The 88,715-nt window shown below is 33.7% G+C and carries 76 protein-coding genes, 1 tRNA gene, 1 other RNA gene, 1 pseudogene and 1 riboswitch (1 of these 80 running past the window's edge); of the genes and pseudogenes, 28 read left to right on the top strand and 51 right to left on the bottom strand.

Annotated features, from left to right (window positions below; all coding sequences use genetic code 11):
- Positions 1-544: 544 nt before the first annotated feature.
- The 11 genes from recR to gltB all read right to left on the bottom strand — a co-directional run bounded on the left by recR (position 545) and on the right by gltB (position 14,869).
- Entirely contained in the window at positions 545-1,141 is a 597-nt protein-coding gene (gene recR / locus ACSUE0_RS02755) for a recombination mediator RecR (RefSeq protein WP_017723276.1), read from the bottom strand.
- 4 nt (positions 1,142-1,145) lie between these two features.
- A complete protein-coding gene (locus ACSUE0_RS02750) occupies positions 1,146-1,463 on the bottom strand; it encodes a YbaB/EbfC family nucleoid-associated protein (protein ID WP_002484224.1) in 318 nt (105 codons plus the stop codon).
- Positions 1,464-1,551: 88 nt separating this feature from the next.
- Entirely contained in the window at positions 1,552-3,267 is a 1,716-nt protein-coding gene (gene dnaX, locus ACSUE0_RS02745; RefSeq protein WP_119613711.1) for a DNA polymerase III subunit gamma/tau, read from the bottom strand.
- Positions 3,268-3,326: 59 nt separating this feature from the next.
- Positions 3,327-3,857, bottom strand: coding sequence for a GNAT family N-acetyltransferase (locus ACSUE0_RS02740; protein ID WP_436955973.1), 531 nt, complete (start codon positions 3,855-3,857; stop codon positions 3,327-3,329).
- A gap of 191 nt (positions 3,858-4,048) precedes the next feature.
- An RNA gene (ffs, locus tag ACSUE0_RS02735) (signal recognition particle sRNA large type) lies at positions 4,049-4,318 on the bottom strand.
- A 107-nt stretch (positions 4,319-4,425) separates the two neighbouring features.
- On the bottom strand, positions 4,426-5,151 hold the full coding sequence (treR, locus tag ACSUE0_RS02730) for a trehalose operon repressor (protein ID WP_436955971.1): 726 nt from the start codon (positions 5,149-5,151) through the stop codon (positions 4,426-4,428).
- A gap of 28 nt (positions 5,152-5,179) precedes the next feature.
- Positions 5,180-6,814 (bottom strand): alpha,alpha-phosphotrehalase, encoded by a 1,635-nt coding sequence (gene treC, locus ACSUE0_RS02725; RefSeq protein ID WP_436955970.1) that lies wholly within the window; start codon positions 6,812-6,814, stop codon positions 5,180-5,182.
- Between the two features lie 86 nt (positions 6,815-6,900).
- Positions 6,901-8,328 carry a PTS system trehalose-specific EIIBC component gene (gene treP / locus ACSUE0_RS02720; RefSeq protein WP_017723281.1) on the bottom strand — a complete coding sequence of 476 codons (1,428 nt, stop codon included), beginning with the start codon at positions 8,326-8,328 and terminating at the stop codon, positions 6,901-6,903.
- 405 nt (positions 8,329-8,733) lie between these two features.
- Positions 8,734-8,826: transfer RNA gene (locus tag ACSUE0_RS02715), tRNA-Ser, on the bottom strand.
- 56 nt (positions 8,827-8,882) lie between these two features.
- Positions 8,883-10,346: a glutamate synthase subunit beta gene (locus tag ACSUE0_RS02710; protein WP_119613715.1), complete on the bottom strand. Its 1,464-nt coding sequence runs from the start codon at positions 10,344-10,346 to the stop codon at positions 8,883-8,885.
- A gap of 20 nt (positions 10,347-10,366) precedes the next feature.
- Positions 10,367-14,869: a glutamate synthase large subunit gene (gene gltB, locus ACSUE0_RS02705; protein ID WP_436955967.1), complete on the bottom strand. Its 4,503-nt coding sequence runs from the start codon at positions 14,867-14,869 to the stop codon at positions 10,367-10,369.
- Between the two features lie 139 nt (positions 14,870-15,008).
- On the opposite strand from gltB, the gene gltC reads away from it, so the two are divergent.
- The 3 genes from gltC (at position 15,009) to ACSUE0_RS02690 (ending at position 17,885) form a co-directional block, all read left to right on the top strand.
- Entirely contained in the window at positions 15,009-15,896 is an 888-nt protein-coding gene (gene gltC / locus ACSUE0_RS02700) for a glutamate biosynthesis transcriptional regulator GltC (protein ID WP_119613717.1), read from the top strand.
- Between the two features lie 94 nt (positions 15,897-15,990).
- Positions 15,991-17,106, top strand: coding sequence for a YibE/F family protein (locus tag ACSUE0_RS02695; RefSeq protein ID WP_119613718.1), 1,116 nt, complete (start codon positions 15,991-15,993; stop codon positions 17,104-17,106).
- Positions 17,103-17,885: a YibE/F family protein gene (locus tag ACSUE0_RS02690; protein ID WP_119613719.1), complete on the top strand. Its 783-nt coding sequence runs from the start codon at positions 17,103-17,105 to the stop codon at positions 17,883-17,885. Before ACSUE0_RS02695 ends, ACSUE0_RS02690 begins: the two co-directional genes overlap by 4 nt.
- A 122-nt stretch (positions 17,886-18,007) precedes the next feature.
- On the opposite strand, the gene ACSUE0_RS02685 is transcribed toward ACSUE0_RS02690, so the two are convergent.
- Positions 18,008-19,252, bottom strand: coding sequence for an ammonium transporter (locus ACSUE0_RS02685; protein ID WP_436955964.1), 1,245 nt, complete (start codon positions 19,250-19,252; stop codon positions 18,008-18,010).
- A gap of 109 nt (positions 19,253-19,361) precedes the next feature.
- Positions 19,362-20,222: a GNAT family N-acetyltransferase gene (locus tag ACSUE0_RS02680; protein ID WP_436955962.1), complete on the bottom strand. Its 861-nt coding sequence runs from the start codon at positions 20,220-20,222 to the stop codon at positions 19,362-19,364.
- A gap of 189 nt (positions 20,223-20,411) precedes the next feature.
- Here ACSUE0_RS02680 and ACSUE0_RS02675 point away from each other — a divergent pair, with 189 nt between their 5' ends.
- On the top strand, positions 20,412-20,684 hold the full coding sequence (locus ACSUE0_RS02675) for a hypothetical protein (protein ID WP_119613722.1): 273 nt from the start codon (positions 20,412-20,414) through the stop codon (positions 20,682-20,684).
- A gap of 145 nt (positions 20,685-20,829) precedes the next feature.
- Here ACSUE0_RS02675 and ACSUE0_RS02670 read toward each other — a convergent pair whose 3' ends face one another.
- Together ACSUE0_RS02670 and ACSUE0_RS02665 are read right to left on the bottom strand one after the other, a co-directional pair.
- On the bottom strand, positions 20,830-21,807 hold the full coding sequence (locus ACSUE0_RS02670) for a LysM peptidoglycan-binding domain-containing protein (RefSeq protein WP_119613723.1): 978 nt from the start codon (positions 21,805-21,807) through the stop codon (positions 20,830-20,832).
- A 154-nt stretch (positions 21,808-21,961) separates the two neighbouring features.
- The gene (locus tag ACSUE0_RS02665) at positions 21,962-22,747 is read right to left on the bottom strand and encodes an arylamine N-acetyltransferase family protein (RefSeq protein ID WP_436955959.1); all 786 of its coding nucleotides are present in this window, start codon (positions 22,745-22,747) and stop codon (positions 21,962-21,964) included.
- A 330-nt stretch (positions 22,748-23,077) separates the two neighbouring features.
- Between ACSUE0_RS02665 and ilvD the strand changes: the two genes are divergently transcribed.
- A complete protein-coding gene (gene ilvD, locus ACSUE0_RS02660; RefSeq protein WP_436955957.1) occupies positions 23,078-24,778 on the top strand; it encodes a dihydroxy-acid dehydratase in 1,701 nt (566 codons plus the stop codon).
- Between the two features lie 379 nt (positions 24,779-25,157).
- Here the strand turns inward: ilvD and ACSUE0_RS02655 are convergent, their stop codons facing one another.
- The 3 genes from ACSUE0_RS02655 to ACSUE0_RS02645 all read right to left on the bottom strand — a co-directional run bounded on the left by ACSUE0_RS02655 (position 25,158) and on the right by ACSUE0_RS02645 (position 29,910).
- Complete coding sequence (locus tag ACSUE0_RS02655) at positions 25,158-25,709, bottom strand: GNAT family N-acetyltransferase (RefSeq protein ID WP_119613726.1); 552 nt, start codon at positions 25,707-25,709, stop codon at positions 25,158-25,160.
- A 269-nt stretch (positions 25,710-25,978) separates the two neighbouring features.
- A complete protein-coding gene (gene lip, locus ACSUE0_RS02650) occupies positions 25,979-28,228 on the bottom strand; it encodes a YSIRK-targeted triacylglycerol lipase (protein WP_436955955.1) in 2,250 nt (749 codons plus the stop codon).
- 350 nt (positions 28,229-28,578) lie between these two features.
- Positions 28,579-29,910 (bottom strand): sodium-dependent transporter, encoded by a 1,332-nt coding sequence (locus ACSUE0_RS02645; RefSeq protein ID WP_182475146.1) that lies wholly within the window; start codon positions 29,908-29,910, stop codon positions 28,579-28,581.
- A 296-nt stretch (positions 29,911-30,206) separates the two neighbouring features.
- Between ACSUE0_RS02645 and brnQ the strand changes: the two genes are divergently transcribed.
- Positions 30,207-31,508, top strand: coding sequence for a branched-chain amino acid transport system II carrier protein (gene brnQ / locus ACSUE0_RS02640; RefSeq protein ID WP_436955953.1), 1,302 nt, complete (start codon positions 30,207-30,209; stop codon positions 31,506-31,508).
- 275 nt (positions 31,509-31,783) lie between these two features.
- Entirely contained in the window at positions 31,784-32,155 is a 372-nt protein-coding gene (locus tag ACSUE0_RS02635) for an iron chaperone (protein ID WP_119613730.1), read from the top strand.
- A 157-nt stretch (positions 32,156-32,312) separates the two neighbouring features.
- Here the strand turns inward: ACSUE0_RS02635 and ACSUE0_RS02630 are convergent, their stop codons facing one another.
- Positions 32,313-33,014, bottom strand: a complete 702-nt coding sequence (locus ACSUE0_RS02630; RefSeq protein ID WP_436955951.1) for an SAM-dependent methyltransferase — start codon at positions 33,012-33,014, stop codon at positions 32,313-32,315.
- A gap of 42 nt (positions 33,015-33,056) precedes the next feature.
- A complete protein-coding gene (locus ACSUE0_RS02625) occupies positions 33,057-34,037 on the bottom strand; it encodes a ketoacyl-ACP synthase III (protein WP_119613732.1) in 981 nt (326 codons plus the stop codon).
- Positions 34,038-34,234: 197 nt separating this feature from the next.
- Here ACSUE0_RS02625 and ACSUE0_RS02620 point away from each other — a divergent pair, with 197 nt between their 5' ends.
- From ACSUE0_RS02620 to ACSUE0_RS02610, 3 genes are all read left to right on the top strand, one after another.
- Positions 34,235-34,993, top strand: a complete 759-nt coding sequence (locus ACSUE0_RS02620) for an SDR family oxidoreductase (RefSeq protein ID WP_107551617.1) — start codon at positions 34,235-34,237, stop codon at positions 34,991-34,993.
- Between the two features lie 31 nt (positions 34,994-35,024).
- Positions 35,025-35,345 (top strand): hypothetical protein, encoded by a 321-nt coding sequence (locus ACSUE0_RS02615; protein WP_119613733.1) that lies wholly within the window; start codon positions 35,025-35,027, stop codon positions 35,343-35,345.
- 197 nt (positions 35,346-35,542) lie between these two features.
- Positions 35,543-35,890, top strand: coding sequence for a MerR family transcriptional regulator (locus tag ACSUE0_RS02610; RefSeq protein ID WP_119613734.1), 348 nt, complete (start codon positions 35,543-35,545; stop codon positions 35,888-35,890).
- A 101-nt stretch (positions 35,891-35,991) separates the two neighbouring features.
- Here the strand turns inward: ACSUE0_RS02610 and ACSUE0_RS02605 are convergent, their stop codons facing one another.
- Positions 35,992-36,729, bottom strand: coding sequence for an alpha/beta hydrolase (locus ACSUE0_RS02605; protein WP_436955948.1), 738 nt, complete (start codon positions 36,727-36,729; stop codon positions 35,992-35,994).
- Positions 36,730-36,917: 188 nt separating this feature from the next.
- Entirely contained in the window at positions 36,918-37,451 is a 534-nt protein-coding gene (locus ACSUE0_RS02600) for a hypothetical protein (protein WP_119613736.1), read from the bottom strand.
- 306 nt (positions 37,452-37,757) lie between these two features.
- On the opposite strand from ACSUE0_RS02600, the gene ACSUE0_RS02595 reads away from it, so the two are divergent.
- Together ACSUE0_RS02595 and ACSUE0_RS02590 are read left to right on the top strand one after the other, a co-directional pair.
- Complete coding sequence (locus ACSUE0_RS02595; RefSeq protein ID WP_436955946.1) at positions 37,758-38,495, top strand: poly-gamma-glutamate hydrolase family protein; 738 nt, start codon at positions 37,758-37,760, stop codon at positions 38,493-38,495.
- A 165-nt stretch (positions 38,496-38,660) separates the two neighbouring features.
- Positions 38,661-39,872 carry a pyridoxal-phosphate-dependent aminotransferase family protein gene (locus ACSUE0_RS02590; protein ID WP_436955944.1) on the top strand — a complete coding sequence of 404 codons (1,212 nt, stop codon included), beginning with the start codon at positions 38,661-38,663 and terminating at the stop codon, positions 39,870-39,872.
- 132 nt (positions 39,873-40,004) lie between these two features.
- Here the strand turns inward: ACSUE0_RS02590 and ACSUE0_RS02585 are convergent, their stop codons facing one another.
- From ACSUE0_RS02585 to allC, 9 genes are all read right to left on the bottom strand, one after another.
- Positions 40,005-41,216, bottom strand: coding sequence for a CynX/NimT family MFS transporter (locus ACSUE0_RS02585; RefSeq protein WP_119614460.1), 1,212 nt, complete (start codon positions 41,214-41,216; stop codon positions 40,005-40,007).
- Positions 41,217-41,430: 214 nt separating this feature from the next.
- Positions 41,431-42,390, bottom strand: coding sequence for a carbamate kinase (arcC, locus tag ACSUE0_RS02580; protein ID WP_436955942.1), 960 nt, complete (start codon positions 42,388-42,390; stop codon positions 41,431-41,433).
- Positions 42,383-43,171, bottom strand: coding sequence for an oxamate carbamoyltransferase subunit AllH family protein (locus ACSUE0_RS02575; protein ID WP_436955940.1), 789 nt, complete (start codon positions 43,169-43,171; stop codon positions 42,383-42,385). The genes arcC and ACSUE0_RS02575 overlap by 8 nt, the downstream gene beginning before the upstream one ends.
- 8 nt (positions 43,172-43,179) lie before the next feature.
- Positions 43,180-44,445 carry a DUF1116 domain-containing protein gene (locus ACSUE0_RS02570; protein ID WP_119614457.1) on the bottom strand — a complete coding sequence of 422 codons (1,266 nt, stop codon included), beginning with the start codon at positions 44,443-44,445 and terminating at the stop codon, positions 43,180-43,182.
- Between the two features lies 1 nt (position 44,446).
- Positions 44,447-46,207, bottom strand: a complete 1,761-nt coding sequence (locus tag ACSUE0_RS02565) for an acyl-CoA synthetase FdrA (RefSeq protein WP_119614456.1) — start codon at positions 46,205-46,207, stop codon at positions 44,447-44,449.
- Positions 46,208-46,222: 15 nt separating this feature from the next.
- Entirely contained in the window at positions 46,223-47,272 is a 1,050-nt protein-coding gene (allD, locus tag ACSUE0_RS02560; protein ID WP_042363368.1) for an ureidoglycolate dehydrogenase, read from the bottom strand.
- A 161-nt stretch (positions 47,273-47,433) separates the two neighbouring features.
- On the bottom strand, positions 47,434-48,465 hold the full coding sequence (allD, locus tag ACSUE0_RS02555; protein ID WP_119614455.1) for an ureidoglycolate dehydrogenase: 1,032 nt from the start codon (positions 48,463-48,465) through the stop codon (positions 47,434-47,436).
- 15 nt (positions 48,466-48,480) lie between these two features.
- On the bottom strand, positions 48,481-49,269 hold the full coding sequence (gene allE / locus ACSUE0_RS02550) for a (S)-ureidoglycine aminohydrolase (protein ID WP_119614454.1): 789 nt from the start codon (positions 49,267-49,269) through the stop codon (positions 48,481-48,483).
- 85 nt (positions 49,270-49,354) lie between these two features.
- The gene (allC, locus tag ACSUE0_RS02545; protein ID WP_436955937.1) at positions 49,355-50,587 is read right to left on the bottom strand and encodes an allantoate deiminase; all 1,233 of its coding nucleotides are present in this window, start codon (positions 50,585-50,587) and stop codon (positions 49,355-49,357) included.
- A gap of 172 nt (positions 50,588-50,759) precedes the next feature.
- Here allC and ACSUE0_RS02540 point away from each other — a divergent pair, with 172 nt between their 5' ends.
- The 3 genes from ACSUE0_RS02540 to ACSUE0_RS02530 all read left to right on the top strand — a co-directional run bounded on the left by ACSUE0_RS02540 (position 50,760) and on the right by ACSUE0_RS02530 (position 53,640).
- Positions 50,760-51,581: an alpha/beta hydrolase fold domain-containing protein gene (locus tag ACSUE0_RS02540; protein ID WP_436955935.1), complete on the top strand. Its 822-nt coding sequence runs from the start codon at positions 50,760-50,762 to the stop codon at positions 51,579-51,581.
- A 19-nt stretch (positions 51,582-51,600) separates the two neighbouring features.
- Complete coding sequence (locus tag ACSUE0_RS02535; protein ID WP_119614451.1) at positions 51,601-52,851, top strand: Zn-dependent hydrolase; 1,251 nt, start codon at positions 51,601-51,603, stop codon at positions 52,849-52,851.
- A 201-nt stretch (positions 52,852-53,052) separates the two neighbouring features.
- Complete coding sequence (locus ACSUE0_RS02530; RefSeq protein WP_119614450.1) at positions 53,053-53,640, top strand: histidine phosphatase family protein; 588 nt, start codon at positions 53,053-53,055, stop codon at positions 53,638-53,640.
- Between the two features lie 291 nt (positions 53,641-53,931).
- On the opposite strand, the gene ACSUE0_RS02525 is transcribed toward ACSUE0_RS02530, so the two are convergent.
- On the bottom strand, positions 53,932-54,432 hold the full coding sequence (locus tag ACSUE0_RS02525) for a GNAT family N-acetyltransferase (RefSeq protein ID WP_119614449.1): 501 nt from the start codon (positions 54,430-54,432) through the stop codon (positions 53,932-53,934).
- A 561-nt stretch (positions 54,433-54,993) separates the two neighbouring features.
- On the opposite strand from ACSUE0_RS02525, the gene ACSUE0_RS02520 reads away from it, so the two are divergent.
- From ACSUE0_RS02520 to ACSUE0_RS02510, 3 genes are all read left to right on the top strand, one after another.
- The gene (locus ACSUE0_RS02520; protein ID WP_119614448.1) at positions 54,994-55,563 is read left to right on the top strand and encodes an RNA polymerase sigma factor; all 570 of its coding nucleotides are present in this window, start codon (positions 54,994-54,996) and stop codon (positions 55,561-55,563) included.
- A complete protein-coding gene (locus ACSUE0_RS02515; RefSeq protein WP_436955932.1) occupies positions 55,553-56,362 on the top strand; it encodes an anti-sigma factor in 810 nt (269 codons plus the stop codon). The genes ACSUE0_RS02520 and ACSUE0_RS02515 overlap by 11 nt, the downstream gene beginning before the upstream one ends.
- A gap of 137 nt (positions 56,363-56,499) precedes the next feature.
- Positions 56,500-57,975 (top strand): Mur ligase family protein, encoded by a 1,476-nt coding sequence (locus ACSUE0_RS02510; RefSeq protein ID WP_436955930.1) that lies wholly within the window; start codon positions 56,500-56,502, stop codon positions 57,973-57,975.
- A gap of 60 nt (positions 57,976-58,035) precedes the next feature.
- On the opposite strand, the gene isaB is transcribed toward ACSUE0_RS02510, so the two are convergent.
- Complete coding sequence (gene isaB, locus ACSUE0_RS02505; RefSeq protein WP_436955928.1) at positions 58,036-58,734, bottom strand: immunodominant staphylococcal antigen IsaB family protein; 699 nt, start codon at positions 58,732-58,734, stop codon at positions 58,036-58,038.
- Positions 58,735-58,925: 191 nt separating this feature from the next.
- Complete coding sequence (locus ACSUE0_RS02500) at positions 58,926-59,546, bottom strand: M15 family metallopeptidase (protein ID WP_119614434.1); 621 nt, start codon at positions 59,544-59,546, stop codon at positions 58,926-58,928.
- Between the two features lie 624 nt (positions 59,547-60,170).
- Here ACSUE0_RS02500 and ACSUE0_RS02495 point away from each other — a divergent pair.
- The gene (locus ACSUE0_RS02495; protein WP_436955926.1) at positions 60,171-61,652 is read left to right on the top strand and encodes a catalase; all 1,482 of its coding nucleotides are present in this window, start codon (positions 60,171-60,173) and stop codon (positions 61,650-61,652) included.
- Positions 61,653-61,674: 22 nt separating this feature from the next.
- Positions 61,675-62,001 (top strand): PH domain-containing protein, encoded by a 327-nt coding sequence (locus ACSUE0_RS02490; RefSeq protein WP_119614436.1) that lies wholly within the window; start codon positions 61,675-61,677, stop codon positions 61,999-62,001.
- A 56-nt stretch (positions 62,002-62,057) separates the two neighbouring features.
- On the opposite strand, the gene allB is transcribed toward ACSUE0_RS02490, so the two are convergent.
- Together allB and allW are read right to left on the bottom strand one after the other, a co-directional pair.
- On the bottom strand, positions 62,058-63,419 hold the full coding sequence (gene allB / locus ACSUE0_RS02485) for an allantoinase AllB (RefSeq protein ID WP_436955924.1): 1,362 nt from the start codon (positions 63,417-63,419) through the stop codon (positions 62,058-62,060).
- Positions 63,409-64,899 carry an allantoin permease gene (gene allW, locus ACSUE0_RS02480; RefSeq protein WP_119614438.1) on the bottom strand — a complete coding sequence of 497 codons (1,491 nt, stop codon included), beginning with the start codon at positions 64,897-64,899 and terminating at the stop codon, positions 63,409-63,411. The genes allB and allW overlap by 11 nt, the downstream gene beginning before the upstream one ends.
- Before the next feature lie 315 nt (positions 64,900-65,214).
- On the opposite strand from allW, the gene ACSUE0_RS02475 reads away from it, so the two are divergent.
- A complete protein-coding gene (locus ACSUE0_RS02475) occupies positions 65,215-66,834 on the top strand; it encodes a PucR family transcriptional regulator (protein WP_119614439.1) in 1,620 nt (539 codons plus the stop codon).
- Between the two features lie 255 nt (positions 66,835-67,089).
- On the opposite strand, the gene ACSUE0_RS02470 is transcribed toward ACSUE0_RS02475, so the two are convergent.
- Positions 67,090-67,602, bottom strand: coding sequence for a GrpB family protein (locus ACSUE0_RS02470; protein ID WP_436955921.1), 513 nt, complete (start codon positions 67,600-67,602; stop codon positions 67,090-67,092).
- Between the two features lie 358 nt (positions 67,603-67,960).
- Here ACSUE0_RS02470 and ACSUE0_RS02465 point away from each other — a divergent pair, with 358 nt between their 5' ends.
- Complete coding sequence (locus ACSUE0_RS02465; RefSeq protein ID WP_119614441.1) at positions 67,961-69,400, top strand: MDR family MFS transporter; 1,440 nt, start codon at positions 67,961-67,963, stop codon at positions 69,398-69,400.
- Positions 69,401-69,484: 84 nt separating this feature from the next.
- On the opposite strand, the gene ACSUE0_RS02460 is transcribed toward ACSUE0_RS02465, so the two are convergent.
- A complete protein-coding gene (locus tag ACSUE0_RS02460; protein WP_119614442.1) occupies positions 69,485-70,375 on the bottom strand; it encodes a LysR family transcriptional regulator in 891 nt (296 codons plus the stop codon).
- Between the two features lie 115 nt (positions 70,376-70,490).
- Here ACSUE0_RS02460 and ACSUE0_RS02455 point away from each other — a divergent pair, with 115 nt between their 5' ends.
- A complete protein-coding gene (locus ACSUE0_RS02455) occupies positions 70,491-71,657 on the top strand; it encodes an MFS transporter (RefSeq protein ID WP_436955918.1) in 1,167 nt (388 codons plus the stop codon).
- A 110-nt stretch (positions 71,658-71,767) separates the two neighbouring features.
- Here ACSUE0_RS02455 and cspD read toward each other — a convergent pair whose 3' ends face one another.
- The 3 genes from cspD to ACSUE0_RS02440 all read right to left on the bottom strand — a co-directional run bounded on the left by cspD (position 71,768) and on the right by ACSUE0_RS02440 (position 74,436).
- Positions 71,768-71,968, bottom strand: coding sequence for a cold-shock protein CspD (gene cspD / locus ACSUE0_RS02450; RefSeq protein WP_011303913.1), 201 nt, complete (start codon positions 71,966-71,968; stop codon positions 71,768-71,770).
- A gap of 364 nt (positions 71,969-72,332) precedes the next feature.
- Positions 72,333-72,533 (bottom strand): hypothetical protein, encoded by a 201-nt coding sequence (locus ACSUE0_RS02445; RefSeq protein WP_436955916.1) that lies wholly within the window; start codon positions 72,531-72,533, stop codon positions 72,333-72,335.
- Positions 72,534-73,161: 628 nt separating this feature from the next.
- Positions 73,162-74,436: a dicarboxylate/amino acid:cation symporter gene (locus ACSUE0_RS02440; protein WP_436955914.1), complete on the bottom strand. Its 1,275-nt coding sequence runs from the start codon at positions 74,434-74,436 to the stop codon at positions 73,162-73,164.
- Positions 74,437-75,031: 595 nt separating this feature from the next.
- Here ACSUE0_RS02440 and ACSUE0_RS02435 point away from each other — a divergent pair.
- Entirely contained in the window at positions 75,032-75,196 is a 165-nt protein-coding gene (locus ACSUE0_RS02435) for a hypothetical protein (protein ID WP_182475168.1), read from the top strand.
- 343 nt (positions 75,197-75,539) lie between these two features.
- On the opposite strand, the gene ACSUE0_RS02430 is transcribed toward ACSUE0_RS02435, so the two are convergent.
- The 8 genes from ACSUE0_RS02430 to xpt form a co-directional block, all read right to left on the bottom strand.
- A complete protein-coding gene (locus ACSUE0_RS02430; RefSeq protein WP_436955912.1) occupies positions 75,540-75,743 on the bottom strand; it encodes a hypothetical protein in 204 nt (67 codons plus the stop codon).
- A gap of 44 nt (positions 75,744-75,787) precedes the next feature.
- Complete coding sequence (locus ACSUE0_RS02425) at positions 75,788-76,468, bottom strand: Fic family protein (protein WP_436955910.1); 681 nt, start codon at positions 76,466-76,468, stop codon at positions 75,788-75,790.
- Between the two features lie 123 nt (positions 76,469-76,591).
- Complete coding sequence (locus ACSUE0_RS02420) at positions 76,592-76,789, bottom strand: hypothetical protein (RefSeq protein WP_107513975.1); 198 nt, start codon at positions 76,787-76,789, stop codon at positions 76,592-76,594.
- A gap of 12 nt (positions 76,790-76,801) precedes the next feature.
- On the bottom strand, positions 76,802-77,335 hold the full coding sequence (locus ACSUE0_RS02415) for a hypothetical protein (RefSeq protein ID WP_436955908.1): 534 nt from the start codon (positions 77,333-77,335) through the stop codon (positions 76,802-76,804).
- Positions 77,336-78,174: 839 nt separating this feature from the next.
- Positions 78,175-79,716, bottom strand: a complete 1,542-nt coding sequence (gene guaA, locus ACSUE0_RS02410) for a glutamine-hydrolyzing GMP synthase (protein ID WP_017723341.1) — start codon at positions 79,714-79,716, stop codon at positions 78,175-78,177.
- Positions 79,717-79,737: 21 nt separating this feature from the next.
- Positions 79,738-81,204, bottom strand: a complete 1,467-nt coding sequence (gene guaB, locus ACSUE0_RS02405; RefSeq protein ID WP_039068442.1) for an IMP dehydrogenase — start codon at positions 81,202-81,204, stop codon at positions 79,738-79,740.
- Positions 81,205-81,242: 38 nt separating this feature from the next.
- Entirely contained in the window at positions 81,243-82,511 is a 1,269-nt protein-coding gene (gene pbuX / locus ACSUE0_RS02400; RefSeq protein WP_119614071.1) for a xanthine permease PbuX, read from the bottom strand.
- Positions 82,508-83,089, bottom strand: a complete 582-nt coding sequence (gene xpt, locus ACSUE0_RS02395) for a xanthine phosphoribosyltransferase (protein WP_017723344.1) — start codon at positions 83,087-83,089, stop codon at positions 82,508-82,510. Before xpt ends, pbuX begins: the two co-directional genes overlap by 4 nt.
- Positions 83,090-83,340: 251 nt before the next feature.
- A riboswitch (purine riboswitch) is annotated at positions 83,341-83,443 on the bottom strand.
- A 226-nt stretch (positions 83,444-83,669) separates the two neighbouring features.
- On the opposite strand from xpt, the gene ACSUE0_RS02390 reads away from it, so the two are divergent.
- From ACSUE0_RS02390 to ACSUE0_RS02375, 4 genes are all read left to right on the top strand, one after another.
- A complete protein-coding gene (locus tag ACSUE0_RS02390; RefSeq protein WP_119614072.1) occupies positions 83,670-84,083 on the top strand; it encodes a general stress protein in 414 nt (137 codons plus the stop codon).
- A gap of 274 nt (positions 84,084-84,357) precedes the next feature.
- Positions 84,358-85,023 (top strand): hypothetical protein, encoded by a 666-nt coding sequence (locus tag ACSUE0_RS02385; protein ID WP_124227569.1) that lies wholly within the window; start codon positions 84,358-84,360, stop codon positions 85,021-85,023.
- 121 nt (positions 85,024-85,144) lie between these two features.
- Positions 85,145-86,203, top strand: coding sequence for a hypothetical protein (locus ACSUE0_RS02380; RefSeq protein WP_119614074.1), 1,059 nt, complete (start codon positions 85,145-85,147; stop codon positions 86,201-86,203).
- 348 nt (positions 86,204-86,551) lie between these two features.
- A complete protein-coding gene (locus ACSUE0_RS02375) occupies positions 86,552-87,931 on the top strand; it encodes an L-cystine transporter (RefSeq protein WP_436955905.1) in 1,380 nt (459 codons plus the stop codon).
- 244 nt (positions 87,932-88,175) lie between these two features.
- Here the strand turns inward: ACSUE0_RS02375 and ACSUE0_RS02370 are convergent, their stop codons facing one another.
- Together ACSUE0_RS02370 and sdaAA are read right to left on the bottom strand one after the other, a co-directional pair.
- Positions 88,176-88,355: a hypothetical protein gene (locus ACSUE0_RS02370; RefSeq protein WP_017723349.1), complete on the bottom strand. Its 180-nt coding sequence runs from the start codon at positions 88,353-88,355 to the stop codon at positions 88,176-88,178.
- Between the two features lie 96 nt (positions 88,356-88,451).
- Positions 88,452-88,715: pseudogene (sdaAA, locus tag ACSUE0_RS02365) on the bottom strand (L-serine ammonia-lyase, iron-sulfur-dependent, subunit alpha) (it continues 625 nt past the right edge of the window).

Genomic DNA, 88,715 nt, shown 5'->3' with positions numbered 1-88,715 from the left:
ATCAAACTCTCCATAAATGAATTATGATGTTTGATTAGCTCATAAAATACTAATTTGTGTTATCTCTAACACTTGTTTTGAACCAACAATTCAATGTTGTGTTCGGAATTAACGTTGACATATTGCAATTCAGTTTTCAATGTTCATTTCTTCAATCACAAGAAACAATTTTACTCTCTTTAACTTAGAAAGTCAAGAAGTTTTTTGAAATTGTTTTTTATGTTTCGTTTGTATGTTTGTCGCTTTGTTTCGTCCGACAAGTAAATACTATACACGTATAAAAACCTTTTAACAACGGTAAAATTTACACTTACTCTCTTTAAAAATCTAGCTTTATTAGCAAAAACCAAACTTTAACTCATCAATTGTGATTAAAGTCCCTTTTTCAGTGTTTTTCAATACTAAAAAAGTACTAATATATATAAAATAACTCCTATAGCCATACTTTATTTTATTTTATATTTTCTTAATTTTATTTATAAAAATAAGGCTATCCCAAAATGGAATAGCCTTATCCTCTATTTACTATGCATTTCATGCATTGCTACATCTCTGTTCTACCCATTATAGCTTTAGATAATGTAACTTCATCTGCATACTCTAAATCTCCACCTACAGAAAGACCTTGTGCTAATCTCGTTACTGTAACGCCTATTGGTTTTACTAGTCTTGAGATATACATAGCTGTCGACTCTCCCTCTAAATTAGGATTCATCGCTAGTATCAATTCTTTTACTTCTTCGTCTTTTAAGCGATCAATCAAACTAGGTATATTAATATCTTCAGGTCCAATACCGTCCATAGGTGATATAGAACCATGTAGTACATGATACAGTCCTTTGTATTCACGCATCTTTTCCATTGCAATAACATCTTTGTCATCTTCTACTACACAGATGACAGATCGATCTCTTTGCTTATCTTGGCAAATATAACATGGGTCTTGTTCTGTGATATGCCCACATACACTACAATAGGTTAGCTCTCTTTTAACATCTACAAGTGATTTGGCAAATTGAACAACGTCGTCTTCTTTCATATCTAATACATGAAACGCCAGACGTTGAGCCGTTTTAGGTCCAATGCCTGGCAGTTTCATGAAACTGTCAATAAGTTTCGAGATTGGTTCAGGATAATGCATGCGATCACATTCCAGGAATGTTTAAGCCTTGCGTGTGCTTACCTAAACGTTCTTGCGTAAGTTCATCTGCTTTATTCATTGCTTCATTTGTAGCAGCAATCACTAAGTCTTGTAACATTTCAATGTCATCTGGATCTACCGCTTCTTCTTTAATTTCTACATCTAATACCTCTTTATGACCTGATACAGTTACAGTTACCATACCGCCACCAGCTGTACCTTGCACTTTTTCTTCTTTAAGCTTTTCTTGCTCTTCGCCCATTTTCTTTTGCATTTTTTGCATTTGTTTCATCATTTGTTGCATATTTCCGCCACCGCGCATAATTATATCCTCCTTAAAACTTTTACATCACTTTGTTGTGATTTATCTTTTGTCTCATTATACATGCCTTTTTGAACATTGTCATGTATCACTCTTCATCTATAACATTTACAGTACTTTCACCGAATAAGTCTTTTGCTTTTTGAACAACATCTACTTCATCAGGTATTTGAGTCGTAGTTTGTTCGTCATTTCCCGCTTCTGTTGTTGAACCAGTTTTTCTATTTTGAAGATATTCTGTTCTCACTCTCATCCATTGATCTGCTGGCACCCCAACTACTTTAACTGTTTTATTTATAATATTACAAACAACATTTTCGATGTTCTCTCGTTTTTCATCATCTTTATTAACAATTTCACAATGAATCTCTTCCTCAAATTTGATAAGCACATGGGTCTCACTAGCTGCCACTGGTTCAGAATTCTGTAACAAGCTAACTAAAGATTTCATATCATTATTTTTGGCATGATCGACAACTTCTTGCCAATGCTCTTTCAATTGTTTGATATCATCTTTATTTGCTTTATCTAAAACTTTGGCAATTTGTTGCATTGAAAAGGCATTTTTAGATTGTCCACCTTTGCTAGAAACACGCTTTGTTTGCTGCGGTGATGTACTTGTCGCTATACCATTTGCCCTAATTGATTTAAGCTCATTTTCAAGTTGTTCCATTCTTTGTAGCAATACATCATTATTAGGTTCTGTTGCAACACCTGTTGTAGCAACTGTTCGAACATGTTCAGGTGTTTCTTTAATCATTTCAGCTAATTTTACTAATAATACTTCAAAATGTACACTTTGATTCACACTGAAACGAATCGATACAAGTGTATCGTTAATAACATCTATCATTTTGTATAGTACATCTAACTCAAAATGCATTAATGCATCATATTCAGTTTCTTCATTAGAAGTTTTATTCATAATCGTATCTCTAACAAAATAAATCATATCATTAATCAAGCGATTTACTTCTTTACCCTGAGACACAAATTTATGGTAAGTTGCAAAGGCGTTTCTTACATCCCCCTCTACAACCTTTCTAAATAATTCATCTAACGCTTTCGCATCTACACTACCCGTGACATTCAAAGCATCTTCTAAGGTCAAGTGTTCATCACCAAAAGCAATAGCTTGGTCCATAATACTTAGTGCATCACGCATACCACCTTCAGAAGCTTTCGCTATAAAATCTAATGCCGTTTCATCATAATCAATTTGTTGTTCTTCTGCTACGAATTTCAATCTTTCTACAATTTCATTTTGACTAATTGCTTTAAAATCAAATCTCTGTGCTCTTGAGATAATTGTAGGCGGAATTTTGTGAGGTTCTGTTGTCGCCAATATAAAAATCGCATGTGCTGGCGGTTCTTCCAATGTTTTAAGCAATGCGTTAAACGCGCCAGTCGTAAGCATGTGTACTTCATCTATGATATAAACTTTAAATTTCGATTCACTAGGTGCATATTTAACTTTATCTCTAATATTTCTAATTTCATCCACACCATTATTACTAGCTGCATCAATTTCAATAACGTCTGAGTTTGTACCACGAGTGATACCTTTACAAATCGCACATTCATTACAAGGTTCTCCATCTGCACGCTCAAGACAATTAATAGCTTTGGCAAACACTTTGGCAATACTTGTTTTCCCAGTACCCCTAGGCCCGCTAAATATATAAGCATGTGATTGTTTATTTTTTGAAATCGCATTGCGTAGTGTTTTGGTAACATGTTCCTGTCCTACAACATCATCGAAACTTTGCGGTCGGAACATTCTATATAAAGCTTGATAATTCACTTTCGCACCTCCAATTACATTCACCAATCATTATAGCATTGTATTTTCCACTTTGAATATTAGTTAAAAGCTTCAGGATAAATTACATCACCTTTTGGTTGTTCAAGTAATTGATCCCATAAAAATTTAACCATAAAGAATTCCGACGGTACATCAAACGGATTAGAAATCTCAAAATTTTGTGCCTCTTCATAACCAAACTTACCATAATATGATGGGTCTCCCAATACAATAATCGTACTATAGTCTTGTGCTTTAGCCCGTTCTTCAACCGCTTGAATCAGCGCTTTGCCTATACCTTTCCCTCTATAATCTGCTAATACAGATAATGGCGCTAATGCTAAAGCGGTATAACGGTCGTCTCCACTTATAATTGCAATTTCAGATAACATGATGTGACCTATGACTTCACCGTCATCATTTTTAGCTACAACCTCTAGTTCATAATTATATTCAGGTGCTTTCCTCAACATTTTCACTAATTCTTGTTCATCGTGATTTGATTCTGCCACATCTAAAAAAGCCGCTTCAATAGCATCTAAACTTGTATCATAATCATTTTCAGTTAAAGTACTTAAGTAAATTTGCATGGCTACCCCCTCAAAACGTTTAGTTTTATTTTTAAACATTATAACATCAGTTAGCACATTCCATTTGTACGGATACTAAAACAACATTAAAGCATTGCTTATATTTTAATATAAAAAAAGAGCGACTGCTATCAAAAGAAGTCACTCTTTATATATGTATATTTGAATTTAATTATTTTTTAAAATTAAAACCGTGCACCTTCGCTTCGAATACGTATCATAAACGTAACCAAAGTCGACAGCTAAATCTCGGCAACCCTACGGCACATACGATGATCCACTTAATGCTGCTTCCGTCAGGACCTGACATGGTTCATGGGTTCATATTGCATAGGACCGAGATCTTCAAACACTACGTGCTTTGGGCAGACTTTACAAAAACGTACCCTTAGCAAAGGAATTCAGTCTCGCGTAAAGCGGATTTCGAGTACAGGGAACCGCTACCTCCCCACCTAGCACGGCAAAATATATCATACTATATTCTTCTATCTGAATGCAAGCATTAGCTTTTCATTTAACAAATAGATTATTAGAACCATTCACAAAACGGTCATCTTATAAATAAATATTATATTTTGTGACGCCTTGAGAAATCTTTGAATTTAAACTCTGTAGCTAAATGCCTAGAAATATTATATTGGAATTGTGTAGTATCTTTGAGATGTACAATCCCCCGTACAGTAGCTGTATAAGGTGGCGCTACATCACCAAACATCTCATACTCTAAGTCACCAAAAGCTTCAAATGTTATTGATTTATTAGAATAACTAATATCTAATCCTAGCACATTCTCTACATATGCATATAGAGACGTTTTTACAATATCCCAGGTCAAACCTGGAACAATTGCTTCTATTAAATAATCTTCATCAATTATCTTTACTTTGTCATTAATCTTCCTAGTACGAATAACATGCCACAATACTGTGCTTTGGGTAACATTTAAAGCTTCCTTCACCCTTGGCACATCCCCTGCAGGTATTCGCTCTAAAACTTTCACTTCAGTTTCATGTTGTAATCCTAACCCTTGTTGAACTTCTCGAAAGCTCGTTAAATCTGCAAATGGAAATTCTGTTAGTCCTTGATATATTACAACCGAACCTTTACCACGAATTTTTTGTATCATTCCATCTCTCACTAATAAATTCAAAGCTTTACGGACAGTTTCACGTGACGCATCATAAGTTTCTACCAGTTCATATTCTGACGGTAATTGTGTACCATAAGATATGCGCGATTCGATGATGTCTGCTCGCAAAGTTTCATATATTGTAATAAACTTTTTTTGTGCCATATGCGCTCACTCACTATCCTTTTATAAATTATTGTGCTACAACTATTGCACCAAAACCATCTATCAGCCCATCCGAGATATTACCATGTTGCATCATCACTCGACCTTCAACATTTAAGTCCTCTGGTATAGCAACACTTTCTTTTGAAAAGTTCGCCACAACTAACCAAGTTTCACCTTTATAATGTCGTTTATATACAAATAACTCATCGTGTTCCATGTACAATGGTTCAATACTACCATAAGTTATAATATCGTATTCATGACGCAAGCGAATTAAATCTCTGTAAGTATGCAAAACAGATTGATCATCTTCAATAGCAGCTTCAACATTGATTTGATCAAAATTATGAGGAATATCTATCCAAGGTGTTCCTGTAGTAAATCCTGCATTTTCCTCGCTCGTCCACTGTACAGGTGTTCGTGAGTTATCTCTAGATTTTTGACCTAATATTGTTAATATTTCATCTTCATCATAACCAGCTCGCTTCATATTATTATAAGCGTTTAACGATTCTATATCTCTGTACTGGTCAATACTAGCAAAACCAGGATCCGTCATACCTATTTCTTCCCCTTGATATATATATGGTGTCCCTTGCATCATATGCAATACTGTTGCCAGCATCTTAGAGCTTTGTTTACGTAACGTTTCATTAGTATCATTTCCAAAACGCGAAACAACACGCGGTTGATCATGATTACACCAAAAAATTGCGTTCCAACCCCCACCTTCATAAATACCCAGTTGCCATTCCATTAGTATATCTTTCAATTTATGAAAGTCTAATTTTGCATTTGACCATTTTTCGCCATTAACGTAATCCACTTTAAGATGATGGAAATTGAAAACGCTATTCAACTCTTGACGTTCAGGCGCCGTATATTTTATACAATGATCAATCGTTGTGGAAGACATCTCACCCACAGTCATTAATTCTTTACCTCCAAAAGTACACTCATTCATTTCATGTAAATATTCATGTACATGTGGACCGTCTGTATAGAATTCTTTACCAATTTTTTCAGAATTTTTAAATTCACCTTTTGAAATTAGGTTAATAACATCAAAACGGAAGCCATCTATACCGAAGTCTATCCAATAATTGATAATATCATATAATGCGTACCTTACTTTGGGGTTATCCCAGTTCAAATCCGCTTGTGTTACATCAAACAAATGTAAATAATACGCATCTGTCTTTTCATCGTATTTCCACGCATTCCCTCCAAATTTCGATTCCCAATTTGTTGGTGGTTGAGCATCAGATGACCTTTTAAAGAAATAGTAATCTCTATATTCACTATCGCTATCAGCGTATGCTTGTTTAAACCATTCGTGTTCTGTAGATGTGTGATTTATAACAATATCCATCATTATCTTTAAATCACGTTTATGAGCTTCAGCAACAAGTGTTTCTAAATCTTCAATCGTGCCGAACTTCTCATTTATTTTATAATAATCACTAATGTCATAACCATTATCATTCATTGGAGATTCATACACTGGTGTTAACCAAATGTAGTCTACACCTAAATACTGTAAATAATCTAACTTTTCAATGATTCCTTTCAAATCACCTTCACCATTACCTGTCGTGTCATTAAATGATTTCGGATATATTTGATAAACTACTGACTTTCTCCAATCACTTTGACTCATGGAATTACCACCTTTACTTATATTATTTAAAGAAGAAAAACCCGCTAAGTCGTTTTAGCGAGTTTAGTTGTATTGCTTTAGAATGCTTATTCTTCTACCATTTCTTTTGCTTTATCTTTACTAAATTTTGACAAGAATACCGTTAGAATTGCCGGAACCACAATTGCTAAGAAGGTACATACAAGGTAGATACCCCAATACTCGCTTTTAATTGAGATGAAAGCAGGAACGCCACCGACACCAACACTACCAAGCACGCGCGTTGCACCAATGATTGCTCCTAACACACAAGATGTTGATATCGCTGCGACAAACGGATATTTCAATGGTAAATTGACACCAAATAATGCCGGTTCCGTCACCCCTAAGAAACCTGAAACACCAGAAGTCATTGCCAAACCTTGTTCTTTGCCCATTTTACGTCTTCTATAAACAAACCAAGCGCCGAATGCTGCTGACCCCTGACAAATATTAGATATCGCCAAAATTGGCCATAAGTATGTTCCACCGAGCTCACTACCCATAAGTTGGAAATCAACAGCCAAGAACATATGATGTAATCCTGTAATAACAAGTGGTGCGTATAATAAACCATAAATAGCGCCACCTAACCAACCAGCATGTTCAAAGACGAACGTCACACCATTTGTAATGCCAGTACCTAGCCATAACGCTACAGGACCAATAACAATAAATGCTAAGAATCCTGTTATTAGTAATGCAATTGGACCAACAACTAACATTTTAATTGAATCATGAATATGTTTATTTAAGAATTTTTCAATTTGAGCTAAAACATATGCTGCAAGTAAAATCGGCAACACTTGTCCTTGATAATTTAGTTGCTTGATTTCTAAACCAAAAATATCCCAAGTAGGAATGTTACCTTTTGCAATATCATACTGCGAAACAAGCTGTGGGTTCATTAAAATCAAACCTAACACTAAACCAAGTATTTGACTTCCTCCAAACACACGCATACTACTCCAACCAATCAATGCTGGTAAAAATATGAAAGCTGTACTAGCAATGACGTTAATAATATTTGAGATATCGCCCAATTGTGGAAATTGTTCAACAAGTGGTTTCGGTCCAAATAAATCTTCCATTGTGAGTAAATTATTAATTCCCATAAGTAAACCAGCAGTTACGATTGCTGGCAAGATTGGTATAAAGATATCCCCTAATAACTTAATCAATCTTTGAATAGGATTCCCCTTTTTAGCTGCTGCCGCCTTTGCATCATCTTTAGATGACTCACTAATCCCCGTTTCTGCTATCAGTTGCTTATAGACTTCGTCTACCGTTCCCGGCCCAATAACTATTTGATATTGGTTATCTGCTTTGAACTGGCCTTTCACTAAATCGTTATTACTCAATCGGTCTTTGTCCACTTTATCATCGTCTTTCAAGACAAGTCTCAAACGTGTAACACAGTGTGTTGCTGTGTCCAAATTATCTTTGCCCCCAACAGCTTCGACTATATCTTGCACATCTTTCTTTTTAACGGCCATGACGATCCACTCCCTTATACTTTTAACATTACAGAAATTATAACTTGTCTAGACAAGTTTTGCAAAGGCTTTCATAAAAATATATACAAAACTTTTACCCCATCGTACAAAAGGCCATAACAAACTGTATTATTACTAAAAGTGAGAGATAGCAATCTAACGCCTTTCACTTAGTTATCAACTGTTCATTCTTCATCAAAACACATTTCTTTTTCGTTGAAAAGTTACCATTTTGATTTTATAACTTTAAATTCCTTATTCAGCAAAGAACGGATAAACATAATTTTCTAGATACCTTACTATATAATCATGCAGTCTTAAAAAGCACATCAAAAAAGGCAAGCATTCAATACGAGATTGAATACTTGCCTCATCTATTCATTAGTCTTGGTTTTAAAAATATAATGGCGGAGGAAGAGGGATTCGAACCCCCGCGAGCCGTTAAGCCCCTGTCGGTTTTCAAGACCGATCCCTTCAGCCGGACTTGGGTATTCCTCCAAACACAATACTCATCATATTATAGCCATTTGTAAAAGTCAATCAAAATTACAAAGTTACACTAATGTTTTTTCATTTAAATAAGAATCTACAGAATCTGCTACCGCTCTACCCTCTTGTATCGCCCATACAACTAAACTTTGTCCTCTTCTAGCATCGCCTGCAGCGAATATGTGCGGTTGGTTTGTTCTAAAATCTTTGTTATCAGCTACAATTTTATTGCGTTCTGTTTGAATATTAAAAGCATGTGGCACTGTTGTTTCAGTACCTACAAAACCTATAGACAGCAGTACTAAATCCGCTGGCCAATGGCGCTCAGTACCATCTACAACTACCATGCCTTCATCAGTTTCTTCGAGAATTTGTGTATAGACACCTTTGACATTACCAATTCTATCCACATCATAGCGCATTGTTTGCACACCATAAGCACGTGGCTCAAAACCAAAGCGTGATTTATATTCTTTATGTGCATAATCCATTTTAAATACAGGCATTGCCAACGGCCAATACGTATTCTCATCAAATTCAATTTCTTCTGGTTGTTTTGTATATTTATTAAATTGTACGATTGATTTACAATTTTCACGCAATGCAGTAGCCACACAGTCTGCTCCTGTATCTCCTGCTCCGATTACGACCACATTTTTACCTTCGGCAGAAATAGATGGTTCATCGATTTCACCATTTAAATACTGACCTTGTTCTGTTAAATAATCCATCGCAAAGTGAATACCTAATCCCATGCGTCCTTCTAAAGGTAAATCTCTTGCGTTTTGTGAACCGGTACATAAAATAATTGCATCATATTGCTTGTTAAGCGTTTCTTTGCTAATATCCACGCCAATTTCTGTATCAGTTTCAAAACGTATACCAGATTCTTTCATCACTTTTATTCGGCGACGTACTACATCTTTATCTAATTTCATATTAGGTATACCATACATCAACAATCCTCCAGCTTCGTGCGCACGCTCGTAGACTGTTACGTTGTATCCTAATTTATTTAATTCATCTGCAGCAGTTAAACCAGCTGGACCACTGCCTACTATAGCTATTGATTCGTCTTTACGATACTCTGGTACTGTCGGTTTTACCCAACCATTTTCAAAAGCTTCATCTATAATAGTTCTTTCAATCCCTTTAATAGCAACTGATTCACGATTAATCTTCATGACACAAGATTGTTCACAAGGCGCTGGACAAACACGCCCTGTAAATTCAGGGAAGTTATTCGTTTCGTTCAACCGTTCATAGGCAGTTTTGAAATCTTGTCTATAAACAAGGTCGTTCCATTCTGGAATATAATTACCTATAGGACAACCAATGGTTTCTCTACCAAATGGTTCTCCGGTTTGGCAAAATGGTGTACCACAATCCATACAACGAGCACCTTGTTGCGCCGCTTCGTCTTTCGTAAATCTTTGCTGAAACGCATCGTGACTCTTCAAACGATCAACCAAAGACAACTCGTGCAATTGTTGTTTGTCATAATTCATAAATCCTTTGAATTCGCCCATGATAAATCCCCCTTCTACAATTAATATACGGCAGTCAATTGTTGCTCTGATTCTATATATTTGCGCTTGTCATTAAAAGCATTTAATAAAGCTTGATCAAGTTCTGTTGAATTTTGCTTTTGTAAATCGATTTTTTGCATCATTAGTTTATAGTCTTTAGGAATTACTTTAACGACTTTATCTGCAACATGTTCAAAGTTAGCTAAAATATTTTTCGCCTTCGTACTATTTGTATACTTCACATGTTCTTCTAACATAGATTTCAAAACATCATATTCTTCTTCGACAGTAATGAAATCGAAATCTAAGCTGTCTAATTTATTTTCTGATTTAAATTGCTCTATATCAGACGGGAAGATATAACTCACACCGCCACTCATACCTTGGCCAAAGTTTTTACCTACATCACCTAACACAACAACTCTACCACCAGTCATATATTCAAGACCATGATCACCAATACCTTCAACAACTACTTGCACACCACTATTTCTAATACAAAAACGTTCTCCAGCTTTACCACTTATAAAAGCTTTACCATGAGAAGCACCATAAAAACAAACATTACCCACGATAATTTCGTCTTCACGTTGTTGGTTTGGCGCCTTAACAATCACTTTACCACCAGATAAACCTTTACCTACATAATCATTAGCGTCTCCTGTGTGATGAATCGTTAAACCACTTGGTGTATAAGCCCCTAAACTTTGACCTGCATGACCAACAGTCTCAGCATAAATCGAATCTTCAGGCAGTCCGTCTTTACCATGTGCTCTTGTAATGGCGCTACCAGTGATAACACCTACATCACGTTGTTCGTTTTTCAATTGATATTGACCACTAAATAATTGACCACTTTCAATCGCAGCTTTAGCATCTGGATAAAATCCTGTTAAATCAAAGCCTTCGTCGAGATGGTGGTTTTGCTCTACTTTTTTAAATCTTTCACCTTCGTGTTGATACAACAATGCTTCAACATTCATCGATGCTGCTTTAGGACGACTGTTAGCTAGATTGTTCTTACGTGTTAATAAATCCGTTCTACCTACAAGTTCGTCTACAGATTTCAATCCAAGTTCAGCTAGTATCTCACGCAATTCTTCAGCAACAAAGTGCATAAAATTAACTACATGATCCGCTCTACCGTTAAACAAGGCTCTTAAATCTTGGTTCTGTGTAGCAATACCTACAGGACAAGTATCCTTATGACAGACACGCATCATAATACATCCGAGTACTACTAATGGCGCAGTAGCAAAACCAAATTCTTCAGCACCTAGCGCACATGCATAAGCAACATCTTTACCTGTAAGTAACTTGCCATCGGTTTCTACTTTCACTCTTGATCTTAAACCGTTCATCATTAGAGTTTGATGCGTTTCCGCTAGACCAATTTCCCATGGCACCCCTGCATGTTGAATACTCGTTTTAGGAGAAGCACCTGTACCTCCGTCATATCCACTAATAACAATCTTATCTGCGTATGCTTTAGCAACACCAGCCGCAATTGTACCTACACCTGTTTTGGACACAAGTTTCACCGTAATGTTTGCGTCTTTATTTGCATTTTTTAAATCATGTATTAATTGTGCTAAATCTTCTATTGAATAAATATCGTGATGTGGCGGTGGTGATATTAAACCTATACCTGGTGTTGAACCCCTTACTTCAGCTATCCACGGATATACTTTAGTACCCGGTAATTGTCCGCCTTCCCCTGGTTTAGCGCCTTGCGCAACTTTGATTTGTATTTCTTTGGCATGTTGTAAATAATCACTCGTCACACCAAAACGACCGGATGCAACTTGCTTAATTGCACTAGAACGATTACGACCTTCTTCATCTACAATATAGCGTTCCGGATTTTCCCCACCTTCACCGCTATTACTTTTACCACCCATTCGGTTCATCGCTTCAGCTAATGTTTGATGCGCTTCTTCAGAAATTGAACCATAACTCATTGCCCCTGTATTAAAACGTTGAACAATGGCACTTGCAGGCTCAACTTCACTGATATCAATAGCTTTTTGCTTTTTAAATTCCATCAAGTGACGAACGTGATCAGTGCGTTTATGATTAACTTCATATGAAAATGATTTGAATTTTTCATAATCATTTAATCTACATGCATGTTGCAACAAATGAATAGATGTCGGATTAAAGGCATGGTGTTGACCTTGTTTACGCCATTGGAATGTACTTCCTGATTCAATATATTTACTGGTAGGTGTTTGTCTTGCTTTATTTTCCTTATCTATCATATCTATGGATATACCTGAAAGTTTAGTTTGTGTACCTGTGAAATATTTTTCAACAACTTCAGATGATAAGCCTACTGCTTCAAAAATTTGTGCCCCTTGATAACTTTGAACAGTAGAAATACCCATTTTAGCCATAACTTTTATCACACCTTCAGATAATGTATCTGTATAGGTTTGAACATTTTCAGAAATACCCCCTTCTAAACGTTGATTTCGCACTAACTGCTCAATCGTACGTTGTGCTAAATAAGGTACAATCGCGTTTGCTCCATATCCTAACAAGCAAGCAACATGATGTACTTCTCTTGTTTCTCCTGACAAGGCTACTATACTCGTGCGCATGCGCAATCCTTCTCTTATCAACAACTGGTGAATATGACTCACTGCTAACAGCATCGGCATCGCATATCCTTCATTAGCATTCACTAATTCACGATCATCTAATACTATGATTTCTTTGCCTTTTTTCACAGCATAAATCGCTTTATCTCCTAATTCCTCTAAAGCTTCCTCTAAATCATTTTGATAAATCGTAGATAAATGCGTAACATTAAATTTACTCTGCTCAATGACTTCTAGTTGCGCTTCTGTTAAAACTGGTCGTACTAATTGAATACGGTTCAATACGTCTTCATTCGGATTCAATAAATTCCCTTCGCTACCTAAATAAGATAGTTCACTCGTAACTATTTTTTCACGGTAAGCATCGATAGGTGGATTCGTAACTTGCGCAAATAATTGCTTGAAATAATTAAATAATGTTTCATCTTTTTCATTTAAAGCCGCAATCGGCACATCGTACCCCATTGCACCTATTGGGTCTTTCTTATTTTCAACAATTTCAGTCAGGTATTTGTCCATTTCTTCTTTTGTATAAGCGAATTGTTTTTGTAAACGCGTTAAACTTTCATCGCTCCATGCAGAATTTTGATACGATACTTTAGCCAATCCTAAATCTACTTTGAACTGATTCAACCAACTTTCATATGGATGTTCATCTGCGATACGCGCTTTCAATTCGTTATTTTCTATTACTTTATTTTGTTTGAAATCAACCAGCAACAACTTCCCTGGGTTTAATTGACCTTTAAACACTACATTATCTTCTGGTACATCTACCACACCGACCTCCGAAGAAAAGACAATATAATTATCTTTCGTAATCGTATAGCGTCCTGGTCTCAAACCATTTCTATCCGTTAACGCACCAATCTTATCTCCGTTACAAAAAGAAATCATTGTAGGACCATCCCACGGTTCCATAAGATAACTATAAAACTCATAAAATGAGCGTACATTAGCATCATTAGCTTCATTGTATAACCAAGGTTCTGGAATCATCAACATCGCTGCTCTTTCAGGTTCCATAGCTAACGATAAAAATTCTAATGCATTATCTACAATGGCAGAGTCACTACCATCTTCATCTACAATTTCCTTAATCTTATCTTTATCGTCACCAAATATTGTTGCTATTAAATCATTTTGTCTTGCTCTCATCCAGTTCACATTACCTTTTATAGTATTAATCTCACCATTATGCATGAGCAATCTGTTAGGATGTGCACGTTTCCAACTTGGAAACGTATTTGTACTAAAACGTGAATGCACAAGCCCTAACTTTGAAACATAAGTCTCATGATTCAAATCTTGGTATAACGCTTTTATTTGATCTGAACGTAGCCATCCTTTGTACACAATTGTTCTATGAGATAAGCTTGTAAAATATAAGTTTAAACGTTGTTGATTAGCGTAATTTTCAATTTGTTTACGCGCTAAAAACAATGTTCTTTCTATGTGTGATACATCGTTTAACGCAACAAACACTTGTTGTATATGCGGCATAGTTTCAACTACGTGCGATGCTATTGCATTCGTATCTACAGGAACATCTCTATAACCAATGACACTTAAGCCTTCTGCTTCAAAGTGAGCATTAAATTGCGCTTCATGTTGAGAATCAGCTATCTTCTCATTAGTAAAAAACATTCCAACCGCATATTTACCTTCAGCCGGTAAATCAAAGTCAACTTTTGTTGCAAAGTATTCATAAGGCACTTCTGTCATAATACCGGCACCGTCGCCAGTAATACCATCAGCACCAATCCCCCCACGATGATCTAACCTACGTAACATTTCTAATGATTTTTCAACAATCTCGTGATTTCTCTGATTATCCATATTGGCATAAAACCCTATACCACATGCATCATGTTCTTCGCGGCCATCATATAAGCCTACTTTTTCACCATATTCAAGCATGACCCTCACCTCTTTTACGAAAATTCTGAATATTAAATTAAGTAAGTAAACTATATAGCAGTTGATTAATCTGTTCAATATATAAATTAGATGATATCATTCTAATTATTAGAATGATTTGGAATAGGAGTTATTAACTATGGAAATAAAACAATTAAAATATTTTATAGAAGTAGCTAAAAGAGAGCACTTGTCAGAAGCTGCACTTGAATTAGACATTGCACAATCTGCCATCAGTCGACAAATCACGCAACTCGAAAAAGAATTACAAGTTACATTATTTAAAAGAGAAGGACGTAATATTCACCTTACTGATGAAGGTAAGCATTTGTTTACAGAAGCGACTAAGATTATCGATCAACTTGATGAAACTATACGCTTATTTCATAACCAATCTGAGTCAAACCACTTTATCATTCGCATAGGTTATGTCGAAAGTTATATTTCTCAAGTACTAACTTTATTAATCCAAGCCTTTGAAAATAAAAGTGATTCAGTAGTTGAACCCATTCTAATGGAAGAAAATGACATACTCAATGCTTTACTCACCGATCAAATCGATATTGCTTTTACAGAGTTGAAGCATAACCTTAAGAAAAACCCTTCATTAAAGATTAACCCTTTATTCGAAGAAAATTTTCATATCTATGTTCCAAAAGATGATCCCATTACCATGGCAACTAACCCACCGTTAATACAATTTTCAAATAAAATGATTTACGAACTCTACGCCTTACCTCATAACATCAGACAAACATTAGAAAAGGTAGTCGAAACACCAATACGTACAGTTACACACACACAACTCGCACAATATTTACTTAATAAAGAACGTGGTTACATCATCGCCCCCTCATACCATCTTCTAGATAAAAACCCGCAAAAATGGGTAGATATTTCGCTAGAACACACAGAGTTAAGACGTACGATTTGTAGTATCGTTCGGCAAGACAATCGTAAAAACGATTTACAATTGATGCTTACAACTATAGAGCAATTATTAAGTCGTAGTGCGACTTATCATTAATGCAGACTCAAAACTATAGCCTATAAATCTTTGAATTCAACAAAACTGGGGCGTATAATCACATTGTCTAAAATATAGAGAGGATTGAGTCAGCTTGAATTCAGCTAAAAAAATATTGAAGCGCCCTTTTAATTGGGTTGTCTTTGCTTTTTGCATCATATTTTTAGGAGTTTTTATTTTCACTTTCGTGAATGCTAAATTTTACGATATACCTATAGGTCAAGTTATCAATATTGAAAATAAATCTACATCCCAAATTACAGATGAACATCATAACAAAGATACGAAACATAAAGAACAATTAACAATCAAAATACTCAACGGAAAATACGAAGGTAAAACGACTACTATTCAAAATCAATACATTGAGTCACAAGCAGACAGTGAAGCTTATTCCACCAACGATAAAGTCCTGCTACATATTGACGATAAACTGAATAGTGCATATATCACTGAAAAGAAACGCGATAGCCTAATTGTCGCCATTACAGGTTTGTTTTTATTAACTGTATTGCTAGTGGGAAGAAAAATCGGTTTACAATCAATTTTATCGTTAGTGATTAATACAATGGTCGTTGTCTTAGCCATTTACATTCATAATCAGTACCCTAACATCAGTTTATTCGGTTTGATGAGTATCGGCATTTTCATTTCAACTATATTAACTTTAATCTTAGTTACAGGTTGGCAATGGCGAACACTCATTACAATTATCAGTACATTACTCGGTACATTCATTTGCGTCGGCATTACACAATTAGTTATACATTTCACTGACGGTTCAGGTATAAAGTTTGAAACTATGAGCTTTTTAACGTTACCACCTAAAGAAGTATTTCTCTCTTCTGTATTAATTGGTACCTTAGGTGCTGTAATGGATGTCGCGATAACTATCGCAAGTGGTATGGCCGAAATTTTACGGCGTACACCAGACATCAGTATGACGCGTTGGGCGTTAGCTGGGCGTAATATCGGGCAAGATATCATGGGCACTATGACAAATATCTTACTCTTTTCGTATTTATCAGGTAGCTTACCAATGCTACTCATATACTTAAAAAATGCAAACACCATTACATATACTATTTCTATGAATTGGTCACTTGAAATTTCCCGGGCAATCACAGGAGGTATTGGCATCGTACTAACAATTCCGATTACAATCTTATTGATGCAACTATGGTTTAGAATGAGAGGTGCTAACCAATGAGCGCTATAACAATTTTAGGTCTAATATTGCTGGTATTAATGCTTATCTTCGGTGGTAAAAAAGGACTCATTTCTTATATGACACTGTTCTTGAACTTCGTCACCCTATTAATCGCAATTGTCATCATTATATTTGGGGCACCGATTTATCTAGTCACACTTATATTCTGTATTATTATCGCAGCATGTAACTTATTTATGTTGAATAGTTATAACACTAAAACCAAAGCTGCATTTTATGCGACGATTTTAACTACAGTAATATTAATCTTGGCAATTTATTTTTCTGTTTCAATCGGTGATTTACAAGGCTTTACGACAGAAGAACAAGACGAGACTTATATATTTTCCATGAATATCGGTATCGACATGGTCAAATTCATGGTCTTTACAATTGTGTTGGCAGTCATTGCAGCAGTAATTGATTTAGCGATTACGATAAGTTCTCCAATGTGCGAATTAAACGAAACAAATCCTGAATTAACTCAGAAAGAACTATTCCAATCTGGTATGCGCGTTGGCAGAGAAATATTAGCAACTTCAGCAAACACCATTTACTTAGCTTATTTTGGTGGTCAACTGACATTATTTTTCTGGTTCTTCAAACTTAATTATTCATTTGGCCACATAATTAATTCGAAAATTTTTGCTCAAGAATTTATTTCAATTCTGTTAGGTGGAATTGCTGTAGCCATTAGCATTCCAATTACAGCATGGTTAACCTCCATTTTAATTAAAAAGCAAAAGACATCAGTAACACAAAATAACCAACAATTTTAACTTGAACCTATCGGGATTAGAACATATATTTACGTCTATATCTCGATAGGTCTTTAATATATTAAATTTTCCAACTTGCATTTCAGATATCACATCATATATTATTTCGTAAACATGAAATCTTAAAAACGTCTATTCAATTTATTCAATTCACCACTGAAATATGCATTTTCCCCATGAACAACATAGTCTAGACCTTGTTCTTCTTCAACTTCACCCGCAGCAAGCTCGCTAAATAGGCCAATTATTTTTGCGATAATATATGTAACTAATCCACTAAATATAATTGTTACGATTACTGCCAATATTTGAACCATTACCGCCTGTATATTACCACCAAATAGCAAACCATTCGGAATACCATCATTAACTTTTTGTGATTGGAATACGCCCGTTAATATCGCACCGATAATACCTCCGATACCATGGATTCCAAATGCATCTAAAGCATCATTATATTTTAATTTCACTTTGATATAATTAATCGCAAAATAACAACATAAGCCACCTATAAACGCAATTAATATAGCACTCGTATAATCAACAAACCCTGCTGCAGGTGTGATTGCTACTAAACCTGCTAGCATTCCAGACAACATACCGATTAAACTCGTCGTCTTTTTCATCCAATATTCTATAATCGACCACCCTAATGAGCCTGCGCTCGCTGCTAACACAGTATTAATAAATGATGTCATTGCGATATGATCAAATGTTAACGCACTCCCTACATTAAACCCATACCAACCAATCCATACGAATATACCACCTATTAATGAAATAATAAGGTTATGTGGTGGTCGTTTATCAAAGTTTTTGCCTGCACCTATCATCACTGCTAACACTAGTCCCGAAACACCGGAAGTGATATGTACTACGGTCCCACCAGCATAATCTATCGCACCAAGTTGATCAATCCAACCCCCACCCCACACCCAATGCGCTACAGGACTATATACTAAAATCACCCATAAAAACACAAAAATAAGATAAGGTATAAACTTCATTTTTTCTGCAATTGAACCAGATAATATCGAAACAGCAATTGTACAAAACATCATTTGAAATAACATAAATAATCCTAGAGGTACGTGTGATGCCATTTCCGTTTGAGTATCAAATCCAACATGTTGTAATCCCAAATATGTAAAATCGCCTAAGATTATATTTCCTGAACCGAAACTCAAACTAAAACCGAGTATTATCCAAGCAAATGTAACAACTACAATAGCAGACATACTTTGCATCACTGTGTTCAAAACATTTTTAGACTGCACTAAACCTCCGTAAAACAAACTCAATCCTGGGGTCATTAACCATACTAATAACGTACAAAAAAACAAAAATAATGTATCATTCATATTCATATTGCTCACTCCTTTGTAGAAGATCATACCCCCTAACAAATCAGATCACAAAAATGCGTCAAATAAGATAACACACTGTGTTAAGTTATTTGACGCTCTGATTCATTTTTTATAAATTTTGTTTCAAAATATATACTGGTCGCCCTTCTAACTGTGAGGTTCCTACGTTTTGGTAGCAATATTGTTGATATAATTTTTGAGCTATTTCATTATCAGTATTTACTGTCAAATAGATTTCATCAACATCAGGAAAATATTGCCTTAAATATTTTGGTAGCGATTGAATGACTTGTTTGCCATAACCATGACCTCGATAATTCGAATCAATGCTAAATGATCTGAAAAATATCGAGCTTTTATTGTTTGAATAAGGTACAACGCCCTCCCCTTCATGCAATGTAAAGAAACCAACGCATTCTGACCTAGCATTATATACCAATGTCGGGTGACGCTCTCCATCGTTAGTAGCAAGCTCAATATTTTCTTCAGGGCTTTTTGTAAACTTTCTATCTTCTGCTGTGATATTGAATTGTTTTATTTCTGAAATAAGTGTCTCTTCATAAGGTACAAGGTTAATAGTTTCACAATGTTCTGATTGTGTATCAATCCAAGTTAAAACTGCTGGCGCTATTTTATGACGTTCTGATTTATGCATCCATTGCATATCTGTAATTTCCTTGTCAGGTTCAATCGCATCCCAATTTATATTCACTGTAGTACGGTAACAATTCAGTTCTGTTTGTGTATTTTTCTGAGGATATGCTTCTCCAACGACTGTTTGAAGATAGACAAAAGATGACTCTGGTAAATCAATTTGTAATTCTTCTTGTACTTCTCTTTTTAGCGCTTCTTTATGTGATTCACCCGCATCTATCTTACCACCAGGGAAATAATACTTTTTTCTATTTCTAGCTTGAACGAGCAATAAATACTCATTATATTCAACTACTAAACAAACACATTTAATCATTTTGTACCACTCCATCCCATATATACAATCGTACTATTTTTATATGAACATCGCTTATGTTATCATATTTCAATATTGTGTACATCTTATATTTCAAACAACATTAGACATTTATACATCAATCGTAAGTTTATAAAGTGTTATAATATTAAAATAAGATATACATTTTAACATGGAGGGTTTAGTAGAATGGCTAAGAAAACAAAAATCAATCGCATTTCAAATACAGTTAATTTTGCAGGCATTGCAGTAGAAGGTTTCAATTGGTATGCCTATCAATCAAAAAACAAAAAATTAATATATGCTAGCATGGCAATTACAAGCGTAGGTGCAGTATTAGATTTTTATACAGCTTTAAAGTCACCACGCAAATTCGCAAAAATATTTTCAACTTTTACACTTGCAAGTACGCTATTCACAACAGCGAAACGCGTTAAATCTTTACGCAAAGAGAACGCATAATAACATAGTACGCTTTCTGCTAAGATAACATAACTTCAATCTCTTAAGTCGTACATCATTCTAATTTATATTAAAAACTTATATAAAAAGCTCGTATTACAGTTACACGTTTCATACTGTAATACGAGCTTTTTGCTATATTTATTTAGTGAATATATTTAAACGATTTAACTTGTGATGCTGGAATTGTTCTATAAGTAACTGTACCAGGTGCAGCAGAATAATTCATTTCAGATACGGTAATACTACCGTTCGAATTTACTGATTCTACAAAAGCAACGTGCCCGTAATAACCTAAATCCGATTGTAAAATAGAACCCACTGTAGCATTATAATCCACAGTATAACCATCAGCCGCAGCACCAGTATCCCAACTATTAGCATTCCACCAATAAGTACTGATACCTTTACCAATTTGCGCACGTTTATTAAATACATGCCAAGTACATTGTCCCCAATCATATAGATTAGAATGGTTGAATACAGGTGAGTAATATCCCGACGATCCTGTTGAACCAGAACCTCCAGTTGATGCATTACCTGATACTTTCAATTTTTGACCAGGATAAATATTGAAATTCGATAAACCATTTAAACTCATGATTTTTTGATATGTAGTGCCATACCTTGCAGCAATCGCTGATAATGAGTCACCACTCTTAACTATATATGTTGTTGTACTTCCACTACTTGTATTTCCTGAAGTATTCGAACCTCCAGTTGATGCAGTGCCTGACACTTTCAATTTTTGACCAGGGTAAATATTGAAATTCGATAAACCATTTAAACTCATGATTTTTTGATAAGTCGTTCCATATCTCGCAGCTATACCTGATAATGTATCACCAGATTTAACTGTGTATGTCGTTCCAGTTGATGTGTTTGAAGTCGTGTTCGAACTTGATGTCCCTGACACCTTCAATGATTGGTTTGGAAAGATAACATTTGAACTTAGATTATTCAATGACTTCAATTTGTCCACTGAAGTATTAAATTTATTCGCTATTGACCATAATGAGTCGCCACTCTTAACTTTATAAGTTGTAGCGGCATCTGCGTTAGTTGATGAAACTGCTGCTAAGGCGCTAGTGCCTATTACAGTAGCAATAATTTTTTTACGCACTTATGTAAACCTCCTACTATATATCTATTACACTTCGTGTCTATACTCACTCTTTTATTATACATCGTAAAAATGTACATTAGTATATTATTTATATGACATTATGATTACAAAAGAGAACGTAAAAATATAAAACCTGTAATATACAACTTATTTATGACCGTTCAAACGTTAATATATTTACATTATCAATACCAAAATAGTTATCTAATATCGCTAAATAATTATCACTTGTCACAGGTTTCTTCACTTTTTCATCACGATCTGTAATAGTTAAATGGGAATTAGACAATGTTATACGACCATTATCGGTTGCTTTACTTACTATTAATTTTTTCACAAATATAGAACCAGGGTTATGTTGGTTATACGTTATACCCTCTTCAAAATCTGAAATATTTTTAGGTGCATCCGTCGCTTGATATTGTATTTGCCATCCATTATCTTTATACTTACACATTTCAATCGTTTGTGTATCTATATAGGAAGCTCTGAAATAACCATTGATATCAGTAATAACTTCTTGATTATTCGATAAAGGCATTGCCTCTTTAGGTACATCCGCATATCCAACATCTACTAAATAGTCTTGTTGATTTACCTTTACCTTGAGCGCCATATGTGAACCTGCCATCGCCCAACCATTTCCTGTATTAATTGTCGCAGATATCATATCTACATTAAATCCTTTTCCAACTAAATAATTTTTGAAAAAACGATTTTGTTCATAACAAAAACCACCTCGATGTTCTTGAAGGATTTTGTAGAGCATAGACTCATCATTCAGTGCAATCGGTTGCTTATTTTGGACATTTATATTTTCAAAAGGAACATGCAAAACATATTGATGAATATAATGATTTAATGATAGTAAATCAATTCGATTATATTTTTTTGTATCAATTTCTAAATAATTCTCTAATTGACTAAAATCTGTCATTTTAATTCCCCCTCAATCTATACTATTCTACAATACACATATATTTTAATCTAAGAACATTATTTAAAACAATTTTTTAGATTTTCAAAAAATGGCTTAGTTCCTGATTTTTACAACATTAAATACAGGGTATTACTATATATATAGGTCATGATAAGTTTGACATTAATCCGATATACAGATAATGTGTACTTTCGATACTTTTTAACTAACATCAGAAACCAACACAACTCTATACGTTCTTAAGTTTTTTAGTATAGACGTATGACTAACTATTAAAAATTCTGATTTTTCTAACATTATAAAACAACATATCTAGGGGGTTATCACTTGGCTAAAGATCAAGAACAACAAACAAATCAACAAGATTTACGTATACGAAGTAAAGTAATTAGTGAAGGTGTCAGTAGAACGCCTAACCGTGCTTATTTACGCGCACTCGGTTTTGAAGATGAAGATTTCCAAAAACCTATGATTGGGGTCGCAAGTACTTGGAGTGAAGTTACGCCATGTAACATGCACATTGACGGTCTAGCACGTGCATCTAAACAAGGTATCAGTGAAGCAGGTGGCTCTCCGTTAATTTTCAATACAATTACAGTTTCAGACGGTATCTCTATGGGGACAGATGGTATGCGTTTTTCATTACCAAGTCGTGAAATCATCGCAGATTCAATAGAAACCGTTGTTAGTGCTGAAAACCTTGATGGCGTTGTAGCTATAGGTGGCTGCGATAAGAACATGCCTGGTTGTATGATTGGAATCGCTCGCTTAAATTTACCTGCCGTATTCGTTTACGGTGGAACGATTTTACCTGGAAAATTAGATGGCAAAGATTTAGATGCCGTATCTGCATTTGAAGGTGTCGGACAATATAATAATGGAGAAATTGATAAAGAGGCTTTACATAAAGTAGAATGTTCTGCGTGCCCTGGTGCTGGTGCTTGTGGTGGTATGTTTACTGCTAACACGATGTCATCAGCAATTGAAGCAATGGGTATGAGTTTACCAGGTAGTGCCTCACATCCTGCTGTTTCTACGAATAAAGCAAAAGATAGTAGAGCAGCCGGAAAAGCAGTTTATAAATTATTAGAAAAAGGTATTTATCCAAAAGATATCATGACTAAAGAGGCCTTCGAAAATGCAATTACCGTTGTAATGGCGTTAGGTGGTTCAACAAATGCTATTTTACATCTACTTGCTATAGCACATACAATTGAAGTAGATTTAACACTAGATGATTTTGAGAGAATCCGTAAGCGTGTGCCTCATATTGCTGATCTGAGACCAAGTGGTAAGTATGTAATGGCGCACCTTGACGAAGTGGGGGGCATCCCTGCTGTTATGAAGCTACTTCATAACAAAGGATTAATTCACGGTGATTGCTTAACTGTAACTGGCCATACAGTAGCTGAAAATTTAGCTAGTCAACCAGACCTAACTGATAATAAAGAAATCATAAATTTCGAAGAACCTAAACATGCAACTGGGCCTCTTGTTATTTTAAAAGGTAACTTGGCTCCTGAAGGGGCTGTAGCTAAAATCTCTGGCCTTAGTGTCACTTATATCAAAGGACCTGCACGTGTCTTCGATTCAGAATCGAAAGCCACTAAAGCTATACTAAATGATGAAATCAAACCTGGCGATGTCGTCGTTATTCGTTACGCAGGTCCTAAAGGCGCACCAGGCATGCCTGAAATGTTATCTGCATCTTCTATCCTTGTAGGAAAAGGGTTAGGAGAATCTGTAGCATTACTTACAGATGGTAGGTTCTCTGGCGGTTCCCATGGACTAGTTATAGGTCATGCTGCACCAGAATCTCAAGTAGGTGGACCAATGGCACTCTTAGAAGAAAACGATATAATTACCATTGATGCAGAGAACCTTGAAATTAGTTTCAACGTTTCCAAAGAAGAACTTGAACGTCGCTATCAAAATTGGGAAGTCCCTCCTCTAAAAGCAACAAAAGGTACACTCGCTAAGTATGCTAAACTTGTCTCTTCAGCATCAAAAGGCGCAATTACTGACTAAATATCATTATAATATAAAGCAAAAAAGTCTTATTACAAAGTGTTTTCTAACACATTGTAATAAGACTTTTTTCTATATAATGCAAAATTTTTCACAAAAAGACACTTTAGAATGCGCAATTGTTTATTCCTTTTATTTTTAGTCATTAGAGAATGATTTTTTACAACTTAGGGAATATAAAACAAAATTGAACGCAATTGTATTATATTTAATTTAACAAAACAAAGCGAGGTGAGTTACATGAGCTTTATCATTGATATCATCAAAAAAATCGTTGGTTTATTCACAGGTAAATAATTTCTAAAAATTATTTGAGATCGGGACATTCAATTGTTTCGGTCTCGTTTTTTATTTTTTTACTTTATAAACTATGTAGTATTTACTCTCTTATCCCAAGCCATTCAAATTTTAGTATACCCATTTTAATGGCATCAAAATATTGTCCATTCACACTTCTTGCTTGTCTAATTCTAGCTTCTTCTCGCATGCCCACTTTTTGAGCAAGCTTAATCATTCTTTCATTACCTGACCATGTTGAGATACCCAACCTATGAACAAAATCTTTCTTAAATAAATAATCAATCCATAGTTGAAATACTTCTGTGCCAATACTACTTTCCCAATAATCACTATTGTAAATAACAATACCTATTTCTAACCAATTAGTATTTTTATCTATCCAATATGAACCGACAGTCCCTATAAAATTACCTTCTACCATAATCGCTAAAGTGCTTTCTACATTTGGATAGATATAACGATTTTCCTCTAACGCTTTAACAAATGATAATTTATCTATTTGCGGTTCCTCAATATATGGACCATTCCATTTTTTTGCCTTTTGTTCAAGCTCTTCATATTTCCAATAATAGAAATCATCCATAATCGCTTCATCAAGCGACTCTAAAGTACCTTTTGAAAACTGTATCATTACACCTCTCCTAACCTAATCATTATGTGTTAGTATACTTTAAACTAACCAATACTCAAAATGGAAAAAGGGCCAAGCATAAACCAATAATTACAAATTGATTTCAATGCCTGCCCCCTCTTGATTATAATAATTAGTTTAAACTTGTTATACCGTCATATTAATCTTTAGAAAAATAATGTTTTAATCACACGGAATAACGAACCTAATAAATCAAATAAGTCTCCTGTCATGACCATTACCTCCATTTATTTAAATTTTAATTTTATTTAAGCATCAAATTGCTCGTTACGAACTAAATCTGCTGCTAAATTACGCCAAAACTGTTGCAACTCTTCAGTAGGGTGATTAGAGTCAGTAGAATCTTGTCCAACAAAATCAACATGGTCCCAACCGTGTTTAATTGGAGTCACTTGCCACACACCTTTTTTCACTTCGTCTGTAGCTTCTATAAAGGCTTGATTAAATGGATGTTGTGATGAAATAGTAGAGACTAAGCCGTCATTTTCACGCCATTCTTTTTCTGCAGCTTTGCCAATTACATTAGCTGTTACAGTAAATCGTAAGAACAGATTGACATCTGATTTTTGATTGCCAAACAAAGTAGGTCTTGTTGATTCTCCAGTGTATGTTTTATAGACAATGTTAGGATTTAACGATGTGTTTTTATTTAATTTAGCAGCGCCTTCTCTAGTTAAATCATAAAATCCGTTATCTTCTGTTTTCCATAATCCGCTATTTTGAACGCGTTGTACGTATTGAGCGTATGTTTCTCCTTCTCTCTGTTTAAGACCCCACTGGCCAAAACCAAAATCTACTTTTGAGTTTTTATTACCTTTGAATTTAGCGTAATCAAATGCTAATTGTCTAACTAGCGCCTCATTACCTAATGCATCTGCAGCATGTGTACCATTATGAGGCGTACCGATAGTAGTAATTGAATTCACCATATTATCGTTATTGCCTTGGAACAGTGGAGAAATTTCACCGCCATGTTCTTTTTGATATTCTATTTCCTCTTGATTACCGTTACGCAATAATTCTTCTAGTTGTCTCACTGTTTGGCCACCCATACTATGAGCCACTAAGTGAACTTTTTTACCTGGTTGCCAATCTTTATATACACCTTCATATGTTTTACCATAACGTTCATGGCCGTACTTCTCAGCATGAGCTGCACCATAATCTACCGTGCCACCCTTAATATAGTAATAAAGCTCAACAGCACGATCATAGTTACTACTTAATGCACCGACGCTTGCTTCGTATGTTTCATAACCATTACTTTCTAAATCTTGGCGGATATTCAATTTATCTCCACCCCAATAATGAGCTAATACCGCTGGATTAATATCATCAGTAAAGCCATTGAAACCATGCACTAAAATGATAGGATCTTGGTTTTTATATTGTCCTTGTTTTGCAGCTTTATTAGGTTGTTCATTCGCTTTTTCTACATTTTGTTGAGTTTGGTTCTTCGGCGTTGCTACAGCATTTTCTTTCAATGTATTTAATGCTTTGTCAGGATTATTCTCATCATCTTGTTCAGAATCGCGATTTGCAGTTTGATTTGGTAATTTATCTAAGGATATCCCCTCTTTTTTATTTCCATCACTTTTAACACGTTTATTTAATGGCGTCTGATTGTTTCCTACCACTTTATTTTGTTTAGCATCTTTATAATCCACATGATCTTCTTGTTGCTTTAATTTATCTTCTTCATTAAATTCTGGATCCAATTCTGACTCTTTTTGATCTTTCACTTTGTCCTTTGAATTAAATCCTGGATCCAACTCTGACTCTTCTTGCTCTTTTACTTTGTCGTTTGAATTAAATCCTGGATCCAATTCTGACTCTTCTTGATCTTTCACTTTGTCGTTTGAATTAAATTCTGGATCCAATTCTGACTCTTCTTGATCTTTCACTTTGTCCTTTGAATTAAATCCTGGATCCAACTCTGACTCTTCTTGCTCTTTCACTTTGTCGTTTGAATTAAATCCTGGATCCAATTCTGACTCTTCTTGCTCTTTCACTTTGTCGTTTGAATTAAATTCTGGATCCAATTCTGACTCTTCTTGCTCTTTCACTTTGTCCTTTGAATTAAATCCTGGATCCAACTCTGACTCTTCTTGCTCTTTCACTTTGTCCTTTGAATTAAATCCTGGATCCAACTCTGACTCTTCTTGCTCTTTCACTTTATTTGTTGAATCGTTAACTTTATTTTTAGTATTTTGTTGATCTTTATGTAAGCTAGTATGAGTTGGTTGATTGAATTTTTCATCATTCACTTGTGTTTTATCATCATTAACCGGTGTATTTGCGTTGTCATTCACTAAATTTTGATGTTCATCATCTCCCAAATGATTCCCACTTTGTACTTGTGTGTCCGCTTCACTCTGATTATTTTCTTCAGCAGCTTTTACAGTCTCTACATTCAAAAATAATAACGAGCCAATTAAAATTGAAGAAGCGCCGACAGTAAATTTACGTATACTATACTTATTTCGTTTCTTCTCCATATACAACACCTCTAAATTTTATGATTTTAAAACACAATTTAATTAATAAGACAGACTAGATGAAAAAGTTAATAATAAAACGCGGTATTAGTTCAAAAAATTTACCTATCAATGCTTTCATACCACTCACCCCCCAAAGAAAGCGCTTACATATTTTAAGAAAAATTTTATTTATCAAAAGAATTTCCAATAAATTGTTAAAAATATTTATAATTAACAAATAAAAACTTTCAATAAATAATTTGATTAGATTTTACTAAATAAACTATTTTTAGTCAACAACTGATTACAACTAAATTACGCACAATTAAAAAATTCTCGAAGCATCAAGCAACGAGAATTTTTTACAATTATATAAGTTGAACGATGAATATTAACATGATAACTACTGGTAAAACAAATTTAATTAAGTAGTACCATGGCATAAATAATTTAAACCTATCTTTTCCAAAATGTGTTTTCAAGTCATTTTTATCTAATAATTGACCAACTACAAGCGTCGTTCCTAATGCACCTAATGGCATCAAAATGTTTGATACTAAAAAGTCCATATTATCAAATATTGTTCCAGCACCAAATTGGATACCGCTTAAACTACTAAATGACAACGTGGCCGGTATACTAATGATAAATACTAAAATGCTTGCATAAATTGCTATAGACTTACGTTTTGAATTATCATTTTTAGTAAAGTTCGATACATTTAACTCAAGTAACGAAATCGATGATGTCAGTGCAGCAAATAAAAATAGAATTAAAAAGATAAAATAAAAACCTTGTCCATAAGCCATTTGATCAAAAACTTGTGGTAATACTTTAAATAATAACCCAGGCCCCTCAGTAGGACTATATCCAAAAGCTGCAATCGCAGGGAATATTGCTAAACCTGCTAAAATAGATACCAAAATATTCATTCCTACGATTGAAACAGCAGATGTCTTAATCGTCATTTCTTTTGAGGCATAGCTCGCATAAGTAATCATTCCCGTCGTACCTAAAGATAACGTGAAAAATGACTGACCTAGCGCAAATAATACACCTTCCATAGAAATATCTTCTAATCTAGGTTGCAAGATATATTTCAAACCTTCCCACGAACCTTCTAAAGAAAGTGATTTAATAACGATGACAATTAGAAAAACAAATAATAGCGGCATCATAAATTTAGAAGCTTTTTCTAATCCTTTTTCTACTCCCATCATTACAATAACCATTGTTAATAAGATAAAAATACCTTGTCCCATTATCGTTAACCATGGGTTCCCTATAATTGATTCAAACTTTATACTTCCTAATGTACTATCACTAAAAGTTACTATTTGGAAAGCAACATTTAAGATATAGATAATAATCCAACCACCTATAACACTGTAAAAACCAAATAATATAAATACCGCTAAGTTACCATTCCATCCAATAATATTCAGCCATTTTTTCTTAGTTAATTTTTCATAAATTTTAGTCGTATATGTTTTCCCCATTTTTCCGACCGTAAATTCCATCATAAGTAACGGCAAACCAACGAATATGGTAAATACTAAAAACATTAGTAAAAATGCGCCACCGCCGTATATCCCAGCCATATACGGGAACTTCCACATGGCACCTAGCCCTATTGCGGAACCAGCACTTGCTAAAATAAATCCTGTTGAGGATTTCCACTGTGATTGTTTATTCATAATTCTACATCCTTTATATTTTACAAAACTTTATTGCGTTAAAGCGTTTGTGTGACATAGCATCTACTATACCATTTTTCCACCTTTGGCTCAATATGTATTTTCAGCAATTAAAGCTAAAAACTTGTTACTACAACCATTAATTAACTTAAAAATTTTCGAATATTTCATGAATTTTCCCACATACAATACTTTAAATATTAAAAATTATCTGACATTTCATTGAATATACTGTTTTTTTATGTTAAAGTAGCATGTGTTTTGTGCAAGATAATCTCCTTGAAATTGAGGTATATAAAATGAATAAACTTATCCTAATTTCTGGTCTAATGTTATTCTCATTTTTCTTTGGCGCCGGAAATTTAATATTTCCACCTATGTTAGGTTACACAGCTCAAGAAAATATGTGGGTTTCAATGACTGGATTTGCTATTACCGGTATATTACTACCTTACTTAACAGTTATTGTAGTTGCCTATATGAACGGTGGCGTAGAAAGCATCGGTAACAAAGTCCATCCGATATTCGGTACGGTCTTTGCAATCTGTATTTATTTATCAATCGGTGCATTATACGGTATTCCTCGTGCTGCTAACGTTGCCTACGAAATTGGAACAAATCATATACTACCCGTACATAACCATTTCACTTTAATTATATTTTCATTAATATTTTTCTTCATTGTTTATATTATTGCTTTATATCCAAGTCGTATTATAGATAATTTAGGTAAATACTTAACACCAATTTTAATAATTATTATCGCAATTTTATGTATATTGGTAATTATTAACCCAGAGGGTTCTATTGGGCAAGCGAGTGGTGAATATGCTCAAACACCATTAGTATCAGGTATTCTACAAGGATACTTTACGATGGATTTAGTAGCTGCCCTAGCATTTTCGGTAGTAATCGTCCAAATGTTTAAATTAAATGGTGTTGATAATCAAAAGACACTCGTCAAGCATGTGATTAAAGCAGGTTTAATATCAGCGATTTTGCTGCTCGTTATTTATTTTGCACTTGCTTACGTCGGAGCTACAACAAGTCATTCTGGATTTAAAGACGGGACAGGTATTTTAACGTTCAATTCTTTACGTGTATTTGGATCTATTGGTAATTTATTATTCGGTATCATCGTGATTTTAGCATGTTTAACTACATGTATTGGGTTAGTCAACGCCTGTGCCGCATTTGCTATGAAGAAATTACCAAAAGTATCTTATAAAAAATTCGTATTGGTATTCTCTTTACTTGGTTTTATTGTTTCAACGCTAGGTTTAGAGCTTATTTTAAAAATTGCTGTTCCATTGTTAACGTTTATTTATCCAACATCAATTGTGTTAGTACTTATTTCTTTAGTTAGCATTTTCATTCCATTCGAAATGAAATTTGCTTTTATCTTACCGACTATCGTTACACTAGTTATCTCAGTATTACAAATACTCAATGATTTCAACTTGGTTAAATCACTTAATACGTTATATCAAAAATTACCATTAGCAGATATTCAATTAAGTTGGTTACTTCCATTTATAATTTTACTTGTTGTCGGTTTAATTATTGATTTTTTAAAAAGAAATACTGAAAAGCCATCATAATTTTGAAAGCTTTTAACCGTTAATAAAACATAAATACAAGATGTTAAGTAAACGAGGAATTGTATAACATAAGTAATAGTCTTTAGGCTTTTTTAATACTTGTGTTATAACTTAAAAATTAAAGTGAGCGGAGATATGAAATCATGTTATTGAATTCATATATTCGCTCACTATTTTTATATGTTATCTGAGGATAATATCTATTGCATTTGTTACGATAGTTAGTAAGCAATTAAAGCAATATTCCATATAAATAAAAAGAATGGAGTTTTAATATGAATGAATTCAAAGATTTTTTAGAGTCTATTGATAAGGCATCTCACAAAGAGAAAATGGAAGCCCTTCTCGAGTGGATTTCAGAAACATTTCCAAACCTTGAAACTACAGTAAAATGGAATCAACCAATGTACACAGATCACGGTACTTTTATCATTGCGTTTAGTAAATCAAAAGCACATTTCTCAGTAGCACCTGAACCAAAGGCATTAGCTGAATTCACCCAAAAAATAAAAGCCGCTGGTTACTCACAGACAAATAATTTATTTCGCATAAAATGGGACCAAGATATCGACTACGTGTTATTAAAAGAAATTATTCAATACAACATCGATGATAAGGCTGATTGCGCAACATTTTGGAGAACGTAATTCAAACATTTTCAACATTAAAAAAGAGACCCTCTAACTTCATGAAGTGGGATCCCTAATTTACTTCAGTACAAAAGTTTTATAACTTTTGCTTACTGAGGTTATTTATTTGATTACAGACTAATATCAAAACACCAAAAGTGAATCTAAGGCATTTTCATATTTTAATCTTTAACATAGTATTCGCATTAGTTTGGAACTCATAATCAACTTTTACTTCTTCTATTTTACAACCTAGCTCAGACAAATACTTTATTATATCGTCTAGTTTCTCATAACGTTCACCTTTTAAATTAACAATTGGAAAAATACGTATTTCTTTTTTAGTTACCCTTAACATTTCATTTAAAGTCTGTTTATGAAAATTATAATCAAAGCGATCAGCATACATAAATAAAAAATGCGCAGATAATAAGACATCAAATTCATTATTTTTATATGGTATCTTGGGCAATGAGGCTACTTTATACGATTTAGGATAATGTTCCATATCATAAATACAATCTGTTAATGCTTGCATTCTATGTCTCATCAAGTGGTTGATATTTTTAAAGTAACTCCAATAATAATTTGATTTTGATAATTGCATCTTCTCAATTGCGTGCTTTAAATCATCTTTCCCCTTATTGTATAATTCTGCAACACTAAAAGCATATGCAATATCACAAGACTCTATATTCAAACCTTTTTTTCTTCCTATTGCTGTAAACGAACATGCACCAGCAGGGCAATCTAATATTTTTCTACCTTCTAATTCAGTCAAGTTTAAATCAAACATACTCAAATACTCTTCATATGTTCGACCAATAAAAATAACTCGCTCAATTTCCAGTTCAATACTTTTTAGTTCTTCATTCATTTATAATCACCCTTGCAACTGTTACACATAAAGTTTCATCATCTATAACGTCCATTTAATTAAGGTAGATGCATAAGCTAATCCACCACCAAATCCAACTAGTAATACTAAGTCACCTTTTTTAATTTTATTCTCTTTGACAGCTAGATCAATGGCCAACGGAATTGTGGCTGAGGACGTATTACCATAGTATTCAAGACTTTTTAATGCTTTATCCCTTTCTATACCAGATTTATCACATATAGATTCAATCATTCTAGCGTTCGCACTATGTGGTACAAACCAATCTAAATCTTCTTTCGTGTAATTGGCTTTATTCAAAGTCTGCTCAATAATTCTCGGTACATTGCCTACTGCCCATTTGTATACACCACGCCCATTTTGGACAATAAATCCTGGATTTTCTAACTCTTCGTCAAACATTGCTTCCGATAATTCCGAGCAATATAAATTATGGCCTTTTTTGCCATCTGATCCGGCATCACTTGCTATAAAACTCGTCTCATCTTCATTATATTCTACTAAAAATGCACCTGCCCCATCTCCGAATAATATGCATGTGCCACGATCTTTGTAGTCTGTAATCTTAGATAATGTTTCTGCTCCGATAACTAAAACTTTCTTATTTTGACCTGAAGTTATGAGACCATTTGCAATATTAAGACCATAAGTAAAACCAGCACAAGCCGCATTAATGTCTATTGCGCCTGCATTTTCCAACTCTAACTTAGCTTGTACATAAGATGCGACACTTGGCGTTTTATAATCAGCTGTTAATGTTGCATTAACAATCATATCCACATCACTTAAATCGACTTGATATTTCTCTTGTAAATCCAACACTGCTTTATAACTAATATCGCTTGTATATTCATCTTCTTTTGTAATTCTTCTCTCTACAATCCCAGTTCTTTGTTGTATCCATTCATCTGACGTATCTACTATATTTTCAAAATCGTGATTGTCCATTATCTTTTCTGGAACGTATGAACCTTGTGCAGTAATTTTGGCAAACGACTTCATCTAATTTTCCCCTTTGACTATTATAATTATTTAATTCTATATATTTATATTATTCATGCTACTATTTTCACAAATAAATTTAAATGATACTTTTAATTATATGTGTAATAATTCAAATAAAAATAACATCATATAACTTGCTTGATATTGCACTCTCAGGTTTATTGTTGAAATACATTTAAAGGAGGTTTTATAATATGGGAAAATTTAATAGTTTAGATAACAAAGTAGTAGTAATTGCAGGTGGTGCAAAGAATCTGGGAGGATTATTAAGCAAGACTTATGCTGAACATGGAGCCAAATTAGTCATTCATCATCATGATGAACATTCTTTGGAAGAAGCTCAAGAGACACTTGCCAAAATTGAATCACTGGGTGGTCAAGGTACATTATTTTCTGGTGATTTAACCCAAGTGAGTAATGTTGAATCCTTATTCCAGCACGCTCAAAATACTTTTGGAAAAATCGATATTGCCATTAATACAGTAGGAAAAGTGCTTAAAAAACCTATTGCTGATACGACCGAAGAAGAATTTGATAACATGGCAGATATTAATGCAAAATCAGCTTATTTCTTTATAAAATACGCTGAAAAAGCTATGAATGACAACGGTAAAATCATCACACTAGCAACTGCTTTACTCGCTGCTTATACAGGTTTTTACGCTACTTATGCAGGAGGAAAATCACCCGTAGAACATTACACACGTGCAGCTTCCAAAGAGTACATGGATAGAGGTATTTCTGTTAATGCTGTTGCTCCTGGACCAATGGATACACCTTTCTTCTATCCGCAAGAAAGTGAAGAAGCCGTTGCTTTTCACAAATCACAAGCTCTTCACAACCAATTGACAAATATTGAAGACATTGCACCCATTATTACTTTCTTAACCACTGATGGTTGGTGGATTAATGGACAGACATTATTTGCAAACGGAGGATACACTACACGTTAATGTATATAATAAATTAGGAGGTTATTAAACTATGTATTACTTTGTAGCTATATTTAAAGATAATGAAACAGAAATACAAATCATTTCAGAAGAAAGTATTATCGACGACAAGCGCATTACAATCCCTAACGAAAATTATGTAAATGCTTTGGCCGAAGAAATTATAGAATTATCTCATCAAAACCAGTTGTATCATAACGATATTAAACGCATCGGCTTATCCATCAATGATTATAAAGTGGTCGGATACGACACGATGGACGAATTACAAAAAGATTTAGCATCCACATTTGGTTTTGAAGCTATCATCGACAATAACTATGAACATTTATTAACAAAACTTGTTAAATAGTAGAAAGATTTAACTTCAAATGAAACACTCTATAAAATAACTACAAAATGGAACATTCACAGGCGCTTTAGTATATCTAAATTCACATGTTTTATGTTCCTTAGATATATCATAGCCCTGTGTTTAAGAAGGCAGGAATACGAACATAACGTTTAAGTTGTCTACCTTCCTGCCTTTCTATTTTAGGAGGAAAATGTATGCAAGTTAAAAAAGCAGCTGAACAATTAAACATGAGTGAACACACACTTCGCTATTATGATAAGGCCGGACTTTTCCCATTTGTTTCAAGAAATCAAAATGGTTATAGAGATTTTTCAGAAGAAGATTTATATTGGATTGAATTTATAAAATGTATGAGACAGACACATATGCCCGTCTCAAAATTAAAGGAAATTGCTGAATTGTATCATCAAGGAAGCGCTACAAAACAAAAGCGCAAGCAAATATTTTTAGATCATCAACAAAATTTAATAGAACAAAAAAGGATTATCGATGAAGGTCTGCAAACATTAGCAGAGAAGTTCAAAATATTAGAAAGTGAATAAATTCAAGCAATAGAAGGAACTATATATTATAGCGCTAAGCTTTAACAAAAATTATTAAATTTTAACTATCTTCTTACGCTAGTTAATGTTGGATTATATTATTAATAGTCTTCAAAAAATGCAATAATATCTTGTTCAACTTCAAGGTGACCTTCACCATGCGTCATCAAATGCTTACACATTTTATACCCTTGAACTTCTTTATGTTCATGTTGAATTTGATTATAGATATAGTCGGCGCTCGTTTTATATGACGCATCATCCTGTTCACCATACTTAATAGCAATCGGAGCCATGATACGGTCTAAATTTGACATGACGTTTTCAACTAATAATTGAAATTTTTGGAGTTCTGGGCCATAGTTAGGAATTTGTTTTAATTGAGTATCAATTTCTACTTGATCTAGATTTAACAAGTTCCCTATACGTTGACCATAATCTTTAAGTCTTCCTGTTAGCCCAGCATCACTCTTTCTGTATGGCGTTGACATAATAGCTATAGCATTAATGCCATGCTGTTCTGCCAATTTCAATGATAATATACCACCTAATGATACCCCACAGACATTTATTTTTGAATAACCTTTATCTTGTAAAAATTGATAACCTTCAATCGCATCATTCAACCAGTCATCTACATCATAATCCATCAATGTGTCTAACATCAGACCATGACCTTTATATGGTGGCACATAACATGTAAAACCAGCTTTGTTTAATTTTGTGGCTAATAACTTTACATCTCGAACCGTGCCTGTAAATGAATGTAGTAATAATATAGCTTTTTCTGCTTCATGCTGTTCCAAAAATATTGGATTTGGTGCCTTTATGTTTATCATCTATTGTCACTCCAAGTTTTAGTTTCCTACTGTATTGTAATTGAAATTTACTCATCTCTCAAAGTAATCCGTTTAAGCGCCTATATTTCTCACTAAAACACAAACTCCCTTTAATACGACATATTGTCATGTCGTTGTATTAAAGGGAGTTTACATTTAAATATTTACACACTTCTTTTAATTTAATGTTACTGCGTCATATCAAAAAATTGTAATTCATAGATTGCTTTTTCGTCATACGCATTAAAGCTATCTATTTTACCGTTTAAATATAACTCTTGTGTTTTTCTACTAACATTATGTTGATATGACAACTTAACGTTTAAATCAGATTCATAGCCATTGTTTTGGATGGTACTTTCAATTTCAGAAAATACATCTTTATTTATTGGCAATAAATATCCTTCTTTACTAGGTAGAATATTTACATATTTTGTTTGTAACACTTCTTGTTCGCCAATATAAATTTCGATTTTTATATTCTTCGCAGCACCACCACCAAGATTATATAACTTTAAATAATCTTGTTCGGACTGACTTTCGATACCTACATTTTTCAGCTGCAGTTCATTTTTGTCTCGTGTAATCAATATTTGATTAAAACCAAGTGCTGGTAAAAAGCTGATCTTCATTTGATAAAGTTGCACGCTGACTGACACAAAGTAAAAGAGTGCCATGATAAAAGTACCTAAAGAACCTATAGCCGATATAATATTTATCATTGTTTTAACACCTCCGTGTTTTTTTGAGAGGCAAGATAAGCATTATAACATACATCAATCATAAAAAAAACGAGCTACTTATAAAAGTAGCCCGCCAACTAAGAGGAGTCTGCATACATGCCAAAGGACATGTTACAGACCTGCCTCTTAATTAACATGCCCTAAGGCATAAAAATTCATTGTATAACGCTTTTAAATTCTTCGCAACATATCTTTTAAATAAAATTATATAATTTTTTATACCTTAACAAATTGTATGATAATATTATATTTATAAAATATTATTAATACGTATAGGAGTTTATTATGTACTTTTTAAAAGCAATTGCCTTATCCTATTTTAAATGCATACGGGCTATAGCACTATGCTTGTTTGCAACCATCACTTTTGTCACTATTCTACCTTCTTCTAACGTTTATGCCGCCGATTTATATGCCTCTATGTCAGAACTTATGGATGATACTGAATCTGGTGTAGATTGGCAACTATCATATCGTAATAATCAAAGTGACACATTAATTGCCGCTATACATGGTGGCAACATTGAAGCTGGTACGACAGAATTATCCACGTTAACTGCAGCTCTAGGTAATTATAATTATTATTCATTTCAAGGTATTCGCACATTAAACAATGCTGAATTACATGTCACATCAACAAACTTTGATGAACCTGTTGTAGAAGACATGCAACAAGCTGTTTCAAACTCTGTAATGATACATGGCGCAAGCGGTAGCGAACCAGCCGTTTATATTGGCGGTAAAGATGAGCGTCTTAAATCATCTATAGAAAATGCATTACAAACAAAGGGCTTCAATGTTTTAGAATCACCATCCCACTTAGAAGGAGAATCTAGTCAAAATATAGCTAATAAAAATGCTAAAGGTGCAGGTGTTCAATTAGAATTAACTTATGCACTAAGACAGTCCTTTTTTAATAATCAAAATTTATCCATGAATTCTCGCTCTAATGAAGCAAATTGGAGTATTACAATGTATGTATTTGCCGAAGCCATTCATCAAGCAATTGAAGAAAATGATTAACTTTATCAAATATGGAACGTTATTATAAAATTATTCATAAACATTCAATTTTTGTAATATTCTCACAAATAACAAATTATTTTTCATCATTTTTGACGATTAACTCTGTTATTTATTAGAGTATAGTATATACTGACATAATTTATAGAAAATGAGGTTAATAATATGGATGATTTGAAAATAAACAAAAGATTAATTATGACCCCTGGCCCCGTAAGTGTAGACCCACGTGTCTCTCAAGCAATGTCTAATTCAATTTTAGGTCAATTTGATTATGAATTTGTAGACATAATGAATAAAACGATGGAACTCATTAGAAAATCCTTTTTAACAGACAATCAATGGTCATTTCCTATCGATGGAACAAGCCGTGCAGGTTTAGAAGCCGTTATCGCTAGTATCGTCAAACCTGGCGATACCGTACTTGTCCCAATCATTGGTAGATTCGGTTACTTGTTTACTGAATTAGTAAAACGCGCAGGTGGTGTCGTACATAATATTCAAAAACCAATGGGTGAAGTTTTTGAACAAGCAGAAATCATTGAAGCTTTAGATACTGTAAAACCAAAAGTACTCGCTATTGTACATGGTGAGACTTCTACTGGTCGCTTACAACCGATTGATCAATTAGGTCGTGCTTGTAAAGAACGCGGCATTTATTCAGTAGTTGATGCAGTAGCTACATATCAAGGTATGGTCATTCCAGTAGATGAGTGGGAACTAGATGCCGTCATCGGTGGTGCACAAAAATGTTTATCCATACCTTCAGGCATTACACCAATTACATTTAACGACAGATTTAGTGAAGAAATCAATAAACGTAAACGCGTAGAACTTGGTATCCGTTCAAATGAAAGTACAGAACAAGACTACTTTATACGCAGTAATTATCTCGATTTAACACAATTACAAGATTATTGGAGTCCTAAGCGATTAAACCACCACACAGAATCAACGACGTCGGTTTACGCGCTATATACCGGTCTAAAAATAGCACTGACTGAAGGCATTGAAGCACGTGCTGAACGTCATGCATATCACCAAGAAGGCTTGAAACAAGCATTGAAAGCTTTAGGTTTAGAAATATTTGGTGATGAAACAAATGAAATGAAAATGGTCATCTGTGTTAACATTCCTGATGGTGCAGACGATAGTAAATTTAGAGAAGGCTTGTTAAAAAATTACGGCATTGAGATTGCAGGATCCTTCGGTGAACTACAAGGTAAAATTTGGAGAATCGGTATCATGGGTTATGCTATTGAAAAGCAAAACATCTTAACATTCTTATCTATATTTTCACTTTACCTAGCACATCAAGGCGTACAAAATTTAAATCCAGAAAAAGCTATCGATACACTATTAGCTTATTACGCATAAAAACCAAAAGGAGAGACCTAGACATTGGTTGATGTCTAGGTCTCTCCTTATATATACAGTAATCAGCTAATTACATGAATTAAATTGACTGCAGAAAATATTTTCACATAAATATCATATCAACCATACTTATTAGTGATCTTCTACAACTCTATTTTTAGCAGCTGGATAACCAAAAATAAAGAATAATGCTGACATCACAATTAAAGCAATAATGCCTGAATCCCAACTTTCCGTAGCATCATGAAGATAACCAATCAAGAATGGCCCAACAGCGGCAATTAAATAGCCAACAGATTGACCAAAACCAGATAGTGAAATACTACCATCACTTGTACGTGCTCGAATTGAGAAGAAAGTCATACATAAACTGAAACAAGCACCCATCGCTAATCCTGCAATGATAATACCAATAATCAGTAACACTAATGATTGTGTAAAGAATAAGCTAAATCCTACCAAGAATAGTACCGTAATAATCACGACTAATATACGTTGGTCTTTCAATTTAGAAGCGATGATTGGGAATGTAAAGGTCATTGGTACTTGTGAAAATTGGTTGAGCATTAATAAATATCCTGCCGTAGAAGGATCCAATCCTCTATCTACAAGAATTGATGGTACCCAAGCCACTACGGTATAAAATACCATCGATTGAAATCCCATCGTCAACGCAACCATCCACGCCAGTTTAGATTTCGTTATAGCTACTTTTTTGGGTCTATCTTGTTGATCCGCTATCGCCGTTGCCTTCTCTAATTGTACACCTTTTCGTGCTTTAGGTATCCACAGTATGATTGCAATAATCGCAAAAAGAATCCAAAAAGATAATGACAATCTAAAACCTAATGGCGTTATTTCTGACAGTGGAAAGCTTAAACCACCGCCTAAGCCAGCAGTAAAATTCATTGTTCCACTATAAATACCAGTAGCTAGACCAATTTGCATCGGGAAATACCATTTAACATAACTTGGTAACACCACATTGCCGAATGCAATAGCAACTCCAAGAATGAGTGTGCCAATTAAGAACAAAGTGAAATCTCCTGCAATACGTAAATATAGTGCAACAATGAGTAGCAGCGTAGAATACAGTATTGTACGAGACATGGTTAATCGAGCAGTTACTTTTGAAACGAATGGCGAAACAATTGCAAAAATAATCAGCGGTATCGTAGTCAAGATGCCTGCAACACTGTTATTAATTTCCATAACTTGTTTAATCTCATCAACTACAGGACCGACCGACGTTAATGGCGCACGTAATGTTGAAGCAATAAAAACAATTGCAAATATCACGCCCCAATTATTATTAACTTTATTGATGCGGTATGGGTCAGTCATCTTATACCACCTTTCTTAATTCTCTATTTTTATATTTATAATGATGAAGCGGGACAGTAATCTAATATTTCAATTTAGATTTCCATTCCCGCCTCACAAAATGACTAACTGATTAAAAGTTGCAATACAAACACCATTAGCAATCAGTGTTTTATAATGTTTATTATGCATTTCAATCAAAGCAGTATCACTTTGTTCACATTACTTTTTACAATTAATTTACCGCTTCTGTTGATGGCTCCAATAAAATACGTGTGCCAGCTTTACCTGCTAAAGCATCTATCGCATCATCTAATGAACAAATAATCGCCTCTTTACCCATTTCAGCAAACTGAATTGCTGCTTCTATCTTAGGTAACATACTGCCAGCTGGAAATTGTCCTTCAGCAACATATTGCTTCGCTTGTTCAACAGAAATCGTTTTTAGTTTTTCTTCGTTTGATTTTCCAAAGTTAACACATACGTTTGAAACGTCAGTTAACATTACAAATGTATCGGCATCAACTTGTTCTGCTAATTTTAAACCTGAGCGGTCTTTATCAATTACTGCTTCTACACCTTGAATATTACCATTGTCATCTTTATAGACCGGAATACCGCCACCACCTGAAGAAATAACGACTGCTTGGTCAATAAGTGACTTGATTTGATCCACACCATGAATAACTAATGGTTCCGGTGAAGGAACGACGCGACGGTATCCTCTACCTGCGTCTTCTACCATTACGAAACCGTGCGTTTCTTCTAAACGTTGTGCTTCTATTTCATCAAAGAATACACCAATAGGTTTAGTTGGATTATTAAATGCAGGGTCATCTTTATCTACTTCTACCATTGTCAATAACGTTACTACATTACTGTCGATATTTAAAGATTTCAAATGATTTTTTAATGATTCTTCCATCATATATCCTATAAAGCCTTGTGATTCCGCATTACAAGCATTAATTGGTAAAGGCTCTACAATGTCTTTAGCCGCTTCATTTTGTGCAATAATATTCCCTACTTGAGGACCATTACCATGCGTAACTACAATATTGTGTCCTTGTGCTTTTAACTCAGCCATTTTTCGTGTAGCTGAATACACATTATTATATTGATTTTCGTATGACGCTTCTTGCTTTGGTTGAAGAATTGCATTCCCACCTAAAGCTAATACTACACGCTTACTCATACGCTCCACTCCTTAAAGTTGTTGCTATAAATATCCCATACAATGTATCTTTTCCAGATGATGATCCCACTTCTAACAGTTGGTTCATGTGGTACACCGTTGGTTGTTGTTGCAACACTAATATTTTCGAACTAAACAATTTCTTTAACGCACTATCCAAAAAGGCTGTAGCAACTATTGTTGTTAACTGTTCTTGAATAAGCTTCTGTATAACCTCTAAATTCCTATCAAATATAAAAGGATTTATGAAATGCACAAATAGCATACCTGTTAAGATATCATCACCTGAAGGAGTTAAACCTTGTCCTCTTCCTATCAAATAACGTAATGAAGATTCAACTGCCTTATCATCTGCTTGTTTCAAAGTCTCTATGATGGACTGCATTTTCAAATAAGAAAAATCTCCATTGTTATACTCTGAAAAGTCATATTTTGTGATATTTTCATGCAACTTTGACCATAATAATGAATTTGAATTCAACTCAACGCTACTCGCATGTACCGCTTGATTACGCCAAACCAATTGACAATTATCGTTAATAAACATTGCATTTGCAGTTACTTTTATAGGTTGCTTCAAAGTGATGTTTTCTAACAGTTGTTTTTTAGTTTGATGGTCTACAGTAACGCCAAATGGAAACGTACCATTTTCGTCACTACCTATAAAAATAAGTTTTTGATCATCATTGACGATGTTGAAGCCTTTTTCAAAAATACTATGCACATAAAAACCTTGTTGTTGTTCAAGTATTTCCTGGGCAATTGGCCCTATTGAACGCACATGAAAAATCACGCTTTAAAGCCTAATTTTTCTGCATATGCCGTAATTGCTTTTTCAAAACATTCAATTGGTGGATGTACTGTTCCAGCACCAATTTGACCATAACCCGCAATTTTATGTGCAATACCTGTATTAATTACAGGGGTGATTCCTGTTTCTACTACTTTACGCGCATCTATACCTAAACATGCACCTCTAAAGTTCCATGTAGGGATTGCAAAGTTAGGATTTTCACCGATACAAATTTCAGTCATTTCGTTGCTGATTTCTAAAGCATCATCAAATCCACCTGTACCTACGAATCTTGTTACTGCAGGTGCAGCAATCATTGCCATACCACCGACACCAATAGTTTCAGTAATAGCAGAGTCACCAATATCCGTATTAGCATCGTCTGCAGAGTAACCTGTGAAATATAAACCTTGAGGCGTATTTACTGGTGCAGTAAACCATTCGTCGCCCATACCAGCGATGCGCACACCAAAGTTTTCACCATTACGACATAATGCAGTCACAACTGTACCGTGTTCTATTGTACGGGCAGCATCCATCATTGCTTTACCTGTTGCCATCGCTATATTTAAGAAGAACTGGTCTGTATCAGCTAAAAATTGAAGCACTTCTGTACGTTTTTCTTGTTCTACATCATCTAATGCAGCGATAATTGGCGTTACCTCTTTTAGAAATGCTAATGATGCAGCTATGTTACGTTGGTGGAATTCATCACCCATCGCAATGGCTTTCGCAATTAACACATTGACGTTTAAGCCATCTTTCATTTGTTTTAAAGCTTTACTAAGTACAGGACCTAAGACATCTTTCATCCAGTGCAAACGATTCACTACTGTTTCGTTATAAGCACCAAAACGTAAGACTGCTCCGATACCTTCATTCATTTGGCAATATGCTTCATTACCAGTTTCTCTATTTTCTACAACTAAGACAGGCATATTTGCTGAGGTAATACCACCCATTGGTCCAACAGCTTTAACATGATGGCACGGAATAAATGTAATTTTTTCGTTTTCTAGTAATGAACGGGCATCTTCTTCATTGTTCGCCCATTCTTCAAACAAGATAGCGCCTACACATGATCCTTGCATAGGATCTGTCATATTTTCATATTTAATCGGTGGTCCTGCGTGTAACAGTACGCGCTCTGTTAATTCAGGAATTTTTGATTTCGCTGGCACTACATCTACTAAAAACGGTGCTGCAGCAATCATCTTATCTATAACCGCCTGGTTTGCTTCATCTATTGTTTTGTAACCCATGTTATACCGTCTCTCCTTCGAAATTATTTAAATATTGGAGTACTTTCATTAGTTTTTCGTCTCCTCCAGCAATTGGACGCCAGTTAAACTGCACAACTTCTGCGCCACCATCTTGAATAGCTGATGTGAAACTTTGTAGTCCAATATTAATTACGCTTGGTGTCATATTGATTAAATTCATCACTTTCTCATCGACAGTTAAATCTACTTGATCTACTTCAAAAGATTTTATTTCACGGTTTGGTTGCTTCACATTACTACCAATAATGTTTAACGCTGTACGTACCATTTGGTCATTTGTTTCACATACTACAGCTCCAGCTGCTTCTAAAGTGTTGATTTGTGCATGATAATCTTGATGATCATGCTCTGTTCCAACTACAGTTGCTAATACTGCTAAAGAACGTCCCTCTTCTTTTACTTTTTGAAGAATGTTCTTAATTGTTGGCGCTAATTCATTTGCCATATCATCATGACTACCGTAACCAATGACATTATCTAACATAATGACTGCAGTTAACGGATCAGCTGATGATGTTTCTAACATTTCAATACGTTTTGATGGATCAATCATTGGGTGTGGTCTACCTTGAGTATAGATATCATCACCTAGATCAATAATTTCATGATTTCCGCCTTTGTATGAGTAACCTTCTGGCGTTGCATCTGTTGAATCATCACCTAATGTATCTTTAACTAACATTGCTGCTTCGGATGCTAAAGTACCTCCAGAATAATAACCCTTGATACCGTTTTGTTGTGCATTTAAAGTCACCGAAATATTCTCTTTTACATGTGGTTTGAATTGTGGCGTTTCATCATTTGAAAGTTGAACAGAAATACGAGCAGCCTCTTCTAATGTATACGCATGATAAATATTTTCTTCAGTATACGTAGGTTTTGAACCTAAGAATAAAGTAACGACTGGTTTATCAATGTTACGTAATAGATTCAACACTTTTTCTTCTACTTCTTTAGCTGGCGGCTTAGAAATAACAGTAATCACTTTAACTTTTGGATCTGAATTTAAAGCTTTTATACTATCTAGCATTGTAATTGCACCAACTTCAGTTGATAAATCACGTCCGCCTGTACCTAATGCATTCGTTACACCTTTACCCTCTCTATCGATAATCGTTGTAACTTCTTGAATACCTGTACCTGATGCACCTACGACGCCGATATCACCTTGGTTGACTGTATTAGTAAACGCGAGTGGTAAACCATGAATAATCCCCGTACCACAGTCTGGTCCCATAACTAGTAATCCTTTATCATGGGCAAGTTTTTTCAGACGTACTTCATCTTCTTTAGCAACATTGTCACTAAACATAAAGACATTTAAATTGTGGTTCAAAGCATTTTCTGCTTCCATAGCTGCATATTGTCCAGGAATAGAGATTAACGCAAGATTAGGGTTATTAGCTAATTCTAAAGCGCGCTTCCAGTTTGAAGCTTCATCTTGTTTTTGTGATTTATCGTCACTTTCATTTTTACCTTTTAATTCTGCTTCTACTTCTTGATCAACTTCTTCAACCTTATCTTTATCATCAGTATCCACAACGATGACAATGTCGTTTGGTTTCGCTTCTTCTAACTCAGGTGTACCTAAGCCAGATGATTTAAATATATCTTTATTAGCAGGTGTTCCCATCATAATAGATACTTTATTAACACCTTCAATAGCAGATAATTTATTTGATAGTAGCATTAATACAATTGAGTCTTGATACGTATTTTCTTTAATTATTGTGTATAACATCTTATGCCTCCATTATTATTCTGCGAATCTATTTTTTCCGTGGTAGCGATCATAATGTACATCATCCGAAACTAAATATTCATAGATGTCATCAACAATTTCTATACCATTTTCATCATATTTCTCACTGCGCATACGGCCACGTTCACCGGGATAGAAAATTTCACCATATCCTTCTGCAGCAGGCTGTGCTTTAAGCTCATCTAACATAGTTGAAATACGTGTCTTAAACAGTTCTAAATCAGTGAAAAATTCCGGATTTATTACAATATGCAATTGTCCTAAATCTCGTCCTTTGGTTAAATCTTTATACATTGATGATACGTGTACACCATGAGGCACACCTAATAAACTACCAGATAGGATATCGACCATCATCATTAAGCCATAACCTTTAGGGCCAGCTACTGGAACGAGTGCATGTACATCTCTAGCGTCAGTTGTAGGCTCACCTTGTGCGTCGACTGCCCATGTATCTGGAATAGATAAATGTTTCGCTCTCGCATCGAGCACTTTCCCCCACGCTTGCACTGTTGTTGCCATATCAAATGTAATAATACGGTCGTCATTCGATGGCGCACTAAATGCAATCGGGTTAGTTCCAAAATAAGGTTCCGTACCACCAAACGGCACTACCATCGGATCTGATTGACACATACTAATACCAACCATATTCTCTTTTGCAGCCATTTCGACAAAATAACCAAGTGCCCCACTATGAGAAATGTGCTTCATACCAACAACTGCAACACCACTCTCTTTAGCCATTGCAATAGCTTTTTCCATTGCTTGTTTCGCAGCTTGGTGACCAGGGCCATTGTCTCCTTCAAAGACTGCAGCTGAAGGTCCTGTTTGTTCAAATTGATAGTTTGGATTAGCTGTTATGCCACCTTTGGCAATACGTTCTGCATAATACTCAACTCTGACAGCACCATGAGAATGGATACCTCTGTGATCTGCAAACGTCAATACATCGGCAACATCTTGTGCCGCACTTTCGTTTAATCCAGCTTTTACCAATTTATTTTTCATGAGTTCAAGTAATTGTTCTTTAGATACACGCATACGAAAACCTCCTCACTTTATAGTCAATTCCACTAAATTTTATCTACGTTTAGTCTATTTATTGCATTAAAAAGGAAGCTACTTGGGAGAGTAAGCTTAGTCTTTAAATGTATGCCCTCATACATTTCATAACGTTCCCATTTCACTTCCTTTAGTTTTATTTAATACAGTTTCTCTGATACTAAATAGTCATAAATACTTTCAGCGACTGGAATACCACTTTTAGCATAACGATGTTTTACTGTTTCCTGAATTTCCCCAGGATAGTAGACTTGTTCAAATCCTTGTGCTGGTTTTATGTCATGTAACTCATCAACCATTTCAGAGACTTTTTCTAAAAATAATGTTTTATCTCCAAAATAAGCTGGATTAATTACAATATGAAACTGCCCTAATCTACGGTACTGGCTTAAATCCTTATACATTGAAGTGACATGTTGACCAAATGGCAATCCTAGGAGGCTACCTGCTAAGATATCAACCATCATCATTAGTCCGTATCCCTTAGGTCCTGCAACTGGTAATAATGCCGCCACTTCGAATGGGTCGGTTGTCGGTTCTCCTTGATTGTCCACCGCCCATGTATCTGGGATTGATTTATGTTTGGAACGCGCATCCAAGATTTTTCCCCATGCTTGCACTGTTGTTGCCATATCGAACAAAATAGGTTCACCCGATTGTCGTGGTGCAGCAAATGCAATAGGATTCGTGCCAAAGTAAGGCTTCGTACCACCGTATGGTACAACCATTGGATCTGATTGACATACTGTAATAGCTACCATTCCTCGTTTTGCAGCTTGTTCTGCAAAATAGCCAATAGCGCCACTATGTCCCATTTCTTTGACACCTACCATACCAATACCACTATTCTCAGCCATGGTGATAGCTTCTTCCATTGCCTGATATGCAACATAATGTCCTACTGCATTATCTCCAAAATAAGTTCCAGCTGAAGGTCCATTTTGCGTAAATTCTAAACTAGGTTCTAAATTATAACCTTGCTTTGATATACGTTCTGCATAATATTGCATGCGTACAGACCCATGAGAGTGGATGCCACGCTCATCAGCAAATATCATAAGGTCAGCCGTTTTGTCTGCTTGTACTTCAGGAAGACCAGCTTGCGTCAATTTTCTCTTGAACAGTTCACGTAATTTATCTCTTTCAACGTATACTAACGTCTCTTCTTCCATCGTTAACAACCTTCCTTAAATTTCAATATCTCTATTAGCATCTTTTGAATAGATGTATGCAAATGGTTCGTCTAAACCTACTGCATATGTCGCTTGAGGCGCATAGGCACCCATAAAGATATAATCTCCTTTATCAACTGGCATCCATTCATTATCTAAGTTGTACATGCCACGTCCACTTAAGATATAAGCACCATGTTCTTGTACATGTGTTTCTATATAGCCATGAGATGCACCAGGTTTAAATGATAAAATATGAATATTCATATCATATGCAAGTTCTTTTGGTAAAAGGTCTAAGATTTTAACTTCTTCCATGCCTTCATACGGTTCTTGCACCATGTCATTAACGTTTCCAGTAACTACTTCTGGTGTATATCCTTCTAATGGTTGGTAACGTTTTTTGTATAAAAATACTCTACTATCATTATTTTGGTTACTGTTTTCAAATGTCATAACTTGATGAGATGGAACATATAAATAACCGCCTGCACTTAACTCATACTTCTTATCATCTGCGTACGCATTAATATTACCGTATTCAACATAGATAAATGTTTGTACACCGTTACCTCCAAAGCCTTGTTTGTTGCCGCCTTGATTTTTCAAAGTAACTAAATAATCAACAAAACGAGCACCTAATCTTGGAGTTCCCATGATTGTTACATCACAATCTTCGAAACCTGGTACTACATTATTAACTAAGCCATCTGGCGTAATTACTGCATAATTATCCTTTTTAATTACTGAACGTGTTTCTAATAAGCCTTCTCTATAACCTTGATTGTGGTTTAAATAACCCATAAAAACATTACTCCTTTTCTCTATTTGGAATTATTATTTTCTCGTTTAAAATTGCTGATCAATTATTATTTAACTGTTTCAATCCTTATTCTTTATAAGCAAGTTGATACAATACTTGTTTAAGCACCTCTATACCTTTAACCAAATCTTCAATATCGGTCTCTTCTGAAACATTGTGACTCACACCATTAATAGATGGGACAAACAACATTGCGGTCGGTATGTATTTAGCAAAGATTTGAGAATCATGCCCTGCACCCGATGGCATCATCTTACTGTCATTAGAACCAACTACTTGTTCAGCAGCTTGTTCTACTAGTTTGACTAAGCTTTCATCCATCATGGTTGGCGCTTCGTCCATCCACAAGTTAATGTCGTATTCGACACCTTCTTGTTTCGATACCGTTTTGACGCAATCATCAATCGTTTTCGCAAAACCATTTAACGCTTCTTGATCGATGTGCCTACAATCAATTGAAAAAGTCACCTCACCTGGCACTACGTTAACTGTGTTTGGCACTGGATCAACACGACCAAAAGTAATGACTAGTGGATCACCAATCGCTCTTGCTTTATCAGTTAGCTCTGTGGCGATTTTACTGAAAGCAACTACTGCATCTCTTCTTAATCCCATCGGTGTTGTTCCTGCATGGTTTGCTTCGCCTTTCAAGTTAATTGTGTAACGTTTTTGTCCAACAATACCATTGACGACGCCGATTGCTTTCTTCTCAGTCTCCAATACTTTGCCTTGTTCGATATGTACTTCAATAAATGACTTAATATAGCTATAATCATTATCTTCACTGCGATAATCAAAACCAGCGTTGTTCATCGCTGCTTTAAAATTAATACCCTCGCCATCAGCAATATCATTCACGTCTTCACTTTTCGCTAAGTTAAAGAAGTTTTTGCTTCCCCAAAACGCATACGGGAAACGGCTACCTTCTTCTTCAGCTAATGCCAAGACTTCAAGTGAACGTAGTGGTTGGCCATGCTCAGCTTTCAATGATTGCATTGCAACCAACGCTGCTAACACACCAAACTGACCATCTAAATGGCCACCTTCAACAACGGTATCAATATGTGACCCAGACATAATTGTTTCTTCGGGATATTTGCTACCTTCAATACGTCCTTTTAAATTACCGACACTATCAAAACTAGCTTCAAATCCTTCTTTTTCTAATGTATGTTTTAATTCATGTACAGCATTTGACCACTCATCTGAATATAGTAAGCGCGTAATACCGCCACCGTTTAATCCACCAAAACCGGTGAATTTTTTATCTAAAGATTCAAAAGAAGATCGTATGTCCATTAAATTCAACTCCTTTTTCATTTCATAACCAATTATAAGCGTTTACATTTTAGTTATCATTCACATTTCTAACAATAATGGTTAAGACTTTTATTCGATTTATACAAATACTTCTAAATATTTCTTTGAGATACTATAGTTAGCAAATTTTATATATAGGAGGATGATAGGTTTGTCTCAATATCATTCTAAAATTATGACTGAAGATGGATTCACCTTACCTTTCACAGTTATTGAAGCAAAAAACAAACACGCAAAAGGCGTAATAACGTACTTTCATGGTGGCGGATTAATCTTTGGAAGCCCTGACGATCTTTCACAGAATTACATAGATTTATTAACACAAGACTTTCACCTCGTCCTAGCTTCTTACCGTCTCGCACCTGAAAGTAATATAAACACAATCATTAGTGATGCTTTACTACAATATGATGCAATTAAACAGCGCTATCCATCACTACTTTTATTTACATTCGGTCGTTCTGCAGGTGCTTTTTTAGCAATGATTGTCTCAACACATCGTCAGGTCGATGGCATTGTTGATTTTTATGGTTATTGCCGTGTACATGTACCATCATTTTTAAGACCAAATTTACAGTACCAAACACTATCATCTAAAATCACTCCTGAGATACTTAAACAATTGATTCAACAGCAACCGTTAACCTCTGGGCCTATGCAAGCCAGATATCCTATTTATATACATGCACGTGGAGAAGCTAAATGGCTAGATTATTTAGGCATTCAGACCTCAACGCAAAGTGATCATAATATTTCAGCTCAGCAACTCAATCACTTTCCTCCAACGTTCATTGTCCATTGTATCAATGATCCAGATGTACCATATAGCGAAAGTGAATATATCTATCAAAACGTAAAAAATTGTCATATGGAAACTTTAGAAGATAATCAACATGACTTTGATAGAACAGTAAATGAAACTAGCATTAATTTATATAAGAAGGCCGTACATTTTTTAAACCAACTCATTTAATTGAAGGAGAATGTTTATAGTGAATTTACAAAATGTTTTAGATAATTTTCAAACGTTTAATAACTTTGCTCGAAATGAACGAAATGGCGGTATTAATCGTATCGCATTTACACATCCAGAGAGGCTAGCTGCATTAAAGTTTTCTATGTTATGCCAAAAAGCTGGATTAGATGTATATTTTGATTTTTTCGGAAATGTCATTGCACGTAGAGAAGGTAAAGATCCATCTTTGAAACCTGTAGTTTTAGGTTCTCACATTGATACTGTGAAAGACGGTGGCCAATATGATGGGTTACTTGGTGTATTAGGGGCTTTAGAGGTTATTGAACATTTAAATGCACATCAAATAGAAACTGATCACCCTATCATCGTTATTGCTTTTGCCTGTGAGGAGTCAACAAGATTTAACGAGGCTACATTAGGAAGTAAATACTTAACAGGTAAGATGACTAAATCTGATATGAAATATATTAAAGACAATGAAGGCAATATACTTTATGATGTCGTCGAACCCTTATCTCAAGATATGCACGGCAAGGCTGCATTATTTGAACGTAACCAAATTAAAGCATTCTTAGAGCTACACATTGAACAAGGTCCAATCCTTGAAAAGAACAACAAAGATATTGGTATTGTCACAGATATTGCTGCTCCTCACCGTTTTAAGTTGAATATCCAAGGTGTCACGAGTCATTCTGGTTCCACCCCTATGCCTATGAGAATTGATGCACTGACTACATCGTCAGAAATTATTTTAAGTATTGAATCTATAGGGCGAGCTTATCATGACCAAGGCATTGTTACGACAGTTGGTTACGCTAATGTATATCCAAATACGATGAATGCAATTCCAGGAGAAGTCACTTTGCTTATTGATATTCGTGGAAAAGATCTAGCCGTACGTGAACAAGTTGTTACAGAAATCAAACAACAAATTCAAGCTATTACTCAAAAACGCAAAACAGTATACCATTTAGAAGATTTAGGCCAAGATAACCCACGAAGTTTCAATCATAAAATGGCTCAAATTACTGAACTGAGTTGTCTTCAGTCCGACTATAGTTTCCGTTATATGTATAGTGGTGCAGGCCATGATGCGATGAATTTCGCACCTATTTGTCCCACGAGTATGATTTTTATTCCTTGTAAAAAAGGAATTAGTCATTCACCAGAAGAATCTGTCACTGAGCAACAAATAGCCAAAGGTATTCAAGTTTATATAGATACAACGATTGAGTTAGCCAGACTAGAAACAATATTAGAAAATTAATACATCTATTAGAAAATGTTTCTTTCGTTGATTTTCTCCAAAATAATAATATAATTAACAACTAAAGTGAGCAGCCTATTACACAAAGTAGGCTTCTCACTTTTTTACACACTATATTTCATGAAAAACATTACATGTTAAAATTAAATTTTTGGCTTCAAAATACTTTTAAAGACTATACAATGACAGAGGTTGATTATAATGACGAAGATATGTTTTATCAGACATGGGGAAACTGATTGGAATACTGCTGGGAGATTACAAGGACTTACAAATATCCCTTTGAATGAGAAGGGGATCGAACAAGCCAAAGCATGCGGTCAGCATTTAAAAGAATCACATTGGGATGTAATACTTACAAGCCCATTATCAAGAGCTAAAACAACTGCACAATGGATTCAACATTACTTAAATATTCCATTAATAGAAAACGACGCGTTTATCGAAGTCTCTTTTGGGAATGCTGAAGGTTTAACTCCGGAAGAACGCAGTGCAAAATTCCCTTCACTCATTTATCCAAATAAAGAAAAAGAAGCGGTAATCAAAGACCGCTTCTTAAAAGGTATCGATTTAGTTAATAATACTTATAAAGATAAAAATATATTAATCATTTCTCACGGAGCTTTTATCAATGCAATATTTCATCATTACTCAAATGGTAACTTGGGAACCGGTATCACAAAACTTACAAACGGCAGTATAAGCACACTAAAAATTACTGATGGTCATTATACTATTATCAACTATGACCAAACTTCACATTTGCCGATGCAAAGCTCAGGAATCTAAAAACATTAAGCACATGAAACAGAAATCTAATGTATTTAAAAAGATTTCGTTGCCTTGCCCTGGCAATATGACTAGATTTTGAAAGTGGTTAAATGTTCACCTGAGCTTTCGCTCATGCATAAGGGAGCGGGACAGAAATCAAATTTTCTAATATAGATTTCGTAGTCCCACCCCGGCAAGGGTGACTAGGATTGAAAAAAGCCTGATATAACCGTATTTTCAATTCAGTCACCTACTGCCAAATTGAAAACGAGCCTGAGACATCTATTTATGTCTCAAGCTCTATAACAGTTAGTATTCACTTCTCAAAATAGCGTAGTTTAATGTATCACTATATTCACCGTCTACTAGTCTATTTTCTCTAAATACGCCTTCTAGCTTCATTTCTAAATTTTGTAACACCATTCTCGCCGCTATATTATTTGAATCAATAGATGCCCATACTCTGTTTAATTTCAGCACTTTGAAAGCATATTTTATAATGGTTTTAGCTATATTTGTTGCTATACCATTGTTCCAATAATTCGGATGAATAATAAATTCAATTTCGGCACTTTTATTTCCTTCATCTATAGCTAATTGTATCGTCCCAATAACTTTATCAGTATCAGGATTAACTAAAACATTATAAACAAAATTCGAATCTTGATTTATAACTTCGCCAATAAATTGTTTTGTCTCTTCATAAGTTTGAGTACTCCAAGTTTGATACTTAGTTACTTCTGTTAAATTATGTAATTCACTTATATCATCTATATCTGTATCTATTAAATCTCTAGAATAGAAATCCATATTTACCCTCCTAAGATTTTAGAAATCAACTATTATTGCTACCTTCTTCATATCACTTTTGCAGTTTGAATAATTTATGAATTAGGTTTTTATATTAAATTGAACCAAGTATTTTATCAGCAAACACATACTTTTCTATATTATTATCAGCCACTGGTACATTAGATCTTATCAATATAGAATTTATTTAATTTAAGTATTCAATGCTGTCACTTTAATTTATCATAGGTTAAATACTACTAAAAATGAAAGCAATTATTTCAATAGTCACATGGCCTCAACACTCAAAATCTAATTTAAACACTAACGCCGAACTGATTTAAAATTACTCAGCAAACCAATAATTCATAACTATATTTTCAAAATTTAAATTTATAAATAAAATTCATTTATAGGCATTATAACTTTATATACACATTAGTTAAATATTAAGTTATCATTTAATAACAACTTAATATTTAACTTTTTTATTTTATGAATATATTTCAGTAAAAAGTTCCCCCTGATTGGTGAACTTTTTTTATTCAAATTACGTATTTTTATAAACAAGGAGGGGAAAGCATGCTAGATGAAAATGATCTATATAAACTGATTGTTGAGAAAAAGGATAGCAAAAGTCTAGAAATCCTATATGATCGGTACGAGTCATTGTTATTTAATTTGGCTTATAAAATCACTCAAGACAAGCAATCTAGTGAGGAAATCTTACAAGATATTTTTATGAAAATTTGGCATCAAAAAGCAATGTTCAAATCTGAAAAAGGTAAATTATCAACTTGGCTCATTACACTATGTCGTAATGGAGCAATTGATATTGTAAGAAAGCGAAAAATCACAGAAAGTGAATTCAACGAGGAATTTCAGGGACTGCAACTGAGCGGCTTACCTGAGTATGATTTATTAGATAAAGAATGTTCAGAACAAATTCAAAAAATGATTTCATATTTAAATAAAGATCAACAAGATATCATTGCCCTATTTTATTATAAAGGGTTAAGCCAACAAGAGATTGCATATAAATTAAACACACCTTTAGGTACTGTAAAGAGCAGACTTCGATTATCAATACAACATTTAAATAACTACTTTAAAAAAGTTTCAAGAAGGGAGCGTGAAGAAAATGAACGATAAAAAAGTTGATAAAGTATACGATTATTTTAATGACAATTTAGATGAACACGAAAAAGAAGAAATTGAAAAAGAATTAAATTCATCTTCTGAAAGTGACGAAGCTTTAAATGCCATTAATATTCTTCACGATACGCTTCCTTATAGTAATAAAGAAGTTGAACCTCCAACAGGGATGAAGCAAAGAATATTAGACTCAGTTATTAATGAAGACCATGAAAATCAACAGAATCAATCAAGAGACCACAATCAAGACACTACGCCTTTGCATAAAAGTGTTACCCAAAATTCAAATGAATCACAACAATATAAACAAACTGATTATAAGCAAACTAAGCATACGTGGCTCAAACAACTTTCTATAGGGATTATGGCAGCATTATTACTGTTATCACTGATTGGAAATGGCGTTCAATATTTTAACCACAAAGAATCACAAAAACAATCATCACCATTGATAAATACCAATGATACACACGCCATCAATTTGAAATCTATGAATGAGGAAAAAACACAAGGTCAAGCTTATGTATCTAATAGCAAAACTAATAATAAGTTAATGGTCGAAGCTAATGATATTAAAGCTACAACAGGTAATGAAGTTTATCAAGTTTGGATCATTAAAGGTGACAAACCGTATCCCGCAGGAACATTCGCAACTAAAAACAACAAAGGTATGGTTGTATTCGACTTAAATGACACCGATGTAGGCAAAAACGATACCATTGCAATCACTTTAGAGCCTTCACCAAACAACGCAGAACCTAAAGGACAAATGATCATGGCTAGTAAAGAAGTTTAATAAAATCATCTAAAAGGATTACAAATTTATGTGATCCTTTTTTAATTTTCATACGTATATCTCTTAATTACATTTTTAATAAGACACTGATTATATTTGTACGATTAGAAACTGAAAAGAAAAGGTGGAGACAAACTATGAAAATAACCGTTAAAGATATCTTGTCAGTCATTAAGCAAAATACAGTAAAATCTTCAAAATGTGTGAAATTGGATTCAGAAGTTGTTTGTGAAAAAGTTACTTCAATGTACCAAGATATAAGCCAAGCTACCCTATTTATGCTAAAAGATTCTGAAAATGTAACACATTATGCTCAATGTGCTAATAAAATGAGTCCTTTACTTGTGATTACAGATGCGTCCCCCTCTAAATTTAGCCATTTAGAAAATAATATGCCTATTATTTATATAAGAGATTTTCCAGAAGTAGCTAATAACTTAGTCAAATTATTTTATAAAAATGCAATTGAAAATACTAAATGTATCGCTGTTACAGGTACAAATGGCAAAACGACAACAAGTCATATGATTGGTAATTTACTTACACAACTTGATAAAAAAGTGGCTATTATAGGTACGCTGGGAATATACGATTGTAATTATAATAAACTTAACTTTAATCATTCAACTCAAACTACACCAATGTATTTTGAAATGGCTGAGATTATAAATTATTTTTATAACGAAAATTATGATTATATCGTTTACGAAGCTACTTCTATAGCTTTGGATCAACGACGGACAGATTTTATCAAAAATGATTTAGCCGTTTTTACTAATTTTAGTCCAGAACATCTAGAATATCACGGTACTATGACTAATTATTTAAAAGCTAAATTAAGATTAGATAGATTAAGCTCACTAAATTTAGTCAATTTAGATACGGCAGAATATCGTACTATTTTAAAAGACGAACAACATTTTTCTACTACACAAAATGCATATTATCGATATCATATTACTAATGACACTATTGATATCGAAATTAACGATGATGCATATACTATCATACCTAAGTTTAAAGGAGGGCATAACTTTATAAACTTAGCCACAAGTATATTTGCTTTAGACAAATTGGGTTTTGATTCAAAGAAAATCGTTAAAGTTGCTTCCACAATTAATCCACCATTACATCGCTTTCAAATAGTAGAAATAGATGCTTATACGATTATATTAGATTTTGCACACACTGCTTTGGCCATTAAAGAATCTATAAATAACGCTTTGAATTATAGTAAAAGTATTAACAAGAGCTTAAATACAATGGTTACAGGCATAGGATTAAGAGGTTTAGATAAAATAAAACTGACCGTAGATACATTACCTCAAGGTGTTCATAAGTTGATGATCGCTGCAGAGCAAGTAGGATATGAAGACCCAGAAAAAATCCTTCGCTTTATGTTTAAGCATTTACCAGATTGCTATAAAACGAGTAATGTTTTGCGTGGTTCTTCACGAAAAGAAGGCATAAAATCACTTTTACAGGCAACAGATAAAAATAATGAGATTATTTTACTTACTGGTATAAATGAACCACAAAATTATAAAGGCCAAAAATATGACCACGATGATCACGAATATGTAAAAAAGATATTACAAGAACTCAAACATTAAACAACAATACTAAAAAACCCCTTAAATAGGGGCTTTTTTATGCATTAATTCATATATAAATTAACTAATCATTACTTTCATTAAATAGCCATGCTTATCGAAGAAAGCTTTATACATACCGTTATTTGTTTCATAAGTCATATAAGAGCCATCCGCCGTCTTGCCTTCATCCACCATATTATTAGCCATATGTGATTTTTCAAACATTTCTTTACTTATCGTATCTGGTTTCGTATCAAAAGTTATATGAATTACTTGCCCATCTTTATTCATATCGATCATTGAGTCATAAACTGCTTTACTTGATGCAACATCTTTATCAGATGTAGCTGTATTAACTTTATAACCATCAATCATAACGTTGTCATGTTGTAATGCTCTTACAAAATCATATTCTTGAGTAAATTGTCCATCATATGTTGTATATCCATTATAATTATAATATGGCATCATAGTTTTTTGCCCCATCTGCTCGTTCATTGCCATGTCTTGTTGGTTCATGTTGTTATTCATTTGTCCCATTTGCTCGTTCATTGACATGTCTTGTTGGTTCATGTTGTTATTCATTTGTCCCATTTGCTCGTTCATTGACATGTCCTGTTGGTTCATGTTGTTATTCATTTGTCCCATTTGCTCTTTCATTGACATGTCCTGTTGGTTCATGTTGTTATTTGTTGTCGTATTGGCTTGAGCTGATCCTGCTCCTAAAAATAGACTTGTCGCTAATACTGATGAAATCATTAATACTTTATTATTCATAAATCTCCACCCCTTTTTTAATATTTTATGAATGATTCTTGTTGTGTGTTTCTTCTTAATCTTACGCTTAAAAACAAAAGACTGTTTTACTGACAATAAAACTAATTGTTTTGCGTAATGCCCCCTTTTTATTCTACTTACTAAAACATACGTATTTTTACTATTATAAGTTCACTTTTTATAAAAATTATTTAAACTAAATGAAAATATTCTTCTAACGTGAGGTTAGTATTTTTCATTTTTTTCGCATCTTCTTTCCCTAAATACCTTAAATGCCATGGTTCGTACATAAATTGGGTAATGTGTTCTTTACCTTCAGGATATCGAATAATAAAGCCATAATGATGAGCGTTATCTTCCAACCATTCACTCTCTTTAGTATATTGAAACAGTTCCTTAGCTGATTCATGTAACCCTGGAGTAGCAACATCAAAAGCAAGACCAGTCTGATGTTCAGAAAAGCCAGGTTTTGCGCTATATAGCTGCGCTTTTTTTAAACCATCACGTTGCACATATATATTAAACAATCGCATCTGCTTAAGATACGAACGAAAACCACTTATAATAATCAATTGAAACCCTTGTTTATCTGCATCACTAATCATTACTTTTAAAGCATTTAATGCTTCTAATTTTGGAAAAGGCGTATAAAATGGAGAAATTTTATAATCTTTATTTACAATAATATGATTATTACAGTAATATGCTCCGTTCCTTTTTATAATAGTATTATCATAGTGCTTTTGTTTTTTATTTATAAAATAAATTATTGCAGTTGAAATTATAGCTACACCCGAGATTAATTTTTTCATATACTCATCCTTATCATCACATATTTTTATAAAAACATACTTCTTGTAACGTTCAGTTCACAAATCTTAGCTTTCATTTTTAAACTTACTTTACCCTAGCGCTACTTCAATTTATGTTTTATGAACTATAAATGCCTCCATATTTGCATCATTGACAGACTAATACCCCAAAATATTTAACCATTATTTGTTCAATAACATTACATTTAATAAAATGATAAATCAATCAAAACCTCAAAACATAAAATTGCACATAAAATTGAACTTGATATTATAATCTATAAATTTCAATTATAGATAATTATTATCAATTAAAATGATTTTTTGAGAAAAAACTCTGTACATTAACGGTTTTTTAGATATAATAAATTATAATAATTATAAAAAGATATTAATTATAATTTGGGAGGTTTAATAATTATGTAAAAACTATCTATCAAGCCTTATATTAGAGCTATAAAAACAACGCTAGCTATGTTTATACGACTTTCATTGTCGAAACTCTGTATAAAATATTACTTAATATAAATTTGAAGCTCTGTTTCCAACATATTTTTACTGGAAAGGATTCAAATTCATTTATTTGACGATAAAAAATATGATTAAAATAAAGGAGATTAAACTATGAATAAAAAATTAACAGGGCTATTTGGTGCTCCCGTATCAGATAGAGAAAATAGTATGACTGCAGGTCCAAGAGGTCCTTTATTAATGCAGGACATTTATTTCCTTGAACAAATGGCACACTTTGATAGAGAAGTAATTCCAGAGCGTCGAATGCATGCTAAAGGGTCAGGCGCATTTGGTACCTTCACAGTAACAAATGATATTACAAAATATACATGCGCAAGTATATTTGCTGAAATCGGTAAACAAACAGAAATGTTTGCACGATTTTCAACTGTGGCAGGCGAACGTGGTGCAGGCGATGCAGAACGAGATATTAGAGGATTTGCTTTGAAGTTTTATACAGACGAAGGTAACTGGGACTTAGTTGGTAATAATACACCCGTATTCTTCTTTAGAGACCCTAAATTATTCCCAAGTTTAAACCATGTGGTTAAACGGAATCCAAAAACAAATATGAAAGACCCACAAGCGAACTGGGATTTCTGGACATTATTACCAGAAGCTTTACACCAAATTACGATCTTAATGACAAATCGCGGTATCCCTAAAGGCTTTAGAAATATGCATGGTTTTGGTTCTCATACATACTCTATGTATAACGATAAAGGCGAACGCTTTTGGGTCAAATTCCATCATAGAACACAACAAGGTATAGAAAACTATTCTGCAGAAGAAGCCGAACAAGTGATGGCTAAAGATAGAGATTCTTCTCAAAGAGATTTATTCAATAATATAGAACAAGGCAATTTCCCTAAATGGAAAATGTACATTCAAATAATGACGGAAGAACAAGCTCGTAATCATAAAGATAATCCTTTTGATTTAACTAAAGTTTGGTATAAAGATGAATATCCATTAATTGAAGTTGGTGAGTTTGAATTAAATCGAAACCCTGAAAACTATTTCCAAGATGTTGAACAAGCTGCATTTGCACCAACAAACATCGTCCCTGGTTTAGATTTCTCACCAGATAAAATGTTACAAGGTCGACTATTTTCATATGGAGATACTCAAAGATACCGCTTAGGTGTTAACCACTGGCAAATTCCAGTGAATCAACCTAAAGGTGTTGGTATGGAAAACATATGTCCATTTAGTAGAGATGGGCAAATGCGTATCTTAGATAATAATCAAGGCGCTAGTACACATTATTACCCAAATAGTAACGGCACATTTGAAGATCAACCACAGTACAAAAAACCCGCTTTAGATATTCAAGGGCAAGCATATGAATATGACTTTCGTGAAGATGACGATAATTATTTTGAACAACCTGGTAAATTATTCCGTTTATTATCATCTGAAGAACAACAAACATTATTTAAGAATACTGCGAATGAAATGAACCCCGTTACCGACGCATTAAAACACCGCCATATCAGACATTGCTATAAAGCCGATCCTGCATACGGTCAAGGTATAGCCGAAGCTATGGGAATTGATATTAATGAAGTAAACTTAGAGGTCGCAGACTAATATACAAGAAAAAGGTGATTATATGATATTAGATAACGTAAATCCAGAAGATTTGTTTCCAACTGAGAAAAAAGGACCTGCCATTCTAGGTAAAATGGAATATCCTATCAATGGTAATGTAAAAACATATGATGCTGCATACATTGCAACAAATGAACGTCTTATCTTAAACGTAGATATGGATGGCCAATTTTACTATAGAAATATCCGTTATGATGAAATAGAAGATGTTCAATTAGATAATGATACACTAACAATGCGTTTTAGTATTGGCACATTTCCAATTACAAATTTAAATAAAAATGACGCCGAACAATTCATAAGTTATATCGAAACTAAGCGTACTTAATTAAAAAAGGATGACTTCTACCAATGATTGCATAGAAGTCATCCTTTTTATTAAGATTATATAAATTGTCCGATGCGTTTTTCTGAAATACCAGTTTCTTGGTTGTAAATTTCTTCGCCTCTTAAAATAGTTTGTGTTACTTGCGCGCCAATTTCACGACCAATATAAGGGCTCATCTTATTACGATATGCTAAATCTTCTGCTGTTAAAGTATATGGCGCATTGGGTTTAATTAATACAAAATCTGCATCTTTTCCAACAGCTATGCTACCTTTTTCTTCCAATCCAAAACGTTTGGCAGGTGCTGTAGCAATAATATCTGCAAATTTATTTAATGACATATTACGTTTTTGAACACCTTCGTCAAATAAAATATCGACATTATTTTGTAACCCAGCTATACCGCCCCATGCTTCAAAAGCATTATCTGTATCTTTTAAGTCGGGTGTACAAGGAGAGTGATCGGACGTAACAAATCCAATATCACCATTTAGTACACGATTCCACATACCTTCTAAGCGTGATTTTTCTCTGATTGGCGGAGAACATTTTACGACTGGACCAATGTCATCTAATTCTTCCTTGTAGAAGTAAAGATAGTGTGTACATGTTTCACATGAAATATCTACTCCTTCTTGTTGAGCTTTGATAATTTCATCTACACCTTCTTCACAAGCAACATGTACAATATGCACACGACAACCAGTTTCTTTTGCAAATAAGATAATCTTACGAATTGGCTCAACTTCAGTAAATACTGGTCTACTATCGACATATGCACTTAAAGTTGTTTCACCATTAGCCTTAGCAATTTCACCTAAACGGTCAGTGATTGTTGCATTTTCAGCATGAATAGAAAGTAATTTACCAGTTTTAGCAATTTGTTTCATACCTTCGTATAATGAATAATCATCCACATTTTCAAAGTCACCTTCTATTGAACGATCACCACATGTTGCTAAAAACGCTTTATATGCTACGACACCCGCTTCATCTAACTCTTGAATACCGCCGTTTAAATTATATGGTACTAAACCGCCATAACTCGCAACATCAACTGACAATTCATCTTTACCAGCATCAAATTTTGCTTGAATAGAAGCTTGATCAGTTGTTGCAGGCACTTGATTTAAAGGCATTTCAATAAATGAGGTTACACCACCTTTTGCTGCTGCGCGTGTACCAGTAACATAACCTTCCCAGCTATCACGATAACCGCCGCCTGGTTCAGTAATATGCACATGTGCGTCTACCATACCTGGTGATACGATTTGGTTCTGAGCGTCAATAACTTGTTCAGCTTCACCTAAATCTTGACCAATAGCAGCAATCTTGCCATCTTTAACACCGATTTCTACATTTTGCTGACTATCTTCTAAAATGACTAATCCATTTTTTAAAATTAAATCATATTTCATTATAGTTCACTCCTTCTTGTTTTTTTGAAAATAATTTAACTGAATAGTGTAAAACGATATAAACTAAACTGGATATAAAGAACCCAATAAACCATGAAAAATCAGAAATAACCTTAAATGCTGGTAAGAATCCGAGCAATGAAATGACCACACCTACTACCGTTGCAATATAAGCAGAAATATTAACTCTTTCTATTTTTATATCTTTATCATGTAAATCAAAATACAATTTATCAATATCAATACGACATTTAGATACTAAGTAGAAATGTACTATCATTACACCTGCAACAGGACCAAGTATTGCACCAATAGCATTTAAGAATAAAAAGATGCTATCCTCATTTTCCATCATTTTCCAGGGCATAATAACAACACTTAATACAGAAGCAATAACTACACCACGTTTATAATTAATCCATTTAGGTAATAACGCACTTAATTGATATGCAGCTGGTATAATATTACTCGTTGCATTCGTAGAAATGGTTGTCATTAATAACACCCCTGTCGATATCAAGATCGCCCAGAAATTACTCCATTCATTAATAATCGTTAAAATATTCCACTCTTGATGGCCTAAGTAAATAGAACCACCAATGATAATAAACACACTAGCAATAGCAAATAACACATGCGCAACTACTATACCGGAAATCTGACCAATAATTTGTGTTTTAGTAGATTTAGCATTTTGTGTGAAATCAGATACACTTGAACCTGGTCCAGCCCAAACACCTAATAAAGAGTTGAAGATTAAAATAAATGATAAAATGGCTGGATATATAATACCGTCTGTTTTTGTTGATATTTCATAGTTCATGATATTGCTGAAACCGCCAGCAACAGTCACACCCCATATTGCCATACCACCAAACACTATATAAATGAGCGGATTTAAAATAGCAGTGAATTTATTCAGTATGTCACCACCACCAAATCCAATTGCAAAACTAATTGCCCAGAAAATTAAAAATGCGATTAACCCTGGTACCGAAATACCTAGAATTGAAATGCCACTTCCAATGTTTTCAAATCCTGGGAAAATCTTATTTAATAAAATAAGTAACGCTTGAGAACCAGCAAATGTTTGTAAACCAAACCATGCGATGCCAGCTACAACACCACGTAAAACACCAGGCAATTTAGCGCCGATATCTCCATATGTATCACGTAACTGCATTGCGAAAGGTATTCCGTATTTAGAACCAGCATATCCATTTGAAACGAGTAATAGTGCAATAACAAATGAACTTAAAATCAAGGCAAATATGACTTGTAATGGTGATAAACCTATTAATAGAAAACCACCTACCGCTGTATAGTTAGGTATATTATGAACAGCACCCATCCATAAAGTGAAAAAGTTGAATGCTGAATTATTTCGTTGAGCTGATGTCTTAGGCATTATATCTTTATTATAACCACGCTTTTCAAAGAAAGCTTGATTATGAGCCGTTTCATTCTCCTGTGTTCCCATCTGTATATCTCCTTTGCTTCAATAGGCTATAACTATCTTAATCAATCTTTAATTTACATTTTATTACGTATGTAAGCGTTTTTCTTTGTTAGTAATGACATATATTGAGTAGAAAGTTATATATTTCGAACAAAATATGTGTATAATAATTTTTATATAACATTATTTTTGATAAGATTTATAAAATTATAAACGTATTTAAGATGTTTATAAATATACCATCAACTTAATAAATATACAAATATGACTATATTTGTTCGTAAAATATAATAATATGACTCATAATACAAGAAGACGGAAACGGAGGATTAAACCATGACTACACTTAACGAAATTTTGTCCGTTCCTCAGTTTAAAGAGTTAGAACTGATTAACAAAAACGGAGATTTATCATCAGAAGTTTCAAGCTTAGATATTACTGAAAATAATGATATTAGACATTTTACTTCTCAAAATGCTTTTATTCTTACAACTGGCGTATTATTTCAAGACAACCAAGAAGATTTAAAAAGGTTAATTAAAGACTTGCATGATATTAATACAGCTGGTCTCGGCATAAAAATTTCAAGGTTTTTACATGAGATAGATAAGGAGGTTATAGACTTTGCAGATAAATTGGAATTCCCTTTAATAGAAATACCAGAAAGTTGGAACTTAGGTGAAATTACACACCAAATTTCATCTTATATTTCAGACTCAGAAACTGGAAAATTAAACTACGCATTACACATTCAACAAGAGTTAAATCAGCTTCTTATCAAAGGTTATAGTATTAATACAATGATTCAACGAATGAGTAAATTACTTGGTGTACCGATTATTCTTTTTGATCCTTTCAAAGCACCAGAAGCGTTAAGCCATCATTATGATCAAAATAAACAATTAACTAATGAACATATCGGTTATTTTCTTAATTATTACCAACAATCAACTGTTTACGATAAAAATAAACAAGTATTTGAAAACAAAGACCATGTCATATTCAAAGTTTTAGGATATACGTACTTCCCGTATTATTTAATGGTTTCACAAGTCAATAAATTGTCATATCCATTCAGTTTGTTGACTATTGAACAAGTAGTTAGCGTATTGAGTTTCGCTTTATACAAAAACACAAAAATCGAAGAAGCCGAACAAAATGATATTAATCGCTTTTTTGAAGCACTTGTTAATAACCAAAGCGACCAAACTCTTTCAATCAAAAAGCATAACGATTTACTGAAACGCTATAATATTTTCGATTCTGATTATTATCAAATCATTATTTGTGACATTGATTCACCGAATAGCTTAGAGAATAGTTATTACCTTAATGAAAGGTATCAACTGACATTTCGTTGGCTACAATATATGCTTACCGACCTTGATGATTATATCAGTATTTATAAAATACCAAGTACGAATCGCTTTGCTATTTTATTACAAAACCGTCACGACTATTACTACGACTATCTTAAACGCCTTCAAAATAGTTATGGAGAACATTTTGAAGGTACGATTTCTTTTGGTATTGGCAATGAAGTTACAGAATTCACACAAATAGCTTCGTCATATTTTGAAGCTAATGAAGCTTTTGAAAATGAATTAATGAATGATAAAGAAAACTTCATCTCTTATTATCATTCCAAAGATATTAAAGAACTTTTACAGTTAATACCAAAAGAGAAATTACGTCCATTTATAAAACATACTTTAGGCCCATTGAGTTACCCTAAAACTAAAAAAGACTTAGAATTAAAACAAACATTACAAGTCTATATGGACAACCAGTGCGATATAACTAAAACTGCAGAAAAGATATATATTCACCGTAATACAGTTAAATATAGAATTAATAAATGTAGCAATTTAATCGGAGTGAATATTGAAGACCCTATGCATTCATTAAACATTCGTATCGCTTTATACGTTTCCGACATCACTCAATTTGATTAAACTCCTATAAAATTATTTTAAATAAAGAAGTGGAGTAGAAATCAATTTTTTTAAAGGTCTACCTGAGCTTGCGCTCATGTATAAGTCCCACTAACTCTTAAAAGCGGAACACCTGAGTAAGTACTCATGTGTAAGAGCCACTAGCTTAACAATTTAAGAAGTGGCTCTTTAGAGAAGTGGGTTTAATTGATTACCTGAGTTTACGCTCATGCATAAGTCCCACTAACTCATTTCATGAGAAGTGGGACTTTATAATTATTTCAAATACCAAATTAATGCATCTTGTTCTAATTTTTTCATAAAGGGCTCTTTCCCGTCACAATAACTTTGCCTATCATCAGGAAATTGTTGAGCTAATCGTTCTTTTAATTGTTCGTATTCACGTGCATTTTCTCCATGTTTACGTAAATAATCTCTTACCGCTATATGACGGTTAATCTCATATATATTATCCTGTTGAAATATATGCATATGATGCGTACGTGGATTTCCACCCTTTATAAAAAATCTTCTCCCTATAATTCCATTTTCTCCCAATGATGTATAATCCAGGCTCATCAATACTTCATTATAGTCATCAATTTTTTCTATTTTATTTACTACTACTAACATATCAATAATAGGTTTAGCCTTTAAATTTTCAACAGCAGTACGCCCAATGTGATGTATTTTAATGACTTCTTCACTTAAAATAGCTTCGATGTTTGATTTCTCAATTTCAAATAAAATCGGCCACTGTTTTTGATAGTGCTGTACTTCAATTCCCATTATAGTCACCTTCCCCCAATATATTTCATCATCTCTTAAAATCTCTCTATTCTTTTAAACTAAATTATATCTTTAAAATTGGTAGTTACAAATTTATTTTAATCCAACAGATAAAATCACTTTCATACTGCACTCGATGATGACACTATTTTTTCTATATTAAATTCATTTTAATTGTATATATGAATTTTGTTTCCATTCATTATACTAATTACATTCAATCAACTTCACATTTACATAATTATTTTTTTAAAGTTATTACTTTTAATATTAGATTTTTAAACCAAATGGTTTGCTTTGCTAACTTAAAAGGATTAAAATTTATCGTTGGGATGTTATAAAAGGAGATGTAATTGAAATGTCGCAGAATGGAATATCGATCAAAAAAAGAAATACAATCATCTTAGTTATGCTCAGTAGTGCCTTTGTTGCAATGCTTAACCAAACATTGCTCAACACAGCACTGCCAGCCATCATTAATGGCTTAGAAATAACTGAAACGACTGCTCAGTGGCTCATTACAGGATTTATGCTTGTTAACGGAATCATGATTCCTACGACAGCTTTCCTCATGGACCGCTTCCATACAAGATCACTCTATATTTTTTCAATGAGTGCATTCTTACTCGGTTCTATTATAGCTGCACTTTCGCCGACATTTGGTTTACTAATGTTAGCACGAGTGATTCAAGCTATAGGTGCAGGTATCTTGTTACCATTAATGCAATTCACTGTCTTCACCCTCTTTCCAGCTGAAAAGCGTGGATTTGCCATGGGGCTTACAGGAATTGTTGCGCAATCAGCACCAGCGATTGGCCCTACTTTAACTGGTTTTCTAATTGATACATTTAGTTGGAGAGCACCATTTATAGTAGTAGCAGTAATCGCTATAATTGCATTTATTATTGGTATCATTTTTGTAGAAAGTAACAATGAAACTAAACACACTGAATTAGATAAGACTTCAGTGATATATTCTACATTTGGTTTCGGACTAATGCTTTATGGCTTTAGTAGTGCTGGTAACCTTGGATTTACTTCACCAATTGTTATCATTTCATTAATAGTCGGACTTATCATTGTTGGTATCTTTGTCTTGAGACAAATTAGAATAGACAATCCATTATTAAATATGCGCGTGTTTGCAAACAGAACATTTTCATTATCTGCGTTCGCTTCAATGGTTCTATTTATTGGTATTGTAGGTCCTGCATTATTGATACCTATGTATATTCAATCAGGACTTGGCCTATCAGCAATACTTTCAGGTTTAGTCATCTTACCTGGAGCTGTGGTTAATGCCTTTATGTCTGTATATACGGGTAAAATTTATGATAAATATGGACTGAAGATATTGGCTATCCCTGGATTTATCTTATTAATTATTATGACCATTCTACATTGTTTCTTAACTACAGAAACACCTTATTGGTATATTGTTGTCATCTATGCAGTCAGAATGTTTGCTGTTGCATTAATTATAATGCCGTTAAACACAATTGGTATTAATGCATTAGAAACTAAAAACATTTCACACGGTACTGCTATTATTAATTCATTAAGAATTATAGCTGGTGCAATAGGTACTGCTATTATGATTACAATCTTAACTATTGTTAGAACAAACTACGTAGAAAATGCTAATGGTAGTCACACAAAAACTGAAATAATGCAACACGCTACCGTACTTGGTGTAGATGCTGCATTTGCCTTCACAACAATTCTAATGATTATTGGTTTCATCCTAATGTTGATGATTCGTACTAAAAAAGAAACGATCAATAGTCGAGAATTATAACGTGAATAATTAAAGGAGCGAGCATATGAGATTAACTTTTAATGTCATATGCTCGTTCCCTTTTTGTATTTTATTAATTTATATTTAATAACAAGCTTCTATCGCTTTTTCTAAAAATAATTGAGCTGCCTTTGAAAATGTATGATCTTTACGCCAAACCAAATTATGCTTTGCAATTAACTTTGGCTCTAGCGGAATAAACTTAAGATCACTTTCAACAGAAGTATTAACAATACTATCTAATGTAACAACGTAACCCATATTAGCTTTAACCATCCAACCAGCATTATATGCTAAGTTAAACGTACTTACTATATTTAAATATTTATATAAATGTCCAAACCACTCTGCGAATTCATTTTCTTCAGTATCGGTTTCTAATACTTGTCTTGAACATATCAAGGCCTCTTTTGATAAATCTGTTTTTGTCACATAATCTTTTTCTGATAAAGCGTCGTCTTTTTTAGCAATCACACCCCAATGGTCGAAAGTCGGTAAATCTAATGCTTTGTACTTATTTAAATTCACAGGTTGGATAAGCAAACCAAAATCTAATAATCCTTTATCTAATCGGCTTGCAATGTCCTCTGCATTACCACTATAAATATGAAAATGCACCTTAGGATGATGCGTCTGAATCTCTTTAAAAATATTTGCAATGACTTCCATGCCTTTGGTTTCACCACAACCTATATAGACATTCCCTTCAATATTTCTATCAATTACTTTAAACTCCTCTTGTATTTTTCGAGACATTTCTATGAGTTCTTCAGCTCTATTTTTCAATAAAAGGCCTTCGTCAGTAAGATGAATATTGTGATTGCTTCGCTTAAACAGTTTCACGTCTAACTCTGTCTCTAAATCTTTGATTTGTCTAGACAAAGTTGGCTGTGTGATATGTAAAGCATTTGCAGCACGTGTAATACTTTCTTCTTTTGCTATTCTTACAAAATATTGTAGTGTTTTTATTTCCATAAATTTCTCCTCTCAGTTATTCAATATACGCATATCTAATTAATACAAATAAGTATTTGTCATATCTCATTTTACCTTTTAAACTGAATTTATTAAAGTTCGGGAGGAACCTATAATGAAAAATAATAAATTAATCATACTCATTTTAACCATTGGTGTATTTGGTATTTTGAATACAGAAATGGGGTTTATAGGACTAATCCCTCAAATTGCTGCTCATTTTAACGTTAATATATCTACTGCAGGATGGTTAGTTTCCATTTTTGCAATAGGCATTGCTATTTCTGGTCCTATTATGCCTCTATTACTCTCAAAAGTAGAAAGAAAAAGAGTAATGTTGCTCGTGCTCATAATCTTTATAATCAGTAATATTGTTTCGCTCTTTACAACAAGCTTTACCATATTATTAGTAGCGAGAATAATACCAGCCATATTTCATCCTGTATATATCGCTTTAGCCTTTTCAGTGGCATCAGATTCAGTTAATCCAAAAGAAGCTCCAAAAGCTGTTGCCCGAGTATTTATAGGTGTTTCTGCCGGTATGGTTGTAGGTGTACCAATCGTGAATTTCTTAGCGAATAAATTCGATTTGTATGTAGCATTATCATTCTTTGCCCTTGTTAATATCATTGTACTTATACTAACAATTATCTTCATTCCAAAAATGCCAGCGAAAACAGCCGTAACGTACGGAGATCAATTACGCGTCCTCAAACGACCACTAACTTGGTTGTCAATTATAGTATCTATTCTATTTAATGCAGCAATTTTTGGTGTTTATAGTTACTTTACTGATTTCTTAAATATTGTTACAGAGGCACAAGGAAATTTAATATCAGTTATGTTATTCTTATACGGATTTTTCAATATTTTAGGTAATATTATTGCAGGAAAATTATTAACATCGATACCTCAAAAAGCAATATTAATGTTACCTTTGGCGCTGGTTATAATATATATTGCTATGTTTTGTTTAGGAGCATTCTCTATTCCAATGATGATTATCACTATGGCGTGGGGAACCTTAGCAGGTATTTCAGCAAATATAACGCAATATGTGATTACTTCAGCTGCGCCAGATGCTCCTGACTTATCAAACGGTATATTTTTATCGGCAGTAAATTCTGGCACCACAATCGGAACTTTTATAGGCGGCATATTTATTGCAACTTTAGGATCTAGTTTCGTAATTTTAATTGGTATATTCGCGTGTATAATTAATATTGCGTTTATTTTGCTTAGAAAACAAAATTTTGAACACTTTGTAAATAACTCATCGTAAAAAATAAAAACCCCCTAACGCACCAATCTATGCGTTAAGGGGTTAATGTCGTATTTCTTATTTAAATTTGCATAAAAAAAAGACGAGTTATACTCGTCTTTCAGCCGTTATTATAATTTAACAACGTTAGCTGCTTGAGGACCGCGGTCGCCTTCAACGATTTCGAATTCAACAGCTTGTCCTTCTTCTAATGATTTGTAACCTTCTTGAGCGATTGCTGAGAAGTGTACGAATACGTCGTTTCCACCTTCAACTTCGATGAAACCGAAACCTTTTTCTGCATTAAACCATTTAACTGTACCGTTATTCATAATTAAATTCCTCCATATGTGCTTTTGCACGAATATTTGTAATCTGTCTTAAAAAATCAAAAGGAGTAAATTCAAAAGAATAACTCTACAAATCAATTTCACGAACTAAATTACTTAATACCTATTATAACGAGTAATCATTCATTTGTACACCCCAAACCGTAAATTAGTTTATTAATTTAATTTTTAGTAACGATATAGTGTATTGTTCTATTTATTTTTATTCTTGTATATAGATAAAAATTCGACATACAACCTTAAATTTCATAGCTCACATCACCTAAAATAATAGTCTTCTACTTTTAAAATAATCTGTTCTTTAAAAAACACATAATCACATTATTCCCTTGTCAAAACTTTAAAATTAAGCAACAATTAACGCAGTGATGAATAAAATAACAGATATAATGAGTGATGACCACAAGTATGGGGACATGCGGTCTATCATTCTTTTATATTCATGATCAGGAGCCTTCTCTTTTTTTAATTTCGAAAGTTTCATTAATAAATAAAATGCTCCTACCATATTTATTAAAAATATAATAATTAATAATGTAATTGCCATAATATGTAACTCCTCCTATGCGATTGGCTCATTGTTAAGTTCTTTCTTCTCTAAATATATAGAATGCCTTATATAGTAAATAAATAGCATTTACCATCGTAATCAACGCAGTACAATAAGTATAGTTTGGCTAAATGGAGATATACCAAAAGCAACTAACAGTGCTAAAACAATATTAATAAAACTAGAAATTTAAAAACCAATACCTAATTTATTTTTGTTGCATATTATCGCACCTTTTACTTAAGAACATTTTTGAAAATCTAAATTTGTGTTATCTTATAAGAAATCATAACACAATTTATTTTTTATAAAAATCTATAATCAGCTTAAGGAGAGGCATACAGTGAATCTTACCCCTAAAATTCTAGTAGGTATTATCTTTGTTAGTATAATGTCTTGGAATAATACGATACAAACACGTCAAAATGTAAATAAAAAAGCATATAAAGAACAGACTCACCCTATGAATGGAAAACAATTTCGTTTCATACTTTTCTTAAATATCATTGTGGTTACACTTTTTTATATACTTTTAACGTACACTTATTTTTAATATAAAGTGTAGCTAATTTTAAAAATTGCATAAAAATACCCTCCCTTACAATCTGTAAAGGAGGGGCATTTTCTATATTGTCTTCAGATACTCTTCGCCTTCTTTTTTATTGTAAACACCTTCTGTTTTAGCAATAAAGATTGTAGCTACTGAGTTTCCTAATACGTTAACACATGTTCTAAGCATTTCTAAAATTCTGTCTACACCTATAATAAGTGCTAAACCTTGTGGATTTAATCCAACCGAGCCTAATGTTGTTAATAACACTACGATTGAAGCTCCTGGCACGCCAGCCATACCTTTTGATGTGAGCATCAGCGTAATCATTAAGATGATTTGTTCACCAATGCTTAAGTCAACACCATATAATTGTGCAACGAATAACGCCGCAATAGATTGATACATGGCCGCGCCATCAAGGTTAAACGAATAACCAGTTGGTAACACAAAGGATGCGATATCTCTAGGAACACCAAATCTTTCCATTTTTTTCATAACTGTTGGTAATACAGCTTCTGAACTTGCAGTTGAGAATGCAAGCATTAAATCATTTTTCAACAACTTGATGATTTGCGTAATCCTCACTCCACAAATTCTTGTAACAATACCTAATACAACGAAAATAAAGAAAAACATTGCAATGACTACTGTTAAGCATAATTTAAACAGTGGAATTAATGCTGATAATCCAAAAGTAATAATCGTTGTCGTAATAAATGCAAATACTGCAATTGGTGCTAATAATAATACTTTACCAATCATCCAAAATACTGCTTCTAATGCGCCACCTAAAAAGTCTTTAACAGGTTGCGCTTTTTGTCCAATAGCAGCTAACGCCAAACCGAAAAATACTGAGAAGAATATGACCGGTAAAAGCTCTCCAGATCCAAATGCTTCAACTACGTTAGTCGGTATAATATTAACAATTGTATCGATTAAATGATTTCCATATGTAGTGCTTTCTGCTGCCTTAGCAGTTGATTCATATTTTGAAATATCACCTTTAGGTAATAAATCGGGATTTAGCCCTTGACCTGGTTTAAATAAGTTACCAAATATTAATCCCATAAAAATTGCAAAACTTGTCATAATAACAAAATATAATAATGTCTTACCGCCATAGCGCCCAATAGTTTTTGTATCTCCAACATTTGAAATAGATAGTGCTAAAGAACAAAATACAATAGGTACTACTAACATTTTAATTAAATTTATAAATACATCACCGAATGGTTGTATATAGTTAATTACATCTTTATTTCCATGTAAGATACTACCTAAAATTACCCCTAATACCAATGCTATGATAATTTGCGTCGGTAGGTTTATTCTTTTAATTACTCTCACTCTTGTTCATCCCCTTATCTAAGCTAACATTTGCATAAATGCTAGTTTTCTACAAAATACAGTTTATCACAAAGAAAATTCCACTCATATATTAAATTTACATGATTCTAAAAATTATTTATGATTTTTGTACAACTAGGCTATTATATCAGAAATTTGTATATTTTAGTTAAAAAAAGAATACGCCTTCAGCCTTATGCCTATAGGAGTTCAAAGATTATTAGAACATAATAAGAAAGCGCTTTCTACATTATACACAAATTTGTCAAAAATAGCTTTTTGCATACAAAATTAGAGTTATTTGTTTTAATATACGTCATTTTACAATACATCTTTATTATTTTTATATGGGACCTAAATTGAACTAGATCGTTTTATCAATAACCTAATATCACAACCTTACGCTCCCCTTTTTTCTTTTATAAAAATCTACGTCCATAACCACCTCATTCTTTGTTATTCTAAAATTATGCTTTGAACATATTGTGCACACCAAAAAACATTAACACCTAATAAAAATTTCACAAAACCAAAATAGCTACTTATTAATAACGTAGTATAACAACAAACTATATTTAAAAAGGAGCGTGCTAAGATGCAATTTATAAACATTAGTGCAGTAACAGAAAAAGGCTTAAATAAAAAGGTCAATGCGTTTTTAGAGGGAAATCCATATATTGAAATCATTAAATTCGATTATGCTATCGGTAATAGTGGTTATGGTGTAGGGATTTTATATCAAGACAAAGTAAAAATGTAAATCAAATCACGACTGTAAATTAGTTAGCTTGTTGTGCACACTAACGTCAATTACTTTTAATCATATTGCTAAAACTAAACTACATAAAAGGCATGAAATACGAAACCACATTGCTAGTTTGATTCCGTATCCATGCCTTTAAATATATATTGCAGTAATATTTTTCCTAATACATTTATTCATCGCTAATATTTACACATAATATTTACACATAATATTTACACATAATATTTCACAATAAAATTGTATCACTGCTTAAAATTATCTTTAACTGATTTAGGAACATCTTTCTCATCAATATTTTTATCTACTATCGTCCCTTTATTTTCAGTAAAAGCAACCTTTATCCAACACCTTTTTTGATATCATTATATTTCACTTCATAAATTACTGGATTACTTTTTAATTTATAAAATTTATCCTTATGATTTTCTATAATTTCATTTATTTTATTTCTAGAGAATCCAACAATTTCTTTCACTTCCTTTAAACTAATCCTTGAATATTCACTACGAAATACTTTATCTTGTAATAAAATAAATAGCACCTTAAATTCATATTTATTAAGCTTTTTAGCTTTCAGCGAATTACCTAATCTTGTGATAACTTCAATATTGCTTTCAAACGTCTCAATAACACCTTTTTGTCCCTCCAAAAAATGTTTAACATTTCTCCAATAAAGTCAGTTAATTCACCTTTATTATAGAAATCCGAAGCATTTTCAAACACTCTATAATATTTACTTTTTTTATGATTTACTACATATGAAAATGTTAATGCTGTAAATGAATCCAAATGAGTATTCAATAGTTGAGCTAAAATATATCTTCCTACTCTGCCATTACCATCATAAAAGGGATGTACATATTCAAACATAAAATGACTTGCCATAATTTTATAAACTTCTGGTGCATCATAATGCTTAATAAATTCTAATAATAGCGTAAGGTATTCAAATATTTCTGCTTCAGTAAATTCGTTTCGATGGATCCATTTGGCTTTAGATTGATCATATACGCCGATTGAATTTTTGCGAAACATGTCACCGTCTGTTAAATCTTTTTCTTTAATTTGATCTGAAACCATTGTATCGAAAATTTTTCGTATATCAGAAATTTTATTCAATTCCATGTCATTATTTTTTAACATTAAATATTGATTCACAAGTCCGTCAAAACGCTTGTTAGTACCTTTATAGTTATTTAACGATGACCTATCATTGGCCTTAAAACATACAGATTTTCCAATGTTTTTCACTATTTCTATGCTCATTTTTTATTTTATATGCGTTCCAATTATGACATTGTCAGAAACAAAACGCATGAAATCTCATTACAGATAGCAAACAAACCCACTACCTCCTCATATCAGAGGTAGTGGGTTACATACTTCTATTCAAAAACCTTTACGTTTAATTTGTCTGTATACAAAAATAGTAGCTACAATAAACGTTACTATGCCGAATAATTTTACATATATAGAACTGAATTTTAATATTTCTATATTAAAGGCTGTTCCTATTATTGGCATAAAAAAATCGATTGCAATAAGTATTAGTAAAATACCTAATATTATTTGTTGACTTTTAGGCAATATATCACTCCGTTATAAAATGATTTGTACAAATGCTGCTGCTGCAATGTCAGCAACGTTTTTATTCAAGCCACTTCGCACTAATTGTTTACTAATAACTGTTGTGGCTTTTTCTTGTGAATTGGCCAATAAATTCACAATTCTAGTTATTCCATCGTAGTGAAGCGCTACAAGCTCAGTACCTGTAGTATTTTCCACTTTTTTAACTAGATTGTTCCAACCCTTTTCTCCTACTTTTTTTAAAATAGCTTGTAAACTTTTTCCTGCTGCTTTAGCAGCTAAAGTAACTTTACCACGTTCTTCTGAAGCTGTTATGTTATTCTTTAATTCTTGTTTAACTGACGGGTCTTTAAAATCACTATCTGGCATTTCATTAATTGCTTTAATCCAAGCTTCTTTATACTTAATATACTCTTCTTTTTCTTGTTGGTCATTATTTTTCTCTGTAGTAGCTGCTTTCACTTGCGCTGAACTCATTGTTAAAGGTTGTAATAATATCGTACTTGCTAAAAATACAGTGCTAAATTTCAAAAATTTATTTTTCAAACCTATACCTCCTTTTTTTAGTTTCTTACAATCACATTGTACATAATCTTTTATTTATTTGTCTTTTATTGCCTGTATATATAAATTGAGTTCCTAAATGTTTAATATTCATTAATATGTGTAACAATAACACCCACCAATACTTCTGCTGATGGGTGGAAATACTAATACAGTTTTATTATAATAATTAGAAGTTTTAAAATATTTGTTATCTATACAGCAAACCTAATTTTAGAATTGGAGTTCTAGTGATGATTAATTATGAAAAGACAATACAAAATTGGAATGAAAAAATTGTTTCTATCAGAAGATTCGTTTTAATGAGGATGTAAAGAATAAAAAACTTCAGATTAGTAAAAACACTATACACAAAGAATCTTTGTATATAAAATTATGGAGCGTAGCATTTGGTCTAGCCTTATGTTTTGTATATTTTCTTTATGCAACAATAGAAAATAAAAACTTGCTAACTATGCCTATCAACTGCTAAAAGATTTACCTTTTATCATATTTTTTGTAATTATTATTTCAATAATCATTTATATATTCTCACCAAATTTTAAACTCCGTACCCTAAACAGAAAAATAAAATTTAAATTAGTTTCAATACAAAATACCTCTAAAGGATTTGCTAAATTCAAGAGGCTCATTGTAAAGTGCCAATTAAAATTATTCAGTCTTAGAACTAATAAAACATTTAATCAATACAACAAATATAAAACTAAAGTATATAAATCATAAAACATTTACCACCCGCCCTTTTTCTGCCCTTTTTATAATTTTCAATCCACAAAAAACCCCTTAAGCCTATGCCTAAGGGGTTTCGTCATTATATACTATTATTCCCACTCGATTGTACTTGGTGGTTTAGATGTAATATCATAAACAACGCGGTTAACGTGATCTACTTCATTTACGATACGGCTTGAAATCTTTTGTAAGACTTCCCAGTCGATGCGTGCGAAGTCACTTGTCATGCCATCGATTGAGGTTACGGCCCGAATACCAACTGTATGGTCATACGTACGGTAATCTCCCATAACACCTACTGATTGGATACCTGGTAATACTGTGAAGTATTGCCAAATTTCACGTTCAAGACCTTCCTCACGGATAACCTGTCTTAAAATCGCATCAGATTCACGTACAATTTCAAGTTTGTCTTCAGTGATTTCTCCAAGGACACGGATACCTAAACCTGGGCCTGGGAATGGTTGTCTCCAAACTAAGTGCTCTGGAATACCTAATTCGATACCTAGTTCGCGCACTTCATCTTTGAATAGTGTATTAATAGGTTCGATTAACTGGAATTCCATATCTTCAGGTAAACCACCTACATTATGGTGTGATTTAATCGTTTGAGCAGTTTTTGTACCTGACTCGATAACATCTGTATAAAGTGTACCTTGCGCTAAGAAATCTACACCTTTTAATTTAGATGCTTCATCATCGAAGACATAGATAAACTCATTCCCGATGATTTTACGTTTTTGTTCTGGGTCTGACACGCCTTGTAATTTACTCATGAAACGTTCTTGTGCATCTACACGAATAATATTCATGTTGAATCCTTCACCGAACTGCTCCATAACCATGTCGCCTTCACCTTTACGTAATAAGCCATGATCTACAAAGATACATGTAAGTTGATCACCAATTGCTTTGTGTAACAATACTGCTACTACAGATGAATCAACACCACCACTCATAGCACATAACACTCTACGGTCGCCAACTTGATTGCGGATTTTTTCAACTTCGATTTCAATGAAGTTTTCCATTGACCATTCACCAGTACATTCACATACGCGACGTACAAAGTTACGTAATAAGTCATTACCATATTCAGTATGACGTACTTCTGGGTGGAATTGTACACCATAAATACGGCGAGATTTATCTTCAATCGCTGCATAATTTGTGCTTGGGCTGTCAGCAATAACTTCAAAGCCTTCTGGAATCTCAATAACTTTATCTGAATGACTCATCCAAACATTTTGTTCTTCCGGTAAACCGAAGAATAATTCATCAGTTTTAGCATTGATGATTGCTTTACCATATTCACGTTCATTGGCACGTTCAACTTTTCCGCCTAATAATTTAGTCGTCAACTGCATACCATAACAAATACCTAAAATCGGCACTCCTAAATTGTATATTTCTGGATCAATTGTGAACGAATCTTCTTCATAAACTGAGTTTGGTCCACCCGAAAGGATAATACCTTTAGGGTTCAATTGTTTTATTTCTTCCATACTAATCTCATGGTCGTGTAACTCACTATATACGCCCATTTCACGAATACGTCGTGTAATTAACTGATTGTATTGGCTACCAAAGTCTAAAACAAGTATGAGCTCTTGCTCTTTCGCCATTTCCATAACTTTAAATCTCCTTTTAACTTAGAATGAATAATTTGGTGATTCTTTTGTAATTTGAACATCATGTGGATGGCTTTCTGCTAAACCAGCAGGTCCCATGCGTGTAAATTGAGCTTCTTCTCTTAATGCTTCTAAGTTTTTAGAACCAGTATAACCCATACCAGATCTTACGCCGCCCATAAGTTGATAAATAGTGTCTTGTAGTGCACCTTTGTAAGCGATACGACCTTCAATACCTTCTGGAACGAATTTTTTAGGTGCTTTGTCTTCTTGGAAGTAACGGTCATTTGAACCACTTTCCATTGCGCCTAATGAGCCCATGCCTCTATATACTTTGTATTGTCTACCTTGGAACACTTCAGTTGCGCCAGGGCTTTCTTCAGTACCTGCGAGTAAGCTACCTAACATAACTGCATGTCCACCAGCAGCTAATGCTTTAATGATATCTCCTGAGAATTTAATACCACCATCTGCAATAATTGCTTTACCATGTTTGCGCGCTTCTGTAGCACAATCGTAAACGGCTGTAATTTGTGGGACACCAACACCTGCAACAACACGAGTTGTACAAATTGAACCAGGACCAATACCAACTTTAACTACGTCAGCACCCGCTTCATATAAAGCTTTTGTACCTTCAGCTGTAGCAACATTACCTGCTATTAAAGTAACTTGTGGGAATGTTTTTTTAATATGTGCAACTTGTTCTAATACACCTTTAGAATGACCATGTGCTGTATCGATAACTAATGCATCTACACCAGCTTCAACAAGTTTTTGTGCACGGATATCAGTATCTTTCGCAATACCGATTGCTGCACCTACTAATAATCTACCATGTGCATCTTTAGCAGAATTAGGGAATTCAAGAACTTTTTCAATATCTTTAATTGTAATTAATCCTTCTAAACGACCTTCTTTAACTAATGGAAGTTTCTCAATTTTATGTTGTTGTAATAACTTCTCTGCTTCCTCTAATGTCGTACCTACAGGAGCTGTAACAAGGTTATCTTTTGTCATTACGTCTGAAATTTTAATTGAAAAATCTTCGATAAAACGTAAATCACGGTTTGTAATGATACCAACAAATTGTCTAGTCTCTTTACTATCAACAATTGGCACGCCTGAAATGCGATATTTACCCATTAATGCTTCTGCTTCAAAAACACTTTCTTCTGGAGTTAAATAAAATGGATTCGAGATGACACCATTTTCAGAACGTTTTACTTTTTGAACTTCGTCGGCTTGATCTTCAATGTTCATATTTTTATGAATGACACCAAGTCCACCTTGTCTAGCCATTGAAATTGCCATTTTTGATTCTGTAACTGTGTCCATACCTGCTGATACGATTGGAATATTCAGTTTAATACCTTCTGATAATTGAACACTTAAGTCCACTTCTTTCGGTAATACATCTGATTCTGCTGGTAACAATAACACATCGTCAAAAGTTAAAGATTCTTTTTCAAATTTATTTTCCCACATACTTGTACAGCCTCCTAATTAATTGTTTTATAGTTCTATTATTTCATAATTTCCGTGTCTTGTTGATGCTTTATGCCATTAAAAAAGAAATTCAAAACAATTGCTGAAATTGCACCTAGTACAATACCGTTTTGAGTTAACCATGCAAATTGTTCACCTAAGGCATCAAACGCTTGAGGTACTGCACTTATACCCGTCCCTAGTCCTACAGATACAGCAATAACTAACAAATTATTTTGATTCTTAAAATTAATATTACCTAATATACTAACACCATATGCCATGACCATGCCAAACATAGCTATCATCGCTCCACCTAATACTGGTAGAGGAATCATATTTGCTAATGCACCTAATTTAGGAATACACCCACAAATAACTAGCAATATAACCATACCGTATATCACTTTATTCTTTTTCGCACCTGACAATGATACTAAGCCTACATTTTGTGAATACGCAGTATAAGGAAATGCATTGAAGATAGAACCTAAGATTATAGCAATGCCTTCTGCTGTATAACCTTTACGGAAATCTTTGCGTTCCAATGGTTTACTCGTTATTTCACTTAGTGCATGATATACACCGGTTGATTCTATTAAACTTACTAATGCAACTATAAAGAATACAAGTGTCGCCCCAAAGTCAAAGCTGAAAGTTGAAAATCTAAACGGTTGAGGTAACGCAAACCAATGCGCCGTACCAATTTGATTTACATCTACGATTCCAAAGAATCCGGCTAACACCGTCCCCACAATAAGTCCTATAAGTATAGCGATAGATTTCAAAAATCCTACAGTAAAACGCTGTACGAGTAAAATGACAACCAAAGTGATGACACCTAAGATGATATTTTTAGAATCCCCGTAGTCTTTAGCACCTTCTCCTCCTGCCAAATAATTCATTGCAACTGGCATTAGGTTAATCCCAATAATTGTTACCACACTTCCAGTAACAACTGGAGGGAAGAACTTCACCAAATAGGAAAAGAATGGTGCAATGATTACAACTAGAATCCCCGACAAGAAGAGCGAACCATATAAGTCACCAATACCTTTAGTTTGCCCAATTAAAATCATTGGCGCCACAGCAGTAAATGTACAGCCTAATACAATCGGCAAACCAATTCCTGTACCTTTCCATACTTGCAAGAACGTCGCTATACCACACATAAAGATATCCACTGTAACTAGGAAAGCAATTTGTTCAGGTGTGAAGTCTAAACTTGTTCCTACAATAATAGGTACGAGTATTGCCCCCGCATACATTGCTAATAAATGCTGTAAACTTAAAATGAAGGTTTTCATGCTTCTTCGCCAACGAAAGTAACTTTATTTCCACTTAGCGAAGCCACTTTGCATAATGATGAAACTGTTAAACCTGCTTGTTCTAAACGTTCTCTACCAGGTTGGAAACTTTTTTCTACTACAATACCTATACCAACTGTTGTACCTTTGGCTTGTTGTACAATTTCATTTAAGCCTAAAGATGCATCTCCATTGGCTAAAAAGTCATCTACGATAAGTACTTTGTCATTTTCATCTAAAAACTCTTTAGACACAATCACTGTACTTGTCGTATTTTTAGTAAAAGAATGTATATCTGCTTGATACACATCTTTTTTTAGTGTACTTGGTTTTGCTTTTTTAGCGAATAGGCATGGCACATCAAAGTGCATAGCTGCCATAATCGCCGGTGCAATACCAGACGCTTCAATTGTTAAAATTTTTGTGATGCCCTCGTCCTTAAATTGTTCGTAAAAAGTTCGTCCTACATCATGCATCAGCTTGGCATCGATTTGATGATTTAAAAAACCATCTACCTTTAAAATCTTTTCGTCAATAACGACACCATCTGCTTCGACTTTCTGCTTCAACAAATCCACTCGTAAAAAACCTCCTCATTTTGTGTACAAAAAAAACCCTAAACTAACTTAGTTTCAGGATCTATGAGTGAACGTGCAATACTATAAGCAGCTATTATCCTAATTTTAAATGATGTCTAAAGAGGTAAAATTTTTACATTCATTTCCCTATTAAATATGTAAAAAATATGTTTATAACATCGAATACGAGGAAACAATTTAAAAAGTATAGTCCAATATGTACAACTTTTTAAATCGTTTTTAATTGCTAAAGCATTGTATAGGTTACCCATAGTCATGTCGTTAATGGCAACATGGTAGAAACTTCTAAAGCCGTATCCTTTAGATTATATGAGTTAGATAAATTATTAACTGATGATAGCAAATTTTGGTACATTTTTCAATATACTTATTGATTGTAAGCGCTTTTTCAAGGTATTTTAGTATATTTACTTAAGTTAAGTAAACGGTATCATTTGCGTTAAAATGTTGTTTGCCAGGTGCAAAACTTCGTTATATAATTAAATTGTATTCGTTTCGTTATTTAAGTTACTGGGTAAACACATAATAATCAATAGAACAACGGATGGAGGAGCACAAAATGTCAGAATTCACTATTATTCAAAAAAGCGAAGAGTTAATTGATGCAGTCAAAAACAAGATTGCAGAAGGTTACAATGAGTCAGAGATTTCTGTTATCAGTAAGTCAAAACTGCATATCGACGAGTTGCATGATTCCGAAGTAAACTTAACAGCTACAAGCGGTTCTTTCAGTGATAAAATGGCGAAAATGTTAACTGGCGAAGACGGTGAAGAGGCTGTTTTAGCCCATTATAAATTGTCGGACGCCGAAATGGAACGCTATAAGAAAGAAATCTTAGACGGTCACTATCTTGTCGTTGCTACGAAAGACGAATCTTCACATGAAGAAGTAGAAAAAGCAAACGCATCTTATGAAAATGAAACAGTAGTTCAACATCATTACGCTGAAGAATCTAATGGACCAAAGTCCTAAACTTAAAGCATATGAATTTAGAGTTTGGATAATCAACACAATTCACTAATTATAAAATGATATATGCCAACATTGGCAATTATCTAAAATGTACATGTAATAAACAGTTCAAATGACTAATTTATATTGTTGGAGCGAACCAAGAAAATCAATTGTAACTTTTGATTTCTGTGTCGCTCTTTTTTTTATTACCAATCAATACTTCTCCCTATAAATTACATTACAAGTTTTGCTACTATGTTATAATGAACGCAATAATTTCGGGGGTGTACATATGAAATTCAAAATTATCACGTCAATTGATGATCCCTTCTTCAAATCAGCCATGAATCTGTATGATGCTAAATTTGATATCGGATTATCTGAATACGAGCAAATCTTCAAACAATCACTTAAAAATGAGCACACTAAAGATGATTATATCTTTTTAGTTGGTATCGAGTCAGACACTGTCGTGAGTTTGGCAACTGCGCATTATGAGGCAACAACAAACTCAGCATTTTTAATCTACTTAATCGCCAATGACCAACCGAATCACGATGAGCTAATTACTGAAACGCTTGCGCGTATCCAGAAAGAAATTAATATCTTATCAAACCAACTTCATGAACACGATGTTAATTTCATCATGTTAGAAGTAGATAAAGAACCTGAAGAAATTTCTGAGGAAGACATACCTATCTTGGATAATAGACGCCAATTTCTATATCAACACGGGTTCGAAAAACAATATGATATTAATTATTTAGCACCAAATCTTGAAGGATATAGCGAAGGTAAGCCCATGGATTTATTTATAAAATCTAATATTGAACTAACCAAAGACATTTATGGCCCTAGTATTAAATCAAACTATATTCTCAAATATGTCTTTGCCAACAGAATCTCTAGAAGTATTATTTATCCATTACTTGAGGAAATGGATTTACGTAAATCATAGGAACCACCACTTGAAATCACTATTAAAACAGTTTAAACTAGCATAGAGGTAAGACTGACGTTTCACTAACCGAAGACAAACGTCCGTATACATAAATCCATTAATGAAAGGACTTATTTCTATGTTAACCAAAGAATTTGCACAACGTGTTGAGCTAAGTGAAAAACAAGTCCGTAAAATCGTTCAACATTTAGAAGAACGCGGTTACCAACTTAGTAAAACAGAATATCGTGGCCGTGAAGCTACAGATTTCCAAGAAGAGGATATTGAGTTATTCCAAGACATTGCTGAAAAAGTAAAACAAACAAATAGTTACGACTTAGCTTTTGAAGAATTAGAGAAAGAAAAAGACTTTTTACAAGTATTAGTAAAAGACGATAGTAGTAATTTACCTACAGATCAAAATGTATCTAAACTTGTAGATGATTTACGTTCTGAAATTCAAAAAATGCGTGACGAACGTCATATGCTTGGCCAAATGATTAATCAAGTCCACCAACAACAACAAGAATTACATGAAATGCAAAATCAAATCACGTCTAAATTGGATGCTAATACTGAATCATTACAAGCCATCCAATCTTCTACTAATGAAATTAAATCAACTCAAAATGCTATTCAAGATTCACAAAAAGAGCAATCTGAATTAGCTAAATCAAATGTTGAAACTGCTCATATCGCCGCTTCACAGTCTACAAACGCTAAGAAAGACGATGCTTTAACCGAAACTTCTACCGAATCAGTAGGTGTAAAATCATCTACAGAATCTCAGTCAGAAGCGAACAAAGATGTTAACGATAAAGGCAACAACGAAACATCAGACAACGTTACTTCAGATAGCAAACCAGATGCTACTATAGCAAAGGCGCATACCGACGAATCCGAAATTACACCAGTGAGCGCACAATCTGATACTAATGCTAGTACTGGGAATGTAGAACAATCAACTTCAACTGAAGAGAAGTCAGCTAATCAAGTTAAAGATGCTACTACCGCTACTGATGAAGGAAATGAATTATCAACGTCAGCAACTGATGATGAAACAATTAAAGATGAAGTAACTGAAACAAGCACTCAAGATGAAACAGGTGATAATACAGCTTCCTACACATCGACTTCATCTAACGAAGCACCAAAAGAAGAACGTAAAGGTTTCTTCGCTCGTTTGTTTAATTTATAAAACTATCATTATTAATCCAAAGTGTACTATGATTAAAGTACAGTCACCACCGAAAACACATCATTCATTATAAGAGCGAAAATATATAGTCGAGTTTTAGAACTTGATTATATATTTTCGCTTGTTTTATATATAAATTTCCCATATCCATCCACAAAATCCTAAAACACCTCCCCTATTAATATAGTTGAATGTCTTATATAAACCCAAGTTTTATTATCAGAAAATAAAGACATTTTAATTTCGCAAATTTCTTGAGTAATTAACTTGAATATTATTGAGTTTGCTAATATCCTTAGTATACGTATCGGATTAAAAAATTAAATAAGAAAGTGTAGGTCCTTTTTTATGTTATTGACTATTCTTAACATCATTATTTTTGTGGCCTTCCTCATCGGATTATATATAATGGCTAAAAAACACGTTTCATTTCCAAAACGTGTTTTCTCTGCTTTAGGTGTTGGGATCTTTTTTGGTATCGCAGTACACTTAATCTATGGTGTGGACTCTAAAGTTACTAAACAAACTATGGATTGGTTTAGTATCGTTGGTGATGGCTACATTTCATTATTACAAATGATTGTAATGCCTTTAATATTCATTTCAATCGTTTCAGCATTCACGAAAATTAAAGTAGGAGATAAGTTTGCTAAGATTGGTGTTTATATTTTTGTATTTCTTATAGGTACCGTTGCAATATCTGCAATTATTGGTATTATCTCAGCACTTGCATTCGGTTTAGACGCTTCTTCTATTGATTTAGGTGGCGCCGAAAGTTCAAGAGGTAGCGAGCTTGCGAGCCAAGCTAAAGATATGACAGCCAATACATTACCGCAACAAATTTTACAATTATTACCTAGTAATCCATTCTTAGATTTTACTGGTCAACGTACAACTTCTACAATCGCCGTAGTTATATTTGCAGCGTTTATAGGTTTTGCATTCTTACGTGTTATGCGTAAACAGCCAGAGAGTGGTAACTTACTTAAACGTGGTATCGATGCATTATACAGCTTAGTTATGGCAATCGTAACATTCGTATTGCGATTAACACCTTATGGTATTTTAGCGATTATGACTTCTACAATTGCTACAAGTGATTTTGAGGCAATTTGGACTTTAGGTAAGTTCGTAATTGCGTCCTATGCAGCACTTATCGTAATGTATATTATTCATTTAATCATTATCTCAGGCATTGGTTTGAACCCAGTGACATTCGTCAAAAAAACTGGTGAAGTACTATTATTCGCCTTCACTTCTCGTTCTAGTGCTGGTTCATTACCCCTCAATGTTCAAACACAAAAAAATCGCCTAGGCGTGCCAGACGGAATTGCAAACTTTTCTGCATCCTTTGGTCTGTCAATTGGACAAAATGGTTGTGCCGGTATTTATCCTGCTATGCTTGCAGTCATGGTAGCACCAGCTGCTGGCGTGGAAGTTAACTTACAATTTATATTAGCTGTGATTGGCGTAGTAATAATCAGTTCATTTGGTGTAGCTGGTGTTGGTGGCGGTGCCACATTCGCTTCTATCATTGTATTATCTACATTGAATTTACCAGTTGCACTAGCAGGTGTCTTAATCTCTGTCGAACCATTAATCGATATGGGTCGTACAGCATTGAACGTTAATGATTCTATGCTTGCTGGCACAGGTACAGCAAAACTTACAAACAACTTAGATCAAGACACTTATAACCAAAAAGAATATGCTGAAATTGCAAATTAATACCAAGTTATTTGTTGCTGCTCACTTCACATATTTTAATTATTTATGAAACATTTAAAAAGGGAGTGGGTCAGAAATCAAATTTTCAAATATAGATTTCGTAGTCCCACCCCGGCAAGGGTGACTAGAATTGAAAAAAGCTTAATATAATCGTATTTTCAATTCAGTCACCTACTGCCAAATTGAAAAGAGCCTGAGACATCTATTTATGTCCCAGGCTCTTTTTTATTTCGCTCAACTAAGATTATTTATTTCTCTTAAGCTCTATCATTAATTTTATATAATTAAATAAAAAAACAAGAATTAAACTTAAAGATAATGACTTTAACAGTAGGTTGACCCAGGTACCCTCTGCGGTAAAGTAATGCGTCATTATGCTACATAGAATAAACGCCAAAAATATAAGCCCCAATTTAAATAACATGTCTCCCACCTCTTTTAATATAGTTTAGTGGGAAACATGTATTTTTTCAGTTTAATTTTTATCTATTAATAAGTTTACTTATTTTCAAACTAAAGATTATGAATTAACCCTTGATTGTCCGAAGATTTTTCTCTTAATTTCTTCTCCGGTAGGCGTACCCGCTAAACCACCTATACCCGTTTCACGTAATGAAGCAGGTAAATTACTTCCTACTTTATCCATGGCTTCAATGACTTCATCTACAGGAATTTTGCTTTCAACTCCTGCTAATGCAAGATCCGCTGAAATTAATCCGTTTCCTGATCCTATGGCGTTTCTCATAACACAAGGAATTTCTACTAACCCAGCGACAGGGTCACA

This window comes from Staphylococcus sp. AS1337 (genome assembly GCF_051408735.1).
GTDB lineage: Bacteria > Bacillota > Bacilli > Staphylococcales > Staphylococcaceae > Staphylococcus > Staphylococcus xylosus_B.
The sequence above is the reverse complement of the archived record's forward strand: the minus strand, read 5'-3'. Positions and strand labels throughout refer to the sequence as shown.

What these genes read in the sequence shown, in the direction of transcription:
- ACSUE0_RS02475 (WP_119614439.1), top strand. Translation starts at nt 65,215, where the DNA reads ATGACTACACTTAACGAAATTTTGTCCGTTCCTCAGTTTAAAGAGTTA.
- ACSUE0_RS02385 (WP_124227569.1), top strand. Translation starts at nt 84,358, where the DNA reads ATGAAATTCAAAATTATCACGTCAATTGATGATCCCTTCTTCAAATCA.
- isaB (WP_436955928.1), bottom strand. Translation starts at nt 58,734, where the DNA reads ATGAATAATAAAGTATTAATGATTTCATCAGTATTAGCGACAAGTCTA.
- treP (WP_017723281.1), bottom strand. Translation starts at nt 8,328, where the DNA reads ATGGCCGTTAAAAAGAAAGATGTGCAAGATATAGTCGAAGCTGTTGGG.
- ACSUE0_RS02690 (WP_119613719.1), top strand. Translation starts at nt 17,103, where the DNA reads ATGAGCGCTATAACAATTTTAGGTCTAATATTGCTGGTATTAATGCTT.
- ACSUE0_RS02460 (WP_119614442.1), bottom strand. Translation starts at nt 70,375, where the DNA reads ATGGAAATAAAAACACTACAATATTTTGTAAGAATAGCAAAAGAAGAA.
- ACSUE0_RS02655 (WP_119613726.1), bottom strand. Translation starts at nt 25,709, where the DNA reads ATGATACAGTTTTCAAAAGGTACTTTAGAGTCGCTTGATGAAGCGATT.
- allE (WP_119614454.1), bottom strand. Translation starts at nt 49,269, where the DNA reads ATGGGTTATTTAAACCACAATCAAGGTTATAGAGAAGGCTTATTAGAA.
- allC (WP_436955937.1), bottom strand. Translation starts at nt 50,587, where the DNA reads ATGGACATACGATCTTCTTTTGAATCTTTAGATAAAAAATTCACCGGT.
- ACSUE0_RS02685 (WP_436955964.1), bottom strand. Translation starts at nt 19,252, where the DNA reads ATGAATATGAATGATACATTATTTTTGTTTTTTTGTACGTTATTAGTA.
- guaB (WP_039068442.1), bottom strand. Translation starts at nt 81,204, where the DNA reads ATGTGGGAAAATAAATTTGAAAAAGAATCTTTAACTTTTGACGATGTG.
- ACSUE0_RS02380 (WP_119614074.1), top strand. Translation starts at nt 85,145, where the DNA reads ATGTTAACCAAAGAATTTGCACAACGTGTTGAGCTAAGTGAAAAACAA.
- gltC (WP_119613717.1), top strand. Translation starts at nt 15,009, where the DNA reads ATGGAAATAAAACAATTAAAATATTTTATAGAAGTAGCTAAAAGAGAG.
- ACSUE0_RS02750 (WP_002484224.1), bottom strand. Translation starts at nt 1,463, where the DNA reads ATGCGCGGTGGCGGAAATATGCAACAAATGATGAAACAAATGCAAAAA.
- ACSUE0_RS02585 (WP_119614460.1), bottom strand. Translation starts at nt 41,216, where the DNA reads ATGACTGACCCATACCGCATCAATAAAGTTAATAATAATTGGGGCGTG.
- pbuX (WP_119614071.1), bottom strand. Translation starts at nt 82,511, where the DNA reads ATGAAAACCTTCATTTTAAGTTTACAGCATTTATTAGCAATGTATGCG.
- ACSUE0_RS02490 (WP_119614436.1), top strand. Translation starts at nt 61,675, where the DNA reads ATGATATTAGATAACGTAAATCCAGAAGATTTGTTTCCAACTGAGAAA.
- ACSUE0_RS02740 (WP_436955973.1), bottom strand. Translation starts at nt 3,857, where the DNA reads ATGCAAATTTACTTAAGTACTTTAACTGAAAATGATTATGATACAAGT.
- allB (WP_436955924.1), bottom strand. Translation starts at nt 63,419, where the DNA reads ATGAAATATGATTTAATTTTAAAAAATGGATTAGTCATTTTAGAAGAT.
- guaA (WP_017723341.1), bottom strand. Translation starts at nt 79,716, where the DNA reads ATGGAAATGGCGAAAGAGCAAGAGCTCATACTTGTTTTAGACTTTGGT.
- ACSUE0_RS02435 (WP_182475168.1), top strand. Translation starts at nt 75,032, where the DNA reads ATGCAATTTATAAACATTAGTGCAGTAACAGAAAAAGGCTTAAATAAA.
- recR (WP_017723276.1), bottom strand. Translation starts at nt 1,141, where the DNA reads ATGCATTATCCTGAACCAATCTCGAAACTTATTGACAGTTTCATGAAA.
- allD (WP_042363368.1), bottom strand. Translation starts at nt 47,272, where the DNA reads ATGCGTGTATCTAAAGAACAATTACTTGAACTCATGAAAAATAAATTG.
- treR (WP_436955971.1), bottom strand. Translation starts at nt 5,151, where the DNA reads ATGGCACAAAAAAAGTTTATTACAATATATGAAACTTTGCGAGCAGAC.
- ACSUE0_RS02610 (WP_119613734.1), top strand. Translation starts at nt 35,543, where the DNA reads ATGCAAGTTAAAAAAGCAGCTGAACAATTAAACATGAGTGAACACACA.
- ACSUE0_RS02620 (WP_107551617.1), top strand. Translation starts at nt 34,235, where the DNA reads ATGGGAAAATTTAATAGTTTAGATAACAAAGTAGTAGTAATTGCAGGT.
- ACSUE0_RS02495 (WP_436955926.1), top strand. Translation starts at nt 60,171, where the DNA reads ATGAATAAAAAATTAACAGGGCTATTTGGTGCTCCCGTATCAGATAGA.
- cspD (WP_011303913.1), bottom strand. Translation starts at nt 71,968, where the DNA reads ATGAATAACGGTACAGTTAAATGGTTTAATGCAGAAAAAGGTTTCGGT.
- brnQ (WP_436955953.1), top strand. Translation starts at nt 30,207, where the DNA reads ATGAATAAACTTATCCTAATTTCTGGTCTAATGTTATTCTCATTTTTC.
- ACSUE0_RS02520 (WP_119614448.1), top strand. Translation starts at nt 54,994, where the DNA reads ATGCTAGATGAAAATGATCTATATAAACTGATTGTTGAGAAAAAGGAT.
- ACSUE0_RS02615 (WP_119613733.1), top strand. Translation starts at nt 35,025, where the DNA reads ATGTATTACTTTGTAGCTATATTTAAAGATAATGAAACAGAAATACAA.
- ACSUE0_RS02470 (WP_436955921.1), bottom strand. Translation starts at nt 67,602, where the DNA reads ATGGGAATTGAAGTACAGCACTATCAAAAACAGTGGCCGATTTTATTT.
- ACSUE0_RS02530 (WP_119614450.1), top strand. Translation starts at nt 53,053, where the DNA reads ATGACGAAGATATGTTTTATCAGACATGGGGAAACTGATTGGAATACT.
- ACSUE0_RS02625 (WP_119613732.1), bottom strand. Translation starts at nt 34,037, where the DNA reads ATGAAGTCGTTTGCCAAAATTACTGCACAAGGTTCATACGTTCCAGAA.
- ACSUE0_RS02565 (WP_119614456.1), bottom strand. Translation starts at nt 46,207, where the DNA reads ATGTTATACACAATAATTAAAGAAAATACGTATCAAGACTCAATTGTA.
- ACSUE0_RS02375 (WP_436955905.1), top strand. Translation starts at nt 86,552, where the DNA reads ATGTTATTGACTATTCTTAACATCATTATTTTTGTGGCCTTCCTCATC.
- ACSUE0_RS02370 (WP_017723349.1), bottom strand. Translation starts at nt 88,355, where the DNA reads ATGTTATTTAAATTGGGGCTTATATTTTTGGCGTTTATTCTATGTAGC.
- treC (WP_436955970.1), bottom strand. Translation starts at nt 6,814, where the DNA reads ATGAGTCAAAGTGATTGGAGAAAGTCAGTAGTTTATCAAATATATCCG.
- ACSUE0_RS02445 (WP_436955916.1), bottom strand. Translation starts at nt 72,533, where the DNA reads ATGGCAATTACATTATTAATTATTATATTTTTAATAAATATGGTAGGA.
- ACSUE0_RS02680 (WP_436955962.1), bottom strand. Translation starts at nt 20,222, where the DNA reads ATGATTAAATGTGTTTGTTTAGTAGTTGAATATAATGAGTATTTATTG.
- ACSUE0_RS02525 (WP_119614449.1), bottom strand. Translation starts at nt 54,432, where the DNA reads ATGGATTTCTATTCTAGAGATTTAATAGATACAGATATAGATGATATA.
- ACSUE0_RS02710 (WP_119613715.1), bottom strand. Translation starts at nt 10,346, where the DNA reads ATGGGCGAATTCAAAGGATTTATGAATTATGACAAACAACAATTGCAC.
- allW (WP_119614438.1), bottom strand. Translation starts at nt 64,899, where the DNA reads ATGGGAACACAGGAGAATGAAACGGCTCATAATCAAGCTTTCTTTGAA.
- ACSUE0_RS02455 (WP_436955918.1), top strand. Translation starts at nt 70,491, where the DNA reads ATGAAAAATAATAAATTAATCATACTCATTTTAACCATTGGTGTATTT.
- arcC (WP_436955942.1), bottom strand. Translation starts at nt 42,390, where the DNA reads ATGAGTAAGCGTGTAGTATTAGCTTTAGGTGGGAATGCAATTCTTCAA.
- ACSUE0_RS02595 (WP_436955946.1), top strand. Translation starts at nt 37,758, where the DNA reads ATGTACTTTTTAAAAGCAATTGCCTTATCCTATTTTAAATGCATACGG.
- ACSUE0_RS02630 (WP_436955951.1), bottom strand. Translation starts at nt 33,014, where the DNA reads ATGAATGAAGAACTAAAAAGTATTGAACTGGAAATTGAGCGAGTTATT.
- ACSUE0_RS02425 (WP_436955910.1), bottom strand. Translation starts at nt 76,468, where the DNA reads ATGAGCATAGAAATAGTGAAAAACATTGGAAAATCTGTATGTTTTAAG.
- ACSUE0_RS02600 (WP_119613736.1), bottom strand. Translation starts at nt 37,451, where the DNA reads ATGATAAATATTATATCGGCTATAGGTTCTTTAGGTACTTTTATCATG.
- ACSUE0_RS02515 (WP_436955932.1), top strand. Translation starts at nt 55,553, where the DNA reads ATGAACGATAAAAAAGTTGATAAAGTATACGATTATTTTAATGACAAT.
- ACSUE0_RS02675 (WP_119613722.1), top strand. Translation starts at nt 20,412, where the DNA reads ATGGCTAAGAAAACAAAAATCAATCGCATTTCAAATACAGTTAATTTT.
- ACSUE0_RS02510 (WP_436955930.1), top strand. Translation starts at nt 56,500, where the DNA reads ATGAAAATAACCGTTAAAGATATCTTGTCAGTCATTAAGCAAAATACA.
- ACSUE0_RS02390 (WP_119614072.1), top strand. Translation starts at nt 83,670, where the DNA reads ATGTCAGAATTCACTATTATTCAAAAAAGCGAAGAGTTAATTGATGCA.
- ACSUE0_RS02500 (WP_119614434.1), bottom strand. Translation starts at nt 59,546, where the DNA reads ATGAAAAAATTAATCTCGGGTGTAGCTATAATTTCAACTGCAATAATT.
- allD (WP_119614455.1), bottom strand. Translation starts at nt 48,465, where the DNA reads ATGGAAGAAGAGACGTTAGTATACGTTGAAAGAGATAAATTACGTGAA.
- ACSUE0_RS02605 (WP_436955948.1), bottom strand. Translation starts at nt 36,729, where the DNA reads ATGATAAACATAAAGGCACCAAATCCAATATTTTTGGAACAGCATGAA.
- gltB (WP_436955967.1), bottom strand. Translation starts at nt 14,869, where the DNA reads ATGCTTGAATATGGTGAAAAAGTAGGCTTATATGATGGCCGCGAAGAA.
- ACSUE0_RS02665 (WP_436955959.1), bottom strand. Translation starts at nt 22,747, where the DNA reads ATGACAGATTTTAGTCAATTAGAGAATTATTTAGAAATTGATACAAAA.
- ACSUE0_RS02590 (WP_436955944.1), top strand. Translation starts at nt 38,661, where the DNA reads ATGGATGATTTGAAAATAAACAAAAGATTAATTATGACCCCTGGCCCC.
- ACSUE0_RS02570 (WP_119614457.1), bottom strand. Translation starts at nt 44,445, where the DNA reads ATGGGTTACAAAACAATAGATGAAGCAAACCAGGCGGTTATAGATAAG.
- ACSUE0_RS02635 (WP_119613730.1), top strand. Translation starts at nt 31,784, where the DNA reads ATGAATGAATTCAAAGATTTTTTAGAGTCTATTGATAAGGCATCTCAC.
- ACSUE0_RS02465 (WP_119614441.1), top strand. Translation starts at nt 67,961, where the DNA reads ATGTCGCAGAATGGAATATCGATCAAAAAAAGAAATACAATCATCTTA.
- lip (WP_436955955.1), bottom strand. Translation starts at nt 28,228, where the DNA reads ATGGAGAAGAAACGAAATAAGTATAGTATACGTAAATTTACTGTCGGC.